The sequence below is a fragment of the Streptomyces sp. NPDC002309 genome, from assembly GCF_053593375.1.
This window is the reverse complement of the sequence record NZ_JBSFCI010000019.1, coordinates 1-115,343: the sequence shown is the minus strand read 5'-3', so window position 1 is coordinate 115,343 and position 115,343 is coordinate 1. Positions and strand designations below refer to the sequence as shown.

99 protein-coding genes and 2 pseudogenes (1 of these 101 running past the window's edge) are annotated in these 115,343 nt (G+C 71.3%); 39 read left to right on the top strand and 62 right to left on the bottom strand.

Annotated features, from left to right (window positions below):
* On the top strand, positions 1-65 hold the final stretch of the coding sequence (locus ACWCPM_RS17975) for a discoidin domain-containing protein (protein WP_450977149.1). 4,228 nt of this gene lie to the left of the window's left edge; the window shows 65 of its 4,293 coding nt (coding positions 4,229-4,293); its start codon lies beyond the left edge, outside the window; it ends in the stop codon at positions 63-65.
* A 157-nt stretch (positions 66-222) separates the two neighbouring features.
* Complete coding sequence (locus tag ACWCPM_RS17970) at positions 223-843, top strand: TetR/AcrR family transcriptional regulator (RefSeq protein ID WP_450977148.1); 621 nt, start codon at positions 223-225, stop codon at positions 841-843.
* Positions 844-852: 9 nt separating this feature from the next.
* Here the strand turns inward: ACWCPM_RS17970 and ACWCPM_RS17965 are convergent, their stop codons facing one another.
* Positions 853-1,575, bottom strand: coding sequence for a hypothetical protein (locus ACWCPM_RS17965; protein ID WP_450977147.1), 723 nt, complete (start codon positions 1,573-1,575; stop codon positions 853-855).
* 232 nt (positions 1,576-1,807) lie between these two features.
* On the opposite strand from ACWCPM_RS17965, the gene ACWCPM_RS17960 reads away from it, so the two are divergent.
* Entirely contained in the window at positions 1,808-2,380 is a 573-nt protein-coding gene (locus tag ACWCPM_RS17960; RefSeq protein ID WP_450977146.1) for a TetR family transcriptional regulator C-terminal domain-containing protein, read from the top strand.
* A 64-nt stretch (positions 2,381-2,444) separates the two neighbouring features.
* On the opposite strand, the gene ACWCPM_RS17955 is transcribed toward ACWCPM_RS17960, so the two are convergent.
* Entirely contained in the window at positions 2,445-2,576 is a 132-nt protein-coding gene (locus ACWCPM_RS17955) for a hypothetical protein (RefSeq protein ID WP_450977145.1), read from the bottom strand.
* A 214-nt stretch (positions 2,577-2,790) separates the two neighbouring features.
* Between ACWCPM_RS17955 and ACWCPM_RS17950 the strand changes: the two genes are divergently transcribed.
* The 4 genes from ACWCPM_RS17950 to ACWCPM_RS17935 all read left to right on the top strand — a co-directional run bounded on the left by ACWCPM_RS17950 (position 2,791) and on the right by ACWCPM_RS17935 (position 7,452).
* On the top strand, positions 2,791-4,764 hold the full coding sequence (locus tag ACWCPM_RS17950) for a DUF1996 domain-containing protein (RefSeq protein WP_450977175.1): 1,974 nt from the start codon (positions 2,791-2,793) through the stop codon (positions 4,762-4,764).
* Between the two features lie 193 nt (positions 4,765-4,957).
* Complete coding sequence (locus ACWCPM_RS17945) at positions 4,958-5,473, top strand: hypothetical protein (RefSeq protein WP_450977144.1); 516 nt, start codon at positions 4,958-4,960, stop codon at positions 5,471-5,473.
* A gap of 140 nt (positions 5,474-5,613) precedes the next feature.
* Positions 5,614-5,829, top strand: a complete 216-nt coding sequence (locus tag ACWCPM_RS17940) for a hypothetical protein (protein WP_450977143.1) — start codon at positions 5,614-5,616, stop codon at positions 5,827-5,829.
* Between the two features lie 249 nt (positions 5,830-6,078).
* Complete coding sequence (locus ACWCPM_RS17935) at positions 6,079-7,452, top strand: APC family permease (protein WP_450977142.1); 1,374 nt, start codon at positions 6,079-6,081, stop codon at positions 7,450-7,452.
* Here the strand turns inward: ACWCPM_RS17935 and ACWCPM_RS17930 are convergent, their stop codons facing one another.
* Positions 7,453-8,862 (bottom strand): MFS transporter, encoded by a 1,410-nt coding sequence (locus ACWCPM_RS17930; protein ID WP_450977141.1) that lies wholly within the window; start codon positions 8,860-8,862, stop codon positions 7,453-7,455.
* 200 nt (positions 8,863-9,062) lie between these two features.
* The gene (locus ACWCPM_RS17925; RefSeq protein ID WP_450977140.1) at positions 9,063-9,557 is read right to left on the bottom strand and encodes a PaaI family thioesterase; all 495 of its coding nucleotides are present in this window, start codon (positions 9,555-9,557) and stop codon (positions 9,063-9,065) included.
* Positions 9,558-9,650: 93 nt separating this feature from the next.
* Between ACWCPM_RS17925 and ACWCPM_RS17920 the strand changes: the two genes are divergently transcribed.
* Positions 9,651-10,124 (top strand): winged helix-turn-helix transcriptional regulator, encoded by a 474-nt coding sequence (locus ACWCPM_RS17920; RefSeq protein ID WP_450977139.1) that lies wholly within the window; start codon positions 9,651-9,653, stop codon positions 10,122-10,124.
* Between the two features lie 112 nt (positions 10,125-10,236).
* Here the strand turns inward: ACWCPM_RS17920 and ACWCPM_RS17915 are convergent, their stop codons facing one another.
* The 5 genes from ACWCPM_RS17915 to ACWCPM_RS17895 all read right to left on the bottom strand — a co-directional run bounded on the left by ACWCPM_RS17915 (position 10,237) and on the right by ACWCPM_RS17895 (position 14,876).
* A complete protein-coding gene (locus ACWCPM_RS17915) occupies positions 10,237-10,794 on the bottom strand; it encodes a snapalysin family zinc-dependent metalloprotease (protein WP_450977138.1) in 558 nt (185 codons plus the stop codon).
* A 158-nt stretch (positions 10,795-10,952) separates the two neighbouring features.
* On the bottom strand, positions 10,953-11,618 hold the full coding sequence (locus tag ACWCPM_RS17910) for a class F sortase (RefSeq protein WP_450977137.1): 666 nt from the start codon (positions 11,616-11,618) through the stop codon (positions 10,953-10,955).
* A gap of 113 nt (positions 11,619-11,731) precedes the next feature.
* Positions 11,732-12,283 (bottom strand): hypothetical protein, encoded by a 552-nt coding sequence (locus ACWCPM_RS17905; protein WP_450977136.1) that lies wholly within the window; start codon positions 12,281-12,283, stop codon positions 11,732-11,734.
* A 319-nt stretch (positions 12,284-12,602) separates the two neighbouring features.
* Complete coding sequence (locus ACWCPM_RS17900; RefSeq protein ID WP_450977135.1) at positions 12,603-13,463, bottom strand: RNA polymerase sigma factor SigF; 861 nt, start codon at positions 13,461-13,463, stop codon at positions 12,603-12,605.
* A gap of 129 nt (positions 13,464-13,592) precedes the next feature.
* Positions 13,593-14,876 carry an amidohydrolase gene (locus tag ACWCPM_RS17895; RefSeq protein WP_450977134.1) on the bottom strand — a complete coding sequence of 428 codons (1,284 nt, stop codon included), beginning with the start codon at positions 14,874-14,876 and terminating at the stop codon, positions 13,593-13,595.
* A 167-nt stretch (positions 14,877-15,043) separates the two neighbouring features.
* Between ACWCPM_RS17895 and ACWCPM_RS17890 the strand changes: the two genes are divergently transcribed.
* Complete coding sequence (locus tag ACWCPM_RS17890) at positions 15,044-15,220, top strand: thiazolylpeptide-type bacteriocin (protein ID WP_053760578.1); 177 nt, start codon at positions 15,044-15,046, stop codon at positions 15,218-15,220.
* Positions 15,221-15,336: 116 nt separating this feature from the next.
* Here ACWCPM_RS17890 and ACWCPM_RS17885 read toward each other — a convergent pair whose 3' ends face one another.
* The 10 genes from ACWCPM_RS17885 to ACWCPM_RS17840 form a co-directional block, all read right to left on the bottom strand.
* Entirely contained in the window at positions 15,337-17,268 is a 1,932-nt protein-coding gene (locus ACWCPM_RS17885) for a TOMM precursor leader peptide-binding protein (RefSeq protein ID WP_450977133.1), read from the bottom strand.
* A complete protein-coding gene (locus ACWCPM_RS17880) occupies positions 17,265-18,020 on the bottom strand; it encodes an ABC transporter permease (protein WP_450977132.1) in 756 nt (251 codons plus the stop codon). Before ACWCPM_RS17880 ends, ACWCPM_RS17885 begins: the two co-directional genes overlap by 4 nt.
* Entirely contained in the window at positions 18,017-19,018 is a 1,002-nt protein-coding gene (locus ACWCPM_RS17875) for an ABC transporter ATP-binding protein (RefSeq protein ID WP_450977131.1), read from the bottom strand. The genes ACWCPM_RS17880 and ACWCPM_RS17875 overlap by 4 nt, the downstream gene beginning before the upstream one ends.
* A 24-nt stretch (positions 19,019-19,042) precedes the next feature.
* Complete coding sequence (locus tag ACWCPM_RS17870) at positions 19,043-20,155, bottom strand: peptidase M50 (protein ID WP_450977130.1); 1,113 nt, start codon at positions 20,153-20,155, stop codon at positions 19,043-19,045.
* A complete protein-coding gene (locus tag ACWCPM_RS17865; protein ID WP_450977174.1) occupies positions 20,152-21,168 on the bottom strand; it encodes a lantibiotic dehydratase C-terminal domain-containing protein in 1,017 nt (338 codons plus the stop codon). The genes ACWCPM_RS17870 and ACWCPM_RS17865 overlap by 4 nt, the downstream gene beginning before the upstream one ends.
* Before the next feature lie 26 nt (positions 21,169-21,194).
* The gene (locus ACWCPM_RS17860) at positions 21,195-23,915 is read right to left on the bottom strand and encodes a lantibiotic dehydratase (RefSeq protein WP_450977129.1); all 2,721 of its coding nucleotides are present in this window, start codon (positions 23,913-23,915) and stop codon (positions 21,195-21,197) included.
* A 12-nt stretch (positions 23,916-23,927) separates the two neighbouring features.
* Positions 23,928-25,514: a SagB family peptide dehydrogenase gene (locus ACWCPM_RS17855; RefSeq protein WP_450977128.1), complete on the bottom strand. Its 1,587-nt coding sequence runs from the start codon at positions 25,512-25,514 to the stop codon at positions 23,928-23,930.
* A 53-nt stretch (positions 25,515-25,567) separates the two neighbouring features.
* Positions 25,568-27,505, bottom strand: a complete 1,938-nt coding sequence (locus ACWCPM_RS17850) for a TOMM precursor leader peptide-binding protein (RefSeq protein ID WP_450977127.1) — start codon at positions 27,503-27,505, stop codon at positions 25,568-25,570.
* Positions 27,495-29,714 carry a TOMM precursor leader peptide-binding protein gene (locus tag ACWCPM_RS17845; RefSeq protein WP_450977126.1) on the bottom strand — a complete coding sequence of 740 codons (2,220 nt, stop codon included), beginning with the start codon at positions 29,712-29,714 and terminating at the stop codon, positions 27,495-27,497. The genes ACWCPM_RS17850 and ACWCPM_RS17845 overlap by 11 nt, the downstream gene beginning before the upstream one ends.
* 62 nt (positions 29,715-29,776) lie before the next feature.
* Positions 29,777-31,708, bottom strand: coding sequence for a BTAD domain-containing putative transcriptional regulator (locus ACWCPM_RS17840; RefSeq protein WP_450977125.1), 1,932 nt, complete (start codon positions 31,706-31,708; stop codon positions 29,777-29,779).
* An 847-nt stretch (positions 31,709-32,555) separates the two neighbouring features.
* Here ACWCPM_RS17840 and ACWCPM_RS17835 point away from each other — a divergent pair.
* From ACWCPM_RS17835 to ACWCPM_RS17825, 3 genes are all read left to right on the top strand, one after another.
* Positions 32,556-32,969 carry a hypothetical protein gene (locus ACWCPM_RS17835; RefSeq protein ID WP_450977124.1) on the top strand — a complete coding sequence of 138 codons (414 nt, stop codon included), beginning with the start codon at positions 32,556-32,558 and terminating at the stop codon, positions 32,967-32,969.
* 234 nt (positions 32,970-33,203) lie between these two features.
* Positions 33,204-33,650 carry a DoxX family protein gene (locus ACWCPM_RS17830; RefSeq protein ID WP_450977123.1) on the top strand — a complete coding sequence of 149 codons (447 nt, stop codon included), beginning with the start codon at positions 33,204-33,206 and terminating at the stop codon, positions 33,648-33,650.
* Between the two features lie 189 nt (positions 33,651-33,839).
* Complete coding sequence (locus ACWCPM_RS17825; protein WP_450977122.1) at positions 33,840-34,547, top strand: FAD binding domain-containing protein; 708 nt, start codon at positions 33,840-33,842, stop codon at positions 34,545-34,547.
* 152 nt (positions 34,548-34,699) lie between these two features.
* On the opposite strand, the gene mgrA is transcribed toward ACWCPM_RS17825, so the two are convergent.
* Entirely contained in the window at positions 34,700-35,749 is a 1,050-nt protein-coding gene (gene mgrA / locus ACWCPM_RS17820; RefSeq protein ID WP_450977121.1) for an L-glyceraldehyde 3-phosphate reductase, read from the bottom strand.
* A 275-nt stretch (positions 35,750-36,024) separates the two neighbouring features.
* Here mgrA and ACWCPM_RS17815 point away from each other — a divergent pair, with 275 nt between their 5' ends.
* The 4 genes from ACWCPM_RS17815 (at position 36,025) to ACWCPM_RS17800 (ending at position 38,289) form a co-directional block, all read left to right on the top strand.
* On the top strand, positions 36,025-36,261 hold the full coding sequence (locus ACWCPM_RS17815; RefSeq protein WP_450977120.1) for a hypothetical protein: 237 nt from the start codon (positions 36,025-36,027) through the stop codon (positions 36,259-36,261).
* Positions 36,258-36,386, top strand: coding sequence for a hypothetical protein (locus ACWCPM_RS17810; RefSeq protein WP_450977119.1), 129 nt, complete (start codon positions 36,258-36,260; stop codon positions 36,384-36,386). Before ACWCPM_RS17815 ends, ACWCPM_RS17810 begins: the two co-directional genes overlap by 4 nt.
* Before the next feature lie 107 nt (positions 36,387-36,493).
* Positions 36,494-36,643: a hypothetical protein gene (locus tag ACWCPM_RS17805; protein WP_450977118.1), complete on the top strand. Its 150-nt coding sequence runs from the start codon at positions 36,494-36,496 to the stop codon at positions 36,641-36,643.
* A 491-nt stretch (positions 36,644-37,134) separates the two neighbouring features.
* Complete coding sequence (locus tag ACWCPM_RS17800; RefSeq protein ID WP_450977117.1) at positions 37,135-38,289, top strand: glycoside hydrolase family 5 protein; 1,155 nt, start codon at positions 37,135-37,137, stop codon at positions 38,287-38,289.
* A gap of 81 nt (positions 38,290-38,370) precedes the next feature.
* Here ACWCPM_RS17800 and ACWCPM_RS17795 read toward each other — a convergent pair whose 3' ends face one another.
* From ACWCPM_RS17795 to ACWCPM_RS17775, 5 genes are read right to left on the bottom strand one after another with little or no spacing between them, the layout of a single operon-like run.
* A complete protein-coding gene (locus ACWCPM_RS17795; RefSeq protein WP_450977116.1) occupies positions 38,371-41,355 on the bottom strand; it encodes a glycoside hydrolase family 2 TIM barrel-domain containing protein in 2,985 nt (994 codons plus the stop codon).
* Between the two features lie 50 nt (positions 41,356-41,405).
* The gene (locus ACWCPM_RS17790) at positions 41,406-44,135 is read right to left on the bottom strand and encodes a glycoside hydrolase family 38 N-terminal domain-containing protein (RefSeq protein ID WP_450977115.1); all 2,730 of its coding nucleotides are present in this window, start codon (positions 44,133-44,135) and stop codon (positions 41,406-41,408) included.
* Between the two features lie 35 nt (positions 44,136-44,170).
* Positions 44,171-44,977: a carbohydrate ABC transporter permease gene (locus ACWCPM_RS17785; protein ID WP_450977173.1), complete on the bottom strand. Its 807-nt coding sequence runs from the start codon at positions 44,975-44,977 to the stop codon at positions 44,171-44,173.
* Between the two features lie 47 nt (positions 44,978-45,024).
* Positions 45,025-45,975: a carbohydrate ABC transporter permease gene (locus ACWCPM_RS17780; protein ID WP_450977114.1), complete on the bottom strand. Its 951-nt coding sequence runs from the start codon at positions 45,973-45,975 to the stop codon at positions 45,025-45,027.
* A 7-nt stretch (positions 45,976-45,982) separates the two neighbouring features.
* Complete coding sequence (locus ACWCPM_RS17775) at positions 45,983-47,320, bottom strand: ABC transporter substrate-binding protein (RefSeq protein ID WP_450977113.1); 1,338 nt, start codon at positions 47,318-47,320, stop codon at positions 45,983-45,985.
* A gap of 240 nt (positions 47,321-47,560) precedes the next feature.
* On the opposite strand from ACWCPM_RS17775, the gene ACWCPM_RS17770 reads away from it, so the two are divergent.
* Positions 47,561-48,562 carry a LacI family DNA-binding transcriptional regulator gene (locus ACWCPM_RS17770; RefSeq protein WP_450977112.1) on the top strand — a complete coding sequence of 334 codons (1,002 nt, stop codon included), beginning with the start codon at positions 47,561-47,563 and terminating at the stop codon, positions 48,560-48,562.
* Between the two features lie 236 nt (positions 48,563-48,798).
* Complete coding sequence (locus ACWCPM_RS17765; protein WP_450977111.1) at positions 48,799-49,938, top strand: AI-2E family transporter; 1,140 nt, start codon at positions 48,799-48,801, stop codon at positions 49,936-49,938.
* 65 nt (positions 49,939-50,003) lie between these two features.
* Here ACWCPM_RS17765 and hchA read toward each other — a convergent pair whose 3' ends face one another.
* The 13 genes from hchA to ACWCPM_RS17700 all read right to left on the bottom strand — a co-directional run bounded on the left by hchA (position 50,004) and on the right by ACWCPM_RS17700 (position 65,570).
* Positions 50,004-50,879 (bottom strand): glyoxalase III HchA, encoded by an 876-nt coding sequence (gene hchA, locus ACWCPM_RS17760; protein ID WP_450977110.1) that lies wholly within the window; start codon positions 50,877-50,879, stop codon positions 50,004-50,006.
* Positions 50,880-51,018: 139 nt separating this feature from the next.
* Positions 51,019-51,810, bottom strand: coding sequence for an enoyl-CoA hydratase/isomerase family protein (locus ACWCPM_RS17755; RefSeq protein ID WP_450977109.1), 792 nt, complete (start codon positions 51,808-51,810; stop codon positions 51,019-51,021).
* The gene (locus ACWCPM_RS17750) at positions 51,807-53,090 is read right to left on the bottom strand and encodes a cytochrome P450 (RefSeq protein ID WP_450977108.1); all 1,284 of its coding nucleotides are present in this window, start codon (positions 53,088-53,090) and stop codon (positions 51,807-51,809) included. The genes ACWCPM_RS17755 and ACWCPM_RS17750 overlap by 4 nt, the downstream gene beginning before the upstream one ends.
* A 60-nt stretch (positions 53,091-53,150) precedes the next feature.
* Entirely contained in the window at positions 53,151-54,524 is a 1,374-nt protein-coding gene (locus ACWCPM_RS17745; RefSeq protein WP_450977107.1) for a cytochrome P450, read from the bottom strand.
* 10 nt (positions 54,525-54,534) lie between these two features.
* Positions 54,535-55,095, bottom strand: a complete 561-nt coding sequence (locus ACWCPM_RS17740; protein ID WP_450977106.1) for a GTP-binding protein — start codon at positions 55,093-55,095, stop codon at positions 54,535-54,537.
* Between the two features lie 3 nt (positions 55,096-55,098).
* Positions 55,099-55,482: a DUF742 domain-containing protein gene (locus ACWCPM_RS17735; protein WP_450977105.1), complete on the bottom strand. Its 384-nt coding sequence runs from the start codon at positions 55,480-55,482 to the stop codon at positions 55,099-55,101.
* Positions 55,475-56,302, bottom strand: coding sequence for a roadblock/LC7 domain-containing protein (locus tag ACWCPM_RS17730; protein WP_450977172.1), 828 nt, complete (start codon positions 56,300-56,302; stop codon positions 55,475-55,477). Before ACWCPM_RS17730 ends, ACWCPM_RS17735 begins: the two co-directional genes overlap by 8 nt.
* 20 nt (positions 56,303-56,322) lie before the next feature.
* Complete coding sequence (locus ACWCPM_RS17725; RefSeq protein ID WP_450977104.1) at positions 56,323-57,438, bottom strand: ATP-binding protein; 1,116 nt, start codon at positions 57,436-57,438, stop codon at positions 56,323-56,325.
* A gap of 580 nt (positions 57,439-58,018) precedes the next feature.
* Complete coding sequence (locus ACWCPM_RS17720; protein WP_450977103.1) at positions 58,019-59,230, bottom strand: serine hydrolase domain-containing protein; 1,212 nt, start codon at positions 59,228-59,230, stop codon at positions 58,019-58,021.
* Between the two features lie 367 nt (positions 59,231-59,597).
* Entirely contained in the window at positions 59,598-60,977 is a 1,380-nt protein-coding gene (locus tag ACWCPM_RS17715; protein WP_450977102.1) for a M24 family metallopeptidase, read from the bottom strand.
* 34 nt (positions 60,978-61,011) lie between these two features.
* Positions 61,012-61,803 (bottom strand): FAD synthetase family protein, encoded by a 792-nt coding sequence (locus tag ACWCPM_RS17710; RefSeq protein ID WP_450977101.1) that lies wholly within the window; start codon positions 61,801-61,803, stop codon positions 61,012-61,014.
* 220 nt (positions 61,804-62,023) lie between these two features.
* A complete protein-coding gene (locus ACWCPM_RS17705) occupies positions 62,024-63,388 on the bottom strand; it encodes a dihydrolipoamide acetyltransferase family protein (protein WP_450977100.1) in 1,365 nt (454 codons plus the stop codon).
* Positions 63,381-65,570 carry an alpha-ketoacid dehydrogenase subunit alpha/beta gene (locus tag ACWCPM_RS17700; protein ID WP_450977099.1) on the bottom strand — a complete coding sequence of 730 codons (2,190 nt, stop codon included), beginning with the start codon at positions 65,568-65,570 and terminating at the stop codon, positions 63,381-63,383. The genes ACWCPM_RS17705 and ACWCPM_RS17700 overlap by 8 nt, the downstream gene beginning before the upstream one ends.
* 131 nt (positions 65,571-65,701) lie before the next feature.
* Between ACWCPM_RS17700 and ACWCPM_RS17695 the strand changes: the two genes are divergently transcribed.
* The 4 genes from ACWCPM_RS17695 (at position 65,702) to ACWCPM_RS17680 (ending at position 70,165) form a co-directional block, all read left to right on the top strand.
* The gene (locus tag ACWCPM_RS17695; RefSeq protein ID WP_450977098.1) at positions 65,702-66,205 is read left to right on the top strand and encodes a VOC family protein; all 504 of its coding nucleotides are present in this window, start codon (positions 65,702-65,704) and stop codon (positions 66,203-66,205) included.
* A gap of 6 nt (positions 66,206-66,211) precedes the next feature.
* Positions 66,212-66,922 (top strand): GntR family transcriptional regulator, encoded by a 711-nt coding sequence (locus ACWCPM_RS17690; protein ID WP_450977097.1) that lies wholly within the window; start codon positions 66,212-66,214, stop codon positions 66,920-66,922.
* 271 nt (positions 66,923-67,193) lie between these two features.
* Complete coding sequence (locus ACWCPM_RS17685; protein WP_450977096.1) at positions 67,194-68,570, top strand: NADP-dependent succinic semialdehyde dehydrogenase; 1,377 nt, start codon at positions 67,194-67,196, stop codon at positions 68,568-68,570.
* A 296-nt stretch (positions 68,571-68,866) separates the two neighbouring features.
* Complete coding sequence (locus tag ACWCPM_RS17680) at positions 68,867-70,165, top strand: MFS transporter (protein ID WP_450977095.1); 1,299 nt, start codon at positions 68,867-68,869, stop codon at positions 70,163-70,165.
* 180 nt (positions 70,166-70,345) lie between these two features.
* Here the strand turns inward: ACWCPM_RS17680 and ACWCPM_RS17675 are convergent, their stop codons facing one another.
* The 4 genes from ACWCPM_RS17675 to ACWCPM_RS17660 all read right to left on the bottom strand — a co-directional run bounded on the left by ACWCPM_RS17675 (position 70,346) and on the right by ACWCPM_RS17660 (position 75,860).
* Positions 70,346-71,764: an FAD-binding oxidoreductase gene (locus ACWCPM_RS17675; RefSeq protein WP_450977094.1), complete on the bottom strand. Its 1,419-nt coding sequence runs from the start codon at positions 71,762-71,764 to the stop codon at positions 70,346-70,348.
* Positions 71,765-71,922: 158 nt separating this feature from the next.
* Positions 71,923-73,350 (bottom strand): Re/Si-specific NAD(P)(+) transhydrogenase subunit beta, encoded by a 1,428-nt coding sequence (gene pntB / locus ACWCPM_RS17670; RefSeq protein ID WP_450977171.1) that lies wholly within the window; start codon positions 73,348-73,350, stop codon positions 71,923-71,925.
* Between the two features lie 21 nt (positions 73,351-73,371).
* Positions 73,372-74,931: a Re/Si-specific NAD(P)(+) transhydrogenase subunit alpha gene (locus ACWCPM_RS17665; RefSeq protein ID WP_450977093.1), complete on the bottom strand. Its 1,560-nt coding sequence runs from the start codon at positions 74,929-74,931 to the stop codon at positions 73,372-73,374.
* A 119-nt stretch (positions 74,932-75,050) separates the two neighbouring features.
* Complete coding sequence (locus ACWCPM_RS17660; RefSeq protein ID WP_450977092.1) at positions 75,051-75,860, bottom strand: SDR family NAD(P)-dependent oxidoreductase; 810 nt, start codon at positions 75,858-75,860, stop codon at positions 75,051-75,053.
* 192 nt (positions 75,861-76,052) lie between these two features.
* On the opposite strand from ACWCPM_RS17660, the gene ACWCPM_RS17655 reads away from it, so the two are divergent.
* The 8 genes from ACWCPM_RS17655 (at position 76,053) to ACWCPM_RS17620 (ending at position 85,932) form a co-directional block, all read left to right on the top strand.
* Positions 76,053-76,337, top strand: coding sequence for a hypothetical protein (locus ACWCPM_RS17655; RefSeq protein WP_450977091.1), 285 nt, complete (start codon positions 76,053-76,055; stop codon positions 76,335-76,337).
* A 12-nt stretch (positions 76,338-76,349) separates the two neighbouring features.
* Positions 76,350-76,934: a carboxymuconolactone decarboxylase family protein gene (locus ACWCPM_RS17650; protein ID WP_450977090.1), complete on the top strand. Its 585-nt coding sequence runs from the start codon at positions 76,350-76,352 to the stop codon at positions 76,932-76,934.
* Between the two features lie 274 nt (positions 76,935-77,208).
* The gene (locus tag ACWCPM_RS17645; protein WP_450977089.1) at positions 77,209-78,741 is read left to right on the top strand and encodes a 4-hydroxyphenylacetate 3-hydroxylase N-terminal domain-containing protein; all 1,533 of its coding nucleotides are present in this window, start codon (positions 77,209-77,211) and stop codon (positions 78,739-78,741) included.
* Between the two features lie 157 nt (positions 78,742-78,898).
* The gene (locus tag ACWCPM_RS17640; RefSeq protein ID WP_450977088.1) at positions 78,899-79,759 is read left to right on the top strand and encodes a cupin domain-containing protein; all 861 of its coding nucleotides are present in this window, start codon (positions 78,899-78,901) and stop codon (positions 79,757-79,759) included.
* Positions 79,760-79,782: 23 nt separating this feature from the next.
* A complete protein-coding gene (locus ACWCPM_RS17635; RefSeq protein ID WP_450977087.1) occupies positions 79,783-82,842 on the top strand; it encodes a BTAD domain-containing putative transcriptional regulator in 3,060 nt (1,019 codons plus the stop codon).
* 282 nt (positions 82,843-83,124) lie between these two features.
* Complete coding sequence (locus tag ACWCPM_RS17630; protein WP_450977086.1) at positions 83,125-83,664, top strand: flavin reductase family protein; 540 nt, start codon at positions 83,125-83,127, stop codon at positions 83,662-83,664.
* A 66-nt stretch (positions 83,665-83,730) separates the two neighbouring features.
* Complete coding sequence (locus ACWCPM_RS17625) at positions 83,731-84,621, top strand: NAD(P)-dependent oxidoreductase (protein WP_450977085.1); 891 nt, start codon at positions 83,731-83,733, stop codon at positions 84,619-84,621.
* Positions 84,622-84,987: 366 nt separating this feature from the next.
* Positions 84,988-85,932 (top strand): DUF5996 family protein, encoded by a 945-nt coding sequence (locus ACWCPM_RS17620; protein WP_450977084.1) that lies wholly within the window; start codon positions 84,988-84,990, stop codon positions 85,930-85,932.
* Positions 85,933-86,172: 240 nt separating this feature from the next.
* On the opposite strand, the gene ACWCPM_RS17615 is transcribed toward ACWCPM_RS17620, so the two are convergent.
* From ACWCPM_RS17615 to ACWCPM_RS17560, 12 genes and pseudogenes are all read right to left on the bottom strand, one after another.
* Positions 86,173-87,111 carry a penicillin-insensitive murein endopeptidase gene (locus ACWCPM_RS17615; protein ID WP_450977083.1) on the bottom strand — a complete coding sequence of 313 codons (939 nt, stop codon included), beginning with the start codon at positions 87,109-87,111 and terminating at the stop codon, positions 86,173-86,175.
* Between the two features lie 10 nt (positions 87,112-87,121).
* Complete coding sequence (locus ACWCPM_RS17610) at positions 87,122-88,867, bottom strand: glycoside hydrolase domain-containing protein (RefSeq protein WP_450977082.1); 1,746 nt, start codon at positions 88,865-88,867, stop codon at positions 87,122-87,124.
* Between the two features lie 133 nt (positions 88,868-89,000).
* On the bottom strand, positions 89,001-89,735 hold the full coding sequence (locus tag ACWCPM_RS17605; protein ID WP_450977081.1) for a D-Ala-D-Ala carboxypeptidase family metallohydrolase: 735 nt from the start codon (positions 89,733-89,735) through the stop codon (positions 89,001-89,003).
* Positions 89,736-89,886: 151 nt separating this feature from the next.
* Positions 89,887-90,390: a hypothetical protein gene (locus tag ACWCPM_RS17600; protein WP_450977080.1), complete on the bottom strand. Its 504-nt coding sequence runs from the start codon at positions 90,388-90,390 to the stop codon at positions 89,887-89,889.
* Between the two features lie 72 nt (positions 90,391-90,462).
* Positions 90,463-90,651 (bottom strand): hypothetical protein, encoded by a 189-nt coding sequence (locus tag ACWCPM_RS17595; protein ID WP_450977079.1) that lies wholly within the window; start codon positions 90,649-90,651, stop codon positions 90,463-90,465.
* The gene (locus ACWCPM_RS17590) at positions 90,652-91,563 is read right to left on the bottom strand and encodes a peptidoglycan-binding domain-containing protein (protein ID WP_450977078.1); all 912 of its coding nucleotides are present in this window, start codon (positions 91,561-91,563) and stop codon (positions 90,652-90,654) included.
* Positions 91,560-92,090, bottom strand: coding sequence for a hypothetical protein (locus ACWCPM_RS17585; RefSeq protein ID WP_450977077.1), 531 nt, complete (start codon positions 92,088-92,090; stop codon positions 91,560-91,562). Before ACWCPM_RS17585 ends, ACWCPM_RS17590 begins: the two co-directional genes overlap by 4 nt.
* A complete protein-coding gene (locus ACWCPM_RS17580; RefSeq protein ID WP_450977076.1) occupies positions 92,066-92,770 on the bottom strand; it encodes a MauE/DoxX family redox-associated membrane protein in 705 nt (234 codons plus the stop codon). Before ACWCPM_RS17580 ends, ACWCPM_RS17585 begins: the two co-directional genes overlap by 25 nt.
* 7 nt (positions 92,771-92,777) lie before the next feature.
* The gene (locus ACWCPM_RS17575; protein ID WP_450977075.1) at positions 92,778-93,479 is read right to left on the bottom strand and encodes a hypothetical protein; all 702 of its coding nucleotides are present in this window, start codon (positions 93,477-93,479) and stop codon (positions 92,778-92,780) included.
* 193 nt (positions 93,480-93,672) lie between these two features.
* Positions 93,673-94,086 (bottom strand): annotated as a pseudogene (locus ACWCPM_RS17570) (DUF6003 family protein); the annotation flags it as partial.
* Positions 94,087-94,236: 150 nt separating this feature from the next.
* Positions 94,237-95,151 (bottom strand): NAD-dependent protein deacetylase, encoded by a 915-nt coding sequence (locus ACWCPM_RS17565; protein WP_450977074.1) that lies wholly within the window; start codon positions 95,149-95,151, stop codon positions 94,237-94,239.
* A 106-nt stretch (positions 95,152-95,257) separates the two neighbouring features.
* On the bottom strand, positions 95,258-97,675 hold the full coding sequence (locus ACWCPM_RS17560; RefSeq protein WP_450977073.1) for a SpoIIE family protein phosphatase: 2,418 nt from the start codon (positions 97,673-97,675) through the stop codon (positions 95,258-95,260).
* A 312-nt stretch (positions 97,676-97,987) separates the two neighbouring features.
* On the opposite strand from ACWCPM_RS17560, the gene ACWCPM_RS17555 reads away from it, so the two are divergent.
* Positions 97,988-99,274, top strand: coding sequence for an ATP-binding protein (locus ACWCPM_RS17555; protein ID WP_450977072.1), 1,287 nt, complete (start codon positions 97,988-97,990; stop codon positions 99,272-99,274).
* Between the two features lie 227 nt (positions 99,275-99,501).
* Here ACWCPM_RS17555 and ACWCPM_RS17550 read toward each other — a convergent pair whose 3' ends face one another.
* From ACWCPM_RS17550 to ACWCPM_RS17535, 4 genes are all read right to left on the bottom strand, one after another.
* Positions 99,502-100,518, bottom strand: coding sequence for a HEAT repeat domain-containing protein (locus ACWCPM_RS17550; protein ID WP_450977071.1), 1,017 nt, complete (start codon positions 100,516-100,518; stop codon positions 99,502-99,504).
* A gap of 6 nt (positions 100,519-100,524) precedes the next feature.
* Positions 100,525-101,244, bottom strand: coding sequence for a HEAT repeat domain-containing protein (locus tag ACWCPM_RS17545; RefSeq protein ID WP_450977070.1), 720 nt, complete (start codon positions 101,242-101,244; stop codon positions 100,525-100,527).
* A 212-nt stretch (positions 101,245-101,456) separates the two neighbouring features.
* Positions 101,457-101,996: an EF-hand domain-containing protein gene (locus ACWCPM_RS17540; RefSeq protein ID WP_450977069.1), complete on the bottom strand. Its 540-nt coding sequence runs from the start codon at positions 101,994-101,996 to the stop codon at positions 101,457-101,459.
* A gap of 213 nt (positions 101,997-102,209) precedes the next feature.
* Positions 102,210-102,482, bottom strand: coding sequence for a hypothetical protein (locus ACWCPM_RS17535; RefSeq protein ID WP_450977068.1), 273 nt, complete (start codon positions 102,480-102,482; stop codon positions 102,210-102,212).
* A gap of 164 nt (positions 102,483-102,646) precedes the next feature.
* Between ACWCPM_RS17535 and ACWCPM_RS17530 the strand changes: the two genes are divergently transcribed.
* Both ACWCPM_RS17530 and ACWCPM_RS17525 read left to right on the top strand, forming a co-directional pair.
* Positions 102,647-103,378: a ferritin-like domain-containing protein gene (locus ACWCPM_RS17530; protein WP_450977067.1), complete on the top strand. Its 732-nt coding sequence runs from the start codon at positions 102,647-102,649 to the stop codon at positions 103,376-103,378.
* 110 nt (positions 103,379-103,488) lie between these two features.
* Positions 103,489-104,358: a hypothetical protein gene (locus ACWCPM_RS17525; protein ID WP_450977066.1), complete on the top strand. Its 870-nt coding sequence runs from the start codon at positions 103,489-103,491 to the stop codon at positions 104,356-104,358.
* Positions 104,359-104,398: 40 nt separating this feature from the next.
* Here the strand turns inward: ACWCPM_RS17525 and ACWCPM_RS17520 are convergent, their stop codons facing one another.
* Complete coding sequence (locus ACWCPM_RS17520; RefSeq protein WP_450977176.1) at positions 104,399-104,572, bottom strand: helix-turn-helix domain-containing protein; 174 nt, start codon at positions 104,570-104,572, stop codon at positions 104,399-104,401.
* Between ACWCPM_RS17520 and ACWCPM_RS17515 the strand changes: the two are divergent.
* A pseudogene (locus tag ACWCPM_RS17515) lies at positions 104,570-106,049 on the top strand (molybdopterin dinucleotide binding domain-containing protein); the annotation flags it as partial. The gene ACWCPM_RS17520 and the pseudogene ACWCPM_RS17515 overlap by 3 nt on opposite strands.
* A 567-nt stretch (positions 106,050-106,616) precedes the next feature.
* Here the strand turns inward: ACWCPM_RS17515 and ACWCPM_RS17510 are convergent.
* A complete protein-coding gene (locus ACWCPM_RS17510; RefSeq protein WP_450977065.1) occupies positions 106,617-107,585 on the bottom strand; it encodes a YceI family protein in 969 nt (322 codons plus the stop codon).
* Between the two features lie 103 nt (positions 107,586-107,688).
* Here ACWCPM_RS17510 and ACWCPM_RS17505 point away from each other — a divergent pair, with 103 nt between their 5' ends.
* A complete protein-coding gene (locus ACWCPM_RS17505; protein WP_450977064.1) occupies positions 107,689-109,716 on the top strand; it encodes a CASTOR/POLLUX-related putative ion channel in 2,028 nt (675 codons plus the stop codon).
* A 281-nt stretch (positions 109,717-109,997) separates the two neighbouring features.
* On the opposite strand, the gene ACWCPM_RS17500 is transcribed toward ACWCPM_RS17505, so the two are convergent.
* Together ACWCPM_RS17500 and ACWCPM_RS17495 are read right to left on the bottom strand one after the other, a co-directional pair.
* Positions 109,998-110,999, bottom strand: a complete 1,002-nt coding sequence (locus ACWCPM_RS17500; protein WP_450977063.1) for a patatin-like phospholipase family protein — start codon at positions 110,997-110,999, stop codon at positions 109,998-110,000.
* A 195-nt stretch (positions 111,000-111,194) separates the two neighbouring features.
* Positions 111,195-111,674: a WapI family immunity protein gene (locus ACWCPM_RS17495; protein ID WP_450977062.1), complete on the bottom strand. Its 480-nt coding sequence runs from the start codon at positions 111,672-111,674 to the stop codon at positions 111,195-111,197.
* A 332-nt stretch (positions 111,675-112,006) separates the two neighbouring features.
* Between ACWCPM_RS17495 and ACWCPM_RS17490 the strand changes: the two genes are divergently transcribed.
* From ACWCPM_RS17490 to ACWCPM_RS17475, 4 genes are all read left to right on the top strand, one after another.
* The gene (locus ACWCPM_RS17490; protein ID WP_450977061.1) at positions 112,007-113,242 is read left to right on the top strand and encodes a BtrH N-terminal domain-containing protein; all 1,236 of its coding nucleotides are present in this window, start codon (positions 112,007-112,009) and stop codon (positions 113,240-113,242) included.
* Positions 113,243-113,580: 338 nt separating this feature from the next.
* Positions 113,581-114,099 (top strand): hypothetical protein, encoded by a 519-nt coding sequence (locus ACWCPM_RS17485; RefSeq protein ID WP_450977060.1) that lies wholly within the window; start codon positions 113,581-113,583, stop codon positions 114,097-114,099.
* Positions 114,100-114,208: 109 nt separating this feature from the next.
* Positions 114,209-115,051: a DUF4097 family beta strand repeat-containing protein gene (locus tag ACWCPM_RS17480; protein ID WP_450977059.1), complete on the top strand. Its 843-nt coding sequence runs from the start codon at positions 114,209-114,211 to the stop codon at positions 115,049-115,051.
* Positions 115,052-115,121: 70 nt separating this feature from the next.
* A partial coding sequence (locus ACWCPM_RS17475) for an ATP-binding cassette domain-containing protein (protein WP_450977058.1) occupies positions 115,122-115,343 on the top strand: 222 nt, incomplete at its 3' end.

Below are 115,343 nucleotides of genomic sequence, written 5' to 3'. Positions count from 1 at the left end.
GCAACAACGCCGAGAACATCCGCAACACCACGACGACCTTCAGGCTCATCGTCAACCCCTGCTGATCGGGGGGTCCGCCCCCTGACGGCCACGCTCACGACCAGCGCCCGCCGCGTCCGGCGACGGGCGCTGGTCCCTTGCCGGGGGCAGCCCGACCGCAGGTGGTGATGCGGTAGTGGACCGCCTGTCTATTCAGTAGACGCATGGTCGTATACTTTTCGCATGGGACGAACGAGCGATGCCCGGGAGAAGATCCTCACCGCTGCCCAGTCTCTGATCGAAATGCGCGGTTACTCGGCGCTGGGTGTGGCCGAGATCTGCAAGGCGGCCGGGGTGCCGAAGGGTAGTTTCTACTACTTCTTCGAGTCCAAGGAGGCCCTGGCGCTGGCCGTGATCGACGAGCACTGGGCCGCGCAGCGGCGCGAGTGGGACCGCGTACTGCGCGGCGACCGGGAGCCGCTGCAGCGGCTCCGGCAGCTGTTCGAGGAGACCGCCGCGGCCCAGACCGCCGGCCAGGCGTCGTGCGGCACCGTGTCCGGCTGCATGTTCGGCAACCTGACGCTGGAGATGAGCAACCAGACCGAGGCGATCCGGGACCGACTGCAGCGGATCTTCGACGCCCAGGTGGACATGATCGAAGAGGTCGTCCGCGAGGCGTCGGAGCGTGGGGACGTGCGGGTCACCGACGTCCGCGACGCCGCTCGTTCCGTGGTCGCCCAGCTCGAAGGCCAGGTGCTCTTCGCCAAGCTGTACAACAGCACGGCCCCGCTCGACGCGCTCTGGAACAACGCCCTGGCCCTCCTGGGGGCGCGTGCCGCCGAGGGGAACGCGGCGGCAGTCTGACCGCGCGGCTCAGGCGAACGTGACGTCCTCGACGTCGATCGTGACGAGCTCGATGTCGCGCGCCACCGTCCCGTCCGCGCCCAGCGGGTGGACGCGTCGCCGGGTCGGCACCATGATGCCGCCGAAGCGCACGTGGTCGTAGGCGAAGTGTGCGGCCGGCCCGGCGTTGATGACCTCCGCGGTGTAGTCGTGCCTGCGGAGCAGGCCGTCCTCGCCGAAGTAGAAGAGCTGCTCGCGGCCGTGGGTGGCGATGTCGTCCGGGAAGGTGACCTTGAGCCGGCTCCACTCCTCGCCCTCCTCCGTGGTGACGGGGGGCAGCTCCTCGGTGCGGAAGCCGGGGGAGACGAAGCTGAACGGGGACGTCAGGTAGGTCCACATCGCGTAACCGGCGAAGTAGGCGACGTGCAGGTCGTCCCAGGGGGTTTCGAGCGTGTGGCCTTCGAAGGCCTGGCGGGGCGCGGTCCGCTCCGCCTGTTCCTCGCCCTCGGCGTTCAGCACGGCCACGTGGTCGGCGGTGAAGGAGGTGCGCAGGCCGGGGGCGGTGAACGGGCTGTGGCTCGCGTGCTGCCCGAGGAGATCGACTTCGACCGTGGCGCGGTCGAAGATCCCCTCCCGGCCCTTGAGGGCCCAGAGCGCTCCTCCCGAACGGAAGTCGACCGTGGCCGAGCCGTAGGCGCGGTAGCGGTCGAGGCCGCCGTGGGCGTCGATGACATGAGTCGCGAGATCGGTCATGACCAGTTCCTTCGAGTGCGTGGTGGTGCTTCTTCGGACGGCGGGTCTCGGAGTGGCGACCCCTTTCGATAATGACCGGTCGTCTTAAACTCTGCAAGCTCGATGCTCGTCCCCTGCTTGCCGCCATGTTTCCCTTGCTATGCTCTAAAGCGACCGATCGTCTCGAAGCTGTGCGCGGAGGCGAGTGTCATCGACGGGGTGACCGCCACTCTGTCCACGGAGGGAGTCACCGGTGCCGAGGGCAAGCCTGCGGGAGAACCTGATCGTCGCGGCGGTCCAGGAGTTCCACGCCCGTGGCTACGCGGCGACGGGCGTGAAGGACATCACCGACGCCGCCGGCGCGCCGAAGGGCTCGTTCTACAACCACTTCGACAGCAAGGAAGCCCTCGCCGTGATCGCCCTGGAGCGGTACGGCGCGACACGGCGGCTGGACGCGCTCCGGGACACCTCGGTCGCGCCGCTGACCCGGCTACGGCAGCACTTCGAGTTCCTGCGCGACGAAAACGTCCGGGCGGAGTTCAACGGGGGCTGCCTCGTGGGCGACCTCGCCGTCGAGGTCGCCGATCACAGTGACGCGCTGCGCGCGACGACCAGCCAGAGCTTCCAGGCATGGACCGACGCGCTCGCCTTCGCCCTCGCCGATGCCCAGCGGGCGGGCGAGGTGGCGAAGACCCTGGAGGCGGCCACGCTGGCGCGCTTCGTGCTGAACGCCTGGGAAGGCGCCCTCATCTCCGCCCGGGCCGACCGCTCGGCGCGCGCTTTCGAGACCTTCTTCACCGTCGTCTTCGGCGTGCTGCTGCGCTGAACGGCGACCGATGAGGCGTGCCGGGCCGGACGGCGGCGGCACCCGGCCCATGGGCGGGCCGGGCTCACGGACCGGAGGCCGGTCCCGAGGCGGCCAGGACGATCTCGTCGCTCTCGCGGGTGGCGGGGCCGGCGTCCCTCTTCGCCGAGGTCGCGGCCTTCCGGACCGTGCCTGGACCACGCCGCCGCAGCCCCATGGCTTCTCGATTCCTGACCGGTCCCGTCCGGGAGTGTCCGAGGAGACTCCCGTGAATTCGTGAGGCCGTTGAACACACCGGCTCCGTCTCCCGTATGGCACCCGGGGGGAACTCATGCCCGGGTCGACCAACGCGTAGGAGTACAACCGTGGGACGCAACACGCGCAGACGCCCAACCGGCGCGCGACGCGCGACATTCGCAGCCGTCGCGCTGATGCTGGGCGGCGGAGGACTGGTCGGTGTGAACGTGTACGCCTCCGCCACCGACAGCGGCGCGGGCGACAACGTCGGTGACACCAAGAGCGCGTCGGGCGCCGCCACGATCGACTGCCCCGACGTCGGCGAACGGCTGACCTCGGTGCCGGACGCGGCGCGGGCGGAGGTCGACAAGGAACTCGCCCTGCTCGACCAGCAGATCGCCGACGCTTACCGGCAACTGCAGCAGCAGCCCGCCGAGTCCGCCCAGGAAACGGTCGTCAACCCGCTGACCGAGCAGCGCGGCGCCACGATCGAGCGCATCGCGGTCGCCCTGGGCAACGCGGGCGAACGGCCGGACGGGCTGGAGGCCCTGGCGGCGTGCACGCTGCTGGAGGCCGAGGGCGCGCAGGAGGGCACCGGCGAGGGACAGGCCGGTGACGGCTCCGAAGGCGAGGGCGACGACCAGGCCGGGGACGGCGACCAGGGCGGCGGTGACCAAGGCGGCGAAGGCGGCGAAGGCCAGGGCGGCATCGGAGGCCAGGGCGGCAACGGACCCGTCGCCGCGGACTTCGCGGACATCGCCGCGGTCCAGCCCAACGTGGCGGCTCCGCCCCTGGCGGACGGCGCGTCCCGAGGCACCTTCACGACCAGTTGCGGTGTCAACGCCGGGGGTCTTTTCAACTCGGACAACGTGATCGTGGCCCCCGGTGTCACCAACGGGGCGCACCACTTCCACGACTACATCGGCAACCAGTCCAACGACGCGTTCGCCAGCGACGACGACCTCGCCGCCGCCGAGACCAGCTGCGACGACCAGGGCGACAAGTCGTCGTACTACTGGCCCGTGCTGCGTCTGCAGAACGGTACGCAGGAGCAGGACGCCCAGTCACCCGGCGGCGGCGTCGAAGGCAACGCCGGCGAGATCGTGACGCCGAAGGAGGTCACGCTGACGTTCGCGGGCAGCCCGCTCGGTGAGGTCACCGCCATGCCCCGGCTGCTGCGCATCATCACCGGCGACGCCAAGGCGTTCGTCAACGGCCCCGGCAACGCGAACGCCTCCTGGAGCTGCACCGGCTTCGAGGACCGGCAGTTGAAGGACAAGTACCCGCTCTGCCCGTCCGGCAGCGACGTGGTGCGTACCTTCCGCTTCCAGAGCTGCTGGGACGGCTCCAACATCGACAGCGCCAACCACCGTACGCACGTGGCCTTCGCGGACGCGTCCGGCAACTGCCCGTCCGGCTTCCGCGCGATCCCGCAGCTGGTGCAGCGGATCGTCTACGACGTGGACGCGCCGAGCCTGGACGACGGCGGAAGGACGACACCGTTGTTCGCGGTGGACTCCTTCCCGGAGCAGCTCCACAAGCCCGTCACCGACCACGGCGACTTCATCAACGTCTTCGACGAGGACCTGATGGGGGAGATGGTCGACTGCATCAACGACGGACGTCAGTGCGGCGCCGGTGCCGGAGACGGCGACAACGGCAACGGGGAGGAGCCGACCGCTCCGCCGGAGGACCCGCAGGACGGCGGCGGCGACGACGGCGGTGCGGAGGAGCCCGGGAACCCGGGTGACGGCGGCGGCGAGCAGCCTGGCGAGCCCGGTGACGGCGGCGGCGAGCAGCCCGGTGACGACGGTGGTGCGGAGGAGCCCGGCAACCCGGGTGACGACGGCGCCGAGCCCAGCGAGGCACCCGACGACGAAGCGGCCGATCCGGACGGCCCCCCGGCGACGAACACGCAGCGTCCCGTGGAGCCCAAGTCGGCGGGCACGCCGAACGCTCCGCTGCCGACCGCCACGTCCCGGGCGCCTGTCGCCGACGCCGGCGGCAACGGCACCGGCACGTCGGCCGGACAGCAGGTCGCCGCTCCCCAGGGGAACCAGGGCGACCTGGCCGAGACCGGCACGGGCCTGTGGCCCGCCGCGGCCGGCTCCGCACTGCTGGTCGCGGGCGGACTGCTCCTGGTGAGGACCCGACGCCGCCAGATGTAGCGAAGGCAGGTCACCCCCGACGTGCCCCGGCGTCGGCGCCCGCAGCGCCGCGCCGGGGCACGCGCCGTTCCCGGACGTCGACCGAAGGTCCGGGCGGGTCCGGCGTTCTTCCGGCGTGCCTGCGGGGGCGTGTGCCGGCCGTGCGGTAGAGGTGTCGGGCGGGGGCCTGGTCGGTCGGGAACTGGAGCGGGTCGTGACGATGGTCGGGTTGTTCTGGGTCACTCCGGACGCGGTGTACGTGGGGTCGCCACCGGCGGCCGACGGGAGTTGTGTCCGGCTGACCGCCGACGGACTGGAAGCCGTGGGCGCCGACGGGCCCCAGGCCTGGACCTGGGCGGGGCTGCGCTCCGCGGTGGTCGAGGATGTGCCCGTCGAGAGCGCGTCGGGCCGCGCGACACGCTTGATCGGGTCGGTGGTGTCGGCTGTGGCCGGTGCCTTCCTGGGGGAGGGACCGCCCCGGATGACACTGCGGCTGGAGACGGAGACCGGGTCGGAGGAGGTGCCCGTGTACTCGGCCGCTGCGGGAGGGTACGGCGCACAGGAGACGGCGTTGTCGCAGGACCTGCTCGCCCGGCTCGTCGCGGGAACCACGGACCAGGGCGCCGCCCGGGTGTGGGGTCGTGAGCACGGCTCGGAGCGCACACCCGAACCCCGGGTGCGCGAGGCATTGTTGCGGGCCTGGGCGGGGGAGCCCTCCCCGCCACGGTGAGGGTCGCCGACCGGCATCCACCCTCGTCGGGGCAGGGCCATCGGGGTGGACGCAGGCCGTGTCGGGCGTCGGGCGCGGACGAGGGCTGGCCATGCTGGGCCATGAACGGCGGCACCCTTCCCAGCGACAAGGAGCACGGCATGCCGACAGACGCGGTCGGACGATTCCTGGCGGCTCTGGACCCCGATCACCGGGCGACCGTGGGCGCCCGGCCCGACGCCGAACAGCGACGCCTCGCGGCCGCCTGGGAACGGGAGCTCGAAGCGGACGACGAGCTCGACACCCTCGACGAGTTGTCCCCGGCGGCGGCCGAACAGGAGGCCGCCCGCCGTGTGATGCGGCGCGAGGCCGAGTAGCGCCCGGCGCACCGGCCCGGCGATCCGCCGCTCCTCACCCCGCCATTCATCCCGCGCCGGGCAGCCCGAAGGTCGTGACGAGCGCCGGGAACAACGCCCTCGCCCGGAAGACCGTCGAGTAGGGGCCGGGGGCGGCACGGCGTGGGCACTGCCCGCGGATCACCCTGACGGCGCTGACTTCGCATGCCTTCCCGGGATGCCGGGCAGAGGAGACGTTGTTCCGTACCCGACCGTCCAGGGGGAGTCCTCGTGTCCGCATCGGTAAGTGACCCGGTCGCCTCACCGGAGGGCGGGGACGGTACTCCGCTACGGCGCGCCATCGGGCCCAGACTGCTGCTGCTGTTCGTGATCGGCGACATCCTCGGCACCGGCATCTACGCCACCACCGGGCAGGTCGCCGGCAAGGTCGGAGGGGCGCTGTGGCTGCCGTTCGTCATCGGGTTCGTCGTGGCGATCCTGACGGCGGCCTCGTACGTGGAACTCGTCGGGAAGTACCCGAAGGCGGCCGGGGCCGCGCTGTACACCCAGAAGGCGTTCAAGGTGCCGTTCCTGACCTTCATCGTCGCCTTCATGGTCATGTGCTCGGGCCTCTCCTCCGCGAGCGCGGCGGCCCGTGCCTTCAGCGGTGACTACCTCGCCGAGTTCACCGACTTCTTCCCGCCGACCTTGATCGCGATCCTCTTCATCCTCGCCCTCGCGGCCCTGGCGCTTCGCGGTGTCTCGGAGTCGGTGAAGACCAACGTGGTCCTGACCCTGGTGGAGCTGACCGGTCTGGCCATCATCCTGGCGATCGGCGCGTGGGCGGTGCTGACCGGTGACGGCGAGCCCTCCCGGCTCGGCGAGTTCCAGGCGGAAGGCACGGGGTACGCGCTGATCACCAGCGTGCTGGGCGCGACCGCCCTCGGCTTCTTCGCCTTCGTGGGCTTCGAGGACTCCGTCAACATGGCCGAGGAGACCAAGGACCCGGTGCGGGCCTTTCCGCGTGCCATCTTCATCGGCGTCGCCGTCACCGGGACCCTCTACGTGCTCGTCGCCCTGGTCTCCTCGCTGCTCGTCGACCATCGGGTGCTGGAGGGCTCCAGCGGCCCGCTGCTGGAGGTCGTCAAGGCCGGCGGCCTGGACTTCCCGCCGAAGCTGTTCGCGCTGATCGCCCTGTTCGCGGTCACCAACTCGGCGCTGATCAACATCATGATGGCCTCGCGCCTGTGCTACGGCATGGCCAACGAGCGCATCCTGCCCCGCGCCCTCGGCCGTGTCCTGCCGCGGCGCCGCACCCCGGTCGTCGGCATCGTCTTCGTGTCGCTGCTCGCCATCGGACTGGTCTCCACCGGGGAGATCGCGGGTCTCGGCGACACCACGGCCTTCCTGCTCCTGTGTGTCTTCGCCGTCGTCAACATCGCCGTGCTGGTGCTGCGCCGCGACCGCGTCGAGCACCAGCACTTCCGCACACCGACCGCCCTGCCGGTGCTGGGCGCGATCACGTGTCTGATCCTGGCCAGCCCGCTCTCGGACCGCCCCGCCGACGTCTACATCCGTGCGGGCGTACTGCTGGCCCTCGGGATCGTGCTCTGGGGGCTCAACAAGCTCGTGATGAGGACCGGGGGCGAGGAGGGAGCCCACTGATCAGGAAGCGGAGCCGGCCACGGCGGGGTCGTCTGCACCGGCGGACGCGCTCTCCCCCTCGTCCAGGGACATGTCCTTGGTCTCCTTGCAGAGCAGGAGCGCGGTCAGGGTGAGGACCGCCATCGAGGAGAGGTAGACGCCGACCAGCCACGGGGAGCCGTCACCGGTCTCCCACAGGGCCACCGCGATGAACGGCGCGACGGCCGCCCCGAGGATCGAGCTGACATTGTACGAGATGCCGGATCCCGTGTAGCGCACGCTGGTGGGGAAGAGCTCGGGCAGCAGCGCGCCCATCGGTCCGAACGTCATGCCCATCAAGGTGAAGCCGAGCACGAGCCACAGCACCACGCCGAGCGTGCCCAAGCCGATCAGCGGCACCCAGACCAGCCCGAAGACCACGATCGCGGCCGTGACCCAGAGCAGGGTCGCGCGCCGCCCGTACTTGTCGGCGAGCGGCCCGGAGACGAGGGTGAACGCGGCGAAGAACAGCACACCGAAGATCATCATCAGGACGAACGTGGTGTAGCCGTAGCCCAGACCCGGCACGGCGGCGTCCTTCGCGGTGCGTCCGTAGCTCAGCGAGAACGTGGTCATCAAATAGAAGAGCACGTACGTCGCCAGCATGATGAACGTGCCGAGGATCAGCTGCCTCCAGTGACCGCGGACCACGGTGACCAGCGGCAGCTTGCGCACCTTCCCGGCCTCGCGGGTCCTGGCGAAGACCTCCGACTCGACGAGCCGCGACCGCACCCACAGGCCGATCACGACCATGACGGCCGAGAACAGGAACGGGATGCGCCAGCCCCAGTCGACGAACGCGTCGGAGGGCTGCGTGGGGTCGGCGCCCGCCGCGGACGGCAGCAGGGCTCCGATGATCAGGAACAGGCCGTTGCCGATGATGAAGCCGAGCGGCGCTCCCAGCTGCGGGAACGTGCCGTACAGGGCGCGCTTGCCGCGGGGGGCGTTCTCCGTGGCGACCAGCGCGGCTCCGCTCCACTCGCCGCCGAGCGCGAAGCCCTGCGCGAGCCGCATCACCACGAGCAGCGCGGTGGCGATCCAGCCGGCCTGCGCGTAGGTGGGCAGGACGCCGATGAGGAATGTGGCGATGCCCATGGTCAGCAGGGAGGCGACAAGGGTCCGCTTGCGGCCCAGCCGGTCGCCGAGGTGTCCGAAGAAGACGGCCCCGACCGGTCGGGCGACCATCGCGGCGCCGAAGACCGCGAAGGACGCCAGCAGCGCGGTCGTGGGGTCGCTGCTGGGGAAGAACAGGGACGGGAAGACCAGGACGGCGGCGGTCGCGTAGATGTAGAAGTCGTAGAACTCGATCGTCGTCCCGATGAGGCTGGCGATCAGGACACGGGACCTCGGGTTGATGGGCGTCTGAGGTGAACCGGTGGCTGGTGCGGGCATCGCTCGGTCTTTCGCGCGAGGTGGAGAGCGGTCGCGTGGCCCCGGACGTCCGCCGCGTGTCCCCCTCGCCGAAAGACCGTGCGAACCGTACGGGTACGTCAACGATCTCAGCTGTCTTATTCTCCGGAAAGCGGATGCCGGCATGTGAGACCGTATCGCCGGTGCGGTGTGCTGACGGACGGCCTTCGTCGCGAGGCGGCCTACCTGCCGGGGACGGGAATGAGCAGGCAGCTGCTCGTGGCGTGCGCGAGCAGCCGGTCCGTGGTGTCGAACAGCTGCGCCTGCGCGAGGGCGGTGCGGCGGCCCTGGCTGAGCACCGTGCCGACGGCGCGTACCTTGCCCGTGTCCACGGTGATCGGACGCAGGAACTTCAGGGTCAGGTCGAGCGACGTGTAGCCCATGCCGGCGGGCAGCACGGACTGCACGGCGCAGCCGGCGGCGGAGTCGAGCAGCGTCGCGTAGACACCGCCATGGACGCTGCCGATGGGGTTGTAGTGCTCCTCGCCCGGTTCCATGGCGAAGACCGCGCGGCCCGCCTCGACCTCCTCCAGCCTGAAGTCGAGCGTCGCGGCGATGGGCGGGGCGGGCAGGCGCCCGGCCAGTACGTCCTGGAGGAACTCCAGACCGCTCGCCCGGCCGACCTCGGCCGCGGACACCTCGGGGTCCTCCCACTCGAACGTGCGTGACCTTGCCATGGGCGATCCCTCCGCGACCTGCTGACTATGTAATGCGAAGCTAGCCAGCGACACCTCTGGATGTCAATGCCGAAGCCAGCCTACGATGGGCGCATGACCTGGCTGGAGACCAGTACCGAGAACTGCACGGTGCAACGCACCCTTGAGCTGGTCGGCGAGAAGTGGTCGCTGCTGGTGCTGCGCGACGCCATGAACGGCGTGCGCCGCTTCGACGACTTCCGCCGTCACATGGGGCTGTCCGAGGCGGTGCTGGCGGACCGGCTGCGCAAGCTGGTCCACGCCGGGATCCTGGAGACCGTCCCGTATCGCGAGCCCGGCACCCGCACGCGGTACGAGTACCGGCTCACTCCCAAGGGCTGGGACCTGTGGCCCGCGATGATCGCGCTCAAGCAGTGGGGCGACCGTCACACCGCGGACCCGGAGGGTCCGCCCCTGGAGGTCCGCCACCGCGACTGCGGCGAGGCGGTCGAGGCTGTGATCGTCTGCCCCGGCGGCCACGGCGCGCTCACTCCTCGGCAGGCGTACACCCGCCCCGGAGCCTCGGCCCGCACCTCGCCCTCGCCCTGAGGGTCGGTGCGGTTCCGGTGGCACGCGCGCGGGGACGGCACGCGCGCGGGGACGGCGAGACGAGCGGACGGCGAGCCGCGGGGACGGCGGCCCGCCCCCGCGCCCCGGTGCGTCAGTCGACCACCATGCCGGCCGTCACGCGTGCCGGTGCTGCCTGCGCCGACCCGAAGTTGTCCTCGACCTCCGCCTTCTCGCCCGCGTCGGGGTAGGGGTTCGTGCAGGACACGCCGGCGCTGGAACCGGACATCAGGCTGGTGCAGGGGCCGGGTTTGCGGTCCGGCAGGCCCAGGATGTGGCCGAGTTCGTGGGCCGATATGCGGACCGTGTCGTAGCCCTGGTCCACGGCCTGGCGCCCGATGTAGACGGTTCCCCTGCCGAGCGAGGTGGTGAGGGCCCGCGGCCAGCCGTCGTCCGCCAGGATGCGGATGTCGGCGCGTTGCCCGGAGGCGGCCGGGCGCAGCTCGACGCCGTCCACGCTCTCGTTCCAGATGGCCGCGCCGCGGTCCACGGCGGCCCTGAACTCGGCGGACGAGCGTGCGTCGTAGGTGACGACGCGTGCCGCGTGGGGCCGCGTGCCGGCGTCCGCGGGTGCCGCGTGCGCCTGGCCCGCGGCGACCAGGGTGGCCGCGAAGCCGGCGGCGAGGACGGGGACGAACGTGCGTGCGTGCAAGGTCGGCCTCCTGTGGGGGAAGGTGGGCGTGTGCATGTCACACTCTGCTGGGCACCCTGCCCGTCCTCACCGGCCGTCAATCCCTCGATCCGTGCCGCACCGCACGGACCTGTGCCCGCGACGGACCCGCGCCCACCGGTACGGCGGCACGGGCCGCGTCACACCAGATGGGCGAAGACCACCAGGTTCTCGGTGTAGTCCTTCACCGAGTGGTCGTAGTCCCCCGCGCAGGTGATGAGCCGGACCTCGGGCCGGTCCGTGTCGGCGTACACGCGCCCGTCGGGGAAGTCGTCCTTCGGGAAGGTCTCCGTGTCGTCCACGACGAAGTCCGCCTTGCGCCCGTCGGCCCGGTCGACGGAGAACCGGTCCCCGGGCCGGAGTTCGTACAGTCCCGCGAAGACGGCCGCCGAGGTGGCCGTGTCGACGTGGCCGGCGATGATCGAGGCCCCCCGCTCGCCGGGCGAGGCGCCCTCGGCGTACCAGCCGACGAGATTGGTGTCGGCCGCGGGCGGCGGCTCCAGCCGGCCCGAGTCGTCGACGTCGAGCGAGGTGAAAGGGGCGTCCACGGAGATGCGCGGGATGAGCAGCCGGGTCGGCGCGGAGCGGGGCAGCGGCCGCGCGCTCTGCCGCGGGTCCATGTCCGCCGCGGACGAGCCCGGGGGACGCGAGGACTGCGTGGTGCCGTCGGGCTGGTTGTCGCCGAACACGCTGACGGCGATGACGACGATCGCCACGCCCCACAGGGTCAGCCGGCCGCCCCGGCCCGGTTGCTGACCGTCCGTCGCCCGCTCGGCGGGGGGTGCGGAGGGGGGACCTGCTGTCATCGGACATCACCTCACTCGGGCACGACAGCGCGGGCTACGGGGTTCGGGAGCGGCGCGGGCCGCCGGCACGGTGTGCGCCGGCGGCGGCCGCGTCCCTGCGGAGCGGAGACCCGTCAGGACCCCTGTTCGATGGCCTTCTTGCGGCGCAGCGCGTACATGCCCGTCGCGCCCACCGCGAGAATGGCCAGTCCACCCGTCGTGACGCCGGGCGAGGCGAGCCCGCCGCCACCGGTGTGCATGCCACCGCGCGGCTTGTCGTGGTCGTCGCCGCCGCCCCAGCTGTCCTTGCCGTGCCCGCTGTCCTTGCTCTTGTAGGACTCCTCTTCCTTGTCCTTGTAGGAGTCCTCGTGTTCGCTGTCGCCGTGGCTCGAACTCCACTCGTCACCGCCCTGCACCGCGGCGAGAGCGCCACCACCGGTGCGCATTCCGCCACGCGGTCCGTCGTGGTTGCCGTCCTTGCCGTAATCCTTGTTGTATGACTTGTCGTGGTCGCTGGAGCTCTTGTCGTAGTCCTGGCCGGAGCCGCTGTCGTACTCCTTGCTGTACGAGGAGTCGTCGTGGCCGCCGTGGCCCTCGGCCGGTGCGGCGAAGGCGCTGCCGGGCGTCGCGAAGGTGAGCGCGGCGGAGGTGGCCGCCGTGGCGAGGAGAATGCGGGCAGAACGCATATCGGTGTCCTTCCGCCGTGGCCGGGCAGCGGACACGTCATCAACTGGAATGAACCCGGCCTCGACACGAACCACCGTCAGCCAGTCCCCTGCCGCGCACCATTCGGGCCGCCCAGCCGTGTCATGGCGCCACCCGTCTGCCCCACCGACACGCCGCCGCGTCCCCCTGTCGGCCGAGCCCGATGTCACCCGGCTGCCCGCGGGCGGTCCCTCGAAGGGCCCGAACGCCGTCCGGCTCCCGGACGAGGACGACCCCGAGCGCTGTGCCTTCCCGGGATCCGGCCGCCCGGCGTCCCGGGGCGTCGGCTTCCCGTGGGGGTCAGCCGCCGGCGAGCATGCCCCTGCGCAGGCGCTCGATGGTGCGGGAGAGCAGCCGGGAGACGTGCATCTGGGAGCAGCCGAGGCGTTCGCCGATCTGCGCCTGCGTGAGTTCGTCGACGAAGCGCCAGTGGATGATCTGCCGGGACCGCTCGTCCAGGTCGGCGATCAGCGGGGCCAGGGCGTGGAAGTCCTCCACCAGTTCCATGGCGGCGTCCTCGGCGCCGATGAAGTCGGCCAGCACCGCCTCGCCCTCCTCGCTGCCGCCGAGCGTGGCGTCCAGGGAGGCCGAGTTGTAGCCGTTGGCGGCGATCCGGGCCTCGACGACCTCCTCCTCGGAGAGGTTCATCAGCTCTGCCAGCTCCTTGACCGTCGGCATGCGGTCCAGGCGGGAGCGCAGTTCCTCACTGGCGCGGGCCAGCTCGACACGGGCCTCCTGGAGACGGCGCGGCACGTGCACGGCCCAGGACGTGTCACGGAAGAACCGCTTGATCTCGCCGACGATGTACGGGATGGCGAACGAGGTGAACTCGACCTCGCGCGACAGCTCGAACCGGTCGATCGCCTTGATCAGCCCGATGATGCCGACCTGGACGATGTCCTCCATCTCGTCCGCGCCACGGCTGCGGAAGCGGCCGGCCGCGTAGCGGACGAGAGAGGTGTTCATCTCGATCAGCGTGTTGCGTGCGTACTGGTACTCGGGAGTGCCCTCCTCCAGTACCGCGAGCCGCTCGAAGAACCGCTTCGACAGGGACCGCGCGTCCTTCGGCGCGACCTTCGCCGGGTCGGCCACCTCGGGCAGTGCGCCGACGGCGGCCTGCCCGACGCCGGTCCTCGTGCTCGATGCCGCGGTCGCGGTCATGGTTCCCAGCCCCTCCCTGTGCGGATCCACCGACCCCTTCACCGATGGGTCGATGACACGGCGCCTACCCAGGGTCCGGCAGAGCATGCGTGAGGAGGCCGCGGGACGGGGCGACCCGGGCCGGTTCCCCTACGGCCGGCCCAGGAGGGTCAGTGCCGCCGCCGTCATGGCCTTCGTCGCCGAGGGCAGGGCGATGGGCAGGTGCGGGGCGAACGCGGGGGAGTGGTTCGAGGGGAGCGACGCGAGCCGTTCCGCGGCGTTCGCGCCGCTGGTGGCCGCCCACTGACGCGGGCCCACGACCCCGACCATCCAGTAGCCCAGCGGGATTCCGGCGCAGCCGTGGATCTCCTGGCCGGCGTCGCCGTACAGCCCGAAGTCCTCCGTCGCCATCGACGGCGCCCACGGCAGGACCCGTTCGGCGCCCAGCACTTCGCGATGGGCCTCGCGTGTCAGCGCGGTCACCTCCCCGTCGGGGAGGGTGGCGGGAGAGCGCGAGACCACCGTGACGTCGGGGTCGCGAGGGCAGCCGGACGCGGCCGACTCGGCGCGCACGACGCGCTCGACCGCCGCAACGGCACGGTCCAGGGACGCCTGGGACAGCGCGCGCACCGTGATGCCGAGGTCCGCGCTGTCCGGTACGACGCCGCTGTGCGAGCCCGCGTGGATCCGGCCGACGGTCACGGTGACCTGTTCGGCGGGGGCACTCTCGCGGGAGACGACGCCCTGGAGTCGCAACACCACCGCGGCCGCGGCGAGTACCGGGTCCACCGTCAGGTGCGGGGCTCCGGCGTGGCCGCCCCGGCCGTGCAGGGTGACGTCCAGCTGGACGCTGCCCGCCAGCACGGGCTGTCCGTAGCCATGGGCCACCATGCCGCCCAGGAGGGGGGCGGTGTGCTGGGCGAGCACCGCGTCGGGGCGGCCGAAGCGCGTGTACAGGCCGTCCTCCAGCATGGCCCGCGCGCCCGTCAGCGTCTCCTCGGCCGGCTGGCCGACGACCACCACCGTGCCCCGCCAGTGCTCCGGCGCGCGGGCCAGCAGGGTGGCGGCGCCGAGCAGCGCGGCCGCGTGCACGTCATGGCCGCAGGCGTGCATGAAGGGGCCCTCGGCGGAATAGGGCAGCCCGGTCTCCTCCCGGACCGGCAGGGCGTCCAGTTCGGCCCGCAGATAGACGCGCGGTCCCTCGCCGTTGGTGAGGACACCGACCACACCGTGGCCGCCGACGCCCCGCGTCACCGCGTACCCCTCGGCCGTCAGTTCCTCGGCGAGGCGGGCCGCGGTGCGGGACTCCTCGCCCGACGGTTCCGGATGCCGGTGCAGGTCCATCGCGAAGACGGTCAGCGGGCGCAGCACCGCGTCCAACCGCCGCAGGACGGAACCGTACGTGTCCGAGGGGTCGATCGCCGTGGTGCTCACCCGGACATGATCCGCCGCGCGGCCGGCCGGCCGCTGTCAGGGCGCTGTCACCGCACGACAGCGCCCTGACAGCGGACGGCACCTGGATGCGTCAGTGGCGACCGGTCCAATGAAGGGGTCGAACACCCCGGGAGCAGCCCGGTGGTGTCCTCACCTCAGGAGTGACCATGGCTGACAAGTCGACCCTCGCCGCCCTCGCCGACGAGATCCTGGAGCTCGAGTCGGAGACCTTCGAGATCTCGGACTACTCGGACGCCAGCGAGGTCGTGCTCGCCGGTTCCACGAGCTGCTCCTCGACCTCCACCTGCTCCTCCACCACCAGCACCACCTCCTGCAGCGCCTGATCACAGGCCCGCAGCACGTCGGCGTCCGGCCTGGCCGGACGCCGAAACGGCCGGGTCGCCGCTCCCCACTCCTTCCGGAGGGGGAAGCGGCGACCCGGCCGTCGCCGTGTGGGGCCTCAGGGGAACGGGTGCGGGACCCGGCGGATCTCCCCCTCTTCCAGGGCCGTGTCGCGCAGCCCCCCGCGCCGGGCCGCGGTGCGCAGCCGGGGCATGCCGAGCGCCCGCTGCCGGGACCAGCCGAAGTCGATCGGCAGCAGCCCGGGAGCCAGCACGCAGACCGTGCGCAGCCCCATCCGCGACTGCTCGGGCGTGGTCTGGTCGACGACGATGACATCGTGTCCGGCCCGCGCCAACTCGTCACGGCACAGGGCCACATCGTCCGCGAGATCGCCGGTACGCGGCCGGCCGGACGCCTCCCACGACGCGTAGACGTCCGCCATCGGAAGGACCTCACGGGGCTCGTGGTACGGCGTGACATGTGCCGCCATCGCCGGCAGACCGTACAGCTGGGCGTGGTCCTTGAGGTGCAGCACCTTGGTGAAGTCGTCGGCCATCGCCTCCAGTTCACCCTGCCGCTCGCGCACCTGGCCCGGCAGGTGCGGAATGTACGTCAGCACCTCCGACAGGGCGCCCTCCAGAGCGGAGGCGGGGTCCAGCGAGGCGCCGGCGCCGAAGGAGTACAGGCCGGGCCCGCCGTCCCGCCGTACCGCCAGGCCCGTGACCACGGGTACGGCGAGGTCGACGCGGTTGTCGAAGGCGTGCACGTCGTAGCCCTGGAGCCCGGCCCGGTCGATCATGGCGCGGACGGTGGGGTCGCCGACCGTGGCCAGGTCGATCTCCGTCAGCCGGGTGCCGCCGTACCAGGCGAGCAGGAAGGCGTCCCGCTCGATCAGTTCCAGCAGCCCCCCGAGCACGGCCTCCTCCAGGCAGCTGCCGATCGCGCAGCCGTTGGAGCACTCGAAGACGAAGTTGTCCGCCGCGAGACCCGCGCTGTAGTGCACCAGCCGTGCGGGGACCAGCAGTTGACGGTGATCGCGCAGGGAGTAGCCCCACACCCAGGGGATCGGCCGGTCGGCGTCGAACGGGTCGACCATCGGGTCGTCGCGGTAGGTCTCCGGGGCGTAGAAGCCGCAGTCGGCCGGGTTCAGCGCGTCCTCGCCCAGGCTGGTGTACGAGGCGGTGAGCAGCTGCGTGCCGCGCCGCCGATGGGTGCCGGCGTACCGCTCCAGGCCCTCCAGGAACGCCAGGTCGCGACTGGCGGCGAAGCCGTTGGCCTGGCCGCTCCAGGTCACGTCGGTCAGGCCCGCGTAGCCGCGCATGAAGACGCTGCCCGCGACCGGCGCCGTCGTCGGCGAGGTGACGTTGAGCCAGGTTCCCGCGCCCAGCAGGCCGGTGATCGGGTTCGCCAGGGCCGCGGGCGCCAGCGGGTAGGAGGAGGCCGGCCGCAGCCGGTAGCCGTCCGGCGCCGGCTTCGGCCGGCTCACCAGGGCCAGGTCCGCGTCCTGACGGCTGTCCGCCGCGCCGGAACCGCAGTGCGGGCACAGCGGGTCGGCGTACAGCGGGAACGTCCGTACCGTCAGGGTCGCCACGTCCAGGCAGGTCACCTGCGACAGCGCCCGGTCGGCGGGCGTCGGTCCCGGGGGCACCGGAACCGGGTCGCCGACGACGGCCTCGTACAGGGCGTGCACCGCGTCAGCGACGAACGCCGGCTGCTCGGGCCAGTGCGGGGCGAAGCTCCACGGGGTGCCCGTCTCCAGGGCGTCCCGCTCGGTGCGGGACCGCAGCCGCTGCCAGCGCATCGCGAGGCACGTTCCGCAGGCCCGTGACCCGGCGTCCCCTCCCCACGGCCCCACCAGCACTTCACGGGAGGTCATATGGACCAGCGCCGCGGGCCGCGCGGAGGCGTGCGGGTCGTCCCGCACGTCGCGCGCCCCGAGCGGCACCACCACGGGGGCCGGGACCGCGGCGCACCGCTCGGCCAGCGCCGACCCCAGCCGGCGCGCTGCTTCCTGAAGCGGTACGCCGTCCCGAACGGCGGTCGTCGTCATGTGCGGTTGCTCCAGCGGAAGGTCTTCAGGCCGACGGCCGCGAAGACGACGGTGAAGCCGAGCAGCGCGCCGCACCCGACGGCCACGTCGCCGAGGCTGCCGTTGCCGGTCAGGGACGCGGAGACGGCGTCGTTGAAGTAGCGCAGCGGCAGCGCCCGGGAGAGCGTCTGCAGCCAGGACGGCATCATGTCCAGCGGCAGGAACGAGCCGGACAGGAACGCCATCGGCACCATCAGGAAGTTCGCGATGGCGGCCACCGCCTCGGGCGTGTCGGCGTACGAGCCGATGATGACGCCGAGCGACAGGAACGCGGTGATGCCGAACAGCAGCACGGGCAGCGCCAGCGGCCAGCGGGAGTCCAGCTCCAGTCCGAACAGCGGCACCATCGCCACCGCGACGAACACCACGGCCTGGACGACGCCGATGGCGAGCGCCAGCACGTAGCGGGAGGCCAGCACCGTGGGCAGGCTCGTGGGCGTCATCCGGATCAGGCGCAGCAGGTCGTCGCGGCGCCACTGCATCAGGGTGAAGGCGATGCCGAAGACCGCCGCGTTGCCCACGCCCCAGGACATCACACCGGGCGCGATGTACGAGATGTAGGGCCGCCCGGTCTCCTCCACCTCCTGACCGCTGAAGATCAGCCCGAAGACCACCAGGAAGACCAGGGGGAAGGCGAAGGTGAAGAAGAGTGCCGTGGCGTCCCGGACCTGGCCCCGGTAGCCGGCCGCCGTCAGTGCCCCGTATGCGCTCATGCCTGGTGCTCCGTGTTCTGGGTGTGGGGGGTGTTCGGGGAGTGCGGGGTGCCGCCGTCCTCGGCGGCGGCGGTGAGCCGGAGGTAGACGTCCTCGAGCGTGGCCGAGCGGGTCTGCACGCCGTCCAGGCCGCCGAGCGCGTCGAGCGCGGACATCACCTTGCCGGACGCCCGGGTCTCGAGCACGAGACTGCCGCCGCTCAGGACGGCGCGGTCCACGCCCTCGACGGCCTCGGCCTCCGCGACCGTCATCCGGTCCGGGGGCAGCAGCACCGAGGTCGCCGAACCCTGGGAGCCGACCAGGCCGCGCGGGGAGTCCAGCGCGGCGATCCGGCCGTCCACCAGGATCGCCACCCGGTCGCACAGGGCTTCCGCCTCGTCCAGGTGGTGCGTCGTGTAGACGATCGTCCGGCCCGCCTCCTTCAGACCGCGCAGGACCTCCCACAGATCGCGGCGGGCCTGCGGGTCCAGCGCGGCGGTGGGCTCGTCCAGGAAGATCAGCTCGGGGTCGTGGACCAGGGCGGAGGCGATGGCCAGCCGCTGGCGCTGCCCGCCGGAGAGGTCCTCCACACGGCTGTCCCGCTGCCCGGTGAGCGCCACGGCCTCCAACGTCCGCTCGACCGCGGCGCGGTCCGCGCCGTACAGGGCGGCGACCGTCTCCAGGTGCTCCTGTGCCGTCAGACGCACGAAGAAGGCCGAGGACTGGGTCTGGACGCCGAGCCGCGGAAGGAGCGCGACGTTGCGCGGCCAGGGGGAGGTGCCCAGCACACCGACCGTGCCGGAGTCGGCCTGGCGCAGGCCCTCCATGATCTCCACCAGGGTGGTCTTTCCCGCCCCGTTGGGTCCGAGCAGGCCGAAGAACTCGCCCCGTGCCACGCGCAGCGAGACGCCGTCCAGTGCCTGGCGGGTCCCGTAGCGCTTGCTCACCCCCTCGACGTGGATCGCGGCGTCCGCCGCGTGGTTGCCGGGTACCGCCGGCACGGTTTCCGTCTCCGTCATGAACAGCTCCTCGAAACAGGCCCGTCAGGGGGCGAGCAGAACAAGCACGGCCGCCACCGTCGCGGCCGCGATCAGACAGACCAGAACGGACGAGCCGATCCCGTATGCCGTGTACAGAACCCGCGCCCGGCGCGGGTACCCGGCCGCGGCCTTGCGGTCGCGCAGCCGTAGTCGCAGGTAGCGCCCGCTCTCGGGCGCGTACTGGGACACGCCGAGCACGTGGGAGAGCATGGTGTATCCGTCGAGCGGCGGCAGTGGCAGAAGGTTGACCAGTGCCTGAACGCTTCCCAGCAGAAGCAGCCCCGACAGCACCCTGCGGGTGGGGTCGCCCGATTCCAGTGCCGCCCACCACAGGGCGAACGGCAGCAGGAACAGCAGGTTCACGAAGGCGCCGGCCGCGCCGATCACCAGCTGGTGCCACCGGCTGCGCAGGAAGCGGTAGTCGTCCACCCGGCAGTACATGATCGCGGCGGGCAGGCGCCAGCGCAGCCCGATCTCGCTGACCGTGCCGCCGAAGTGCCGGGCCGCGACGCCGTGCGCCAGCTCGTGGCCGCCGGTGCTCAGCCACAGCAGCGTGAACACGCCGATCAACGCCACCGGTTGCTGGAAGAGCCACCAGGTGTCCCGCACGAGCGTGCCGAGTTCGGCGCCCAGGGCGGCCTCCATGGCCAGGCAGAGCGCCAGCAGGGGCAGCAGCACCGGCCCGCGCAGCAGGGGGCGCAGCGTCCGGTGCAGGCGTCCGGTGGTCGCGCCCGCGTCGGCGACGAGGCGCAGGCTGCCACGGTAGAGGTTGCCGGTCAGGGGCGGCCCTGGCGGTGCGGCGGTCACCTCGGGGACGGGCGCCCCGTCGAGCAGCCTCTTGGCGCCGAGCAGTCCGAGCAACTGCCCCCAGTTGGCCTCGCCCAGCCGCCGCCCGAAGGCGGCGGCGTACTCGTCGCCGATCTCCGCGAGGCTCCGCTCCCCGTCCAGCCGGGAGATGAGGAAGTACTCCTTCGGCCCCACCTCGAAGGCGGCACCGCCCGCGGGGTCCTTGATCAGGTGCACGGTGGCCGGGCCGCGCAGCAGGGGCGCGCTGAGCAGGATCTCCGGCCGCAGCCGGGGGCGGTGGGTGAGCACCTCGGCCCGCTCGGGGCTCATGAGGCGGCCTCCGACGTGCTTCTCGCGCCGGCGCGCAGGACCCGCCCGAGAACGTGCGACAGATACGCCTCGTCACGGATCGTCACATGCAGCCGGTTGTTGGTCATGTGCATGTATGGCGACAGCAGCAACGGCAGCGCGACCGCGGGGTCGGTCACCTGCTCGTCGCGGGTGCCGTCCCAGGAGCGGAAGACCAGTTCGCCCCCCTCGGCCAGGGCGACGGCCTTCTCCCGCAGCTCCAGGCAGTGCGCCGCCCAGCCGCGCAGGAAGGCGGGCAGCCGGTCGAGCCGGCCGGCGGCGATCGCCGCGCGTATCTCCTCGAAGCGACGGCCGAGCCGGGGCGCCATCTCGGCGTAGTTGCGGTCGTACTCCGACGAGCCGATGAAGCCGGTGCCGGGGAAGGCGCGGTGCCAGAACTCGTAGTACCGGTCCAGGTAGTCGGCGAGTTCGTCCTCGTCGGGCAGGAAGCAGCCGGCCATGACCATCATGAGCTGCGCCGACGTGCCCAGCAGCACGGTGCGCAGATGCAGGTTCATGGAGCCGAGCGCCTCGATGACCAGGTCGCTGGAGTGCGCGAAGTGCCACTCGGCGAGGGCGACGCCCGCAGGGCCGCCGTACTTGCCGTACTCCGGCTCGTACGGCTCGTAGGAGCGGGAGTTGTTCGGACGCAGCCGCATACGGCCGTCCTCCGCCATGAAGTCGCCGCGATCGCCCTCCGGGAACTCGATCTCGAAGAGCGTGTTGTAGAACTCGTTGAGGAAGCCGGAGTCGACCTCGTACAGCGCCGGCCGGCCGCGCAGGAAGGCGTCGACGGCCTCCTCGGCACGCCGGCGCACCTCGGACGTGGCCTCCTCGGTCACGGGCTTCAGGCGGAGGCGCACATGCGGGCCCTCCAGCCAGTAGTTGATGAAGAAGTGGCCGGCGAGCAGCCCGTCCTCCTTCAGCCCCGCGATCAGCGGTCCGACGCAGTTCACCAGCAGGGGCTGGGGGTTGGCCGCGTAGAAGACGTGCATGGCCTGCCACGCGCCGGGGGAGGGGGTCAGCTCGGACACGGGGCGTTCTCCTCGGTGCTTCGGGTGGCGGTGAAGGTCTCGACGGACAGCTCGGCGACATGGCTGCCCCGCTCGGACACGACGTGCAGACCGTTCTCGGCGGGCAGCATCTCGCGCAGCTCGACCCGGTCCTCCGGCGACTTGACCAGCGCCTCGAACGCGGTCAGCGACAGGAAGCTGTCGAAGTCGAGGTACTGGGGCTTGGCGCCCGCACCGCCCCGGGGGCCGCTGGAGACCGTGGCGAAGACCCGGGCGGGCAGGCCGTGTTCGCGGCGCCAGCGCCGCCAGGCCAGGAACACCTCGTCCTCCGGGGTGCCGGCGGGACGGATCGGCAGCGACGCCGCGGTGGTGGACCAGCCGCGCCGGGCCAGCACGAGGTCCCCGTGCCGGACGCGGGGGCGGCGGGTGACGCCCTGGTGCGCCGGGCCGTGCGGGACACCGGCCCAGACGTCCAGCGGCGCCATCGACGTCGGCGACAGCAGCAGCAGCGTGCGCGGCGTCTCCGGCAGGGCGAGCGGCACCAGGTACCCCAGGTAGACGGGGATGACCTCGCAGTCGAGCCGCGTGGAGCGCAGTACCAGGCGGTCCTCGGCCTCGTCGTGCTCCAGGTACAGATCGTCCAGGTGGATGCGCTGGTCCTCGGGGACACTGCTCGACTCGCCGGGGCACACGATCTGGTAGTCGGTGAGGCGTCCGTGCAGATTGAGGTTGCTGGTGACGGGGCCGCCGGTCAGTTCGGCGAGGACGGCACCCGGCGGGGTGAGCCGCGCGGCCTGCTCCCGCAACTGGTCCGACACCGCGGGTCCGGGGCCGTCGTCCCAGACGTGTGTGAAGCGGCTGAAGGGGAACGACAGTCCGCCGTAGGAGCGGTTGAGCACCAGGAGCCGCTCGCCGTCCTCGGCGGTGACCTGGAGGTGGTGGCTCTGCGGGGTGAACGGCAAGTCCAGGCCGTCGAGTTCGGCCGCGACCTCGGCGAGGTGACCGTCCTCCAGGACGACGTCGTCCTCCTCGGAGTGCTGCGCCCACAACGCGCGCATCCGGCCGATGAACGCCTGCCGTCCCCGGTCCAGGGCCTTGATCCCGCTGAGCCCGAGCCAGTTCTCCTCCGGCACGTAGTCGCCCTTCGCGTCGAAGGGGACGCGCTTGGAGCTGAAGGAGAGGTACTGGTCGAAGAAGTCCTCGTGGAAGTCGTGCACGAGGCCCAGCAGGTCCTCGCAGCGTCCGCCCTTGCCGTAGCGGGCGAGGAAGAAGCCCTTGAACGTGACCCGCTGGGGCAGGGTCAGGTCGAACGCGGGCAGGATCCGCTCCACGGAACGCAGCGCCCCGCCGTCCGCGCCGGTCCAGGAGCCCAGCCCGCACGACACGTCGTCGCCCGCGTCGGCGTCCTCGTAGAGCAGGGTCTGCGGCAGGGCCACGTCGACAGCGCCCAGCAGCCGCTGCGCGTCGCCCAGGGAGCCCCGCAGCCGTCGGAGCAGCCGACCGCGCTCCGCGGTGTCCGCCTGCGGATAGGTGTCGATCAGCGAGGCCGCGGTGTCGAGTTCCGCGGCGAGCTCCGCCGCCCAGGGCCGGTCCAGCGCCCGCAGGGCGTCCTGGAAGGCGCGCAGCGGGTCGGAGGTGTGCACATCGGTGTCCAGGCACGGCACACGGATCATGCCGAGTTGCAGGAGCGCCGAGACGTACGACTCCCCGAGCCGGGCGTCCGCCCCGTACTCGGCGCACAGCCAGTCGACCAACTCGCCGTGACGGAGGTCCCGTTCACTCAGCAGGGCGATCAGCCGGTCCAGCGTCCCGCTGCGGCGCAGGAAGAACAGCCGGTCCTTGACGGCGTCGAAGGTGACCGCCGCGTCGTCGTCGCCGGTGGTCACCCAGCGGCGCACGTAGCGCACCCGGTGGTCGTCACTGCCCCAGCCCGACGCGAGCCGGACCGGGAGGTCGGCACGCAGGGTGGGGGAGGCGAGGATCTGCTCCGCGAACCGGGCCAGCACCACCACGTTCAGCCGCACCCGGCCCCGCCATTCGGCGCGAAGACGCATCGAGGGGTCGTCGCCGTCGCCGAAGGTGCCCAGGGCGACGCCTGTGAACGTGCTGAACGGACTGGTCTTGCACGCCGTCCGGTACAGGTACGACAGCACCGACCGCTCGATCTTCCGCAGCCGCTTGTCGGGGCGCGTTTCCGCGCCGAGGCGGACGTACGGCTCCAGCCGTCCTTCCAGCGTCGGCGACGCCAGCAGCAGCCCGTCGCGCAGCCGGTCCTCCTCCAGCAGCCTTCGCAACACGCTGCGCGTTTCGGCGAGTTCACCGCCGAGCAGCTCGGCACCGCGCCGGTGCAGCTCGTCCAGTTCGCGCCGTGCTTCGAGCCACTCCCGGGTCCGTCCGGCCACGGCCGGGTCCAGCGCCTCGATCAGGCCGAGCGCGGAGGCGTCCCCCTTCGGCAGGCGGTTGTTGAAGATGTCCCGGCGCAGCGAGAGCAGGTGACGGCGTCGCCCGCCCTCGTCCTCGGGGAAGGCCCGCTCGGCGGCCGGCACGAGCGCGTGGAGCACGTCGCTCAGTTCCCGGCCCCGCTCCAGCAGGCCCTCCTCGGCGGACAGGACGTCGTCGGCCCAGCGGACGCTGTCCGGGCAGCGCAGGTCGCGGACCGTCTCGATGGGCAGGCCGGCCACGCGCAGCAGGAAACGCCGGCCGGGCCGCCAACTCGTTGTCGGTGTCATGGCAGCTCCCGGTCAGGCGATGTCGGAGCGGAAGTCGGCGGGGTGCGGCCGCTCGTTGCCGAGCAGCATGATCAGCAGCGGTGCTTCCCCGGTGTCCTCCAGGCCGAGTTCCTCGACGTAGGAGATGTTGTCGAAGCCGAGGGCGACACCCGCGCCGAGCCCGAGTGCGGCCGAGGCGGTGTAGAAGGTCTGCGCGATCGCGCCGACCGTGGCGTTGACCAGCCGGTAACCCCGGTCGCCCACGGCGTCGAGGACCGCCGTCGTGCGCAGCGTGGGCACGATGACGGCGCCGGTCTGCTCGAGGTTGTAGTTGGACAGGAAGTAGTTCTTCTGGAGGAACGCGCCCGGGGCGCCGGGCGTGACCAGTCGCAGTGTGTGCGTGTCGGGTTCGTAGGCGTACGCGCCGGGCTCGACGCCCTCGACGTGGTTCACGAAGGCGTACAGCCGGGCCTGCCGGGGAGTGCCCTCGGGCTCCGCCTCACTGCCGATCCGTGTCTCGGCGCAGGCGGCGAGCGTGGTCGCCAGCTGCGCCGCGGTCACCGGGACGGTCGCGTCGAAGCGGCCGAAGCTGCTGCGCCGTGTGCGCAGTGCCGTACGCACGTCCACCTCGGGGAACGCGGCGGGCGGCAGCACGACCGGCTCCGTGGAACCGGCCGGGGCGGCTGGCGCGGACTCGTCGAGCGCGCCCGGCGCGGGGCGGTCGGTCGCGTGCTCCGCCGTGGCGCGGTGGATGTGCCGTAGCGTCTCGAAGTCGAGGACGGTGCGGGACCGTTCGCGGTCCCGCCGGCGCACGGCCGCACCCGGTGTCGCCGGGGCGTCCGGCGCGGCCCCAGGGGTGTCCCAGACCAGCGGTACGACGGCGAACAGCCCCTCCTCGTCCTCGGCCAGGCCCAGCAGGTCGGCCAGCCGTGCCTCGTCGAACCACAGGGCCGGTGCCAGCCGCAGGCCACGGGCGCGCGCCCAGATCTGCCAGGTCTGCAGCAGCGCGCCCACGTCCATGCTCACGGCGTGGAACGAGAAGCTGTTGTACTTGAACGAGTTCTGCCAGTACTTGACGCCGAGCACGAGGTACTGGTCCGTCGTCTCGCCGTGCTCCCCGAGCGCGGCGCGCACCTCGCCGCTGACGTCGCCCGCCAGCAGCCGCTGCAGGGAGTGCTGCAGCGGGGAGTAGTAGTGCACACCTGGGGTGAGGGGTCCCGACGGGCCCGACACCCAGTACACGCTCACCGGGTACAGGCCGCCGCCGGAGGCGGTGCCCCGCGACCAGTTGGCGTGCGTGTAGTGGGGCAGGGCGCCGAGGTCGGTGTTGGCCTGGACGGCCAGCCGCCTTCCGACCAGTCCGTAGGAGTCCAGCAGCATGCCGGACAGCAGGGGCAGGGTGAAGGGCTCCGCCGCGGCCGCGGTGCCGTCGGGCAGGCAGCCGGCCGTCACCGTGGCCTGCGCGGGGTAGGACACCTCGGGGAGCGGGAAGGACTCGGCACCCGGGTAGTACTTCGCCTTGCGGGGCCGGTCGGCCCAGTCGGGCACGAAGTCGGCCGGCTCCATCGGGATACGGCCCCGGTGCATGATGGCCGTCGCGTAGTCATGGGCGTAGCCCACGGAAGTCTCCTCTTGTGTGGCGTGGGGGCGGGGAGCTGTGCGGGTGGGTGCGGTCACGGGAACGGGTGCGGGGCCGGGTTGAGGTCGGCCGCCTCCAGGTCCCGTTCGCGCAGCCCCGCCTCGCGCAGGGCGGTGCGCAGCCTGGGCATGCCGAGGGCACGCTGCCGCGACCAGCCGAAGTCGATCGGCAGCAGACCGGGGACGAGCACGCTGAACGTGTGCAGCCCCAGCAGCCGCTGCTCGGGCAGGGTCTGGTCGACGACGACCACGTCGAACCCGGCGGCGACGACCGCGGCGACACAGCGCTCCAGGTCGTCCCGCAGGTCGGACGAGGCCGACGCGCCGGAGTCGTCCGGCCACCCGAGGTCCCCGACCGCGCGCGGCGGCCCCGCGGACGGGGCGCGCAGCAGGAAGTCCGCGTGGACGCCCATCTCGGGGATGCCGTAGACCAGCGGATGGTCGTGCAGCGCGGTCACCCGCGAGAAGTCCTCCGCCATGGCGCGCAGTCTGGCCTCGTCGCGCTCGGAACGGCCCTGCAGATTGACCGCGTCGGTGGCGATCTCGCACAGCGCCGAGTCCAGCGCGGACTCGGGGTCGAGTCCGGCTCCCGCGCCGAAGCACATCCGGCCCAGGCCGCCGTCCAGCCGCTCCGCGACACCGGTGACGACCGGGATCGGGAACGTGATGCGGGTGTCGAAGAACCGGGCCCGGTAGCCGTACATCGCCAGCCGGTCCACCATGTGCCGGGTGGCGGGACGGGTGCTCGTGGCGGGGTCGATCTCCGGCAGCGGCTGCCGCCCGCACCAGGTGAGCAGGAAGGCGTCCCGTTCGACGACCTCCATCAGGCCGAAGTAGACGGCCTCCTCCGCGCAGCCGCCCGACGCGCAGCCGTTGGAGCTCTCCTGGACGAACCGGTTCTCCAGACCCGGCGCGTGGTAGTACGTCAGGATCTCGGGCACCAGGCGCGGCTCCTGGTCGCGCAGGGAGTAGCCCCACACCCAGGGGATCTCGCGGTCCGGGGCGAAGCGCACGACGTGCGGGTTCTCCCGGTGGAAGGCGTCTGAGTAGAGCCCCACGCGCCTCGGGTCGACCGCGTCGGCGCCGAACTCGTCGAGCGTCCCGGTCACCGTCGTGCGCTTGCCGCGCGCCCGCATGCCCGCGTACCGCTCCAGCCCCTCGAGGACCCCGATGCGCGCCGAGGTGCCGAAGGAACCCGCGTGCCCGCCCCAGAAGGTCTCGCGCAGGTACTCGCCGGAGCGCATCGAGAAGCAGCCGATGGTCGCCGAGGTCGACGTGGACGAGACGTCATGGACGACGGACGGGCCGAGGGCACCGCACACCGGGTTGGCGAAGGCCGCCACGTCGATGTCGTACTCCTCGATCCCGCGCAGCCGGAACGTGCCCGGCGCGTGCTTCGGAGCGGCTCCCAGGGTGACGACGGCGCCCTCGGGCGAGTCGGGCACGGGCCGGGAGCAGGCCGGGCACTGGGGGTCGGGGACGAGGGGGTAGCGGCGGACAGACAGTGTCTCCAGGTCCATCACATGGACGTCCGGGAACGGCTCGCGCACCGGGTGTTCCCGCGCCTGTCCCACCAGCGAGGCGAGTGCCTCGGCGGCGAACGGGACGGCGTACGGCCACGGGCCCGACTCGTGGGTGGCGCCGCCCAGTTCGAGGGCGTCGCGCAGCGCCACCGAGCGGACCGCCTGCCAGCGCCGGGTCAGGCACCGCGGGCACGGCGACACGCCCTCGACGCTGAGGGGGCCCACGACGGCCTGCCGCGCGTACAGATGCACCGGGACCGTCCCCGGCGCGTGCGGGCCGTGCCCTTCGGTGAACGCGTCGCCGAAGCCCAGCGCGCTCACCGACACGGCGATGTCGCCGTGGCCCTGGTCCTCCAGCGCCGTCCGCAGCAGCCCGGTCAGGAGCCGCACCGGACTCGGCACGGGAGCCGCCGGCGCGGTGGCCGGCCTGTCCGTGGTGCTAACCGACACGCCGCGCCTCCGACGTCAGCAGGACGCGCACCACGTGGACACCGGCGCGCTCCAGGTCCACGGAGCCCGTCCGCACCACCAGGGCGTCACGACCCTGTTTGCCGAGCCGGCCCAGCACGTCCGCCCACGACGGCGCGTCCGTGCCCTCGACGGCCACGGTCCCGGAGACGGCCAGCGCACGCGGGTCGAAGTCGCTGAGCAGCGGGTCCCCGTACGAGGTCCCCTCCGAGAGCCCCTGCTGCTCCAGCTGGACCTCGCCCAGCAGGTCCCGCAGCGCCGCCGAGGCCGCGGCCGGGTACGACAGCTCCGCGGCCACCGACCAGCGGGCCCCGGCCCGGGCCAGGACCACGGCCACGCCCGAGCGCTCCCGCTCCCCGAGGTCCAGCAGCTCCGCCTCGACGCCGAGATTGGCGGCGGAGCGCAGCAGGAAGGTGAGTTCGGGGTCGGAGTCGGCGGGAACGGTGACGGCGGGCACCCCGGCGCCGCGCATCGCGTGCTGCAGGGCGTCGTAGGCCAGGGCCGACAGGACGCCCCGCGCGGCGGCGTCGGTGGCGCTCGCGCCCGCCCTCATGCCGGCGCCCGTCGCCTCGAAGAGCCGGTCGCGGTTGCCGGTGCCGAACGGACGGACCGCCTCGCCCGGCACCAGGAACCGCTCCTTGGTGAGCAGCGAGGTGGCGGCGACCCGGCCGCGAACCTCGGCCCGCGCGTCGCCGATGCCGGTCCATGTGCCGAACACCGTCGGGGCCAGGGCGACGGCCGCCTCCGGCGCGGCGGCGCCGCGCTGCGGGACGACGTGCTCGGCGTAGGTCTCGGCGGCTCGGTGCAGGGCCCGCAGCCGGGCGCCCGCCACATGGTGGACGTCGGCGGCGGCGACCCGGCGGGTGTGACCGTGGCCGAGGCCGAGCTCCACGACGCTCAGCTTGAGCGGCGTCTGCGTGATGCCCTCGTCGTCGTAGCGGCTGAACACACCGGCGTGCGGCCGCAGCAGCACCGAGCGGCGGTTCAGCTCCTCCACGAGGGCGTCCGCCTCACGGGCGGTGTCGACGGTGGGCAGCGCGAGCGCGCCGTCGCCGAGGGTGTCCGCGCCCGCGAGGTCGATCTCGGGGGAGTCCGCCGCGGCCTCGTCCGCGCACCACGTGCACCGGGGGTGCGGGAGCAGCGGCTCAGCGGTGACGTCGAGCGACTCCAGGTCCTGGATGATCAGCTGTCCGGCCGTCTCGGCGGGCAGCGCCCCCGTCGCCGTCTTGAACACCTCGTAGCCCAGCAGGTTGCCGAGCATCGCAGCGAGCGGCCGGCCGGGGTGGGCTCCGGGGACCGGTGCGTCAGCCGACGGGTCCAGGGCGAGGGAGGCCCACACGTCCGCGGCCCGCGCGGCGCCGGCGCCCGCTCCCAGACGCAGTACGGCGCACGACCAGCACCCCGTGGTCTGCGCCGACATCGACGGACCGACGACCGCGTGGCCACCGAACGACCAGGCCGGGATCAGGGTGCGCCCCGCGGGGACCCCGGCGCGCAGCAGCGGGAACACGACGCGGGCAGCGTCGGGTCCGCCGGTGACGAGGACGACGTCGTAGCCCTCGACGTCGGCCCAGGTCAGTGGCGTGCGCGAGGCCCCGGACGCGGCGAGTTCGCGGATGTCGACGGGGCAGCCGTCGGCGCCGGCGGCCGCCGCCTCGTCGGTGATCCCGTCCAGGTCGAGCTCCGGCAGGACGCCGACCGCGGCGCTGCCGTTGCGGATCAGGCTCAGCACGCACCAGCGGGCCACGAGGTCACTGCCGAGGACGGCCACCCGCGTGTCGCGGAAGCGCTGGAAGCGGCGCGCGGCGTCGTCGGCGTAGTGCTCGGCGTACGCGATCTGGGCCGCGTAGCGACGCGCCACGTCGTCGGACGGTTCCGGTCCGTCGAACGCCTCCGGCGAGGGTCTTGACGGGACGTCGCGGGCGAACCCCCGCTCGTACAGGGTGCCGACGAGTTCGCCGACCATCGCACGCTGACGGTCTCCGAAGCCCGTGCAGATCTCGGCGACCGTGTTCTCGCCGTCGAAGTGCGGCACGAGCAGGGTGGCGAAGCGGTAGGCCGACTTGGCCGTCAGACGGAAGCCGCCGTCGGCGTTGTGGAACAGGACGCCGTCGGGGGTCTCGGTGAACAGGACGTCGCGCCGGATGCGGGGGCGGGAGGCTGCGACGGCTTCGTACCGTGCGGAAGGCATGCTGATGTCACCTCTGGATGGGGGGCCGGTGGGAGAAGTGGCCGAGCGGTGGTGTGTCGAGGTCAGCCGCGGGTCGGCACGGTGCCGCTGCGGATCGTGGACGGGGTGGTCCCGAGCTGACGCGCGTAGATTTTGAGCAGTTCGTGGATGCGGTAGGGCTTGGGCGGCCCTTCCTCGACGAAGCCGGCGTCCGCCAGCCTCTCGAGGACCTCGTCCGAGACGTCCACGACATCGGGGATGCCCGCGACGCCCGGATCGGCGGTCGGGGCGTCGTGGCGCTCCGCGGCCAGCCGCAGGAACGCCTCCCTCAGGTCGGGGCTCAGCCGGAGCAGGGCCGCCTCGAACACGAGGGGTACGGACATCAGCGGCTCGTCCGCCAGGGAGAGCCTGGCAGGCAGGTCGGCGGCCAGCCAGAAGGCGCAGTCGCCGATGCCGAGCCCGGGGCGCGTCAGCAGGCGTGCCGCGGCGATCCGCAGGCTCAGGGGGAAGTGGCCGCAGAGCCGGGCCAGTTCACGGGCGGCCTCGGGCTCGTCGGCCACCCGCTCGGCGCCCAGAGTGGCGATCAGCAGCTGACGCGACTCCTCCGGGGCGAGCGTGTCCAGGCGGTGCACGACCCCGCCATGGGTGGCGATCAGACCGGCGAGTCCGCGCCGGCTGGTCACCACCGCGACGCCCTGGCCGGGGGAGGGGAGCAGGGGGCGTATCTGCTCCGCGCTCACCGCGTCGTCGAGGATGAGCAGATGGCGTCCGCCGCCGTTCGCGGGCAGTTGGGCCCGCGCCTCGGCGGCGTCGCGCGGGCTGCCGTCGGCACGGGTCATGCCCAGTGTGAAGCAGCCGCCGGGAAAGGCGTCCTGGGACAGGTGGGCGGCCTGGAGGGCGAGCGCGGTCTTGCCGATCCCGGGGGCACCGGAGATCACCACCGGCCCGGCCCCCGGATTCTCGCAGGTCAACGCGCGTTGCATGGCGGCGAGTTGCGCGGTGCGTCCGGTGAAGCAGGGGACGGGCGCGACCGTGGCGCCCGGCGGCTTCGCCGTGGACAGGGGCGGACGGCCGGGGGGCGCCGAGGCCGTCTCCGGAGGAGAGGCGGGCGCCGGGGAGGCGGGGAGCTGAGCCGCCGCGGCGGCCGGCACCGGGAGTAACGCGACGGGCGCCGTGGCGCCCGGCGTACCCGTGCCGCCCGCGGGGAGCGCCGCCTTCGCGGCGGTCCGTGCCTGGATCGCGGGGACCGCGCGGGCCGGCGGGGTGCCGAGTTCCTCGCCGCGGAGGATCGCCAGTTCCAGGCGCTGCAACGGAGCGCCCGGGTCGATCCCGAACTGCTCCTTGAGCCGCTCCTTGACGGCCCGGATCTCCGCAAGGGCCTCGGTCTGGCGCCCGGTTCGGTAGAGGGCCTCGATCAACTGCTCGGAGAAGCGCTCCCTCTCCGGGTGGCGTCTCGCCGCGTCCCAGACGTCCGACAGCACCTCGCGACATCGTCCGCGCGCCAGTTCGATGTCACAGAGGCGCTCCAGCGCCCGCAGGCGCTCCTCGCTGAGCCGGGGCGCCTCGTCGCGGTGGAGCATGTGCGACGAGACGTTCGCCAGCACCGGTCCGTGCCAGAGGGAGAGCGCCTCCCTGAGCACGTAGGTCTCGGTCTCGGCGTCGCCGACGGAGTCCGCCGAGCGCACGAGTTCGCGGAACCGGACGAGGTCGAGGCTCTCGCGGTCCATGCGCATGCGGTACCCGCCGGGAACCGCCTCGATCGCGTCGTTCGCGATCCCGTACTTCGCGAAGATCCGCCGCAGCCGCAGGACGCAGCTCTGCAGGGCGGCTCGCGCCGTGGCGGGGGGCTCGGTGTCCCAGACGGCACGCACCAGGTACTCGGTCGACACGGCCGCGCCGGAGTGGATGAGCAGTGCCGCCAGCAGGCTCGTCGGCTTCGACGGCTGCAAGACGGCGGCGTGCTCGCCATCGGCGATGCTGAGCAGCCCTAGCAGCTGGAACCGCATCCTGTTCATCGCTCCGTTTTGTTTGCTGACGGCACGGGGCGGCGGCTGATCGAGCTCGCTGCCGTGACCGACAGGAATACGAATGCAAAGGTTGGGGGGTAACGGACTACTACTATTCAACGCTCTTCGGCAGCGGCCATCCGGCCCCTTTTTGGGAGTGCCTTACATGCAGGTGCCAGCGGATACCTTAGTGATGACTCGGAGCTAAGTCGATCCCCGGGTTAGAGAATTTTAAGTGGGCGCCTGATTTACTCCGCATTCCCTTGAATGCTGCACTTGGTCTGTTTGTCCAGCGTGTCGCGGTGGTAGCGAACTGTGCTGGTGGAGGGGGGAGTTCCGGGCGACTCCGTCCCTAGGGTACGAGCGGGTTCCCACCCTAGGATGCGCTCTCGGCGCTCGCCCGCCGGGTCCGGAGAGCCGCTTCTTCTTGGTCGATTTCGCTGCGCGGGCGCCTGGGTGGCCCGTACACCGACGGTGGAGTCGCGCATCCTAGGAACGTGAATATGTCTCTGCTTTATTGCTGCGGTGATCGTGCGCCGGCATTGTGTGCGGCGAATTGGCCGTGGGTTACTTGGAGTAGCAAAGTCCGTCGCAGGCGGGGCGGGGTTTCGCGCTATTGCTTGTCCGGGCCAACGGCTAGAAGGCAAGCCGTTAATTTTTTCGGACGCGCCGGCGTCGGAAGGGTACGTGGTGGGCCCGCGTCACGGTGCCGCGTCGGAGACGAAGTCGGGGCGCGGAGCCCCGGGGCGCCGTCGAGAACAGCCAGGGCCCCACCTGGCGGGACGCAGCCGCGGGTTCCTGATGCAGGGGCGGCGCCCCGGTCACGTTCTCGGCGGGTGCGTGGTACAGCTGGGCTGTGAACCGAGTGACGAGTGTGATGTGGGCGGCGACGTCACCGGAATCGGGATGGTTCCGGGCGGGCGAGACATGTTCGGGCGCGGCGGAACTGGCCGACCGGCTGAACGCGCTGCGGGACCGAGGTCAGGGGTACCTCGAAGTCTGGCTGCAGGGCCGAGAGTTCCCGATGCTGACACTGGGCTTCCAGGGCAGTCGTGCGGTCATGCACTTGTTCGAGGGCGCCGACAGGGTGTCCCTTCTCGTCGGAGACGGCACCGCCGCGGTGGATGACATGGTCGATGTTCCGATCATGGACGAACCGGCGGCGTTCACCGGGGAGTTTGTCCTGGGCGTCGATCGCGCGTGGGCCCTGGTGCGGGACTTCATCAGGACCGGGGCGGGCCGAGGGGCGGGTGAGTGGCGCGAGTTGTAGATACATCCGTGTCCGTGAAGGGGTGAGACCGAGAGCCCTGCTCCGGCCTGGCCCTTCGCTGTGACAGACGTGCGGCCCATGGGCAGGTATGGGTACCGGTGAAGAAGATCTGCATGGACCTCGCGTACCGGTGAGCCAAGTGCCCGGCATGAACGTATGGAGACGAGGAGGGGCTGGTCCCGCCCCGCCTGCGCCGCCCGGCGGCGCGCACCTTGATTGCTAGGAGAACCACCGATGAGTACCGAACGACTGAGTGACCGGCTGGCCGGATACCAGCCTCTCGTGCTGGGGGCGTTCCGCATCGTCCTGGGCGTGCTGTTCACCAGCGAGGGCGCCGCGACCCTCTTCGGTGTGCTGGACCGGGAGGCCAGCCCCGTGGGTGACTGGCCGTTCTGGTACGCCGGAGTGATCGAGCTGGTGTGCGGTGTTCTCGTCCTCCTCGGTCTCGGGACGCGTGGCGCGGCGTTCATCAGCTCGGGAATCATGGCCTTCGCGTACTTCACCGAACACCAGAAGGACGGGCTCTTCCCCCTGCAGAACGGCGGTCTGTCCCCCGCGCTGTTCTGCTGGGGCTTCCTGCTGCTGGTCTTCTTCGGCCCCGGCTCCCTGGCCCTCTCGGGCCTGGTCTGCCGCGACCGCGCGGCCGCGCACGACGCCAGGGTGCCCGGCTCCGCCGTCTGACGCGGGGTCGGCCCCGCGGGCGGGCTGACCTTCCGCCATGGTCGGCGGCGCGAAAGGGAGCGGACGCCGTGCTTGCGTGAGCCCTGTACGCGCCCCCTGCTGAAGGGATTGTCTTACGGCGGGGCAGGTGGCTGAATCACGTCAGGTACCTCTCCGAACCGGTCGTACGTGGAAGGCAGGTGGTCGCTGGTGTTGCTGCGTGTGCCGACATCCGTGTCCGAGGCGAGGGAGTGTCTGGCCGAGGGAGCCGTGCTGATCGGCGGGGCGACGCTTCAGTGGGCCACGTGGCAGCGGGACGGCTTCCCCGCACTGGCGATGTCGCTGCGGGAGGTGCCCGAGGCCAACCTGCTGGAGCGGACCACGGTGGGGGGTGCCGTGGTGCTCCAGCGGATCGACGACCGGGTTCCCGACGCGCTGCGGCTGGCCGCCGCGCGCGTCGGAACCGGCGCGGTCCGGCGCAGCGCGACGGTCGGCGGCAACATCGTCGGCAGCACGCTGCGTTGTCTGCTGCCCGCCGCGCTCGTCCTGGAGGCGCGGGCGACGGTGCTGGAACCGGACGGTGTCCGTGAGGCAGAGCTCGCCGAGGTGGTCGCCAAGCGGCCCGTCCTGCTCAGCCTGCGCTGGCGTGAACCCGTCACCAGTGTGTTCTTCAAACTCGCCGGCGAGGTGGGAGCGGAACCGCCTCTGGTGATCGCCTCGGCGGTGCACGCCGAGGACGACGGCAGCCTGAGTCTTCGGACCGCCGTCCGGGACGGCTACGACGTGCTCGACGGCGGCGTCATGTGCACGGACGACGCCGAGGAGACGCTGCACGCGCTGCGGGCGACGGCCCTCGGCGATCTCCCGCCCGCCGTATGGGACGTCGTCCACTCGCACGTCGCGGCTTCGTTGCCCTGATCGGGGTGGGGAGGCGGTGGGGAGGCGGCCGGCCGCCTCCCCACCGCCTCCCCACCGCAGGGCAACACCCGTTCCTGACACGGACGGACCGGCTGAGGACCTGGTCCCGGCCCTGCTTGGTCCGGTCGTTCGGCCGTCCCTGCCGCTCGCGGTCAGCCCAACTCGCCGGTGCGGGCCTGCTGCCACAGGTCCACGTTGCCGGAGATGAGGGCGTGTTCGTCGATCTCGGCCAGTTCCTCGGCGGTGAAGGCGAGGTTGTCCAGCGCGGCCACGTTCTGCTCCAACTGCTCGACCCGGGACGCGCCGATGACGAGTGACGTGACGCGTTCGTCGCGCAGCGCCCAGGCCAGCGCCATCTGGGCCAGGCTCTGGCCGCGCCGGGCGGCGATGTCGTTCAGCGCGCGCAGCCGGCCGAGCGTGTCCTCGGTGAGCCAGGCCTTGTCGAAGGACTTGTCCTGGCCGGCCCGCGAGTCCTCCGGGATGCCGTCGAGATACCGTCCGGTGAGCAGGCCCTGGGCGAGGGCGGTGAAGCCGATGACGCCGAAACCCTCCTCGGCGGCGACGTCGAGCAGGCCGTCGGTCTCGATCCACCGGTTGAGCATGTTGTAGGAGGGCTGGTGGATGAGCAGCGGGGTGCCCAGCTCGCGCAGGATCGCGGCGGCCTGCCGGGAGCGCTCGGCGTCGTAGGAGGAGATGCCCACGTAGAGGGCCTTGCCCTGCCGGACCGCGGTGTCGAGCGCGGTCATCGTCTCCTCCAGCGGCGTGGTGGCGTCCAGCCGGTGGGAGTAGAAGATGTCGACGTAGTCCAGGCCCATGCGCGTCAGCGACTGGTCCAGCGAGGCCAGGACGTACTTGCGTGAGCCGCCGCCCTGGCCGTACGGGCCGGGCCACATGTCCCAGCCCGCCTTGGTGGAGACGATCAGCTCGTCGCGGTAGGGCCGCAGATCCTGCCGCATCAGCTTGCCGAAGTTGAGTTCGGCGGAGCCGTAGGGCGGACCGTAGTTGTTCGCCAGGTCGTGGTGCGTGATGCCGAGGTCGAAGGCGCGCAGCGCGATCCTGCGCTGGGACTCGAACGGCTTGTCGTCGCCGAAGTTGTGCCAGTAGCCGAGGGACAGGGCCGGGAGGTCGAGGCCCGAGTGGCCTGTCCGCCGGTAGCGCATGGCGCCGTCGTAGCGGCCGGAGTCTGCGACGTAAGGGGTCATGAGGAGCGTCTCCAAGGTGAGCGGGCGTGATGAACGCCCTGATCAGGGAGTGGTTACCACCTTGCGTCACGTCGATGGCGAAGTCCAACACGTCCCGTCCATCACACTGTGCGCTCCCACTTCTCAATCCCGTCCGGTTCGTATGTCGCCGTGCCCAAGGGCGTCCGTTCCGCGTTCTCTGATCCGAAGGGGGAACCCTGTTCAGCAAGGGCGTTGACGCCAGGCACCGATTTCCTCGGTGCCGTCAGGCCCGTACCGGCCCGGAGGCTCTGCCGATGAACCACTGCCCGAACCCCGACGTAGACCGCGACCCGGCCCTGCCGGAGCGCGGCCGCCTCCCGGAATCCACCGAAATCGGCGCCGTGAGCGTGGACACGACCGCCCTGGACCTCTTCCGCAGCATCGCCGCCGCGCTCCACCCGGGCCGCACCCGGGAGACCGTCGGGTACGACGGCGCGCGGCGTGCCGCTGGCGGGCCCGGCTCGGCCGCGTGCGAGGAGTCGGGGCGGTGAGCGCCGGCCGCTGGGTGGGTCTGGTCTTCCCGCTCCTCTTCGTGCTGGCGGCAGGCGGTGTCACCGTCATGCTGGTGCGCGACGCCCGCAGACAGGCGCGGGACGACGACGAGCAGGGCGGCTGAACGCGTCCCGCCCATGTGATCGACATGCGCGCTACTCCATTCGGAAGCAGACTTGATCCGACGTAGCCGCCCTGAGAAAGCCCGCCCACTCTCCCCCGGGAGGTGCCGTGGTCTTGATCGCGTTGCTGGTCCCAGCCCTACTACTGCTGCTCCTTCTTGCGATGGAGGCCTTCGAGGACCTCGTGTTCCCGCCGCCGGAGACACCGTCGGCGGACGAGGGCCTGGAGGACCTGCCGGAGGACCCCGTGTCCACCTGAAGGGCCGAGCCCCCCACGTACCTCGTGCGGGGGCTCGTTGTATTCAAACGTGTGATCTCATTCGCCGGACGGCGAGGCGGAGACCGCCCTGGCCGTCCGTCCGAGGGGCGAACGGCTGATGCGCGGGGGCACGCCGGTCGGCTGTCGCCTGCCGCCCGGCCGACATCGACGGCAAGAACCTGAACGCCCTCGTCAGGACGCCGTGGTTCAGCCGTGCCCCGAAGCGTCTCGCGACGTCGCCGGCGGACGCCGAGGCGTCGGCAGGTGCCCCGGCGTCGACCTCCCCGCCGGTATTGACAGGCCGGCCACCCAGGCCCCGCTCGGCGCGGGGACTCGCCCTCCGGGGGTGACGGTGCAGGGCAGGGAAGGGCCGCCACCTGCCCGTACACCCACCTGAACCCGTGTGGATGACCGGTGCCGACCGCACCCTTGCCGCATCAGGAAACCACCTGCTTCCATCAAGTTAGGAAAGTTTCCTATCGGTCACGCCCATGAACGGAGTTCAGGTGAAACTGAGGCTCAAGCTGTTACCCCCGGCAGCCGTGGCGGCCGCGATCGGCGGCGCGCTGCTCCTGGCGACGGCCGTCGTCCCCGCCGCCGCGACATCCGCCCAGCCGGCCGCGCCGGTCGGCCGATCGGCCTCCGACGTCGCCACCACCACGCAGGCCACCACGCGGACCGCGACGGACGCCCGCGCCGCGGCGGCCACCCCGGTCTCCCTCAACGGACAGCTCCGGGTCTGCGGCACCAAGCTCTGCAACAGCCGCGGGAACCCCGTCCAGTTGCGCGGCATGAGCACGCACGGCACCCAGTGGTACCCGCACTGTCTGACCAGCGGTTCCCTGGACGCCCTGGCCCAGGACTGGAAGGCCGACGTCCTGCGGGTCTCGACCTATGTCCAGGAGGGCGGGTACGAGACGAATCCCACGCACTTCACCAACCTCGCCAACTCCCTGATCCAGCAGGCGACCGACCGCGGCATGTACGTGATCGTCGACTGGCACATGCTCACCCCGGGCGACCCCCACGCCAACCTGAGCAACGCGCGGAAGTTCTTCACCGACATCGCCAACCGCAACAAGGCCAAGAACAACATCCTCTACGAGATCGCCAACGAACCCAGTGGCGTGAGCTGGTCCCGTATCAAGAGCTACGCGGAACAGATCATCCCGACGATCCGGAACATCGACTCCGACGCCCCCGTGCTGGTCGGCACCCGCGCCTGGTCCTCGTTCGGTGTCTCCGAGGGCGCGAACGAGTCCGAGGTGGTGAACAACCCGGTCAGGGCCTCGAACATCATGTACACCTTCCACTTCTACGCCGACTCGCACCGCGACGAGTACCTGGCGACCCTCTCCCGTGCCGCCGACGCGCTCCCGGTCTTCGTCACGGAGTTCGGCACCCAGAACTACGCCGGCGAGGGCAACAACGACTTCGCCATGTCGCAGCGCTACCTCGACCTCATGGCGAGCAAGAAGATCAGCTGGGTGAACTGGAACTTCTCCGACGACCACCGCACCGGCGCCGTCTTCAAGACCGGTACCTGCAACAACCCCGGTTCCTGGGTCGGTACCGGACCGTTGAAGCCCGCCGGCGTCTGGATCCGTGAGCGCGTCAGGACCCCCGACGCCTTCCCGGCCGGCTGACTCCTGACGTCCGGCAGCCGGCTCCCGCTCGGGCGGCGTCCCTTTCGGACAGGGCGACGCCCGAGCATCTGGAGTGCGCGGTCAGGCCGCTCCCCCCGCCGCGATGCGCAGCCTGATCGTCCGTGCCTCGGGGCGCAGCACGAACTCGGGGGACACGTCGGGGCCGCAGGCCCGTGAGCCGAGCCCGTGCTGGGCCGCGTCGACGATCAGATGCGTGACCGCCGAGTCGGGGAGCTCGAAGGGATGTCCGGCTCGGGCGATCTGCTGAGGGGTGTGCCGGCTGAGGGTGAAGCCGGGGCGCCGGCCGTGCACGTCGGGGACGGCCACCACCCGGAGCACCTCGGCGGCGGCGCTCGTCAGCGTCAGCGAGCGCAACCCGGAGCGGTGCCCGGTCTCCTGGGGGCGGGCGTAGTCCACGCAGAGGTCACCGACGCCGGCGGAGAAGCGGCCGGTGCGGGCCGCGCGCAGGCTGTCCGGGTAGGACTCCAGCGGGCCGAGTCCGAACCACTCGGCGCCGTCGACCGGAGCCGCGCCGTCGGGCAGGTCGAAGCCGATGCCGATCCTGGGCCACACCGTGCGCCAGCCGCTCGACGGCTCGATCTCCACGCGCAGTTCCAGTTCGCCGTCCTCGAGCGACCAGACGGACTCGACCGTCACCGACAGGGCGGAGTTCGCCGCCGAGACCCGGTCGACGGTACGCAGGGCGTCCGCCGCCTGTTCCACCGCCACGCGTCGGCTGACCAGGCGGTCCAGCCCGTCGCGACGCCACAGGTCGGCGTCGGACATTCCCGTCGTGCCGGCGTCGCCGTTCTCGACTCCGTCGGAGGGGCTCTCGTCGTTGTCGGTGGGCGCGCGGAACAACTGCAGCCGAGGCCCGGTGACGCAGCGGTCGGCCAGCCGGACCAGAGATCCGCCGGCGAACTCGGCGATGCCGAGCGTCAGCGTGCCGTCACCCGGCCGCCAGTCACCTCGCGGCCGGAGCGCGGGGACCACGGCCCGTGCCGAGCGGTCCTGTTGGGCGGTCGCGACCACATGTCCTTCCGGTGCCCAGTCGGCGGGCGCCGCGAGCACCGCGTCGACCGTGAGCCAGGTCTCGGCGTGCGGCGCCACCACGATCCTCGGCAGCCCCGCCACTGCCGACCCGCCCGCGGCGACGGCGGGAACGTCCAGCTCCCCGGAGTCCACGAGTGTTCCGTCGTGCTCGACGCGCCACAGGAAGCGCAGGTCCGAGGTGTCGGCCGAGTGACGCAGGTTCGTGATCGTGAGCTTGTCGTCGTCGAAGCCGAAGCGGACCGGCTGCACCACGGCCTTGAACTCGTGCAGGCTGGGCGTCGGCTCGTCATTGCTCAACAGCATGCCGTCCATGACGAAGTTGCCGTCGTGCACGACCTCGCCGAAGTCACCGCCGTAGGCGTAGTACGGCGTGCCGTCGGGTGTCGTGGCCAGGATGCCATGGTCGCGCCACTCCCAGACGAACCCCCCGTGCAGCCGCGGAAATCGGTGGACCAGCGCCTCGTACTCGTCCAGGGCGCCGGGGCCGTTGCCCATCGCGTGGGCGTACTCGCACAGCAGGAACGGCTTGGAGCGCTGCCGGGCGCTCTGCGCGGGAGTGCAGCCGAAGAGCACGGACGGTGCGCCGTCGGTGCCGATCTGCTCGGTCTCCGGCACCGAGGCGTACATCCGGGAGTAGACGTCGGTGTACTCGCCGGTGTGGTCGCCCTCGTAGTGCACGGGGCGTTCGGCGTCGCGGGCGTGGACCCAGGCCGACATGGCGGCGAGGTTGCTCCCGGTTCCCGCTTCGTTGCCCAGCGACCAGATGACGACGCTGGGGTGGTTCTTGTCGCGTTCGACGGTGCGCTCGACGCGGTCGAGGTAGGCCGCGCGCCAGGTGGGGTCGTCGCTCGGGTTGCCGACCCAGTCCACCTTGTCGAAGCCGTGCGTCTCCAGATCGCATTCCAGGACGACCCAGAAGCCCAGCTCGTCGGCGAGGTCGAGGAGCCGCGGATGCGGGGGGTAGTGGCTGGTGCGGATCGCGTTGACGTTGAACCGCTTCATGCGCGCCAGGTCCTCGCGGGCGTGCGCCTCGTCGAAGACACGGCCGCGCTCCGGGTGCGTCTCGTGCCGGTTGACCCCGTGGAAGACGACGCGGCGGCCGTTCACCAGGAAGCGGTCGCCGCGGATCTCGACCGTACGGAATCCGACCCGCAGCGCGATGCTCTCCGCGGCCGTCGACACGGTGGCGTCGTACAGCCGCGGCCGCTCGGCCGACCAGGGCTCCACCTCGGCCACGTCCAGCGGGGACACGTCGGCCGCCGTCGCCCAGACCTGCTCGACGCCCAGTTCGGGGATGCGCAGGGTGACGGGGAACGCCGCGGCGTCGGCGGTCACCTCCGGTACGACGTGTCCGCGGCCGTCGTCGAACCCGGTCCGCAGCCAGACGTCCTCGATACCCCCGGCCGGCCGGGCGAGCAGGGTGACGTCGCGGAAGATGCCCGGCAGCCACCACTGGTCCTGGTCCTCGACGTAACTGGCCGCCGACCACTGGTGCACCCGCACGGCGACGACGTTGTCGCCCGTGCGCACCGCGGAGGTGATGTCGAACTCGTGAGCCAGCCGGCTGCCGCTGGCGCTGCCGATCTCGACGCCGTTGACCCACACCTTGAAGAGCGACTCGACACCGTCGAACCGCAGCACGACGCGCTCGGCGTCCGCCCAGTCGGCGGGGACGTCGAAGTGACGGCGGTGGTCGCCGGTGGGGTTCTCGTCCGGGACGTGGGGCGGATCGATCGGGAACGGGAACTGGATGTTCGTGTAGACCGGCCGGCCGTGGGCCCCGTCGTCCTGGAGCACCCAGTGCGAGGGCACCGCGATGTCGTCCCAGTCGTGGTCGTCGAAGTCCTCGGTGGCGAAGTCCTCCGGCACCGATGCCACGGGTGAGAGACGGAAGCGCCAGGGACCGTTCAGGGAACGTGAGGGCGCGTCGGAGTGCAGCCACGAGCGCGCCGGGCGCAGCGCACCACGCGCGGGTGTGGGGTCCGAAACGTACGCGGAGAGCTCGGATGACAAGGAGTCACAACTTTCGTCATAGCAAGGGGGAAGGTCGTGGTGGGGGAGGGTCACCGGAGCACGACGGTCCGGATCTCCCACGGTCCGAGGACGAGGTCGAGCCCGTCCCGCGCGGTCGTCCGCGACAGCGGCCGGCCGAGCAGGTCGACCGTGGTGGCCTCGGCGAACGGGCCGGTCACGCGGACGGTCGTGGTGGTGTCGCTCATCGCGGTCACACGGACCTCGGTGCCGGGTCCGTGCTCGTCGTCGGTGACACGGCGGATGCTGGAGACGTGGACGTCGTCGCCGTCCACCCGTACGCCGCTCGCGTCGGGCGGCAACTGACCGCCGGCGGGCGCGGTCCCGCGGGTGACGAGCACGTCGCTGCGGAACTCCTCGGCGAGGGCGACGGCGTCGCAGCCCTGCCAGCCGGTCGCGGACGGCACGACGGCGAAGCGGTTCTCGATCCGCATGCCGAGGTCCTGCGCGCCCGGCGCGGGGATCTCGCTCGCCGCGGGTTCGTCGCGGAGCGGGTGGATGTTGACGCTGATCGATCCGATCGCGCGCAGCAGGGTGAGGGCGAGCGCGGAACCCTCGTCGACGAGTTCGTACTCGCCGGAGTGGTCGAGCAGGACGGTGGCGGCGCCCGCCGACACGAAGGAACTCGCGGGGAAGGTCGGCAGCGGGTACTCGCCCCAGCCTCCCTCGGCGGTGAGTCCGCGCTCGGTGACGGCGAACTGCCCGGCGGAGGCGGACGTGGTGACGGGTTCGGGCAGCGGCACATGCAAGCGCAGCCGGTGATCGGCGCTCTGGTTCAGGAAGGACGTGGTGATCCGGACGAACGGCTCACCCGCGCGCACCTCCACCAACATCTCCACCGGCGTCGGCACGGTCCGGTCGCCGCGCAGGTCGCGGTCCGGGGAGAGCGCCACCGGCCAGTCGTAGACACGGGTGACACGCAGCCGGGAGCGCAGCGGGCCGCTCTCCAGGAGGTCGACGGAGACGTGTGCCGGCTCCGACACCAGGACGTCCCGCGCCGGGGGAGCGTAGTTGTAGCTGTCGCCGCGGTCGCCGCCGTCGACGAGCCGGCCCACTCCCCTCAGGACGCTGCCGTCCGCCCCGGTCACGTCCAGGGTCCCGTCCGCGGCGACCGCGACCTCGACAAGGCCGTTCGACAGCGTGCCGGCCGTCGCCGTGGCGGGTGCGAGACCCGGGGCCGGGACGGCGGCCAGGTCGGCCGCCTCCACCCGGAAGCTCGTCAGTCCGGAGGCGGGGACGCGCACCGGCACCAGCGCGGTGGCGCGGGCCTCCGCCAGCGTCCGTACCCGCCACTCACCCGGGTGCGCGGCGGCCGCGGCGGCGACCTCGCGGCGCAGGATCAGCAGATCGAAGGGCCCGCCGGACGGCACCTCGGCGAGGTGGAAGACCAGGGCGCCCGCGGTGAGTTCGTAGCGGTCGATCAGCAGGCCGAACAGCTCACGGCGGTGGATGCGGCGCAGCACCCGCTCCAGCTGCGAGGCGTCCATGCGCTCGTCGCTGAGCACGGTCGGTGCCTCGGAGATCAACTGCACGGGCTGCGCGGAGCCGTCGGCGGCCGTCGCGACCAGTGCGGTCCCCTCCGCCGGGGCGACGACGTCCACCTCGACCAGCGCGGTACGCGCCGAGGGCAGGGTGTTGGCCACCAGGTGGCCGTCGCTCGGCACCCGGGCGGCGGGCTCGGCGAGCGCCGCGTCCCGTACGGCGCGTGCCGTCTGCGCGGCCTCGGCGAGCCGGGCGTCGACCTGGTCGCAGGTCTCGTCGGTGCCCGAGCCGACCACCGAGTCGTGCGCCGTGGACTCGATGATCTTGTGCCAGGCCAGCGAGAGGAACGGCGCGTCGTCGCGCCCGGACCACAGGGCGTTGACCCGCTCGGCGTGGTCGACGGTGCGCTCGGCCACGGCCATCCGCTGCTTGAGCCCGAGCCGCACGGACAGCACGCCGGGAAGGATGTTGCCGCGTACATGGCTGCGCAGCTCACCGGTGACGACGGCGGTCACTTCGTCGCGTGCGTGCTCCCGGATGTACTCGTCGAGCGTCGCGACGGTGATGGCCCGCTTCTCGTCGGCAGCCTGCCGCAGCCAGGCCGTCAGTCGCGGATCGGGCGCGTTGTGGTCGGTGCCGGCCATGGCCAGCACCGGATCGCCACCCCAGCGCTCGGCCGTCATCTCGGCGTACTCGCCGAGCGCGCGGCCTATCCGGTCGGGGACCAGCAGCACGTCGAGGCCGTTGTCGTAGCCGTCGAAGAGGAACTCGGTGCGCACCTCGGAGCCGTCGGGGGCACGCCAGCGGAACGCGTGGCCCTCGACGGAGCCGGGCACACCGCGCCACAGCGCCGCGTGCTCGAACCCGGCGCGCGCCAGGATCTGCGGCATCTGCGCGACATGGCCGAACATGTCCGGCAGATAGCCCACGGGCATCGCACCGCCGAGGGCCTCCGCTGCGGCACACCCCATCTGGAGGTTGCGCACGATGGTCTCGCCGGAGCAGAGGAATTCGTCGAGCAGGATCAGCCACGGCCCGATGGCGAGTCTGCCCTCGCGGACCAGGGCCACGACGCGCGCGCGGTTCTCCGGGCGCATCTCCAGATAGTCCTCCAGCGCGGCCATCTGACCGTCGACGGTGAACCGGAAGTCCGGGTGCGCCTCGGCCGTCTCCAGCACGGTGTCGAGAGCGGTGACGAGCCGGTGCCGGAACACCTGGAAGGGCTCGTACCACTCACGGTCCCAGTGGAAGTGGGGCACGAAGACGGCGGAGTTCTGCATGGGGAGGGGGACCTTCTGTGCTGGCGGGGGGATGGTCACTTGAGGGATCCGGCGGCGAGCCCGGTGCGCCAGAACCGCTGGAGGAGGATGAACACGATGATCACGGGCACGATCGACACCAGCGAGCCGGTGATCACGGACTGCTGCAGCAGCGGGGCGCGCGCGGTCTGGCCGTTCCATTGGTACAGGCCGAGGGTGATCGGGAAGAGCGACTCCTTCTGGAGCATCACCATCGGCAGGAAGAAGTTGTTCCAGATGGCGACGAACTGGAACAGGAAGATCGTCACCAGTGCCGGCGTCATCAGCTTGAACGCCACCGAGAAGAACGTGCGGAACTCTCCCGCGCCGTCCAGCCGCGCCGACTCGATGAGCTCCTGAGGCACCGCCGCGTTGGCGAAGATACGCGCGAGATAGACGCCGAAGGGGCTGACGATGCTGGGCAGGAACACGGCGAGGTAGGTGTTGACGAGCCCGGTCGCCGAGAACAGCAGGAACAGCGGGAGCGCCAGCGCCGTGGTGGGGACGAGCACACCGCCGAGGACGACCGAGAACAGGAACTCGCGGCCCCGGAACCGGAACTTGGCGAGCGCGTAGCCGCACAACGCGGAGATGAGGGTCCCGACGGCGGCGCCCAGCACCGCGTAGATGACGGTGTTCAGGGCCCACCGGCCGAAGACGCCGTCGCTGCGGGTGAACAGCACATGCAGGTTCTCGAACAGGTTGAAGTCCGAGAGCAGGAGGCCGTTGGTGGAGGCGAGGTCACCCTGGGGCTTGGTCGCCGCGACGATCAGGAAGTAGACCGGCAGCAGGAAGTACATGGTCAGCAGGAGCATCAGAGCCATGACGGCCGTGCGGCTGACCCGGCTCTCGCGGATCGCGGATCGGTTGCTCACAGGCCCGCCTTCTTCGAGGTCAGTCGCATGAAACCGAAGCTCAGGACGAAGGTGATGACGGCGATGACCACGGAGATCGCCGCGGCCTGCTGGTAGTTGTTCCCGGACGCCACCGCGTACGCGAGCATGTTCGGTGTGAACGTGCTGGAGATGTTCGAGGAGATCTGACGCAGCACCGCCGGCTCGGCGTAGAGCTGCAGGGTGCCGATGATCGAGAACACCGTGGTCAGGACGATGGAGGGCGCGATGATCGGAACCTTGATCCGCCACGCGATCGTCCAGTTGTTCGCGCCGTCGATCTTGGCGGCCTCGTACAGCTCCTGGGGTATGGACTGCAGCGCCGCGTACATGATCAGCATGTTGTAGCCGGTCCACAGCCAGGTGGAGACGTTCGCCGCCGACCACAGCACGGCTCCGGGACCGAGGAAGTCGGGCTCGAGACCGACGCCCTTCAGCAGGTCCACCACGGGGCTCAGCTGCGGCGAGTACAGATACGACCACATGATCGCGGCGATGACCCCGGGCACGGCGTACGGCATGAACGCCGTGATCCGGAAGAACGACTTGAGCCTCAGCAGCGGAGTGTCCAGGAGCAGCGCCATGACCAGCGCGATGAACAGCATGACCGGCACCTGCACGACACCGAACAGTCCGATGCGCCCGATGCTGGCCCAGAACTCGCTGTTCTGGAAGACCTGCGCGTACTGCTCGAAGCCGCCGAAGGTGGTGTACGACGTCCCGTACTGACCGCCGGTGCGGCGCACGACGCGGACGCTCTGCCAGAGCGCGTAGCCCACCGGTACCAGGTAGAACAGCACGAAGGGGAGGAAGAAGGGAATCAGGAACGCGACGACGGTGCCCGCCCGGGGGCCGCCGCCGTCGAGACGACGACGGCGGCCCCGGGGCGACGCCACCGCGCGGGTCGCGCGGGGTGCGATGTCGGTCATGCTGTGGTCACTTGCCCGCCGCGGCCGGGATGGCCTGGTCCTGCATCGACTTCAGGGCTGCCTCCTGGGCGGCCGCGAGCGCGTCGGTCAGCTTGCCGTCACCGGCCGCCGCCTTGGCCAAGGCGTCCTGAAGCGCCAGGTTCACCGTCTTCTGCGTGGGACCCCAGGTGAAGCTGGTGTCGACCTGCTGGGACGACTTGGCGAAGACGTCGAATATCTTCTGGTCGCCGTAGTACGGCACACCCTTGGAGAGCGCCGGAAGCTCCAGCCCCGCGGTGGCCGCCGGGTAGAGGCCGCCGAGCTCGTTCTCCAGCGCGAGCGCCTCCGGGTCGGTGTTCAGCCACGTGTTGAACTTGACCGACTCGTACAGGTGCTTGCTGCCCTTCATGAACGCGACCGTCGAACCGCCCCAGTTGCCGGACGTCTCGTTCGCGCCCCACTTGGGCATCGGGACGATCGTCCACTTGCCCGCCTGCTTGGGGAGGTTGTCGCGGAACATGCTGTAGCCCCAGGCCGCGCCGATGTAGCTGGCGATCTGGTCCTTCTGGTACGCGGCGTACATCTGCGTGGAGCCGTGGGCGAGGTCGGTGCGCACGGCGTCGTCGGAGATCAGCTCCTGCCAGTAGTCGGCGACCTGCTTGCTCTGCTCCGACTCCACCGTGACGTGCCACTTGTCGCCGGCGTAGTCGTACATCTTCACGTTGTTCTGCCAGAGCAGGCCGTTGAACCACTCGGCGTTGTTCGGATCGAAGTACGTGATGGTGAGGTCGGAGTCCGCCTTGTGCAGCTTCTCCGCGGCGGCGGCGTACTCGTCCCAGGTCGTGGGGATCGGCACGCCGTGCTTCTCGAAGATGTCGCCGCGCACGAACAGGGCCATCGGGCCCGTGTCCTGCGGGAGGGCGAACACCCCGGTGTCACCGAAGCTGGACTGCGACCAGGTCCACGGAACGAACTTCGACTTGGCCGCCGTGGCGTCCGCGCAGGCCGACACGTCGACGAACGCGTCCTGGGTGCGCAGGTTGGGGAGCTGGTCGTAGCCGACCTGCGCGAGGTCGGGTGCCTTGCCCGCCTTGAGCGCGTTGCCGATGGCACCGTACTGGTCGTTGGAGATGTTCTTCATCTCGACCTGGATGTCAGGGTTCTTCTTGTTCCACAGGTCGACGACCTTGTCCATGCCCGGAACGGCGTTCCAGTACTGGAGCGTGACCTTGCCCTTCGCCGGCTCGCAGGAGCCCGCGGACGCGTTGTCGGACGAGGGGGATGAGGAACACCCGGCAAGTACGGCGATGCTCGCCGCCGTGGCGACGACGGCGGCGAGGCGGGTGCGTGTGACTGTCCTGCTCATATCTTCCGTTCCAGAGAGCGTCTAGCGGTGGGCGCTAGGCGGGTCGACGTTGACACCTGAGGCGGGATGCCTTCTGGTTGGAATCAGGTTCCGTGAGCGGTAACGTGAGCGCTCACGGGAGCGGTAACGGCGGGGTGACGGGGGTGTTGTTGCGAAGTGATTGGGAGTGTGCGCTTCGGTGCGGTCGGGTGTCAAGGAATCGACGGCCGCCAGGCGTCGACGACAACGTGGAGGTGAGTGATGGCGGCGTCGGGGACGGGCCCTCGCAGGGTGACGATCGACGATGTGGCCCGCTTTGCCGGGGTGTCCCGGCAGACCGTGTCACGCGCGCTCAACGACAAGGGCGAGATCGGGGACTCCACGAAGCAGCGCGTCCTCGACGCCGCCCTTGAGCTGGGGTACCGCCCGAGCCGTTTCGCCAGGGGGCTCGTCCGGCAGGACACGATCAGTGTGGGGCTCGTGATCCCCGATCTGCTCAACCCGTTCTTCACCGAGGTCGCGGCGGCCGCGCTGGACGCGGCGCGGGGACGCGGCTGGCACGTCGTCGTCTACGACACCGGGGACCGCATCGAGGAGGAGCGCGGCACGCTGGAGGTGATCGCCTCGCAGGTGGACGCCGTCGTGGGCTACCTGAGCCAGAGCGAGGCCGAGATCGACAGGCTGACCCGTGGGCTGCCCGTGGTGCTGATCGACCGCGAGCACCACGCCGAGCGGTTCAGCACGATCCGGATCGACGGCAAGGAAGGCGTCCACGCGGCGATCAGGCATCTGGTCGAGTCGGGCCACCGGCACATCGGCATGCTGGACCACGCGGGCCGGTCCGAGCCGAGCATCCGCCACGAGTGGTTCGCGGACGCGATGGCCGCCTGCGGGCTGGACGCCGGGGCGGTGAGCCGCGCGGACCAGAGCGTCGAGGGCGGGGAGAACGCGCTGAAGCAGCTGCTCGCCGCCCGTCCCGACGTCACCGCCGTGTTCACGTTCAACGACATCATCGCGATCGGAGCACTGCGCGCCGCGCGCCGGCTCGGGCGGACCGTGCCCGAGGACCTCGCCGTGATCGGCTTCGACGGTCTCCGGCTCGGGGAACTCGTGGAGCCGCCCCTGTCCACCGTGGCCCTGGACACCCGCCGGCTGGGTGCTCTCGCGGTCGAGCAGACGGCCCGCCTGCTGACCAGGAGCGCCCCGCTGAGCGGGGACGAACTGGTGGTGCGGGCGGAGCTGCGGCGACGGGAGTCGGCGTGAAATCACGGTTGTCGGGGGTGCCGGAGGGGGACCGGGAACAGCCGCCGTCACAGGGGTCCCGGGCCCCGGGCCCGCACGGCCGGAGTAGCGCCGCTCCGGCTGACGACCCGTCTGTTCCCTTTCCGTGGACCGCTGTACGGCGTCCGCCGGCCCGCGGGTCCGCGGGATCGGCGCCGGTGCGGGAGATCGGCGGGCCGAGGCGGCCGTAGGGGAGCAGTGGCGCATAGGGTGATCGCATGTCTGCCTCTTTGAGCCCTGCGAGAACCCGTGCCGCACTCCGTGCCTCGGCGCGCATATCGGCGGAGCTGCTGCTGGTCCTCGTCGGGACCGCGGTGGTGCTCTGGCTTCTCGGCCGGATGTGGCCGATCGTCTGGCCCCTTGTCATCGGCCTGCTCCTCACCACGCTGACCTGGCCCGCCGCCCGGTTCCTGCGTCGTCACAGCTGGCCGCCGGCCCTGGCCGCGTCGGTGGTGACCGTGCTCTTCCTCGCGGTCGCCGCCGGGGCTGTGGCACTCATCGCCGTCCCGGTCGCCTCGCAGTCCGGCGAGCTGACCGAGGGAGTGGTCGAGGGCATCCAGCGTGTACGGGAGTGGGCCGCGGGGCCGCCGCTCAACATCGGCGACGATCAGATCACCACCGCTCTGGACACCACGACCGACCGTGTCCAGAACAGCGTCGGCAGCCTGGTGACGACCCTCGCCACCGGAGTGGGCACCGTCGTCAACGGAGTGGTGACGGCCGTCCTCGCCCTCTTCCTCATGTTCTTCTTCCTCAAGGACGGGCCGCGCTTCCTGCCCTGGCTGGCGCGTCAGCTCCCCGGGCGCCTCGCGGCCGACGTCCCGGCCGTCGCCGAACGCGGCTGGGAGACGCTCGGCGCCTTCGTCCGCTCGCAGGCGGCGGTCGGTCTGCTGGACGCCGTCCTCATCGGCATCGGCCTGTGGGTCCTGGACGTCCCGCTGGTCCTCCCGCTGGCCGTGCTCACCTTCGTGTGCGCCTTCGTGCCGATCATCGGCGCGCTGTTCGCCGGATCCGTCGCCGTGCTCATCGCCCTGGTGTCGAACGGGCCGACGGACGCCCTGATAGTGCTGGCTGTCATCATCGTCGTCCAGCAGTTGGAGGGCAATGTCTTCCAGCCCATGATCCAGAGCCGGGGACTCGGCCTGCACGCGGCGGTCGTCCTGCTCGCGGTCACCCTGGGCGGCAGCCTGGCGGGCATCGTGGGCAGCCTGCTCGCCGTTCCGGTCGCCGCGCTGATCGCGGTGGTCTGGAACTATGTGCGCACCCAGTTGTCCGAGCCGCCGCACGATCCGGTGGGCGTCCCGGGTCCCGGCCGCGGCACCGACCCGGAACCGGCCACGGCACCGCTCTCGGCCTGACGGACCAAGGCCTCGCTCCCGTCGCCCCGTACAAGGGCGTCGGGGCGAGGGCGTCGGGGCGAGGTCTAGGTCTGTGCGGCCCCGACGAGCGCCTCGGCCGCCAGCAGACCGAGGTTGTCGGACGCGAGGGGGCTGTCGCCCGTCAGGAGCTTCCGGTCCTGGTGCGTCCTGCCGGTCATGTCGTCGTTGAGGACGTCGAGCCCCTGCTCGCGGAGCAGCCGTGCCACGAGCCACGGCAGGCGCCCGGGAAGGTAGCCGATGTCGAGGTTCGGCCCCTCGTCCAGGGAGTCGGGGAAGACACAGACCGAGTAGCCCCTGAAGGGTGACTCCTCCTTGCCGAGGCCGGCCGCGAGCAGTGCGGCGGGACCGTGGCACAACGTGATCAGGAACTTGTCGTTCGCGAGGGCCCAGTCGAGCGTCCGAGCGACACCTTCGCTGGTGGGCAGGCCGACGACCGCCCCGTGACCGCCGGGAATGAAGACGGCGATGTAGTCCGCGTCCTTCGTCAGGTGGTTGGTCACGACGTCGGAGAGCTTCATCGGCTGCTTCAGTTTCGGCTTGATCGCCGCGTAGGCAGCCTGGACCGCCTCGTCCTCGCGCGGCATGGCCCACAGCTCCAGCTTCGCCGGGTAGCCGCCCACCGTCGCCACATCGACGGCGAAGCCGGCCTCCATCATGTGGTGGAGCGGCAGAAGCATCTCGACCGGGTGGTTGCCGGTGGAGAACATCGTCCCGTTCTGGGTCAGCAGATAGCGCTCGGCAGACGCGATCATGAGCACCTTCCACCGGCCCCCGGTGTAGGCGCCCTTGTACCGCACTCCCGCGAAGTCGGTCTTCGGGGACGTGTACTGACTCAGCGAGTACGGCGACGGGAAGAACGCGTTGTCCTCGGCCGGATCCGGCGTGGGGTCCCTGCTCAGATCGTCTGCGGCGGATGACATGCGACGACCTCTTTCCTGGAGAGGGCTCTCTCGATGCTATCCCGTGCGTGTCCGCTCGGCAGGTCGGCGAGACCGTCCCCCGACGCGCAGGACGCGGGGGGCCTCGCCCGGTGCGGCGAGGCCCCCCCGCGTCCGTTCGTCAGTCGCGACCCCGCTGCGGGGTGAGCTGGGTGGTCAGGAGGTGGGAGTCGAGCAGCGCGATGTCGCCCGTGCGGGCGGCCTTCGCGTAGGCGGTGAGCATGCGTTTGGTCAGCACGACCGCCTCGGGGGAGCGCCTGGCGAGGGGTTTCGTCCAGGCGGCGATGACGTCGTCCAGCTTCTCGATCGGCGCCACCTTGTGCAGGAGCCCCAGCTCGTGGGCGGTCGCGGCGTCGAACGTGTCGCAGGTGAGCATGAGTTCGCGGATTCTCGAGGCGCCCGCCTCCCAGATCAGGCGGCCCATGGCACCGCCCCAGGCGGGTGCGAGTCCGACACCGACCTCGGGCATGCGGAACCGGGCGGTGTCCGAGCCGGCGCGGAGATCGCAGTGCGCGGCGAGTGCGAGGCCGGCGCCGATGACCTTGCCGTGGAGCCGCGCGACGGTGACCGCGTGGGTGTTCTCCAGGGCCTGGCACAGCCGGTGGGCCTTGTCCGCGATGCGGCGCAGCGCGCCCGCGGTGGGGTCCTTCGCCAACGCCTCCTGGAACTCGCCGCGGTCGGCGCCCAGACAGAAGTCGTCACCGGAGGAGGAGAGCACCAGGACGCGTATGTCCGGCCGTTCATGGAGGCTGTCGAGGACGTCGGTGAGTTCGTCCAGGACCGCGGCGCTGAGCGTGTCGCCCTGGAGGGTGGGGTTGAGCCGGACGTGGAGGACGGGCCCGGTGTGCGTGACGTCGAGGAGCGTGTGTGCGGACAGGGGTGCGGCGAGGCCGGCGGCGATCGAGGTGTTCATGCGAGGGCGACATCCAAGTTCAGCAGGCGCCTGAACGCCACCCGGGGGGCACGGGCGGGCCGGCGGACCAGAGCGAGTCGGGGGAGGCGGGACACGGTGCGGCGCAGCAGGGTCTGGGCCTCGAGCCTGGCCAGGGGCGCTCCGAGGCAGTAGTGGATGCCCGCGCTGAACGCGAGATGGGCCGGCTTGCGGTGGGGGTCGAACAGTTCGGGGCGGGCGAAGCGGGCGGGGTCTCGCTGGGCGGCTCCCACCATGAGGTGGACCATCTCGCCCGCGCGTACGTCGACGTCCTCCAGAACGCAGTCCGACGCGGCGATCCGGCTGATCACATGGGTGGGAGGGTCGAAGCGCAGGGCCTCCTCCACGAAGGCCGGCACGAGGTCGGGCTGTTCGGTGAGCAGGGCCCAGCGGTCGGGGTGTTCGACGAGGTGGAGCGTCATCGTCGACAGGAGCGTCGAGGTCGTCTCCAGGGCCGCCAGCAGGACGAACAGGGCGAGGAAGTAGACCGCTTCATCGGCCTTGTCCTGGTCCGGTTCCATCGCGTCCCAGGTGTGTGTCCAACGGGACACGGGGTCCTCGCCGGGACGGGCGCGCCGCTCGCGCACCAGGTCGAGGAAGTAGGCCCGCAGTTCGGCCATCGCGAGGTCGGAGCGAGCCAACTGGCTGGCGGAGGGCAGCAGTTCCTGGGTGAACACCTGGTCGTGGGTCAGCTCGCGCAGTCGGGCCCAGTCCGCGCTCGGCAGCTCGAGCCAGTCGCCGACGGTGGCGACGGGGAGTTCCTCGCACACCAGGGCGGCGAAGTCCGCCTCCCCCGTGTGCAGGCGTTCGCGCACGCCGTCGAGGAGGCGGTCGACGACCTTGTTCACCCGGCGGCCGATGCGGTCGACGGTGTGGCGGTCGAAGTTGCCCGCCGACCGGCGCACCCGGGTGTGCTCCGGGGGGTTGAGCGCGGGCAGCGTGCGGCTGATCTCCCGGGAGGAGGAGGCACTCCAGCGGGTGCGTTCTCCCTGCTGTTCCCTCCACCTCGTGTCCGGTTCGAGCCAGCCGCCGCTGCTGCGCAGCACCTGGTCGCACGCGCTGAACGTGGTCACGAGGAAGCCGCCCCAGGGGGCGGGGCTGACTCCGCCCCGTGCGTGGAGCTCTTCGTAGATCGGGAAGGGATCGGCCTGTCCTTCCGCCGTACGGAGGCGGGAGAACAGGGAGACGGTGGCCCGACGGTCGGCCGAGCTAGCCGTGGCAGTCCCCACGATGACGGCTCCTTTCTGAGGATCAGCCGCCATACGTACCCGTGTGGTGTTTGAAGCATCCAGTACCACTGTCGTTTCTTAGGGTTACTTACATCACTCGCCCCTCACCCATGCCCGGAAGCGGCTGAACAGCCCGCCCCTGTGATGCGCCGCGTCCTGGCCCGGGCGCGGAGGGGCCGGCAGAGGCGCCGCGACGGAGGGCCGGCCCGGCTGACCGGACAGAGGGGCCGCGGTCGCGGAGGCGGCCGCCGACGGGACGGCGCGTGGCGTGAACCGGATCGGCACGGCCGTCAGGGAGCGGCTCCACGGCGCGGGCACCCAGGCGAGTTCCTTGAAAGGGACGCGCACCTCGACGTCGGGGAGCCGGTTGAGCAGGGACTCGACCGCCGTCGCCGCGATCATGAACGCCGGGTCCTTGGCGGGGCAGGCGTGCGGGCCGGCGCCGAAGGCCAGGTGGGCCTTGGCGCTGAGCTGCTCACGGTGCTCGGTCAGCTTCGGGTCGGTGTTGGCCGCCGCGAAGGAGATCAGCACCGGGTCGTTGGCCCGGAGCGTCCTGCCGCCCAGCTCGACGTCCTGGGTGGGGTAGTGCGCCGCGTAGTTGGCGATCGGCGCGTAGTTCCACAGCGTCTTGACGACCGCGTCCTCGATCGGCAGACCGGCCGGCCACTCGTCGCTGAGGTACAGGGCGCTGCTGGTGCCGATCGCGGCGGCCAGGGGCGCGGTGCCGCCGGAGAGCAGCGTCACGAGCTGGTGCAGCACCTCCTCGTCGGTCAGGCGGGCGGAATGCACCATCAGGCGGGTGGTGACGTCCTCGCCCGGCTGGCGGCGCTTGAGCGCGATCAGTTCGGCGAGCGCGCCCCCCAGGACCTCGTCGGCGCCCGGGGTGCCCTGGAAGATCCCGGTGATCCCGGTGATGACACGGTCACCGAGCTCGGGCGGGCAGCCGAACAGGTCGCCGAAGACCAGCAGCGGCAGCGGCTGGGCGTAGGAGGTCATCAGCTCCGCCTCACCGGCCGAGTGGGAGCTGAACCGGCTGATCAGGTAGTCGGCGGACTGCTGGACCAGGCGTGCGAGCCGGACCTGGTCGACCGTGGCGAGGCTGTCCGTGACCGCCTGGCGCAGCCGGGCGTGCGCCGCGCCGTCACTGAACAGCGCGTTGGGGCGGTAGCCCATCATGGGCAGCGCCGGGCTGTCGGCGGGCACGCGCCCTTCGTTCAGCGCGTTCCAACGGCGGGAGTCCCGCACGAACACGGCCGGGTTCTGCAGGATGTACAGGCTCGCGTCGTAACTCGTGACGAGCTCGACCTGGACGTCCGGCGCGATGTCGACGGGGGCGCTGTGCCCGAGCGAGCGCAGCTCGGCGTACTGGCGCTCCGGGTCGGAGCCGAACTCGGCTCCGTACAAAGGGGTGTTGCCGTGCGCGGGGCAACCGGCCGGTATGCCGGTCGGGTCGGACTGCTGATGCATGCCGTGGCTCCTAGCCGAGTATGGACATGAGGTGCTTCACGAGGGTGATGAGGGACTGCGCCGCGGAGTCCTGACTGCGGACGTCGCAGTGGATGATCGGGGTCTCGTCGGAGAGGTTGAGTGCCTCGCGCACCTCGGCGATCGGGTAGTCGGGGGTTCCGTCGAAGCGGTTGACGCCGATGGCGTAGCCCAGGCCGAACTGCTCGACCAGGTCGAGGATGGGGAAGCTCTCGTGCAGTCGCTCGGGGTCGACCAGCACCAGTGCGCCCAGCGCGCCCCGGGACAGGCCCTCCCACATCTCCTTGAAGCGCTCCTGGCCCGGTGTACCGAAGAGGTACAGGACGAGGCTGTCGCTGAGGCTCAGACGCCCGAAGTCCATGGCCACGGTCGTGGTCGTCTTGTCCGGGGTGCCCGACAGATCGTCGAAGCCCTCGCTGGCCTCGGTGATCTCCTCCTCGGTCTGGAGGGGTTCGATCTCGGAGATGCTTCCGATGAACGTGGTCTTCCCGACCCCGAAGTGGCCCATGACGAGGATCTTCACGGAACGGGAGACGGCTGGATCCAGATACACGGGCTACGCTCCGAATCGAGTCTTCAGGCCGTCGAGCACGGCGGTGAGCAGTTCACGGTCGACACGTTCGGCTCGTGGCGCCGGATTCCTCACGAAGATCAGGCCGTCCTCCGACATCTGCGCGAGCAGGATGCGCACGATGCCGAGCGGCAGCCGCGTGTAGCCGGAGACCTCGGCCACGGACAGGAAACCGTCGGCGATCAGGTCCATCACCGTGCCGGCTTCCGGGGACAGGGTGCGAGCGGCGACCGAGGCCCCGTCCTGGGCGGTGACGAGCGTGGTGTGCTCGTACTCGTGCGCCGCGGGCAGGGCACGTCCCTTCGCGATGACGAAGAGAGGCACTAACGCCGACGTGAGCTCCAGCTCACTGTCCGGTTGCTCAGACATCCCCGGCCCTTCCTCCCTGTGACACCTGCCGCGTCAGGAGCGCGGGTATCACGTCGCTGAGACGCGTGGTGAACTCCTCGATGTCACAGTCGTGTTCGGCGGCGGCGGCGAGGAACGCGCCGGTCCCGGCCGCGATCAGGAAGATCCAGCCGTGCCGGAACTCGATGACCGTCTGCCGCCACTCGTCGTCCCGCAGGCCGCCCGCGAAGGGCGCCGTGGCACGGCTGTAGGCGTGGATGCCCGTCATGGCCGCCGAGATCGTGTCCGCGAGGTCCCTGCCGATCCCCGTGCTCGCCCCGCGCGGCAGACCGTCCGCCCCCAGGAGCAGGGCGTGCCGGGCGCCGCGTACGGAGGCGATCACCTCGTCCAGTTCGGCCAGGACGAATCCCGATCCGCTCGCCTCCCCTCTCCGCGGGGCGCCTCCGCCCGCGGCCGTGGCCGCGTCCGGGGCGGTCACCCGCGGCGCGGAGGTGAGGTTGTTGCCGAGCCGGGCGACCAGGCGGCTCATCCGGAAGGAGATCTGCTGCATGTCGACATCGGGCTCCGCGGCGGCGGCCAGGAACGCGCCCTGGCCGGCCCCGATCAGGAACACCCAGCCGTGCGAGAACTCGACGATCGTCTGGTTCCACTGCCGGTCTTGCGACGGTCCGGCGAAGTGCGCGGTGGCCCGGCTGAGCGACTGCATCCCGGCCATGGCCGCGGAGATGGTCCGTACGTCCTTCTGGTTCAGGCCGTCCGTGGACCCGCGCGGAAGTCCGTCGGCGGACAGCACCACGGCGTGCCGCGCCCGGGGCACGTTGTCCACGATGTCCTGGACCATCCATGACATGTCTGTTGTCGTCATGCGTCATCGGACCCTTCAGGCGTGGGGGCTTCGAGGTCACGGCCCGACAGCGTGCCGCGCTGAAACGCCCCCAGCCCACCGCCGGAGCGCGAGGCCCTCCTCGGCGTCTGCTCACCGCCGCCGGCGCCCCCGTCGGAAGGAACGCTGGAGATGGGCGACTTGCGAGCTCCACGCTTGGGCAGACCGTGCATCGTACGCGCGGACTGCTCACGGTTCTCACCGCGTCTGATACTGCTCACCTGCGCCTCGGTGGCCGGCGGGGTGGTCTCCTCCATGGTCCACAACTCCTCGGGCAGCAGGACGACGGCCCGGACGCCGCCGTACCGGGAGACTCCGGTGACGTCGACCTTGAAGCCGTACTGACGAGCGATCAGACCGATGACCGGGAAGCCGAACTTCGGCTGGGTGCCCAGCTGGGACAGCCGGGGCAGGGCGTCGCCCGCCAGCAGCGCGGTCGCCTTCTGCCGGTCCTCGTCGCTCATGCTGACGCCGGCGTCGTCGATGACGATGCAGAGGTTCTTCTGCACACGCTGGAACGTCACCTCGATCGGGGCGTCCGCCTGCGAGAAGCTCGCGGCGTTGTCCAGCAGTTCGGCGACGGCGAGCGCGACCGGGGCGACGGCCGACGACTTCAGCGCGATGCCGCTCGGCTGCATGATCTCGACCCGGTGGAAGTTCCGGATCTGGCTCTGGGCACTGCGGACGACGTCGTAGACGCTGGCCGGCTGGTTGCGCCGGCCGAGCGGCGCACCGCACATGACCGCGATGCCCTGGGCCTTGCGCGCCATCTGGGCGTTGGCGTGGGTGACCTCCATCAGATCGGACAGGACGGTGTGCCCGCCGTACTTGCGCTGGATCTCGTCCAGCAGCACGGTCTGCTCGACCGCGAGGCTCTGCAGGAAGCGGGCGGCACCCTTGAGGACCGCCTTGGTGCTCTCCTCCGCGGCCTGCTCGGCCTCGCGGATCACACCCTCCTGCTCGCTCTGGACCTTTGCCAGTTCGTGCTGCACACGGGTGAGTTCGGCCTCGGTGTAGTTCAGCCGCTGCCCCAGGGAGGCTTCGGACTCCCTCTTCCTCACCCCCAGGGCTCTGTTGCGGAGCACGAGAGCCACGACTGCGGCAGTGGCTGTCACCGCTATCGCAACGAGGCACCAAAGAAGCACGTCTTGAGTCATGGAAACCTTTCTCGGCGCATGGCATGCAGGCGTCGACGGACCTCGCGACAGCCCGCGACCGGTCGTACGGGGGCCGCGAGTGATGCTGGTGCGAGGAGCACCTCAGGTCGGCACCCGAACAAAGTGGATCAAGGTCGCAGACGGCGGAATGCTATCACCGTCAATGCGGCGCGCCGTCGGGGTGGTCCGGCGTCGGCACAGGATCAACAAGGGTGCGCGCAGCGGCCGTTGGCGCGATCGTATGCCTCGGAGGCGGGCCCGTCGGGCAGGGGCCGAGGGCCGGACACATGGAGTGGGCGGCACATACGGGCAGGTGTCGTCCGTGCTGTGGGGACATGACGTCTCCGCGACATGTCACCGAGGGGAAAACCCGGTTGCCTCGATGTGTCCGATCGGCCGGGTCGCCGCCGCGGGTCCAGGGGAACGGGGCGGCGAACGAAAGCGCTCCCGCCCTCCGTGGGAACCGGTGGGCGGGAGCGCTTCCTCAGGTGGCCGGAGTGGTCCGGTCACCCTGTCGTCAGTGGCGGACCACTCCAGGAGCGATGTCCTCGGTGAAGCCCTCGTCGCCCGGGGCCGCGAACTTGTCGGCCTTGGCGACGGCGGTGCCGCAGAACGCGGCCTCCAGCGTGCCGCCGAGGATGGTGTTCACCGTTCCGTTGTTGGAGGTGTTCGCCATGGACGTCATGCTGCGCTTGCCGTCCGCCGTGGTGAAGGCATACGTGTAGTAGCCCTGCACGGTGCCCGTGTGACCGTAGACCGTCACGCCGCAGGAGAGCTTGCGGGCACGCAGGCCGAGCCCGTAGGACTGGGTGCCGTCCGCGTTGACCGGAACCATGCGCATCATCTCCTGCAGCTGCGCCTGCGGCAGCAGCTTGCCGGAGACGAGGGCGGAGAAGAAGCGGTTGAGGTCGGCCGAGTTGGAGATGACCGCTCCGGCCGACTGGCCCCACGACACGGTCTGCTCGGTGGAGTCCACCAGCGGCAGCGTGGTGTCGTCCTGGCGCAGGTAACCCCGTGCGTAGGAACCGGAGATGGTGGTCTCCGGGTGCACGTAGGTGGTGTTGTCCAGCTTCAGCGGCCCGAAGACGCGCTGCTGGTAGTGGGTGGCCATCGGCACGCCGGTGACCTGCTCGATGAGCTGGCCCAGCACCACGAAGTTGGTGTTGGAGTAGCTGTAGGCGGCGCCCGGCGCGTTGTTCACCTTGTGGGCCGTCGACAGGTCGATCAGCTCCTGGTAGGTGAACACCTTGTTCCGCACGGACTCGAAGCCCGGAACGGTGTAGTAGAACATCTCGTTGGTGTAGTCCCACAGACCACTGCGGTGACTGAGCAGGTGCCGCACGGTGATGCCGTCGTCCGGCAGCGCCTTCGGGAGGTAGCTGTTCGCCGAGGCGTCGAGGTCCACACGTCCCTCGGCGACGAGCTGCATGAGCACGACCGTGGTGAAGGTCTTGCTGACGCTGCCGACCCGGAACCGGCGGCCGGCGTCCATCGCCGTGTGAGCGGCGGTGTCCGCCTGCCCCGACGAGATGCGGTAGCTGGAGTTGCCGGAGTCGATGCGGGTGAGGGCGCCGGGCGCTCCCGCCGACATGGCGTCCTTCTGCACCTTGAGGACCGAGGTGACCGAAGGGTTGGGGAGGGGGGAGGTGGCCGCACCGGCGGGGGAGGCGGCGAGTGCCGCCATCGCGGTGGAGCCTGCGAGCAGGAGGCTCACATACTTGATGCGCATCCGAGTCTTTCTGATTCGGGATCTGGTCGGCGCCACCCGGTCCGGCGACTGACCGTCACCGCACAGCCCCCGACGTTGTCCGCGGGCGCGTGCGACGAGACGGCACCGGCTCCGGGACGACGCTGGATGCATCGTAATACTGTGACAAGGTGTTGAAGGCAAGGGGGTAATCAAAGACGAGACAATTCGTGCCGAGCCGGGTCCGGGTCCGGGTCGGGTCGAATCAGGCCCCTACCTGAGTGAGGCCACCTCCCTGCCCGCCGTCGGGGAAACACACTGTGTGACACTGTCTGTCGTCCTGTGAGTGTGAGTGAGCCCTCGTACGACGGGGAGGAAGGGACGCGCCGCGGACCGGTACGTAGCGGAATCAGGAAGCTGAGAGACCTCCGGCGACCGTGTTGAGATGCGACTGGGAGTCCCGCTCGGCCGGCAGCGGTCCCGAGACGGTGAAGTAGCGCCGGCCGGCCACGAGCAGCTCCTCCGCCGGGAACTTCGTGATCACCTCGCATCCGTCCGCGGTCACCACCAGTTCCTCCTCGATCCGGGCCGCGCCCCAGCCGTCCTTCGAGGGCCAGTACGTCTCCAGCGCGAACACCATGCCCTCCTCGATGACCTCGGGGTGCTCCAGCGAGACCAGCCTGGAGAACACCGGCTTCTCCCAGATCGACAGCCCGACGCCGTGGCCGTACTGCAGCGCGAAGGCCGCCTCCTCGTCGGGGAAGCCGAACTCCTGGGCCGTGGGCCAGACCGAGACGATGTCGGCCGTCGTGGCTCCGGGGCGCACGAGGCTGATCGCCTGGTCCATGTACTCACGGCACCGCGTGTAGGCGTCGCGCTGGGCCGTAGAGGCGGAGCCGACGGCGAACGTGCGGTAGTAGCAGGTGCGGTAGCCGTTGTAGCTGTGCAGGATGTCGAAGAACGCGGGGTCCCCGGGGCGCACGATGCGGTCGGAGAATACGTGGGGATGAGGGGCGCACCGCTCCCCGGATATCGCGTTGACGCCTTCGACGAACTCCGAGCCGAGGTCGTAGAGGGTCTTCGCGACCACGCCCACGCACTCGTTCTCGCGCACTCCCGGCCGGAGGAACTCGTAGAGGTTCTCGTAAGCGGCGTCCACCATCGAGGCGGCGTGGGTGAGCAGGTGGATCTCGTCCCGCGTCTTGACGCGCCGGGCCTCCAGGAACACCTGCTGGCCGTCGATCACCTTGATGCCCGCGGCCTGAAGTGCCATCAGGACCGGGAGTTCGATGACGTCGACGCCGAGGGGCTCGTCCTGGAGCCCGTAGAGCTCCAGTTCCCGCTTGATCTTCTGGGCGACGGAGTCGGCCATCCCGACCAGCGGGTTGATGGCGCCGCGCAAGGTCGAGATGCCGGCGCGGGCACCGCTGGGGTTGCGGGCGTCGGCTCCATGGTGCGCCCCATGCGGGTCGCCGTCCGAGTGGGCCTTCGAGTAGTCCAGCCAGGGATTGTACAGCTGGTGGTGCTTGGCGGCCGAACCGAAGTCCCAGACGATCGGCTCACCGCCCCTGACCAGCAGGGAGAACCGGATCAGCTTGTCGACCGCCCAGGTGCCGATGTGGGTCGAGGTCATGTAACGGATATTGGAGAAGTCGAACGCCAGGACGGCGCCCATCTCGGACTGCTCCAGCGACTTGCGCAGGCGGGCGAGCCGCTCCTCGCGCAGTCGGTTCATGTCGACGCGGGTCTCCCAGTCGACCGCGTTCGGCCCGAAGGTGGGAAGCGCCATCACAACTCCTTACGTGTCACTGAACAAAGGGGTGTCACGGGTCTGAGGGACGTGACCCGGCCCATGCGGCCTGGCTCACGAAGGTCACCTGGACACAACTGCCGGTCCGCGGTGTTCCCGTGCCCGTGACCGAACGGTCCTGGCACACCCGGAGCCGGCAGGGCCGGCCGTCCAGATCGCCGAGGTAGCGCCCGGGTGCGGGGCGGGCGTACCTGGCGGAGATCAGGAGGCGGCCCCCCTCGCCGACCACCGCGGGAAGGGCGAGGGGAGACCCCAGCAGCTCACCGGCCGAGGCCACGTCGCCCTCGGCGATCAGCCGCCGGATGCGGGTCGAGGAGACCGGCTCGCCGGCTGAGCCCCTGGTGAGGAGCGGGACGACCCGGGTGCCCAGCTCGGGATACGAGTCGAAGGTCGATGTCGTGCCGGCCCCCCGGGCGCCGAAGCGAAAGCCCTGGCCGACACTGACGGACCGCGCGCCGAGCTGTCCGACGACGACACCTTCGACGAACTCCTCGGCCGAGACCCGGGACCATGCCTGATCGAAACGGACGATCGCCACCCGTCGGATTCCCAGGGAACCGAACTTGTCGAGCTTGTGGCGACGATCGCTCAGGAGATGCGGCGCCCGGCCCGGGTCCAGTACCAGCCTCGGGTGAGGGTCGAAGGTGAGCACCGTGTCGCACCCGTCGAGGACCTGACGGTGGCCCAGGTGAACGCCGTCGAAGGTCCCGATCGCCACCTTGCCGGACGCCCGGGCACCACCGGTGCGGCCGTCGGCTCCCGCGCCCCGTCCTGCGCGGGGCACCTCGAGGTCGAGGACCTCCATCACTCACCTCCTTCACCTCGGAGCAGGCTCGGTACAGGCCGGTACGGGGCAAGTACGCCCCGGTACCGGCCTGTACGGGACGGTACGCACGGGTACAGGGTGCTACGGGGCGTACCGGCCCGGTGCAGGCCAGTGTGGGCCCCGCGCCGTTAACCAGGGGGAAAACGCCGTCGTGGCGCTCCCCCCGACCGGGCCGCACGGCGCTCCCGCCCGTCCTTGCTCACAGCAGGATGCGGAGCGGCTGTTCCAGTACGTCCACGTACGCCTTCAGCCATTCGGCCGCCGTGGCACCGTCCACCGCCCTGTGATCGACGGCGAGGGTCAGACGCAGCACGGACGCGACGGTGACCGCGCCGTCCTCCACGACCGCTTCCTGGCGTATGGCGCCGACGGCCAGGATCGCGGCCTGGGGCGGGTTGATGATCGCCGCGAAGTCCTCGGTGCCGTACATGCCGAGGTTGGTGATCGTGATCGTGCCGCCCTCCAGTTCGTCCTGCCGGAGCCGGCGCTCCTTGGCGCGGTCGATCAGGTCCTTCGTCGCCGCCGCGACGCCGCTCATGGACAGGGAGTCCACGCCCCGGACGACCGGAGTGAGCAGTCCGCCCTCGGTGGCGACCGCCACCGCGATGTCGGCGTCCGAGAAGTGCCGGACGGAGGTGTCGTTCCACTGCACGTTCATCGCGGGAACGGCCACGTGGGCGGACGCGATCGCCTTGACCAGCAGGTCGTTGATCGACACCCGTACGCCCTGGCCGGCGTTGATCTGCCCGCGCAGGGCGAGCAGCGCGTCGACGCGGGCGGAGGCGCGGAGGTAGAAGTGCGGTGTGTTCTGCTTGCTCTCCGTGAGCCGGCGGGCGATGGCCCCCCGCATCCGGGAGTTGGGCACGTCCACATACCGCGCGGCCTGTGCGGGAGTCCGGGTGCCGGGGGTCTCCGCCGGGGCGCTCGCGGGCGCCGTTTCCCTCGGCTGGGCCGGCCTGGCGAGGGCCGCCTCGATGTCGGCCCGCCGTATGCGGCCGCGTGGGCCGGTCCCCACCACCGCGTTCAGGTCGACGCCGGATTCCCGCGCGAGGCGTCGTGCCAGCGGGCTGGCGAAGACACGCTCACCGTCCCCGCCCTGATCCGCGTGGGCGGGCGCCGCGGCCACGGCCTGGTCCTGTACCGGGTGGGCGGGCGTCGCGACGGCCCCTCCCACCTGTGCCCCGTCGGGGGCCGCCGCGGCGACGCCTCCGACGGTCGCCGCCGCCGGTGCCTCCGGTGCCGGCGCCGGGGTGGCGGAAGCCGCGTCCGGAGCCGGCCCGGCACCCAGCGAGGCGACGAGCGCGTCCACGTCGGAGGACGTCTCGCCCTGCTTGCCCCATGCGGCGATCGGAGCACCCACGTCCACGGTCGCGCCCGCGTCCACCAGCAGGCGCAGGAGCACACCGTCGCTCTCGGCCTCCACCTCGACGACGGCCTTCTCGGTCTCCACCGTGACGATCGGATCACCGGCCGCATAAGGGGTGTCGACGCCGACGTTCCAGGAAACCAGCACCGCTTCCGTGGTGTTGGCCGCCACCTCGGGCATCCGCAGGATCTCAGCCATTGTTCTGCCCCCGCGACAACTCACGCAGCTTGGCGACGACTTCCTCCGTGGAGGCGAACGCGGCGCGCTCCAGGACCTTGCTGATGCTCGGTGACGCCTCGCCGCCGGTCACCCGCTCGATCGGGGCGTCGAGCCAGTCGAAGAGCCGGCGTTGGATCTCGTCCGCCAGCCAGCCGCCGTAGGAGGTGCCGACGGCCCCCTGCTCGGCGATGAGCACCTGGTTGGTCTTCTTGACCGACTTCGAGATGGTGTCCCAGTCCAGACTGGCCCGGTCCAGCCAGCGTAGGTCGATGACCTCGGCGTCCACGCCGGTCTCCGCCACGGCGGCCAGCACGGCCGGAGTCATGGCGAGATAGCTCAGGATCGTCAGCGCGGCGCCCTCACGGCGTACCGCGGCCTTGCCCACGGGCAGGTAGTGGTCGTAGCCGTCGGCGAGGCCCGGGCCGGTCGACTGGTAGAGGTCCACGTGTTCGAGCACCACGACGGGGTCGTCGCAGGCCAGGGCCGTGTTCATCAGACCGACGTAGTCGAACGGAGTCGACGGGGCGACGATGCGCCAGCCGGGGGCCGTCGCGAGGATGCCGGCCGGGTCCATCGAGTGCTGTGATCCGTAGCCGGTACCCATGGCGACCTTGCTGCGCAGCACGAACGGCACCTTGCCCTCGCCGCCGAACATGTGACGGGCCTTGCCGATCTGGTTGAACAACTGGTCTGCCGCCACCCACATGAAGTCGGCGTACATGAACTCGACGACCGGCCGGAACCGCCCGTCCAGCGCGATTCCGCCGCCGAGGCCGGCGAACGCGTTCTCCGAGATGGGAGTCCCGAGCACACGGTCCGGAAATGCCTCGCTCAGCCCGCGAGTGGCACCGTTGGTGCCGCCGTTGAGCCTGTGCACGTCCTCACCCATCACCACGACACCGGGATCGGTCGCGAGGCGACGGCCGAGCACTCCGGCGACGGCCCCGACGAACTTGACGTCGGTCAGCTCGCCGGCGAAGTCCTCGGTGTCGGTGAACTCGATCTCGTTCAGTTCCGACAGGTCGCCGCGGATGCCCTCGTCGACGAACGCCGGGTCCGGCCACTCCGAGGGCACGATGCGCCGTTCACCGGCCTTGCCGCCCGGCCGCGGCTCCAGAAGGACGTTGCCGAGTCCGGACATCAGGGCCTTGGCCCGCTCGATCGTCTCCGTGACGGCCTTCTTGGTGAGGATCCTGCGCCGCACCAGGTGCCGCACCACGGTGTCGATCGGGTCGCGGGCGCGCCACTGGGCCTCCTCCTCCTTGGAGCGATACCGGAACGCCGAGCCCGGGAAGGGGCCGTTCTGGTGGAAGTAGCGGTAGACGTCCGCCTCGATCAGCGTCGGACCGTGGCCGGCGCGCATGTGCTCGAGGGCCTTCTGCGTCACGAGGTGCACGGCCAGCGGGTCCATGCCGTCCACCTTCCAGCTCCGGATGCCGAAGCCCGGGCCGCGGCCGGACAGCCGGGGCTCGGCGGTGACTTCGGAGACGTGGGTGGAGACGGCGTACAGGTTGTTCTCCACGAAGAAGCACAGGGGCAGCGACCATGCCGCCGCGAGGTTCAGGGTCTCCAGGGTGGATCCGATGTTGATCGCGCCGTCGCCGAAGAACGTGAAGGTCACCGCGTCGGTGCCGGCCTTCTTGTGGGCCCAGGCGGATCCCGCCGCCAGCGGTACCCCGCCACCGACGATCGCGTTGGTCCCGATCGCGCCGGCCTCGTTCCACTGGAGGTGCATGCTGCCGCCCCGGCCGTGGCTGAAGCCCCGGTCCAGTCCGCAGATCTCGCGCAGCGTGCGCAGCAGCACGTCCCGGACGTCCTCGGGGAAGGGCTTCGTCGGGTCGATGCCCTTCGGATGCAGATGGGCGAGCACCTTGGCCAGGAACTGGTGATGGCCGCGGTGCGAGCCGTTCACGGTGTCGTGCGAGGTCAGGGTGTGGCAGGCGCCGACCGCGCCGCCCTCCTGGCCGATGCTGGAGTGCGCGGGTCCATGGATCAGCCCGTCGGCGGCGAGTTCGAGGACGTACTCCTCGAAGGTCCGGATCAGCACCAGTTGGCTGAACATGCCCGTCAACAGCTCCGGAGGAGCGGCGTCCCAGTCGTCGCGGGTGGCGACGAACTCCGACCACGCGGCATGTGCTTCGAGTGTGTGTTCCACGGGCATCGGGAGCCCCCTTCAGTCGATCGAAGTGCACCGACCCTGCCACAGGATTGGATCCAATAACAAGATGTCACTCGACATTCAGGGGGCGTGAGGTCACTATGGACTTACTTTGGATCCAAAGGAGGTGGGTCATGACTCTTCCCGGCCTTGTGCGCCTCGATCACATCGGATTTACGGTCCCGGACCTGGAGCAGGCGCACGACTGGCTCGTCGACGTCCTGGGCTGCGAGTACATGTACTCGCTGGGCCCCTTCAGCTCGGCGGAGGACTGGATGTCCGAGCATCTGAACGTGGACGCGCGGACGGTGATGCGGCAGCTGCGCTTCTACCGGTGCGGGGAACAGGCGGTGTTCGAGGTCTTCGAGTACCAGGCGGACCCGCAGCGCACCGACCTCCCGCGCAACAGCGACGTCGGCGGCCACCACGTCGCGTTGTACGTCGAGGACCTGGACGAGGCCGTGGCGTTCCTGCGGGCCAGGGGTGTCCCGGTGCTGGGGGAGCCGACCGTCAGCGCGGGACCGTCCCAGGGCCAGCGGTGGGTCTACTTCCTCTCACCATGGGGAATGCACTTCGAGCTGGTGTCCTATCCTGGCGGCAAGGCGTACGACCGCAATCCGTCGGAGTTCCAGAGGTGACCGCTCTTGAGTCCTGCGCACGCTCGTGATCCGCGCGGGGCGGACAGCGTCAGGAGTCAGCACATCGCCGGCGTCCTCCGCGACGAGATCCTCGCCGGCGATCTGACGCCCGGTACATGGTTGCGCCAGGACGAACTCGCGGCCCGCCTCGGCACCAGCCGCATCCCGGTCCGCGAGGCGCTGCGCATCCTGGAGTCCGAGGGTCTGACCGAGTCGTTCCCCAACCGCGGTGCCAGGGTGCCGGTGCTGAGCGTCGAGGACGTGAACACGTACTACCGCATGCGTGAGCGCCTCGAGCCGCTGACCCTGGCCGAGAGTCTGCCCCGGCTCACGGACGACCACCTGGCCCGTCTGGAGCGCATCCAGGACGAGATCGAGAGCCAGAGCGACATCAGGCGCTTCCTGGTCCTGGACCGCGACTTCCATATGACGGCCTATTCGGGCTGCCCCAGCGTCCATCTGCTGGCCATGACGGAACGTCTGTGGAACTCGACCCAGCACTACCGCCGTGCGTTCATGGTCCTGGCCGACCCCGACCGGGCGATGATCGTCAACGCCGAGCACCGGCTGATCCTCGACGCCGTACGGCGGCGCGATCCCGAGGACTGCGAGCGGTACCTCACCGGTCATATCCGCCGCACCCGGGTCGAACTCACCGCCCATCCTGAGCTGTTCGCCGCGGCCGACGAGGTGGGCGGGAAGTCCGCGGGCTCCTGAGCGGACGAGGGGAAGCCGTGCGCGGGCCGGGCACCGGGTCGGCCGGGCCCGGCTCCCGCCCGGGCGGTCCCGTCGCGTAGGCGAGGGACGTCCCGCGCACCGCCGAAGCCCCGAACGCTGGTTCGGACTTCGTGCGGCAACACACTGAAATGTATCCAACCAGGCACCCATGGGCAGTGTTTGCGCCGATGGACTCTGTTCCAAGTTCGATGTGAACCCTACGATGGATCCAATCGAGCCTCATTGGTGCCCATGCCACAAGGAGAGCGCCGTGCCCATCGCCACCGTCAACCCCGCCACCGGTGAGCTCATCGAAGAGTTCACCGCCCACACCGAGGAACAGGTCGAAGAGCGGCTCTCGCGAGCGGAAGCCGCGGCCGCGACACTCCGGGCCACCGACTTCGCCACCCGCGCCCGGTGGATGCGGGCGGCCGCCGATCTCGTCGAGGCCGACGTCGACCGAACGGCGCCGATGCTCACGATCGAGATGGGCAAGCCCGTCACGCAGGCCCGCGCCGAGGTCCTCAAGTGCGCCTACGCGATGAGGTTCTACGCCGACAACGCCGAAGCCATGCTGGCCGAGCAACCGCTCGCGGACCCGGGCCGGGTCAACGCCTCGGCCGCCTGGACCACGTACGCGCCGCTCGGTGTCGTTCTCGCCGTGATGCCGTGGAACTACCCGTTGTGGCAGGTGATCCGCTTCGCCGCGCCGGCGCTGATGGCCGGCAACGTCGGCCTGCTCAAGCACGCGTCGAACGTGCCGCAGTCGGCGATGTACCTCGACGCCCTCTTCGAGCGGGCGGGCTTCCCCGCCGGGTCGTTCCAGAGCCTCCTGATCGGCGCGGCCGGCGTCGAGTCGGTGCTGCGCGACCGGCGAGTGGCCGCCGTGACCCTGACCGGCTCCGAGCCGGCCGGCCGGTCGGTCGCGGCGGTCGCGGGCTCCGAGGTGAAGAAGGTCGTGCTGGAGCTGGGCGGGTCCGACCCGTTCATCGTGCTGCCCTCCGCCGACGTCCGTGCCGCGGCCCGCACGGCCGTGACCGCTCGCACCGTCAACAACGGCCAGTCCTGCATCGCGGCCAAGCGGTTCATCGTCCACGCCGATGTGTACGACGAGTTCGTCGACGCGTTCGTCGCGGACACCAAGGCGCTGAGCGTCGGCGATCCTCTCGACGAGGGGACCGACATCGGTCCGATCGCCACGAAGTCCGGTCGGCGCGAACTCGTGGAACTGGTCGAGGACGCCGTCGCCAAGGGTGCCGTCCTGCGGTGCGGCGGGTCCGCGGTGGGCACCGAGGGCTGGTTCTTCGAGCCGGCGGTCCTGGAGGGGGTCACCCCGGCCATGCGCGTGTACGGCGACGAGGCCTTCGGGCCGCTGGCGGTGGTGCACCGGGTCGACGGCGTCGAGCAGGCCGCGGCACTCGCCAACGACACCACCTTCGGCCTCAGCTCGTCGGTGTGGACCACCGACCCCGACGAGGAGCGCTATCTGATCGGCCGTCTGGACGCCGGTGCCGTCTTCGTCAACGGCATGAGCATCTCCTACCCCGACCTGCCCTTCGGGGGCGTGAAGGACTCCGGCGTCGGCCGTGAGCTCGCCGCGGAAGGCATCCGCGAGTTCTGCAACCTCAAGACGGTCTGGAAGCGCTGACACACACCGTCGGCCTCCTGGGACGGGGCGCGCCGGGCCGGGCCGCAGTGCACCGGCGCCCGGCGCGCCACCGTACCGACACCCGCTGAACCGGGGCACCGCCGCTGCGACCCGGTTGCTTGACGTGCCCATGACTATCTCTGTGCCTCTGCGCCTCTGTGCGTACCGGCGGCTGCGGACGGGCCCGATTCCCCGCGCCTCCGTGCCCCGATGTCCCGACACCACCGCTCTCCGCCCGTTCACGGCGGAGCCCTCAAGGGATTCCCCCCTTTCGAGAACGACCTCAGGAGAAATCTGTGACCGAAGCACCGCCGTCGGCCGCGCCGACGACGACCGCGGCCCCGGAGCCGGGCCGCCCCCGCTGGTACCGCTCCATCCCGCGACAGCACCGGCCCGCGTTCTGGGCCGGGTCCGCCGGATGGGGCCTGGACGCCTTCGACTTCATGACCCTGCCGCTGGCGCTCGGGGCCATCGCCTCGGCGTTCGCGCTGAGTTCGACCGAGGCCGGCCTGATCGTGACGGTGACCGTGCTGGCCTCGGCGGTGGGCGGGGCCCTGGCGGGCATGCTGGCCGACCGGGTGGGCCGGGTACGGGTCCTGATGATCACCATCGCGACCTTCGCGATCTTCACGGCGCTGTCCGGCCTCGCCCAGAACTACGGCCAGATGCTGCTGTTCAAGGGGCTCCAGGGCCTCGGATTCGGTGGCGAGTACGCGGCCGGCGCGGTGCTGATCGCCGAGATCGCCCCCGCCCGGCACCGCGGCCGGATCATGGGGTTCGTCGCCAGCTCCTACGCGGTCGGCTGGGCCCTGGCCGTCCTCGCCTACTCGGTCGTCTTCAGCTACGCCGGCCCCGACGCCGCCTGGCGCTACCTGTTCCTCCTCGGCATCCTCCCCGCCTTCGCGCTGATCTTCATACGGCGCAACGTCAAGGACTCGGACGCCTCGAAGGAGAACCGGCGCCGCGCCAAGGAGGACACCGGCGCTTCGGCGTGGAGCGGACTGGCCGCGCTGTTCCGCCGCGACCTGAGGCGCACCACGCTGCTGACCCTGCTGGTCGGGATCGGGGCGCAGGGCGGATACTTCGCCGTCTTCACCTGGCTGCCGTCCTATCTGCGCACGGAACGGGGCTTGACGGTCGTCGGTACGAGCGGCTACCTCTCGGTGATCATTGTCGGCTGCTTCCTCGGCTACGCCTGTGCCGGGTACCTGCACGACTGGATCGGCCGCCGCAGGACATACGTGCTGTTCGCGGTCAGCGGTGTGGTGTGCGTGGTCGCGTACACCTGGATCCCCGAGGGGGCCAACGGTCTGCTGCTGGTGCTGGGTGTGCCGTTGGGGATGGCGGCGTGCGGGTTGCTGGCCGGTTCGGGACTGTTCTTCAGTGAGTTGTTCCCCAGCCGTGTGCGCGGCGTCGGTGTCGGTGTCGCCCACAACTTCGGCCGCGGGGTCGCCGCCTTCTTCCCCTACCTCGTCGGTGTGCTCTCCGCGGTCTTCGGGCTGAAGGCGGCCATGGGGATCGGTGCCCTGGGGTACGTCCTGGTGATCGTCGGCGTTCTGGCGCTCCCGGAGACGCGGGGGCGGCAGATCGCGTAGACCCGGACGACGTGTGCGGTGCCCGGGCGGACGGCCGGCCACGCGGGAGGTCTTCCGCGACGGCGGTGCCCCCGGGCCCGCCCGCGTTCCGCCCCCGCGGACCGGGACATGAAAAGGGGGGCGTCACACGGCGAGCCGCTCGTGTGACGCCCCTGCGGGACGTGGTGGTGCGGTGTGCGGTCAGTCGCCGGCCGCGGGCGCGATGTTCTTGTTGAACCGGAGCAGATTGTGCGGGTCCCAGGCGGCCTTGACCGAACGCAGCCGCCGGTGCTTGGCCTCGCCGCCGTGCACATGGCGCCGCCACTCCTCGCCCAGGTCGTCGGAGAGGTTGGCGTAGCCGTTCGTGAGGGTGTGCGGCCGCATCGCCTCGGTGAGAGCTTCCGCCCACCGGTCGTAGGCCGCGTCCGACTCGGGTGTGTCCCACTTGCAGATGGACTCCCACAGCCAGGCGGCCCCCGCACGGGAGAAGGCCGTGGCGTCCTCGTCGACGTCCTCGGAGATCGCGCCGCCCATGAACGAGATGTTGAGGGAGTAGATGTCACCGGGTTCTGTCGGCAGCGTGCCCACGTGCTCCAGCAGCACATCGACGGCGTCACGGGTCAGCGCCGGCAGATAGCCACCGCGCAGGTTCATCCGCATGCCGTAGGGAGCGACGGCGTCGAGCATGCTGTTGGCCTGGACCCAGGTGGTCTTCCCCACCAGGTCGGCCAGTGGCTGCCCGAGCCCGGCCAGCGACCGGACGACCTCCTCCGCCTGGTCCGGTTCCCCGGTGTGGACCACGACGAGAATCAGCACCGGCGCGCCGTGCACGTCCTCGGGCAGCGCCGGCAGCGGGGGAGCGGCCGCGATCGCGACCAGCAGCCCCAACTCCCTCGGGGCGGTGGCACCGTAGGCGGCGAGTTTGCCGAGGACCTCGGCGGCCTGGTCGATGGGGAAGACGAGCTTTCCGGCGACGACCTCGGGACCGACCGGGTGGGCCCGGTACTCGAACGAGGTGACGACACCGAAGTTGCCGCCCCCGCCGCGCAGGGCCCAGAACAGCTCGGGATTCTCGGTCGCGTCGGCGCGCACCTTGCGCCCGTCCACGGTGATCATGTCGCAGCCCAGCAGATTGTCGACCGTCGCACCGTGGCGCCGCATCAGGTAGCCGAGGCCGCCGCCCAGGGTCAGCCCGGCGACGCCGGTGCTGCTGACCGTGCCGGCGGGTACCGCCAGGCCGTGCCGCTGCGCGGCGGCGTCCAGCTCGCCGAGCGTGACGCCCGGTTGGGCCCGGACCAGCCGGGTCCGCGGATCGACCGTGACCGACCGCATACCGGAGAGGTCGACGACCAGCGCCCCACCGGGCATGGCATAGCCGTCCGAGCCGTGCCCGCCACCGCGCACGGCCACCGGGACCGCGTGTGCCGAGGCGTAGCGGAGCACGGTCGCGACATCGTCCTCGTCGGCGCACCGGGCGATCAGGGCCGGACCCTCGTCCGCGGCGCGGCCCTGGTACAGGGCACGCGCCGCGTCGTACTGGTCGTCGCCCGGCCGGAGCACCGTGCCGCGGAACTCAGCGGGGAAGTCGGGGTGAGTGCGGGGTGTGGCGGGCGCGCCCATGGGGACTCCTTTCAGGGACGTGCAGGGGATGCACGGGATGTGGCGGCGATGTACCGGCGAGGTGCGAAGGACGTTCGCCGCGGATGAGCGAAGGACACGCCTGACTGCCGGACCGATACGACAGGGCTTGTCGGGGGACCCGCGCGGTCGGGTCCGTGTCAGAGCACCCGGAGGATGTCCTCGACACGGTCCTTGGCGTCGCCGAAGAGCATGGACGAGTTCTCGCGGTAGAAGAGCGGGTTCTGGACGCCGGCGTAGCCGGAGGCCATGGAGCGCTTGAAGACGATGACGTGCTCGGCGTCCCAGACCTGCAGGACGGGCATGCCGGCGATGGGGGAGTCGGGGTCCTCGGTGGCGGCCGGGTTGACCGTGTCGTTGGCGCCGATGACGAGGACGACGGTGGTGCCGTCGAAGTCGTCGTTGATCTCGTCCATCTCCAGCACGATGTCGTAGGGGACCTTGGCCTCGGCGAGCAGGACGTTCATGTGCCCCGGCAGCCGGCCCGCGACCGGGTGGATGCCGAAGCGCACGTCGACGTCCCGTCCCCTGAGCTTGCGCGTCAGCTCCGCGACACCGTACTGGGCCTGGGCCACGGCCATGCCGTAGCCGGGTGTGATGATCACCGAGTCGGCCGCGCCGAGGAGTTCGGCGACGCCCTCGGCGGTGATCTCGCGGTGCTCGCCGTAGTCCTTGTCGCCGGCCGGGCCCGCCTCGATGCCGAATCCACCGGCGATCACGGAGAGGAAGGACCGGTTCATCGCCTTGCACATGACGGCGGACAGATAGGCACCCGACGAGCCGACGAGGGCACCGGTGATGATCAGCAGGTCGTTCTCCAGCAGGAAGCCCGAAGCCGCCGCCGCCCAGCCGGAGTACGAGTTCAGCATCGAGACCACGACCGGCATGTCGCCGCCGCCGATCGAGGCGACCAGATGCCATCCGAGGGCCGCGGCGACGATCGTGACGGCGATCAGCGACCACAGCGCCGGGTCGATCACGAACCACGTGGTCAGCACCGCGAACGCGGCCAGGGCACCGAGGTTGAGGAAGTTCTTGCCGGGCAGCATGAGCGGGGCGGACTTGAGCCGCGCCGACAGCTTGAGGAACGCCACGATCGAACCGGTGAAGGTGACCGCGCCGATGAACACGCCGATGAAGACCTCGGCGGAGTGGATTCCGAGCAGTTGCCGCGCCTGGAGCAGTTCGGCCTCGGCGCTGACTGGGCCGCCCAGTGTGGCCTCGACGTGCAGGTAGCCGTTCCAGCCCACCAGTACCGCGGCCAGACCCACGAAGGAGTGCAGCAGGGCGATCAGTTCGGGCATCGCGGTCATCTCCACCGCGCGCGCCCGCCACAGCCCTATCGCCGCGCCGACCGCCATGGCGCCGATCGTCAGCGCAAGACCGACGCCGGAGATGTCGCGGTGCATCGCCAGCGCGATCGTCGCCGCCAGGGCCACCGCCATGCCGACGACACCGAAGGTCTTGCCGGCCTTCGCGGACTCGTGCTGGGACAGCCCGGCAAGCGCCAGGATGAAAAGGAGGGCCGCGACGATGTATGCGGCCGTCGCGGCTGTTTCGACAGACAGCAGTTCTGACATGAGGCCCCCTCAGCTTCTTGAGAACATGGAGAGCATCCGGCGGGTCAGGGCGAAGCCGCCGACGATGTTGACCGAGGCCAGCAGGATCGCGACCGCCGACAGCGCGGTGACCACCGCGCCGTTCGGGGCGGAACCGTGCCCGATCTGCAGCAGCGCGCCGACCACGATGATTCCGGAGATCGCGTTGGTCACGCTCATCAAAGGTGTGTGCAGGGCGTGGTGGACCTGCCCGATCACGTAGTAGCCGATCACGACCGCCAGCGCGAACACCGTCAGATGCCCGTGCAGCGCCGACGGTGACAGGGCCGCGCCGAGGAAGAGCACCGCCGCGCCGCACCCGACCCCCGTGAACCGTCGCCGGGTGGACAACGGAGGCCGGGTCGCCGTGGCGGCGTTCGGCTTGGCGGCGGTGGACGCGGACGCGGCGGCCGGAGCGGTGGCGGAGACCTGGACGGGCGGCGGCGGCCAGGTGAGTTCGCCGTCACGCACCACGGTCATCGTCCGCTGCACCACGTCGTCGAAGTCGAGGACCAGCCGGCCGTCCTTGTCCGGGGTCATCAGCTTGATCAGGTTGACCAGGTTGGTGCCGTACAACTGGGACGCCTGCGCGGGCAGCCGGCCGGGGAGGTCGGTGTAGCCGATGATCGTCACACCGCCCGCCGTGACCACGGCCTGGTCCTTCACCATGCCCTCGACGTTGCCGCCGGTGGCCGCGGCCATGTCCACGATGACGCTGCCCGAGCGCATGGAGGCCACCATGTCCGCGGTGATCAGCGTGGGCGCCGGCCGCCCCGGGATCTGCGCGGTCGTGATCACGATGTCCATCTCCGTGATCCGCTCGCGGTACAGCTGCTCCGCGCGGCTGTTGTAGTCCTGCGACATCTCCTTGGCGTAGCCCGTGGACGACACCTGCACCTCGCCCGCGTCGGCCGGCTCGACCGAGAGGTACTCGCCTCCCAGCGACCTGACCTGGTCGGCGACCTCCGGCCGCGGATCGGTCGCGTACACGACCGCGCCGAGGCTGCCCGCCGCTCCGATCGCGGCCAGGCCCGCCACCCCGGCGCCGCACACCAGCACCTTGGCCGGCGGCACCTTGCCCGCGGCCGTCACCTGACCGGTGAAGAACCGGCCGAAGGCGTGAGCGGCCTCCACCACCGCCCGGTAGCCGGCGATGTTCGCCATCGACGACAGCACGTCCAGCGACTGCGCCCGGGAGATGCGCGGCACCGCGTCCATCGCCAGCGCCGTGACCGGCCGCTTCGCCAGGTCCTCCACCAGTGTGGGGTTCGACGCCGGGCTCATGATGCCCATGACCGTCGCACCCGGCTTCAACTCGTCCAACTGCCCCGGCGTCAGGGCGTTCACACCGAGGACGACGTCGGCGGCGTACGGGTCGCCGATGCTCGCGCCCGCCTCGACATAGGCCCCGTCCGGGAAGCTCGACGACACGCCGGCACCCGGTTCCACCACGACGTCGTATCCCAGCTTCACCAGCTGGACCACGGTGGCGGGGGTCGCGGCAACGCGCGTCTCACCACTGCGGTTCTCGCTCACGATTCCGATCAGCATGCGCAACACTCCAGGTCGATGTTCCAGAGCACTCGATGGACGCCCGCCCAGATACAGCACAAGCGCCGTCCAGGGCGCCTACCGGCACTGGACGGCGCTTGCACGAGGGGGCCCGGTGATCAGGCGACGGGCTTCGTCATGCCGCCGTCGACGCGCAGCACCTGACCGGTGATGTAGGAGGCGTCGTCCGACGCCAGGAACGCCGCCGCGGCACCGATCTCGGTCGGGTCGGCCCAGCGGTTGAGGCGGATCCCGAGGCCCTGAGCCATGCCGGCCCGCACCTCCTCCGCGCTCTTGCCCTGCTGCTTGCCCATGGCCTCGGTCTTGGTGAGCCAGCCCTCGGTCTTCGTCATCCCGGGGGAGATGGCGTTGACCCGGATGTTCTCGGCGGCCGCCTCGCTCGCCAGGTAGCTCGTGAGGGCGACCACGCCCGCGTTCACGATGCCCGTGGCACCGGCCGCCGGAATGACCAGGTGGGCGGTCGCGCCGACGACGTTGATGATGCTGCCGCTGCCGGTCCGGCTCAGGTACGGCAGGGCGGCCTGCGCGATGCGGACGTACCCGTTCAGCTTGGTCTCGAAGGCGGACGCGATGTTCCCCACGTCGATCTTGTCCAGGGGGGACGGCGTGAGCTGCGGTCCCGCGTTGTTCACGACGATGTCGAGCGCGCCGTGCCACGCGTGCACCTCGGCCAGCGCGCTGTTCACGGAGTCGGCGTCGGTGACGTCCGCGACGACGGGGAGCACGTCCTGCGCGCCGGCTCCGGCGGTGAGGCGTCCGGCGGCGGTCTTGACCGCGGCTTCGTCGCGGGCCGCGATCGCGACCTTGGCGCCACGCTCCAGCAGCGCCTGCGCGATGGCGAAGCCCAGGCCTCGACTACCGCCGGTCACGAAAGCCGTGCGGCCCTCCAGGTTCCAACCTGCAGCCATGTTCGGCTCCTCCAGTAAGTGGTCCGTTGGTTACTGCGATGAGTCGAACGGAAGCCCCGAGGGCTCGGCAAGCGCGGTTAACGGGAGGTTCACACGTCGGCTGTCGGGCCGCCACGCACCTTCCCGGCGGCTAACGGTGCGCGTCGCACACTGTCCCCTGCCCAGCCCGCCCCGAGGGTGAAGGAGGGATGAGTGAGCGAGGTCCGGAACGTCGAGTCGCGTCCTGAAGTGCCGTGGAGCGTGGCGCTGCGCGGTGCCGTGCGGGGCAGGTCACTCGTGCAGACGACCGTGGCCGCCCTGTCCGTCGGGTCGGTGCTGTTCATGGTCAACCTCTACACGCAGGTGCAACAGGGTCCGCTCACCTGGGTGCTCACCTCGCGCATCGCGCTGACGTTCCTCGTGCCCTGGCTCAACGCGACCCTGGGCCTCGCCATCGGACTGCGGAAGTCCAACCCCCGAACAAGGCAGGACTCTTAGAAAGGAATCTTCATGGCGCTGGTGCCGCTCCTCACGTCCGGGCAGTTCTCGCCGGACGACGAACCCGCCCTCACGCAGGCCGTCAAGGCGTACGGCGAGGTGCTGAACACCTGGGCCGGCATCGGGAACAGTCCCGGACTGCTCGGCACCTACCTGCCCTTCCTCCGGCGGCTCAACGGCCCCGGGGCGCTGGAGGTCCGCGTCAAGGACCTGGTCGCCGTCCGTATCGCGGTGCTCAACCACTGCCGCTACACGGCGAGCCACCGCTGCACGTCCGCGCTCGCCGGCGGGGTGGAGGTCGACGAACTCGCGGCGGTCGCCGACGGGGAGCTGGACGACTTCACCGAGCGGGAGCGCCTGGCCCTCCGGCTGGCGGAGGAGATGACGGTCGGCCTGCCGAACGTCCCCGTGGGGGACGGTCCGACGGGGGTCCCGGAGAGCCTGCGCGACGACGCGCAGCGGCTCTTCAGCCCCGCGGCGCTGGTGGAGCTCGTCATGTGCATCAGCATGTGGAACGCCTTGTCCCGCTTCCACCGTGTCATGGACTTCGAGCTGGACATGCCGAAGCCGCCGGCTCCGGTGGACGCCCGGCTCTGAGGGCGTGGAGGTCTGCCGCACGGCATTCCTGACGCCCTCGCTAACAGGGTGTCTTCGCGATTAACACCGCACTAACGTCTCGTGGCTAATGTCCGGGGAAATCGGCTGCCGGCAGCGGCGCCGACTTCCCGGCTTCCGACGCCTCGAGAGCAAGTTCACCGACGGTTCCGCGGTATTCCCCGACGACGTTCCGTCGACGGGACGTGATCGGCGGAACCGAAAAGAACATTCCCCGCACGAAAGTGCTTGGGACAAGCGGAGAAGGTGGCAATTCATGCGAACTGGCGACCAGTACTTGGAGTCTCTCAGGGACGGACGCGTTGTCTGGGTCGGAGGGGAGCGGGTCGACGACGTCACGACCCACCCGCTGACCAAGGCGGCGGCCCAGCGCATCGCGAAGTTCTACGACCTGCACCACGAGCCGAAGATGCAGGACGTCATGACCTTCGTCGACGACGAGGGTGTGCGTCGTTCGATGATGTGGTTCCGGCACGAGGACTACGAGGGCATGCGGCGCAAGCGCGTGTACCTGGAGACCGTGATCCGGGAGCTCGACGGCGGCTCCATCGGGCGGACCCCGTGCGCGAACAACTACGGCCTCATCACCTACGAAGAGGACCCGCAGCCCTGGAGCGACCAGTCCGTGGGCACCGACGGGCGCGACCTGACCGTGGGCATTCGCAAGTTCCTGGAGATGGTGAAGGAGGAGGACTACAACTGCGCCTTCGCCTTCATCGACCCCCAGATCGACCGGTCCCGGACGCACGCGGCCAAGAGCGCGCTGCGCATCGTGGAGACCCGCGAGGACGGCATCGTCGTCAAGGGCGTCAAGGCCGTGAGCACCGGTACGCCCTTCGCCGACTACATTCACATCGGTGTCTTCTACCGCCCGGGAATCGAGAGCGAGCAGGTCCTCTACGGCGTGTGTCCCGCGAACGCCCCGGGCGTCGCGATGGTCTCACGCGAGGCGACGGTTCGTGACGACCCCGAGAACCACCCGATCTCCTCGACCGGTGACGAGCTCGAATGCACCGTCATCTTCGACAACGTGTTCATTCCGTGGGAGCACGTCTTCCACATGGGCAACACCGAACACGCCTCCCTGTACCCGCAGCGCATCTTCGACTGGCTGCACTACGAGGCACTCATCCGGACGATGGTCCGGGCCGAGCTCATGGCCGGCCTCGCGATGCTGATCACCGAGCACCTCGGCACCTATCAGCTGCCGCCGGTCCAGGCCCGCCTGGCACGGCTCATCGAGTTCTACACGACGATCCGCGCACACGTGCTCGCGTCCGAGGCGGAGGGATTCATCTCGCCGTCGGGCCTCTACAAGCCGAACGTCCTGCTCTTCGACTTCGGCAGGTCCTACTACCTGGAGCGGTACCACGAGATGCGGCACGAGGTCATCGACCTCGCCGGTCGTGCCTCGCTGCTGTTCCCCACCGAGGAGCAGTGGAACAACCCCGAACTCCACGACTGGCTCGCGCCGCTGCAGGCCGGCGCGGTCGGCGAACCGTACGACCGTCTGCGCATCTCGCGTGTCATCCGTGACCTGTTCCTCTCCGACTTCGGTGACCGGGTGAGCACCTTCGAGCAGTTCAACGGGACCCCGATGCTCGGCACGCGGATGCTCACGATGAAGCGCTCGGAGCTGTCGCCCAACGGACCGATCACGGACCTGGCCCGGAAGGTCTGCGGCCTTCAGCCGGCCGACGCCCCCGAGGTCACGTCCTACACCGAGCAGGCGGAGTACGCCCGGCGTCTCGACGGCGCACGTGCCACCGCGGGTTCAGTGGTCCGCTGAGCCGAGCACGATGCGCGGGGTGGTTCGTGGCCGACGGCGGCCACGAACCACCCGCCCTCCCCGATTTCCCCCGGTACCGGCCGCCCCCACAGCCATCAGCATCCACCAGGCGAGGAACGCCCCGCGGCCACCCTCGCGTGCGTACGGAGAGGTCGACATGGCTTACCACATCTCGCGCGCCTCGGAGCGGAAGTTCACCGCGGTCCAAGGCGTCCCCGGTCTTCGACAGGCCCTCCTGGTCGGGCACGAGCACGGCGCGGCCCACCTGGAGGTGAGCCTGTACGAGCTGGCTCCCGGAGCGACCACGGGCTGGACCCGCTGCCCCTTCGAGGAGTCGTGGTTCGTCACCGGCGGATCGGGCGAGGCCGCCTATGCCGGACTGCGCTACGACCTCGGCTCCGGTGACTACGGAGTCGCCCCTGTCGGTGTCGCCCACTCGCTGTCCGCCGGCGACGAGGGGCTGACATGGATCGGGGTGCGCGCCCCGAAGCCGCCCACGTTCGACGGCGCCCGCAGCCGCATCGCCGCGAAGCCGTCGCCGGGTGAGAACCTGGGCCGCCCGTCCGAGACCGACCCCCGGCACCGCTGGGTCGGCCACTTCGACGACTCCGACATGGCCCCCTACGCGCAGCTGTCGATGCCCGGCTACCACGGCCCGAACATCAGGAACATCAGCCTGAGGATGATGGTCGACCAGCTCCTGGGGGCCCAGCACCACACCGTCTTCGTCTCCGAGATCGCGCCGATGTCCGGCCCGGGACAGGCGGCCAAGGTCCACTACCACCCATTCGAAGAGATCTACTACTTCACATCCGGCGGAATGCGAGGGACCCTGGACGGCAAGGACGAGGTCGTCGAGACCGGTGATCTCGTGTGGGTGGGGACGGACGGCACCCATGGCTTCGTCAACGAGCGTGCGGAACCGGCGCGTTGGGTCGAGGTACAGTCGCCGGTCCCGCCTGCTTCCGACGCATTTTTCTTCCCTGACGACTGGCGTGCGCTCCCGGAGGAGCACTGAGGACCACGGAGGCGCAACGTTCGATGGGCGGCGACTCCATATTCGGTCGGCCGAGCGACACCATGGCGCCGGGCCGGCAGCATCGCACGATCATCCGACGCAAGCTGGCGATACCGGAGCCGGCGAAGGACGTCGTCGATCGCGAAAGGCTCAGTCGGCAGTTGAGGGGCCTGCTCGACCGTCACACCGTCGTGAACGTCTTCGCGACGGCCGGGGCGGGGAAGACCACGGCGGTGGCACTCGCCGTCCGTGACCTCGACAGGCCCGTCGCCTGGCTGTCGCTCGACGGTACCGAGCAGGCGGCCGGCCGCCTGCTCGTCTACCTCGAAGCGGCCGTCGAGGGCGCCGTCCCGAGCGCGGCCGACGTGGCGTCCGATGCCCTGAGCAGCAGTCTTCACATCGGTGAGGCGGCCGGACTGCTGGCCGAGAGCCTCCAGGGCAGCGGCCTCATCCTCGTGTGCGACAACGTGGAACGCGTCGCCCCGGACGAGACCTGCACCGCGGTGCTGTCCTCGTTCGCCCGCTATCTGCCGGCCGGCGTGAACCTCGTGCTGATCTCGCGCGTCGACGTCCGGCTCGATCCGGGCTCGACGGCCGAGCGCGACCGGGTGGGGGAGCTGGTCGAGGGCGATCTCTCCTTCGACGCGCAGGAAGCCGCCACGGCCCTGTGCAACGTCGGCCGGGACGACGTGCACCCGGCACAGGCGGTGGCGGCAACGGGGGGCTGGGTCACCGGCGTCCTGTTCGAGGGCTGGCGTCATGGGAACTCCGGCCGGATGGATCCCGAACTGCTGCGTTCGTATGTCGCGGCGAACGTCTTCAACTCGCTCACCCAGGTTGAGAGAACGTTTCTCCTTCATACGAGCCTGCTGGCCGAGGTCTCGGCCGAGGGCGCCAGGGCGCTGGGCCAGGAGAACGCGGCGCAGGTCATGGCGGGCCTCCGCACCCGGCACCTGCCGGTGACGTGGACCTCGGACGGCACGCGGATGACACCGCACCCGGTGTTCCGTGACTTCCTCGTCGAGACCCTCGGACGGGAGGACTCGAGGACGCTCGACGAGGTGCGCCGCAGGCACGCGGACGTCCTGATCGCCGGCGGCGCACACGAGGAGGCGGTGGACGAGCTGCTCCGGCTCGGGGACGTGGAGGCGGCCGGCAGACTGGCCGCCGTGGCACTCCCCAGCCTGGTGGCGCGGATGGACTTCGCGCCCGCTGCGCGGTGGCTCGACGCCCTCGGAGCCTCGGCCCGGACGCCGACCCCGGAGATCGGCTCCGTCATCCTGCGTGTCGCCTTCGCGCTGGAACAGTGTGAACGCGGGGCGGAACTCGTCGACCGCCATGGCTACGACTGGCTTCCGGAGCCGGGGTCCGGCGACTTCGAGGAGGCACATGTCCTGGCCGCCTGGTGCCTGTGGCACCGCGGGCGGATCGAGGAGGCGCGCTCCCTGGCGGACCGGCTGCCGCCGGGCCGCAACCGGCGCATCGCGTTCACGCTGATCGCGCTGGCCACGGGCGAGGAGCCACCGCCGTTCCCGGAGTACTCGACCACTCCCTCGGGCCCGCTCGACGGTCTGCTGATGCGACTGGCCTTTCTGCGCGGCCGGCTCGAAGGACTCGACGACCCGGGGTCGTTCGACCCCTGGCGCACGATCCTCGGCGGCCCGTGGGTCGTCGCCGCGCTGCGTGTCACCGGGCGACTCGACGCCGCCATGTCGATGTTCGAGCCTCGCCGGAACTCCTCGCAGCCGGTGTGGCTGCACGCCGTCGACGCCGTCGACCTCATGCTCGACCTCGGCCGCGGAGAGGAGGCGTGCTCGTCCATCGCGCGCGGGAGGGAACTCATCGCGGCCACCGGCTCGAAGGTGTACATGAACCTGAGCCTCATCGGCGAGGCCAAGCTGTGGCTGCGCCTCGGCGGTGACACCCGGCGCGCCGACCGCCTGCTCGCGGAGGCGGCCGCCTCCGGAGCGTCGGAGTACAGCCTCACCCGCGACATGTGGCAGTTGTGGTCCGGTCTGTCGATGCTCCTGCAGAACCGGGACGCCGAGGGGCACGAACACCTCGCGGCCTGCGTGCGGAGCATGCAGAGCGGAGACCGCCACCTCGAACTCCCGACGGCCGCCGTGTACCTCGCCGAGGCGCAGTGGCGTCTCGGACTGGAGGCCGAGTCCGACGCCACGGCCGACCTCGCGATGGTCTCCGCCTCGACGCGCGGGACGCAGCACCTGCTGCTGACGGCGCTGTCGGACGTGCCGCAGGTCGCGGCCAGAGCCGCGGACACCAGGTCCAGCCGTATGTCGCCCTGGCACGAGATCCTGGCCGCCCTCTCCGGCCAGCATCCGATACGGGTGAACGTGAACACGCCCCGCCTGGTGCTGGAGGAGTTCGGCGAGCCGGTCCTCACGGTCGACGGGCAGATCACCCAGCCCCGGCTGACCAAGAGCCTCGAACTCCTCAGCTACCTGCTCTGGGCACCTGACCGCAGGGCGACCCGTGAGGAACTGCTCGGGGCGCTGTTCGGGGGCCGCAACGACGCCGCCGGCCGCAGCTATCTGCGGCAGGCGCTCTACCGGCTCCGCGAGGCGCTGCCCGAGGGCCTGGGCCCGGCGCAGGACGGCGACGTCTTCCACCTGGTCGGCCCCGCCGTGGCCATGGGGTCGGCGCAACGGGCGGTCGATCTCGTGGCCCAGGCCGGGAGACAGGACGGGGAGATCCGCCTCCAGACGCTGTCGCGCGCCCTCGAGAGCGCGGAGAGAGGCCCCTACCTGGCGACGATCTCGGGTGAATGGGTCGCCGAGCGCCGCGGGCTGCTGGGTGAGACCTTCCTGGCGGCTCGTGTCGACACGGCCAAACTCGCCTATCGGCTGAACCGGTACCGCGAGGCCAAGGGCCTGGTCGACGGCGTGCTGCGCGAGGACCCCTATCGCGAGCAGGCATGGCAACTCGCCATCAGGCTCGCGCATGCCAGCGGTACCGACGACGGAGTGCTGGCCCTCTACCAGCGGTACGTCGCGCGGATGCGGGATCTCGGAGTCCCGCCCTCCGACGAGGTCCGCCGACTCGTGATGCAACTGCGCCGATAGCGCGGTCCTGATGCGGCTCGCGCCGTTGGCGCGGTCGCGATGCGGGCAGGGCGGTCGCGATGCGGTCGCGTGGGCAGCGCTGTCGTGATGCGGACAGCGCTGTCGTGATGTGGCTTGTGCCGTTGGCGCGGTCGTGATGCGGCCGCGCGGGCAGTGCTGTCGTGATGCGGATGCGCCGACAGCGCGGTCGATTTCGCGTCGGTAAACGCGTCGTCCACCACACTCGGTCCTACTGATCCAGGGAAACGCTCAGCCATCTCGTTACAGGCAACGGAGGGCATCATGGGTGCATCTAGCGCGCAGGACATGCAGGCCACATATCGCGGGGCGATGGCCCGGTTCACGACCGGCGTCACGATCGTCACGACCAGGACTGCGAACGGGCCGGCGGGAATGACCGCCAGCGCCGTCGCGTCCGTCTCGCTGGATCCGCTCATGCTGCTGGTCTGCGTCGGCAACACCCTCGCGACGAGGGACGCGATCTCCGACTCCGGGGTCTTCGCGGTGAGCGTGCTCGCCCAGGGCCAGGAGCGCCACGCGCTGCGGTTCGCGAGCCGGTGCGACGACAAGTTCGCCGGCGTCGGGCTGCGCACCGACCACGAGCTCCCCGTCGTCGACGGCGCGGTCGCTCACTTCTCGTGCAACGTCCAGGAGGAGTTCGCCGGCGGAGACCACACCATCTTCGTCGGCGAGGTCGTCAGCTGCGGCTACTCCGTCGATTCCGACCCCCTCGTGTACTTCGGTGGGAAATTCGGCAGTCTCTGCGATCTCAGTTCCCACGCGCAGCTCGCCTTCGACTGGCAACTCGCCGCGTCGATATAGCGAACCCTCGCTGCCGTCACCAACCTCTTTGCGCACTGTCGCGCACCGCATCCCCAGGAGATGAACGTGGACGTATCCGTGCTGGGCCTCGGTCAGATGGGTACCGCGATCGCCGAGCGGCTCATCGGCGCGGGCCACAAGGTCGGCGTCTGGAACCGGTCGAAGGGCAGGGCCGACGGCCTGCTGGAGAAGGGCGCGTTCGAACTGGAGGCGCCCTCGGAGGCCTGGGACCGGTCGGACGTCTGCATCACGATGCTGGCGGACTCCCGGGCCCTGGCCGACGTGGCGCTGGCGCCGCAGGGCGGGCTCGTGAACACCGCGGCCGCCAGGGGAAAGACGCTCATCGACATGAGCACCGTCTCGACGGAGGTCTCCGGTCGTGTGGCGGCAGCGGCCGCGGCCGGCGGTGTGGCGTACCTCCGTGCCCCGGTGAGCGGTAACCCGGGTGTCGTGCGGGCCGGAAATCTCGCGGTCATCGCCTCCGGCGAGGAGGAGGTCTTCACGTCCGTCGCGGCTCTCCTGCGCGACATCGGCCCCCATCTGTTCCACGTCGGCGAGGGGGAGGCCGCCCGCGTCATCAAGCTGGCCCTCAACCTCATGGTCGCCGGGACGGCCGAACTGCTCGCCGAGTGCGTCGCGTTGGCCGAGTCCCATGACGTGCGACGGGAAAAGCTGCTGGAGGTCGTCGGAGCCTCGGCCATCGCGTCGCCGCTGGTGAAGTACAAGATCGGCCCCCTGCTGGCGGACGACTACACGGCGACGTTCAGCTCGCGGCTCATGCGCAAGGACCTGGACCTCGCCCTCGAGGCGGCAGCGGCCGGCGGAGTCCCGCTGCCCGTCACGGGTGTCGTGCAGCAGTTGCTCCAGGCGTGCATGTCGACCGGCCTGGGCGAGCTGGACTTCATGGCCCTCCTCGTCCGGCTGAAGAGGGAGGCCGGTCAGCTTCCTTCCTCCTGACGGGCCTCGCGGCCTGCCCCGCCGCGGCCCCCTGTCGAGGACCGGGCCGGTGCGTGCGGTGGCCGTGAGGCCGTCGCTCCGCACCGGCCCGAGCCCGCGGAAGCCGCTCGGCCGGGCGATCGCCTCCCGGCCGACCGCCTCCTCGATGCCCGGGTCGAGGTCGAGCACCGGAGGGCGGTCGTGACGGGAGGGGCGGGGGACAGCGGTCGCTCCCCTCGGCGCAACCTGGTGTCGTCCCACCGACCGAAGTGTCACTCACCGTGCCCGTACGGCTTCGTGCGGGCATCTCCGTGCGGACAGGGCCGTTCGATTTGTCCCGAGGGCGCTCCGGGGTGAACCTGCTTGTACCGGACGGAAGGCACGACGGTGACACAGCAGACAACGCCCACGCGCGACGCCTGGCCGCGCCTCCTGGTGGCCGACTGGGCCGACACGCGCGACACCCTGCACATGTGGACCCAGATCGTCGGCAAGGTGCGTCTGGCGCACGCGCCGCTGGTCAACCACTGGTGGCAGGTCACGCTCTATGTGAGTCCACGAGGGCTGACCACGTCCGCGGTCCCGTACGGAACCGGTGCTTTCGACATCGAGTTCGACTTCATCGACCACCAGCTGTGCATCCGCAGCAGCGAGGGCGCCGTCCGCCGTGTGGCGCTGGCCCCCAAGCCGGTGGCGCAGTTCTACGGCGAGACGATGCGTGCCCTGGAGGAGCTGGGAATCCAGGTTCCCATCCAGGCCCAGCCGAACGAGGTGGAGCCGGCGATCCCGTTCGCCGAGGATCACCACCACTGCTCCTACGACGCCGAGGCGGCCCGTCTCTTCTGGCGCCAACTGCTCCAGGCGCAGCGCGTCATGGGCGCCTTCCGCTCGCGGTTCGGGGGCAAGGTCAGTCCGGTGCACTACTTCTGGGGTGCGATGGACCTGGCCTGTACGCGGTTCTCCGGCCGCAGCGCACCGCAACACCCGGGCGGCGCGCCCAACTGCGGTGACTGGGTCATGGTCGAGGGCTACTCCCACGAACTCAGCAGTTGCGGCTTCTGGCCCGGCGGCGGGGAGGAGGGCGCCTTCTACGCCTATGCCTACCCCGAGCCCGCAGGCTTCGCCGACCACCCGATCACCCCGGCCGGGGCCTTCTACAGCACGGCGAACGGCCAGTTCCTGCTGCCGTACGAGGACGTACGCACCGCGAGCGACCCGGATGCCGCGCTCCTCGGATTTCTGCAGACCACCTACGAGGCGGCAGCGGAGCGTGGAGGGTGGGACCGCGCGATGCTCGAATGCGACCCCGATCGCTGGCAGGACTTCCAGTGACACCGGTCGGTGGCACCGCCACCGCGTGCGGCTTGCTCATCGGCGCCGGAGAATCGGCGTGGTGAAGGTGGGAGGTGGCCATGGGGCGTCTCGACGGCAGAACGGCTGTGGTGACGGGTGCGACCAGCGCTCGCCCGCACCACCCTCGCCGACGTCCTCAAGGACATCCTGGCCGGGCGGGACGGGCGAGAGCTCGCCGGACTGATCACCGCAGCACCGGAAACGCCCTAGGCGTGCCGGCTACCGGTAGCGGATGTGCAGGTGGTTGTCGTGGTTCGGGTAGCTCGTGGTCAGACCTTCCGAGATGAGCTGCGGGTCGTTGAAGAAGATCAGCTCGACATGACCGGGCGCCTTGGCCCGGATCTCCTGGACGAGCCGGCGGGTCGCCGCACGGTCGTAGGTCGACGACTGCCAGGTGATACGACCGGCGGTGCACTGGCCCGAGTCGGTGCGGATCGGCCACACGTCGATGTCCATCCCGACCTCATGGCTGGCGTGGCCGGGGATGTCCCCGCCGTGCTCGAATCCCGCGTCGCCGACCGGCAGTCGGCCGTTGCCGGTACCGGCGAACGTGGCGGCCGCGGCTTCGAGCTGGCCGACGGCCCCCGCTGTCGCCCAGTGGGCTCCGGCGTTGCCGTCCGGGCTCTGCGCGCACATCGAACCCGTGCCGAAGTCGATGTTCTCGTAGTGCCAGAGCAGGTTCTTCCAGGTGGTCGGCCCGACCACCCCGTCCACGCCGATCCCCGCGTGGGACTGGAAGGCGCGCACCGCCGTCTGAGTGGCGGGCCCGAAGTCGCCGTCCGCCCCGAGTCCGGCGCCCCGCTTCGCGTTGAGCAGCGACTGGAGTGCCGTCACCGCGGCCCCGTTGTCGCCCTGCCGCACGGTGACGGCGAGCGCGCCCCAGGTGGCGGGCCCGACGACGCCGTCCGCTGCCAGCCCCTTGGCCTGCTGGAAGGCGACGACGGCGCCGCGCGTGCCGGAGCCGAAGACGCCGTCCGCGGCGACCGTGTGGCCGTGCGCGGTCAGCAGATGCTGGAGCGCGACGACGTCGGTGCCCCGGTTGCCGTTGCTCGTCAGCGGGAACGCGGCCTGCGGGAATGCCTGCGCGGGGAGGCCGGCTCCGAGGAGCAGACCGGCCACCGCGGCGAACAGCGCGATGATGCGCCCGAGTTGTCTCATGACCTCTGACTCACCTTCCTGACTGGAGTGCGCCCCAGGTGCCGGGGCCGACGATGCCGTCGACGCTCAGTGCGCGCGAGGACTGGTAGTCGCGTACGGCCTGTGCGGTGCCGGAGCCGAAGATGCCGTCGATGCCCACCGTCCGGCCGAGCGCCGCGGTCAGCGCACGCTGGAGACGGGTGACGGCCTCGCCGGTCGAGCCGTTCTGGACGGTCGGGGTGGAGCCGCGGGACAGCAGCGCCGTCCAGGTCCTCGGGCCGACCGCGCCGTCCGCCGTCAGCCCCTTGCTCGACTGGAAGTTCCTGGCGGCGGCCGTGGTGTCGGGGCCGAAGATCCCGTCAGGGGTGCCCGGATCGTACCCGGCGGCCTTCAGCAGGCACTGGGCCGCCTTGACGAGGTTGCCGGTCGAGCCGCTCTGGACGGTGCTGTACGCCGTGAAGTCGAGGTTCGTCCCGTTGCAGTCCGCCGGTGGCGGGGTGCCGGTGCCCACGTCGAGGTAGTCGCGGTCGATGTTGATCGAGTAGCCGCCGTAGGACTCGGTGACCTCGCCCGCGTACTGGTGGATGCGCTGGTGGTTCGACCAGCGGGTGGACGGCACGTAGGAACCGGTGTCGGTGTCGGCGGCGCCGTTCCACCACGCGTAGAAGATGTGGTCGACCCGCGTGTAGGCCCCGTTGTCGTACTCGCTCGCCGCGTCCCTGATGCCGGAGGCGGCACTGGAGTAGAAACCGGACAGGTAGCCGCTGCTGTGCAGCCGCTCGGTCCAGCCGGACAGGTACGACAGCACGGCGGCCTTGCAGGAGGCCGTCGACGTGTACGCCTCGATGTCGCTGTAGAGGGCGCTGCCCGCCGGGATGCCGAGGTTCGAGGCGGCGCTGACGGCGCCGGCCGCCGCGGTGACGCCCTGGGACCTGGCGGTGGCCGGGTCGGAGGACATCTTCAGCGAGTAGCTGGTGCAGGGTGCCTGGCGGCCGACGTCGATGGGGATCAGACGCCATCCGTTGCCGGTCTGACTGGTCACCCAGCTCGCGGTCAGGTTCGGCTGGGCGCACCCGCGGAAGGAGCCGCTGATGTAGACGCCGACCGCGCTGTAGGGCGAACTCGACTGCCAGGCGTTCATGGCGGCCTGGGAGGGCGCGGTGCAGGCGTCGAAGCCCTTGCCCAGGTAGGAGCCCGGCTGCGGTCCGGCCGCGGCCGGGGCGGCGCCGGGCTGTTGCGCCGCACGCGGCAGTTCGGTGCGCTCGGCGCCCGCGGTGAGCTCGGCCGAGGCGAGTACCTGGCGCACCAGGCTCTCGGTCCCGGGGGTGTGCGCCGCGGTGACGAGGACCCCGGCGTCCTCGACGGCCACCTGGATCGTGCCGTCGCTGGAGGCGGCGGCCGGTGCGGTGGCCTCGCCCCGTGGTGTCCGCGCGGTGGCCGCGGTGGCCTGGCGGGCGGAGCGGGTGGTGAGGGGTTCGACGACGACGCCCGCGGTACGGCCGACGACCCGGGCGGGGCAGTCGTTCCGGTCGCCGGGCTCGCCCACGTAGACGGCGGGTCTGTCGAAGCGGAGGCAGGCGCGCGGGTTCTCGGCCAGATCGACGACCTGCCAGTCGGCGGGCACCTCGATGCGGTAGCCGTGGTAGGTGACGGTCCGCCGGGTCTCGGGCGGGGAATCGGCGAGGGCGGGGCCGGGGACCGAGAACGTTCCGATACCGGCGAGCAGCGCCAGCACGGCCGTTCCGGCGCGGATGCGCCGGCTGTTGCGGGACGACATCAGGGCACTCCAACTCGGTGCGGGGAGCGGGGGAGAGCGGCGCGGCGGGCCGCCGTGCCGGGACCGTGGAGTGCGTCCCGGCACGGCGGCCCTGCTCCGTGCCGCGTCGAGCGGTGGGTGCGGGATGCGCCGGTCAGATGCCGCAACTGGGCGCGGACCAGGAGCGGCTGGTGCGTCCGTCCAGGTGGGTGTGGTCGTCGTGGCCCGGGTAGCCGGGGCCGAAGATGCCGCCGAAGCCGTGGTAGCGGCCCCGCTGCGCGAGCTGGCAGAACGACGGGTTGCCGACCACGTCGGCCGCGTCGCCGTACAGATGGCGGCTGTTCGCGGCGCCGCCCACCGCGCTGTTGCAGGCGTGCGAGCGGAAGCCGCTGGTGACGACGATCGGGACGTCGCCCATCGCGCGCCGCATGGCCTCCAGCTTCCACATCGTGCGCAGGGCGTTGGACTTGGCCGTCGCCGCGCTGACCGCTCCACCCGACCAGTCGGAGTTGCACTTGTTCAACTCGGCGTAGGTGAAGTGGATCGGCGTGCAGTCCGGGTCCTGGAGCGCGTAGATCTTGCTGAAGGTCTGGGAACCCGCGACCCCGTCCGCCCCCAGCCCGTACGCCTGCTGGAACTTGATGACCGCGGCCTTCGTACGGGGGCCGAAGTTGCCGTCGACGGAGAGGATCTCGCCGAAGTCGACATGTCCCGCCACCCGGATCTGCAACTGGGTGACATCGGCGCCCGTCATGCCCTCCGACAGGGTGCGGTTCCAGGTGTAGCACTCGTCGGCCTGCGCCGGGCCGGCCGTGACCAGCATGCCGCCCGTGAGGGCAGCCATGGTCATGACAACCGAGAGGAGCAGTCGGACCGTACGTCTCAGCATCGTGCCTCCGTCCTGAGTCCTGATGAGCCACAAGGAGTTGAGGTGAGTCTGGCGGCGTGGCCCGGGGCGTGTCCACACTGTCACCATCTGCCACAGGACCAGACCACCGGCACAACTCGACTGCGGACAGGGGTAGTTGCTCAAGGCGACGCTAGCGGAGCACCACGAAGGCGGTGGTGGCGATGAGTGCGGAACTCAGGACGGTCATGCCCGTCAGCCGTCGTGCGAGCCGGTCGTCCCAGTTCTCCCCGTCACCGGAGAGCCGGCGCAGGGCCGGGGTCAGGGCCCGGCCCGCGCCGAAGCCCAGCCCGGCGGCCAGGGCGGGCGCGGAGGAGCCTCCGGACAGCAGCACCGCCACCGCGATCGCGTACGGCGCGCTCGCGGAGACGTAGGTGCGCACGCCCGTGCCGAGCTCGAAGCCGAACTGCAGGGCCCCGCGCGCCAGATGGCGGCGCAGCACGTCCTGCGGGATCTGCCGGGCGTTCTGCGGCAGCCGGAGCGTCAGCCGGCCCGCGTCGCGCAGCGCGGCGGCCGACGCGGCGGCCAGGATCAGCCCTTGCCGCACACCGGCGGGCAGCGGTGTGAACAGCCCGGACAGGAGCCACAGCACCCCTGCCGTCAGCACCCCGCCCGCGAGCAGGCCGAGGGTGAACACGCCGAGGACGACTGCCTGGCGGTACGTAGCTCGCCAACCTGGCGAGGCCAGCGCGAAAGCGCTGTTACGCGTTCAAACGGAGCCGGAGAGCGAGTAACCCGCCAATCCGCCGGTGATCGCCCAGGTCAGCACGGGCGCGTGGAGGACGGCGGCGACGGCCGCGAGCCCCAGGACCGCGACCGGCACGGCGGGCTCGGTCAGCCACGCCCGTACGGCACGCGCGCCGTACGGCCGCGCCGGACGCGCCCCGGACCCCGTCACCTAGACCGTCCCGGTGAGCGTGCGCCAGGTGTTCTGACCGACCACGCCGTCGGCGGTCAGGCCGTGCAGCGACTGGAACGCGACGACGGCCTGCCGGGTGAGCGCCCCGAAGTTGCCGTCGACGTTCAGCGCGTGGCCGTGCTTGCTGAGTTGCCGCTGGGCGCCGCGGACCGCGTCGTTGACGTCCCCCTGGCGCACGGTGGCCACCAGGAGGGGCCAGGTGGCCGGGCCGACGCTGCCCGTGGGGCTCAGCCCGTTCGCCGTCTGGAACTCCTCGACCCGCGTCTCGGTGTTCGGCCCGAAGATGCCGTCCACCCCGGTCGGGTGGCCCCGGAAGACGAGCAGGTGCTGGACGGTGTACACGTCGGGCCCGGTGGCGCCCCGGCCCGTGGTGGGCCAGGTGACCGAGCCGGGGCAGCCGCACTCGGTGGTCCAGCGGCAGATGGACTTCACCCAGCCGGAGCCGGTGTTGCGGTACCCGTCGTGGCAGCGCCGCTCGATTCCGCAGCCGCAGGTGCCGCAGGCCGCGCTGTACGCCCACAGCCAGCCGTCGTAGGTCCCGGCGTAGCACTGGTTGGGCCGCAGCGTCCAGGTCACGCCGTCCGACCGGTGGAAGCCCGTGTTCGTGCCGGACGTCACGCAGGCGTCGGCGTAGACCGTGCTGGGTCCGCAGCCCGGGGAGCAGTTGTGGTCGGCGGCGTAGCTCGGACAGGCGCCCGTCCAGATGTCGTAGCCGTCGGCATAGGCCTGCCGCGCGGCGGAGAACACCCCGAGCGCGGCGAAGCCCACGGCTGTCGCCGCCTGCAGGACCGTGCGTCGGCGCGGGGCGAAGGACGGCACGTCCGCGCGCCACGGCCGGGTACGGCCGCCGCCCGAACGGCGCAGCGTGGGTACGTCGTCCAGTGAGGTCACGGCAGGCTCCTCGGCGTCGCGGGGTGGATGTCGTCGAGCAGCCGCAGCAGCGCGGTGGCCGAACCGAGCGGCTCCGAACGCGCGATCCGGCCTTGCGCGTCCACGGCCACGGCATAGGGGGTGGCGGGGATGTCGTACGCCGCGAACAGTTCCGGACGTTCGCCCAGCAGCGGTACGGCGCTCTCGGCGTCCCGCGGCGCGGGGCCGGCGTAGAGCCCGAGCACCTGTGGGGCGCCGTCGCCCTGGCGGACGGTCCAGGCGCGGGCCTCGGCGAGTACCTGGCCGCAGGTGCCGCAGTCGGCGTCGAGGAACAACAGCAGCGCGGCCCGGTCGGCGGGCAGCAGGCCGTCGGGACCGGGCGTGGTGAGCCCCGGTGCGGACGCGCCGGTCGCGAGCCCCACGCGCCCGGGTCGGTGCGGCTGTGCGCGGGACAGCTGGTGCACCTGTCTGACCAGTCCCGAGACGACCAGCGCCAGCAGCGCGATCGCCACCCACGAGACGATCACCGCGCTGGTGGTGAAGTCCATCGCGTCGACACTCCTTCGGCGGTTCGGTGCACGGTCGCCTCGGTCGGCGCGTGAACGGTGGTCGTGGTCGGCCGGTGAACGGTGGTCCCGGCCGTCGGCCGGCCGGTGGGCGTCGCTGTCGCGGGGCGCTGTGCGGTGGTCGTCGCGGGGCCGGGCGCGGCGGGCTCGTGCATCGCGGCGGGCAGGGACCACAGCAGCGCGGTGCAGGCGAGTGCCGCGATCATGATCGTGACCTGCTCGGCCGTCGTGGCCCGCGCCGGTCCGGTCCCGGCGAGCGCCGCACCGGCCGACGCCAGAACCGCGAGGGCCGCTGCCCGGCGGGTCACCCAGCGGCTCAGGGGAAGGTCCCGGCGCGAGCAGCCGCAGGGGCCACCGCGGCCGAGGGCGAGAACGTGCCGCGTGTAGCCGGCGTAGAGCCCGAAGAGTCCGGTCGCCGCGGCGAGTACCGCCTGCAGCCCCCGCACATGACCCGCCGCCAGCGCGGCGGCGCCGGCCGCCCCCAGGGCGCCCTCGGCGAACGGCAGGACGACGGCCGCGAGGCGCCGCAGGCGGGGGCCCAGCACCCCGTGCGCCCGCAGTGCCTCGCCCAGGGCGGCGGGGCGGGTGGCGTGGGCGACCGCGCCCAGGAGCAGGGTCAGTGTCACGATCGAGGCGGTGAGCCCGCCGGGGAATCCGGTCATCGCGGCATCACCCGGTGCGCCGCAGCGTGAGACGCCCGACCAGGTCCGGCACGCGTGCGACGGGAGTCGACGCCAACGGCACCAGCGTGGCCCAGAGTTCGGCGGAGGCGAGCACGAAGAACGGGCTGCCGTCGGAGAGCGTGTCGCGGAACAGCTCACCGGACGCGACCGCCACCCCCTTCCAGGGGGGAAGCTGGGCGGTGTGCTCCTTCGTCCGCCGGCTCAGCTCCAGCAGCCCCAGGCCGGGAACTTCCTTGATCACTGTCGCGGGCCGCGCGAAGGCGCTTCCCGCCGAGGGCTCGGGCCGGAGGGACAGTCCGTGCTCGCTCTCGGCGATGCGTACCGACCTGAGCAGTCCCAGCACCTCCGCCGCGCCCAGGCCGTAGAGGCGGGTCACGAGCGAGTGGCGCTCCCCACTCCACACGACGAGCGACGGACGCTCCACGAGCCCGGAGCGCGCCTCGCGCTCGACCGACCGATGGATGCGCAACGTGCCCTTCTGGAAGGTGAGTTCGTCATCGGCGGCTCCGATGCCGAGCGAGGCGGCGACATCGGCACCCAGGGTGGCGGGTCCCGCGGTGAACTCGACCAGCCGTCCACCGGCCGCGACCTCGACGGCGGAGGTGCACGGCTCCCGGAGGTCGAGTTCGCCCTCCAGGCGATATGTCGCGCCGTCGAGGGCGCGGTGGGTGACGAACGGTGCGACCATGTTCATCCTCCTGGGGGAGCGGGCCTGAGCGACGCCGCGACCGCACAGGAAACTAGGCAAGAGCCATGCACCTGTCAATCGGGGGCGGGGTGCTGTTCCGAGGACGGCACCGTACGCCGGGGCGGCAGGACGGGCGGGGGCGGGCCGCGGGCAGCGGGCGCCGGCGGACGACCGCCGAGGCCGCCGCGTTCTCAGCGGCGGTCACGGTCGCCGGGTCCACCCCGGTCAGTTCGACGACGCGGTGCGGCGGCACGCCTGCGGCCAAGGCCCCTCCGATCAGGCCGTCCCGGCCGTCCGCGTAGTCGCGGTAGGCCAGCAACTCCTCCTCGACCCGGGCGAGCGACTCCGGTGCCATCGCGTGGCGTACCCGGTTCAGTTCCTCGTCGCTCAGCCGCAGGGGCAGCCGCTCCGCCCCCTCGGGCACGGCCGCCCTCTCCTCCGGCGGCAGCAGGCGCAGATCCGGGGAGGCCGGGCCGCTTCCCTGCGCGGCCGGCCACGCGTGCACCGCGGGGGTCTCCAGGGACGGCAGATCACCGACCGCCGCGGGGGCCACGCCGAGCGGCGCGGACGCGTCGTCCAGCAGGAACAGGTAGGCGTCGTCGGTCATCCGCGGCTCCTTGTCGACGGGGCTGATCGACCTCCCACTACCCCGCCTCGCCCGGATCAGCCGGCTCTTCGGCCGGTGCGGGCACCGAGCTCTCGCGCCCGTCCGTGCGGAGGTCCGGCGCCGTGCGGTCCCTGCGGCCTTCGGTCACCGTCACGCGGTCGAGGGGCCGACCGGCGCCTGACCGTCGAGCGGGACGTTCAGCCGGCCCGCCAGCGCGGTGAGGGCCGTGCCGAGGGGGAGCGCGGCCCGGACGCGGGCGTGCCGGTCGCCACGGGTCGGGTCCCGGTTGATGATCAGGACCGGCTTCCCGGCCTCGGCGGCCTGCCGGACGAACCGCAGCCCGGACATCACCGTCAACGAGGAGCCCAGGACCAGCAGCGAGGCGGCCTCGCCGACCAGCCGGCGACAGCGCTCGACGCGCTGCGGCGGAACGTTCTCCCCGAAGAACACCACGTCCGGTTTGAGGATGCCGCCGCACAGCGCGCAGGGCACCACGTGGAAGTCCCCGACCTGGTCGTCGGTCAGGTCCGCGTCACCGTCCGGGTTGATCCCCGCGGCCACCGGCGCGAAGCCCGGGTTGGCCTCCGCCAGCCGCCGGGCGAGGTCGTGGCGCGAGCTGAAGGCGCCGCAGCCGAGGCAGACGACCCGGGCCAGGCTCCCGTGCAGCTCCACGACGTCCTCGCTGCCCGCGGCCTGGTGCAGCCGGTCGACGTTCTGGGTGATCACACCCGCCAGCAGTCCGTGCCGGCCGAACGCGGCCACGGCCTCGTGGCCGGCGTTGGGGCGGGCGCGGCCGAAGGTCCGCCAGCCGAGGTGGCTGCGCGCCCAGTACCGGCGCCGGGCCCGGGCGTCGGCGGTGAAGTCCTGGTAGGTCATCGGGGTGTGACGGCTCAGGCTCCCGCCCTCGCCCCGGTAGTCGGGGATGCCCGACTCCGTGGAGATCCCCGCTCCGCTGAGCACCAGCACACCGCCGGCGCTCAGCGCGTCGGCGACCGGCTCCAGGTCCGTGGTGCCGGGCGGCAGATCACCCGGAGGGGTCCAGCTCAAGGTGGGGCGCATGCGCATGCCGCAAGGGTACGGAACGGGCCGCGATGACGGCGTTCCCCGGCAGGATGCTCCCGTCACCTGCCCCGGTGTCCCTCAGCCCCGGAGTCCACGGCCGGCCCGCCGGTCAGGTTCCGCCCCCGGCCGCCGTCGGACGCGACGGCAACGGGATCTCCGCCCACACGCACTTGCCCGTCGGCGTCCCACGGGAGCCATGGCGTGCCGCGAGGGCGGTGACGATGGCCAGACCGCGTCCGCCCTCGTCGTCAGGACCGGCGCTGACCGTGCGCACCGCGTTGAGACTGCCGTCGAAGACCTCGCACACCAGCACCCGGTCGCGGATCAGTCGCAGCCGCAGCGGCCCCACCGCATGGAGGACGGCGTTCGCCAGCAGCTCGCCGACGATCTGCTCCGCGACGGGCACCAGCCGTTCCAGGCCCCACTCCACCAGCGCCCGCACGGCGTTCGCCCGCACGCCACCCACGGCGGACGGGTCGGCGTCCAGCTCCCATTCCCTGACCTGGTCCGGACCCAGCGAACGGGTCCGTGCCAGGAGCACCATGACGTCGTCGGCCTGCTCTCCGGGCGGAATGGTGCCCACGACCGCCGAGCGCAGATCCCGCAACGGGGCCCCGGGGCGCTGGGTCAGTGCGCCGCGCAGACGCTCCAGACCGAAGTCGATGTCCCGGTCGCGGGTCTCCACGAGACCGTCGGTGTACAGCACGAGCGTGCTGCCCTCACTCAGCTCCAGCTCCACGTCGTCGTACGTCTGCCCACCCAGACCGAGCGGCGCCCCGGCCGGGATGTCGAGGAGCGTGACCTCACCGGAGGGGTCGACGAGCGCGGGCGGCGGATGGCCGGCCCGTGCGGCGCGGCACAGCCGGGTGACCGGGTCGTAGACGATGTAGAGGCAGGTGGCCCCGCTGATGGTGGTGGGCATGGCCTTCGACTCGAGGTCCTCGGCGGCGAGGCGGGCCAGCAGGTCGTCGAGATGGGCCAGCACCTCCGCGGGGGACAGGTCCAGCGCGGCGAGCGTGAGCATCGCGGCACGGATCCGTCCCATCCCCGCCGCGGCGCTGATGCCATGGCCGACGACGTCGCCGACCACCAGGGCGATCCGGGCGCCGGAGAGTTCGACCACGTCGAACCAGTCGCCGCCGACACCGACGCGCCGGTCGGACGGCAGATAGCGCCACACCACGTCCAGGGCGGTCCCACCGCTCGGATTGCGCGGCAGCAGGTCGCGCTGGAGCGCCAGGGCCGCCGTGTGCTCGCGGGTGTAGCGGCGTGCGTTGTCCAGGCTCAGCGCCGCCCGGCTCACCACCTCCTCGGCGACCTCGCGGTCGTTCTCGTCGAAGGGCAGGAGGGTCTCCGTGCGGACGAGCACGGTGACCCCCAGGATCTCGCCGCGGGCCTGCATGGGGACGACCAGCAGACTGTGCATGCCCAGCGAGACGATCTTCTCCCGGCGTCCCGCGTCGTCGTCCAGCCACGATCCGGGCGACGTGTTCAGCACGGGCTCCAGATAGGAGCGTCCGGTGGACAGGACCTCCAGGAAGGGTGAGCGCGGAGGCACGTAGACCGGCTCGCCACGCGCCCAGAGGGACTCCGGGACCCCTTCGCGGATCGACGCCACGCCTCCGCGGTGGAAGGCCGGGACGGCGCCCGAGCCGGTCGTGCCGAGCCGGGCCAGGGGCTCCTCGTCGACCTCGGCCGCGTCCGCGAGGTCGACGGTCACATAGTCCGCCAGCGCGGGCACCAGGACGTCGGCCAGGTCCTGGGCGGTCTGCATGATGTCCAGGGTGGTGCCGATGCGGGTGCCCGCCCGGCTCAGGAGGGTGACCCGCTCCCGTGCCCGCCGCGAGGTCGTGACGTCGACGTTGGTGGAGCACACCCCGGGCTCGCCGTCCCGTGCGTTCTCCACCGGGAACACCGACAGCGCGTAGGTGCGGCGCCAGCGGCGGTCCCGCGGGTCGAGCTCGTGGTCGATCACCGGGACGCCGCTCTCCAGGACCTGCCGGAACAGCGCCGTGACCTGCTCGGTGTCCGCGTACAGCGGCGACTCCTCCAAGGGCAGCCCGAGCCGCTGCGGCCAGGACGGCCCGTAGGCGCGCGCGAGGGCCGCGTTCAGCCACACCATGCGCAACTCGGAGTCCCACACCGCCGTCGGGAAGGGACTGTTCTCCGCGACCGAGACCGCGGGCGTCGACTGGGCCGCTCCCAGCAGCGAGACCAGCCAGTCCACCGTCGCGTCCGGCCCCGGCAGCGCGGTCACCCGCAGACTCACCTGCACGGTCCGCCCGTCACGACGGCGCAGGCGCGTACGTCCCGACCACTCGCGTCCGAACCAGCCGGCCCCCTCACCGGGGTGGGCCGCCAGGCGCTCGGCCGGCCGGAACAGCATGTCCTCGGCCCGGTGACCGAGGAGTCGCTCGGCCTCGGCCGTCCACCGCGTCACCACCCCGCCGCGATCGACGACCGCCAGCGCCGTAGCGGCGTCGCCGTACGCCGGGCCGGCACCCGATGCGGCGTCGAAGGGGAACACTTCCCCAAGCTAGGTCGGCCTTCCCGCGCCTGCAAAGCGGAGCCCGGGGGATGCGAGAGGGAGGGTGCCCCGGGGCGACGGACCGTGGTCCACGCGTTCCGTTCGGTAGTCGTGCGGGAGCGGGTCGGTGGTGGACGGGAGCCGGTCGGTGGATGTGCGCGGCCACCGGTGGACGTCGTGCGGCAGCGCGTGGCCGACCGGTGACACCACGACCTCCCCGCCGGGACCCACGACCTCCCGCCGGGACCCGCCGAGCGCGGCGGGTCCCGGCGGGGAAGAATGGGAGTTTGCGCGCCGGGAGAGGTGGTGGTGATGCCCGCTTGGCATCTGCGCGACTATCACGACGACGACCTGGACCAGGCGATCCAGGTCTGGGACCAGAGCCGCCAGGCAGGTCAGGCCGGTCATGATCCCGTCTTCCCGGTCTCGGAAGTGATCGGAGCGGCGAAGGCGGGGGATCCCGCGGTGGTCGCCGTCGTGGGTGACGAACTGGTCGGCATGGCCATGGCGCAGGCGCACGGCAGACGGGGCTGGATGCTCCTGATCGCGCTGGCTCCGCGGTGGCGTGAGCGGGGGATCGGCAGCGCCCTGCTGACCGAGCTGGAGCGGCGGCTGCGTGCCGTGGGCGTGCGGCACGTCAGCGCGCTGCTGCCCGCGGGCGCCGCCGGGACCAAGGCCCTGGAGAACTCCGGCTACCGCTTCCGCGACGACCTGACCTACTACGAGAAGCTCGAACCGCCCGGATGCGCCAACGCGGACGTCCTGGCCGCACTGGGCGGGCGCATGCTGCCCGACGGCCTCTGGGACGCCATGGCCGGCATGAACCGGGAGAAGCAGGTGGTCGAACGCCGTGTCGTACTGCCCCTGCAGGAGCCGTCGCTGGCCGACCGCTACGGCGTCGTCCCGCCCAAGGCGACCATCCTGTTCGGTCCGCCCGGCACCGGGAAGACGAGCTTCGCCAAAGCGGTGGCCTCCCGGCTCGGCTGGCCGTTCGTGGAACTCTTCCCGTCGCGGCTGGCGGCCGACACCAACGAGGGGCTGGCGACGGCACTGCGGGAGGCCTTCGCGGAACTGGCCGAACTCGACTCGGTGCTGCTCTTCATCGACGAGGTCGAGGAGATTGCCGGAGCGCGGTCGGGCAAGGCCGTCGACCCCGGCCACGGGGTGACCAACGAACTGCTCAAACTCATCCCCGTCTTCCGCGAGCAGGACTCGCGGCTGCTGGTCTGCGCCACCAACTCGGTCCGCTCCCTGGACGCGGCGTTCCTGCGACCGGGCCGGTTCGACTACGTCATCCCCATCGGGCCCCCGGACCCGGCCGCCCGCTCGGCGATCTGGGCCCGCTACCTCAGGGCCGCCACCGAGTCGATCGACCTCTCCCGACTGGTGGCGGCGACCGAGCTGTTCACCCCGGCCGACATCGAGTTCGCGGCCCGCAAGGGCGCGCAGGCGGCCTTCGAGCGCGAGGTCACGGACCGCCAGGGCCTGCCGGCCACCACGGACGACTACATGACCGCCGTCGCCGACACCCGGTCCACGCTCACACCGCGGCTGATCGAGGAATTCACCCAGGACATAGAGAAGTTCAGCCGGCTCTGAGCACCGCCCGACGCGGCTGCGGGACGCTAGTGCCGCGTCAGCCGAGGTCCGCCCCGTCGCGACGCCCGGCACGCCCTCTCGCCGCACCGGCCGAAAGCCCGAGTACGTCCAGTACGAGGGCTTCCGGCCGGCACGCCGAGAGCACGCTCCCCCACTCTCGGCTTCGCTCGAGCGGGAGGGGCCCCCACGACGCCGCTCCTCACGGGCAAACCTTGACTGACGCGGCACTAGTGGCCCTCTCGCAGCGTGAGGACGTACGTCGCGGTCAGCGCGACGCCGCGGTCCTCGTCGTGCGACAGCTCGGCGAGGGCACGGGACGCCGTGCTCCCGGGGATCTCCGCGAGCGCCTGCGTCAGCCGCCGGCGCGCCGACGCGTCGAGGGTGCCAGGAGCGAGGCGCTCGACGAGCCGCGTGGCGATGTCGTCCGCCAGCGCGGCCTCACTCGCCGTCGCGCTCAGGGCGTCCGCCGCCTCCACGTCGTTCCGCTCGTCGACGATCATGTCGATGAGGGTCGGGACCGCGTCGGCCGCCCCGCGTGCCCCGAGCGCCAGCGCGGCACTCCCGCGCACCACGACGTCGGAATGCCCGAGGGCCTCGCGCAGCACCGCGCTCGTCGCCTCGCGGTCCGGCAGCTCGGCGATGCAGCGGACGGCGCGCTCGCGCACCTCGGGCACCGGTGAGCGCAGGCCCTGCGCCAGCAGCGCCAGCCCGCCGTCGCCCGACTGCGCCAGAGCCCACCGCAGGGCGCCGGCCACGTTCGGGTCCGACTCGCTCAGCGCCGCCTCCGCCAGTGCCTCGACCGGCACCGGAACACCTTCGGCGGAGGACGGCGAGGACAGCGCGGCGCGCTGGCGCTGCCCGGCGCTCTCCGAGTTCAGACCCTGGAGGAGGGTGACGGTCCGCAGGACGTCCTGCCAGCCGGCCGGGCCGGCCGCGCCGATCCGGTTGAGCCGCGTGAGCAACTCCGTCTCACTGGCGATGCGTTCCCGTGTCCGGCGGATCAGGTCGCCGACGAGCGCCGAGGGCTCGAAGCCGGGATCGTCCAGCGCCCGTCCGACCTCGCGCAGCGACAGCCCCAGGGACCGCAGGCTCTCGATGTGGAAGATGCGCCGGACGTCCTCGCCGGAGTACTCCCGGTAGCCGGCGCCGGTGCGCCCCGTCGGCCGCAGCAGACCGAGGGACTCGTAGTGCCTGAGCATGCGGGCACTGACCCCGGACCGTCGTGCCACCTCACCGATCAGCACGTCCCGTCAGCCCTCCTCACCTTTCGTGCCCATGACCACGATGCGCTGCGCCTCCTCGATCGCGAACTCGAACCCGGCATCAGGGTCCCGCAGCAGTCGCTCCGTGGCGATCGCGTGCTCCCGCACCTGGGGGACCGCGTCCGCCATCGCGTCGCGCAGCGCGGGCACGACGACCTCCTCACCGAGCCCGATCAGCGCCCGGCTCAGGCTCAGCCGCGTCCGACGCCCACCGCGCGCGAGCTGGGTCGTCAGCACGTCCGCCAACCCACGCTCCTCCCCCTCGGGCACGAGTGCCACCGCCGCTCGCCAGGCGCTGCGCGCGACCTCGTCGTCGGCGTCGGTCAGCAGTGTCCGGGTGATCGCGGGCCACGCCCGCCGATCCCCGACCTTGGACAACGTGTGCAAGGCCTGACTCCGTGCCTGCGCATGCTCCGAGCGGAGTTCCCGGACGAGCTTCGGGACGGTCAGTGAGGGCGCATGGCGCGTCAGCGCCCAGGTGAGCGTCTCCCGCACGGAGAAGTCGGGCTCGACCGCGCACCGTTCGACGAGCCTGTCGACGAACGCGGGATCCGGTCCGGTGCCGAGCGCCAGCGCCGCCCGCAGCCGCGTCGACGAGTCGTCGCTCGCGAGCCCCTGGAGAACTCGCTCCGTGGGTGTGCCCTCGTGCGTGTCTTCTTGCGTGCCCTCGTGCGTGACCTCGTGCGTGCCCTCCTGCGGCACGATCATCGTGACCACCTCCTCGACCGCAGTGAAGGCGTTGTCACGGTGTCAAGGTCAAGCCGGATACCTCCGGCGCGGGTCCGTGGTGCGTATCCGATGCCCTCTCCGCCGGCGAGGACGGCTCCCGCGGGTGCGGGAGGTCGACGGGGACACCCCCGGCCTGCCGCACCCCCGGGCCCGGCCCGCTCGGCGGCGGGCGAGGTCCTGGTCGCCGCGTGTCAGCCGCGCAGCGGACCGCACATCAGATTGCCGGGATCGGCGGGGTCGGTGCTGATCCAGAACTGCGTCCACAGCTCGGCGAACTGCCCTCGCTCCAGGTAACCGTCGCCGTCGGCGTCCAGCTGGTCGAAGACGTCAGCGGTGTCGATGCTCCGGCCGTGCCAGGTGTCGATCAGCTTGCGGTGCTCGTGGCGGGAGATGTGCCCGTCGCCGTTCTCGTCCACCGCGTCGAAGATCGTGTCGGCGGTTGCCGCGACGGCCTCCGACATCGACGGCAGCCGGTCCACCACGGTCATCAACGCGTCCATGTCGACCCTGGCGTCCTCGGGAGTGTCCGACGTGGCCGCCAGGCTGTCCCACCAGCCCATGATCACTGTTTCGACCCGCGCGGCCAGTTCGCCGCCCGCCCGCACGGCGGGCAGCCCACCCCAGCGGGCGGCGAGTGCCCGGAAGTCGCTCTCCTCCAGATAGCCGCTGCCGTCCGCGTCGATCGCGTCGAACATCGCCTGGACTTTGATGCGTTGGAACTGACTGGCCACAAGCGCACCCCTCTCGGTTCTCTTCGCGCCAGGAACAGGCTGTCCGCGACGGAAGGGCGACGAACGGCGCCCGGGTGCACGACGGCTCGTGGACCCGCGCGCCACGCCGGTCGAGTGCCACGAGCGCCGGTTTGCACCGTGCCGAGCCACCGCCTGAGGCCGGACTTCGCCTCGGACGGAGCCCTCGCGCAGGTGCCGGCGGTGCGCGTGGGGTCAGTCGGAATCCCGTTGCGGCAGGGGTGAGTAGCGGGTGGGTCCCGGTGTGCGGCCCTGCGGGGGGTAGTCGCAGTCCAGGGCGGCCACCTGGTAGTCGTCGCCCTGGTTCTGCTCCTGGTCGACGACCACCGCCGCGGTGCAGACCCGGCCGTGCTCGTCGGTGAACGTGACGATCTCGCTGTAGTCGGTCGGCATGCTGCATCCCGAGAGCAGCAGCAAAGCGGCCACTCCCGCGCCCATCGCCGCGCCGAGTCTGTGATGCCTTCTCATCTCTTCCCCCATGTCGCTCAGCCGCGCCCCGCCGGTTGTCGCGCCTCATAAGGTAGTTGCACCGCACGCCCCGCATCCAAGTCCGCGGTGCAACGGTTCGGAGTCGACCGGCGTCGTCTCTCTCCGGGGCGGGGTGGACGCCGTGCCCCGGAGAGGGGAGACCGGTGCACACCGCAGACTTCGCCAAGTGGACACGGCGGTTCGAGGACGAGCGTGAGCGCAGGCGCGCCCAGGGCGACCCGGACTGGGGGCGGGGCGCGACGCTGCATCCCGCGGTGTGGGGCGGAGTCCAGCGCTTCCAGGTCGGTGAGGACGGCGAAGGCGACAACCTCGTCGCCAAGGCGGACGAGGCCGGCGACCGGGACTACGCCCGAGCGGTCCGGCTCTTCGTCGCCGAGGAGCAGAACCACGCCCGGCTGCTCGCCGGGCTGCTGGCCGCGGGAGGTGTGCCCACGCTGCCCGGCCACTGGAGCGACACCGTCTTCGTCAAGCTGCGCCGGCTCATGGGACTGCGCATGGAGCTGCTGGTGCTGATGATCGCGGAGCTGGTGGCACTGCGGTACTACCGCGCCCTGCGCGACGGCACCGACGACTCGCTCACCACGGACGTCGCCGGGCGGATCCTCGCCGACGAGCAGCGCCACGTCCCGTTCCACTGCGAGCGACTGCACGCCTCCCTGGCGGAGCTGCCCCGCCGCGCACGACGCCCGGTGATGGAGCTGTGGCGACTGCTTCTGCTGGCGGTCACCCTCGTCGTGGCCGCCGACCACGGAGCGGCGCTGCGACGACTCGGCGTCGGGCGCCTGCGCTTCGTGACCGACGTCGTGGCCTCTTCCGCAGCGGTCGTCTCCGCGGTGGTGGCCCACCGTCCGGATGCCTGGACGAGCACGGACTGACACCGGGCGGCAGGGCGGCGACCCGGGCCAGGAGCCTCGGTGAGCCCCGCGGCCCAGGGACGCGACCCGCGCCTCGTAAGGCCTGGTCGGACGGCACTAGGATCGCGCGCATGCCGAGAGACAGAACGAGCGCGGATGCAGGGGGCGGGACCGCCGGCGCATGGCGCGCCGACGTGATCGACCATCAGCGCACGGTGGGGAAGGTGCCCTTCGTGTCCTACTGGGAGCCGAAGGACCCGCTGGCGCGCCGGGACGGCCTGACCCTGGTCGGTGCCGTCGGATCGGTCCGCTGCGTCGATTCCGACGGACGCACCCGCTGGACGCACCGCTTCGACGGCCGGCCGAACGCCGCCCACCTGTCCGGGGACCGCGTGCTCGTCACCACCGACTCCCTGGAGTACACGCCTTGGGGCTTCCTCGGCCCCGCGCTGCTCCTCGACCTCGCGGACGGGCAGCTGGTCGCCGAGCTGCGCGGGGCGAGGGGCGCGGCGCGGGGAGGCGGCCGGTTCGTGCTCGGGCTGGAGGGCTACGACTGCTTCGACACCTGGGAGTACGACCGGGACGGCACCCGGACGGACGCGTGGCGTTCCTACGGCCACTATGTCGTCGGCACCGGTGTGCGCGTCGTCGAGGCCGACCGCCGCCTGCCGACCGAGAGCCGGGTCGTGCGGCTGCTGCCCGGTGGAGTCGTGGAACGCGGCCCGCGACTGCGGGATCCCCAGGGGCCCGAGCCGTTGGTCCTGCGTGACGGAACGATCCTGGTCTTCGACGGCCGGCAGATCCTCGCGGTGGGCCGCGCGCTCGACGGCACGATCCTCGCCGAACTCGCCGAAGCCTCCACGGACGTGCGGGGGCAGCTCAGACGGAAGCTGCGGCGGGACGGCGACAGGGTCAGCGCGTTCGTCTGCGAGCCGCACACGGGCGAGCCCGGCCGCTACACGGTGGACACCTGGACACTCACCCTCCGCCACCGCACCTGAAGCAGGCGGCGCCCACCGCTGGTGACCGGCCCGCGACCGATCAGCGCGGCCGGCCGCGGCCGACGTCGGGCGGGTTCGCGCCGGCCGCGTTGGCGTGGCTTCTGACGTAGGCGACCGGCGTCGCTCCGTAGCACGCCTTGAACTGCCGGATGAAGTGACTCGCGTCGGCGAACTGCCAGCGTGCCGCGATCTCGGTGACTCTGGCGGTGCGCACGACTTCGTGGACATGGCCCTGTACAGGACGACCCGGACCAGCACACTGAATCTGCAGCCGCGCATCGGCGGCGACATGGCGCTGGTGCGCGGCATGGCCAAGGCGGTCCTGGAGGAGTCGCGGACCGATCCGAGGGCTCTGGACCGGGAGTTCATCGACCGCTACACCGTGGGTTTCGACGAGTACCGCACCGTGTGCGAGAACACCACCTGGCAGGAGCTTGAGCACCAGTCCGGCCTCAGCCGGGCCGACATGCTGAAGGCGGCACGCGTCTACAGCGAAGCGGACCGCACCATCATGAGCTGGTGCCTGGGGCGTCAGCCAGCACGAGCACGGCGTCGACACCGTGCGCGAGATCGTCAACCTCCTTCTGCTGCGCGGCAACCTCGGCCGGGAGGGCGCCGGCCCTTCCCCGGTACGCGGCCACAGCAACGTCCAGGGGAACCGCACCTGCGGCATCGACCACCGTCCGTCCCAGGCGTTCCTCGACCGGCTCTCGCAGGTCTGCGGGATCGACCCGCCGCGCGACCACGGTCTGGACACCGTGGGGACCATCGAGGCCATGCACCGCGGAGACGTGAGGGTCTTTGTCGGAATGGGGGGCAACTTCGCCCTCGCCGCCCCCGACACGCACTACACCTACGAGGCCCTGCGCACCTGCGAGTTGACCGTTCAGGTCAGCACGAAACTGAACCGCAGTCATCTCGTCCACGGCACACGGGCCCTGATCCTGCCCTGCCTCGGCCGTACCGAGAAGGACCAGCAGCGGAGCGGGCTGCAGAGCACCTCCGTCGAGGACTCGATGAGCATGGTCCACCTGTCCGTCGGTATGAGACGGCCCGCTTCACGGCATCTGCTCTCGGAGCCCGCGATCATCGCCGGCATGGCGCGGGCGGCGCTGCCCGACAGCCCCACTCCCTGGGAGTGGTACATCGAGGACTACGACCGGATGCGCGACACCATGGCCCAAGTGCTGGACGGGTTCGAGGACTTCAACCGCAGGGTGCGCCTGCCACTGGGCTTCCGGCTCAAGCAGCCCGCCCGCGAACTGGTCTTCCTCACCCCGTCGGGACGCGCCGAGTTCTCCAGTGCCCCGTTGCCCGACGTCGTCCCCGCCCCGGGCACCCTGGCGCTCGGCACCATGCGCTCCCACGACCAGTGGAACACCACGGTCTACTCGGAAAACGACCGCTACCGGGGTATCGAGAACCTGCGCGAGCTGGTCTTCATGAACGAGGACGACATGCGCGAGCGCGGCATCGCCGAGTTCGCCCGCGTCGACATCACCGCCACCGCCAAGGACGGGAGCCTCCGGGGTCTCGACGGCTTCCTCGCCGTCCCCTACGACCTCCCTCGCGGGTGCGCGGCGGGCTATATGCCCGAGATGAACGTCCTGGTCGCGCTCTGCGACTACAGCACGCAGAGCGACCAGCCGCTCATGAAGCACGTCAAGGTCACCATCGAGCCCTCGGAGTGAGCTGTCCGGGGGCTCCCGCCGACGGCCCGTCCAGGGCTCGCGCCGGGGCGGCCGTCGCGCACCGGGCGAGGCCGCCGGCATAGCGGAAGACGCGCAGAGATGAGGCCCCATGACGGCCTTCTCCGAATTGACCGATCGGCTCCCGGCCGGACCCGGTGTGGAGCGAAGGGCGCATCGCCCCGCGGCTTTTCGGTGTCCGGTCCGCCGATCGCTCGGCCGTGAACGAATCGGCGTGATGGGCGAAGACGCCCGGACCGTGGCGAATCCGGAATTGCGCCGAGCGGGGTCCGGCTTTCCGACGCGGAGGAAACCGCGTGGGACCAGGTCGGGGCCGCGGTGGCTCTGTCCGCCGCGTTGAAGACCGTTCTGCCGCCGCTTCGGCCGTGATCGCGCCAATGCCTTCGTGCCGGTGCCATGTTCGGCCGGGCAGGGTACTCTCCGCTCCAGAAGTACCCCACCCGGCCGACTCGCGCGCCGACCTCCGTCCCCACGGTGCGGCGCGAGCAGGCCGGTCGTCCCTCGCCCTCGGGACGGAGCGGCCTGGTTCTTGGGGTGATTCCTGGCTGGTCAGGCCAGGGTCGACGGTTCGATGCGAACCGCGGATATGTCGATGTTCAGCGACATCCTGTCGTCGACGGGTGACATGGCCGGCGCGGATCGCGCATGCCACGCCGGCCACCGGTCGGACCGCCTCAGGGTGGTTGTTCCTCGGAATCCGACCCGGAACTTCCCCGACGCGTCCTGAGCCGCTCCGCCGAACTCCAGGTCGACGGTGACGGGCAGTTCCACGTCCTTCATCCTCAGGATTCCGTCGAGGCGGGCGCCTTTGCCATCTACACCGTTGATTCCGGTCGATCGGAACGTCATCAACGGGAACGTGCGGGAGTCCAAGAACTCGGGACCCCTGAGGTGCTCGTCCCGTTCCCGATCGTGTGTGTCGAGGCTTTCGGTCTGGACGCTCATGTATGCCGCGCTGCGGGAAAGATGCGTGCCGTCGAGCTGGAGGATCCCTTCGAAGGAGCTGAATTCCCCGCTGACGTCGAAGAGAACGGTGTCGAGAAGGACGGCATGGCGAAGGGAGAACCCGATCACACTGCGAGCCGAGTCGATGATGTAGATACCGTTCGGCGCATGGAACGGGCCCGCGGGGTGCGCGGGGGAGACCCTGTTCCGACTGCGGTCTTTGAGCATCTGTACAACCCTGTTGCCTTGAGCATCCTTGAACGTTGTCTTCACCATGAGAGACAACGTGGTCACCCCGTTTGTGACAGATGCGAGGCGACGCGTGCCATCCGTCACAAGCGTGGTGCCCATGACGCGGTCCTGACCGCCGAGTCCGCCGAGTCCGCCGAGTCCGCCGAGTCCGCCGAGTCCGCCGAATCCGCGGAGTTCGCCGAGACCGGACGGCCGCCGCGGCACGGGTGCGTCGGCGGCCGACGGCGCGGGACGGTCGTCCGCGACGCCACCACTCCGGTCCGCGGCCTGTCCGAACGGGTGAATGTGCCTGGGGCGCGGCGTGTCGCGGTGGTGTCGCACGCACGCTTCGTTCGGGGACAGGAGCAGGGGAGCGGGCAGCCCCGGAACCGGTACGAGGCGACAGCAGGGGGCGGATGTGGCGGGGCGGCGGCGATCTACTCCGTTGCGGGACAGGGCGCGGTATCTCTTCGACAGGACCCTGGCACGCAGCACGGGCACGCTGCTGAGCTGGCTGGCGGCGTGCTGCCTCGCCGTCGTCCTGCCGGTGAGTGCGCTCATGGTGTGGACCGACCCCGCGGCACCACGGAGCCTGGCGGGGCGGCTCACCGCCGTGTGGCGGACCAGCGCGGAGACCCTACGGCTGGGCGGTGTCACGGGCGGGCCGCTGCGGATGCTGCTGGCGGGGCTGCTCGGGCTCATCGCGTTGTTGTGCGTGTCCACCCTGATCGGCGTCATCACCACCGGACTCGGCGACCGGCTCGAGGAGTTGCGCCGCGGCCGTTCCACGGTGCTGGAAGAGGACCACGCGGTCGTGCTGGGCTGGTCCGACCAGGTCTTCACGGTCGTCGCCGAGACCGTCGCCGCCGTGGCGGCCCGCCCGCGCGGGGTGGTCGCCGTGCTCGCGGAGCATGACACGGCCGAGATGGAGACGGCTCTCACCGCGGTCCTCGGCGGCGGCGTCGGCAGGGCCCGGCTGGTCTGCCGGAGCGGCTCACCGGCGGACCCCCGGGCGCTGGCGCTCGTCGCACCCGCCGCGGCCCGTTCGGTGCTGGTGCTGCCGTCCGACGAGACGGGTGACGGTGCCGACGTGGAGGTCGTCCGGGTGCTGCTGGCCCTGCGGGTGCTGCTCGGAGCGCGGACGGGGCCGCCGGTGGTCGCCGCCGTGCGCGACGGTCGGTTCCTGCCCGCCGCGCGGCTGGCGGCCGGCTCACGGGGCACGGTGCTGGAGACGGACGTGACCACCGCGCGGCTGCTGGCGCAGTCGGCCCGGCGCCCGGGCCTGTCCGCGGCCCTGCGGGACCTGCTCGACTTCTCCGGGGCGGAGTTCCACCTGGTGGACGCCCCGGAGCTGACGGGACGGTGCTATGCCGACATCGCCCTGCTCTTCGAGGCGAGCTGCGTCGTCGGATTCCTGCGGGCGGACGGCCGGGCCGCCCTGACACCCGCAGGGGACACCGTTCTCGCGGCGGGGGACCGGCTCGTCGTCGTGGCGCGCGACGAACGGACGGACCCACCGGTCGACTGCCGCGACCACGTCGACACCTCCGTCATGACCGCCCGCCTACCCGGCCCGCCCGCCCCGACCCGTGTGCTGCTGCTCGGCTGGAACCGCCGCGCGCCCCTGCTCCTCGACATCCTGCGCGAAACCTCCGTTCCGGGCGCCCTCGTCGACGTCGTCATGGACCAGGACCGCAGACCGGCCTCTGACGGGGCGGGCGACCGTGCGGACGCGGAGTGCCACGCGAACGGGCCGGCCACCGAACGGCCGAGGGTGCGCCTTCACACCGCTGACCTGGCCCGCCCCGAATTCCTGGACGTCCTCGACGTGTTCGAGTACGACAGCGTCGTCGTGCTCGGGCCCGACGAGGACCCGGGCACCGAGCGGCCCGACGACCGGACCCTCCTCACGCTCCTGTTCCTGCACGCGCGGGAGGAGGAGGCGGGCCGGGCACTGCCCGTCGTGGCGGAGTTCCGCGACCCCCGCAGCCGGGCGCTCGCCCCGCTCGGTCCGGCCTCGGACGCGGTGGTCCGCGGCGAACTGACCGCGCTCGTGATGGCGCAGATCTCCCACAGCCCGGAGCTGGCCGCGGTGTTCGACGAGGTCTTCGCCGCCCGGGCCGGCGCCCTGGCTCTTCGCCCTGCGGGACACTACGTCAGGCCGGGCGCGGAGGCCGCCTTCGCGACCGTCGTCGCGGCCGCCCTGGAACGCGGGGAGTGCGCCCTCGGGTACCGGGTCCCCGCGCAGGGCGGCACGTCGTCCGACGTGCTGCGTCTCTCTCCCGGCAAGTCGTGGCGCCGGGTGTGGGACGACCGGGACGAGATCCTCGTGCTGACCTCCGGCACCGCCACGACCGACGCCACGGAACGCGGCGGCGGCGCACTGCCCGGCATGCGAGGGGAAGCCGCCGTGCCTCCGAGGACCGGGACGCAAGGGCCGGCCGCGGCTGAATCCGCGCCCCGTGAGCCCTGACCGCCGGAGCCCCTACCGTCCGGGAGGCGTGTCGTCGACGCGCCGCCCTCGCTCTCACCCCGCGCGCCTGCGTGACCGGCCCGGACGCCGCCCGGACAACGGTCCGGCCATCGGCATCGGCATCGGTGTCGGTACTGGTACCGGTGGCGTCGGGTTGACGTGGCCGTGCATCCCGATGTCGAGGAGGGCGAGGGTGGTCACGGACCGTCCCCCTCGAGGAAGGGGGGCGGCGGCTCGCCGGGGCCGCCGGGGGCCGCGGGACCCCGGCCGGTCGACGCCGTCTAGCCGGGCCCGCCCCATTCCGTGAAGGGGGTGTCGGCCTTGTACAGGCCCGGCCCGTCCACGCGGAGGCTGTCCAGGAAGTGCCCCGCGGTGCGGGCAGCGGTGCTGATCAGCCGCTGGGTATGACCGAAGTCCCAGGGGGAGGGCCATGTGTCGATGCCGGTCGGCAGCATCACGGTCGGGATGTGCCGGGACACCTCGTGCAGGTCGCGCTGGATCTGATGGTGGAGGAGGAGCAGACCGGCCCTGGCCGCGATGGCGCTCGCACGCCGGCGCGGGATGTCCGGGCTCAACGGCGAACTCTCGGGCCCGCTCGACAGCACCACGACGCTCGCCGCTCCGGCCCGCAGGGCAGCCAGTACCGGGATGTAGGCAACCACCCCGCCGTCGACGAGAGTGCGGCCCTCGCGGTCGACCGGGGGCAGCAACCCGGGGACCGCCGCGCTCGCCAGCAGCGCGGACTCGAGGTCTCCGTGGTCGAGCATGGCCGGAGCGCCGGTGGCGAGGTCCATGGCCACCGCGGTGAACGGGACGGGCAGCTCCTCGATCCGGGACGGCAGCTCGGCCTTGGCGAGGAGCCGACGCAGGCCCCGATCGTTGAAGAGGCTCACCCGTGACGACATCACGTAGCCGAAGGGGTAAACGTCACGGCGGCGCAGTTGCGACCACACGTTGTCGAGCCACGGAGCGGCCTCGACGGGGTGGGCCGCCGCGATGGCGCCGTTGAGGGCGCCCACCGAGGTGCCCACGATCATGTCCGGGGCGAAACCACGTTCCTCCAGCGCGTACCCGACGCCCACATGCGCCGCTCCGAGGACCCCGCCGGCGCCCACGACCGCGGCCACCGGGCGCGGCAGTGCGGCCAGGCCCGCGTGCCGCGGGTCGGCGGCGGTGCGGTGCCCGGAATCCGAAGGCGCCCTCCGTTCGGCGTTCTCCGTGTCACCGGCTCGGAGGGCGTCGTGCACCTGGGGCGCTGGACTGCGGTTTCGCGCAAGCCTCATGTCACTTCACACACCTCACCCTGATCGTCGGACGCGGATGCACCGACCCCGGCGATGGGTCTTCAGGGGAAGAAATGCCTCGTCCCTCTCCACACAAAAGGGTATTCCTCGCATCCGCGAGGGCGCGCGCCCGACGTCGTGGCAGTGCTTCGGAGAGGTGCCGGCCATGCCGGCGGCACCGGATGAACCGCGGCCTCAGCGCCGGGGAAACCGGGCGAGGTACTGGTCCCACGCCTCCGCCGCCCGGATCAGCTCGGCGCGGCCCGTCTCGACCTCGATCACGTACTGATGGAGATCCGGGTGCGGGTCCTGCTGCCAGGGTGGCGCGGCCTCCAGGGAGAGGTGTACCCGCAGCACTCCCGTGCCGTCCTGCCACCGGACCTGGCTGAAGGCGAGGACCGGTTCGACGAAGGAGAGGTCCGGGGCGAGCTGCCCCTCGGCATCCGGCCTCGCGTCCGGCCGCCTGCCGTCTGCGACGGCACGCAGCCACGCGGACACCTCTTGGGCCTCGTCGACCTGCAGACACGCATCCGTGAAGGACCACTTGGCCACCGGAGTGGTGACCTCGGCCTCGACGACGAGCCAGTTGTCGTCCCAGGGGTCACCACTGACGGCGGGAAACTCGTAGCAGATCGGCCGCAGGACGATGCCTCCTGCTCGGTCGCTGAGTCGCACGGGCGAAGTGTGCCATGCCCTGCCGGGCCCCTGAACCGGCAGGGGCGCCACGGTGGCGAACCGGGTGGCACGTGGGGTCCGCGACCCCGGACGGGACGCGAGAGCCGGAGGAGCACCTGCTTGTCGGCCGGACTGGGGGCGGGATAGCCTGCTGGCGGCGCTTCCCGCGCGCCCGACCCCCAGACCGAGTGCTCACGCCACTCGGCGTTGCGGGGGCAAAGGTGATCTTCGTGTCGTCGTGGGTGTGACTTCCTTCGTCGTGTGTCTTCCCTTCAGGGTGACGGTGACGGTCCGCGTGAGGGACCGCGCCGGCCACCCCGAGAGGACGGGCAGTGACGGACCAGCGAGGGTTCAAGAAACTGGTGCGTGAGCGGATGGCTCGCACCGGGGAGTCGTACACCACGGCCCGCCGACATGTGCTGGCCAAGGCGGCGAGGGCCCAGGTGTCGGCGCCGACGACCGGACTCGCGTACGCCGAGTTCGGCACCGACCAGCATCATGAGGCGTCGCTGATCCGGCATGCGCTGGGCAGCGTCCACGACGAGGCGCTGGTCGCCGGTCTGGCCGGGGGCGTGGGCTTCATGTACTTCGTCTTCGAGTACCGGGGACTGCCACCGCTGCTGACGATCGTGTCCCAGCACCATCCGCAGCCGTGGGTTCCCGCGGCCCTGGACCGGTTGCGTGTGCCGTACGAGGTGCGGCACAGCTCCAAGCCGCGGTGGACCGAGCTGCGCGAGGCCCTGGACGCGGGTCGTCCGGTCTTCTGCGCCGTGGACAAGTCCCGCCTGCCCTGGCACGGGATGGAGCCGGGATTCGGGGCCGACGCCTACACGGTCGTCGTCGCCGGTCACGACGGGGACACGCTGTACGTCGACGACGAGGCCGCCGGCCCGCATGCCCTCGGTATGGAGGAGTTCGGCGCCGCCTGGTCCGCCTACAGGAAGGGGCGCCACCAGATGATCGTCCCGACCGGGCCGGCCACCGGCGCACCGGATGTCGAGGGCGCGATCACCGCCACCGTCGGGCATCTCACCGGACCGGTCCTCGGCAACAAGTTCGACGTCAACTTCGGGTTCTCCGGGATGGAGAAGCTCGCCGCCCAGTTGCGCGACACCAGGACGAAGACCGGATGGGAACGGCGCTTCGGAGGGCCCGTGCCCTTCTTCCACGGGGTGCGCAGGCTGTATGAGTGCCTGGAGGTCGAGTACACGGCGCCCGGGGCGACGCGGCCCCTGTACGCCGACTTCCTGGACCTCGCGGGCCGGTCCGATGCGGCGGCCCTGTTCCGTGAGGCGGCCCGCTGCTGGGAGCGGGTGGCCTCCCTCGCGCTGGAGACGGTGTCGGGCCTGGGCGCGTACACGGAGATCAGTGAGCGTCGGATGCGGTTGATCATGGCGCGCGGCGACGAGGCCGGGGAGGAGATCCGGGCTCTCGGCGCGCGCGCCGACGCCCTCGCCGAGGAGTACGAGGGGCCCGACGCCGAACAGCGCAGGGATCTGTTCGACGAGCTTGCCGGCCTCGTCGAGGCCGGCACCGCACTCGAACGCAGGGCCGTGGCACTTCTCTGACTCCGGGATGGCGCAGGGCATCTCCGAGCGGCGCCGCCCTGCGCCACGCGAGCGCCATTCGGCGCTGCCCTGCGCCGCACGGGTGCCATTCGGAGATGCCCTGCGCCGCGCGGGCGCCATTCGGTGCCGCCCGGTGCCGCACGGGTGCCATGTGGTGCCATGTGGTGCCATCCGTCGTCATTCTGTGGCCGTGCAGGCGTGTCGACATGCCTGGTGTGGCGATGACGTCAGTCACCCTTCGCTCGTTTCCGCAGGTGAGAGGGGTGTGTGGGGGAGTGGCGCCAGAGGGGCGCCGTTCGGGGTTGCATGTGGCGCCATCGGGGTGCCATCATGGCGTCATGGACCTGACCCCGTATGTCGACACCCTCCGTCGTGAGCTCGCGGTGGCCGCCGAGGCCGCTGGGGAGGATGCTCGCGAACTGGCCGAGCGGCTGACCGCTCCTCTGGAGTCGGCGACGCGGCTGGCGATGCTGCATGTGCTGTCCGCCGCGATGGACGAGATCACCCGTGAGCTGGCTCCCGGGTCCGTCGATGTGCGGCTGCGCGGGCTGGACCCTGACTTCGTCGTGACGCCGCCGCCCGCCGAGAGCGGTGCCCTCGCGGAGCCGGCCGCGCCGACGGAGCCTTACAGGGCGCCATCGCCGGCCGACGGCGACGAGGGGGGCACCGCGCGGATCAATCTGCGTCTGCCGGTCCACCTCAAGGCGCGGGCCGAGGAGGTCGCGGCCCGCGAGGGGCTGTCGGTCAACGCGTGGCTCGTGCGGGCCGTGTCCGTCGCGGTCGACGGCGGCGCCCGGCCCTCCGCGCCGCAGAAGGCCCAGTCGGTCGGACAGAGCTTCACCGGTTGGGTGCGCTGACCGCAGGGCGGCCCACCTGCTTCACGCACACTGCTTCACCCAGACCGCTTCACCCACACCACGTCCCACCAGCGGGGACGTCCCAAGGACTCAAGAGGACGGGACAGTCATGCCTTCTTTCGACACTCCGGAACCGGTCGCGGTCACGGCGCACGTGGAAGCCGGTTCCATCCAGTTCATCGCGGGGGACCGCCGCGACACCGTCGTCGAGGTGCAGCCCCGCGACCCGAAGAAGGACCTGGACGTGCGGGCGGCCGACCAGACCGAGGTCACGTACGCGAGCGGTGCGCTGACCGTCAGGACGCCCAAGTCGAACCTGTTCGGCCGCACCGGCACCGTCGACGTCACGGTCGAACTGCCCACGGGGTCACGCGTCGAGATGACCGGTGCCTGGGCGCAGGTGCTCGGTGAGGGGCGGCTCGGCGAGGTCCGTGTGAAGACCTCCTCCGGTGATGTCCGCCTCGCTGTGACCGGCCCGTTGAAGCTGACCGCGTCGCACGGCTCGATCACCGTGGACCGCGTCGAGGGCATGGCCGAGATCGTCACGAGCTCCGGCAGTCTGCGCGTCGGCTTCGTCGACGGGCCGGCCGTACTGAAGAACTCCCACGGCAGCACGACCTTGGGCGCCGCCACCGGCGACATCCGGGTGAACGGCGCCAACGGCGACATCGACATCGCGCGGGCCGGGGACTCGGTCACCGCGAAGACCGCGCACGGCACCGTGCGTGTGGGCGAAGTGGCCCGTGGAACGGCCCGGTTGGAGACCTCGTACGGCTCCATCGAGGTCGGCGTCCGCGAGGGCACGGCTGCCTGGCTCGACGTCAACTCGGGCTCCGGGCAGGTGCGCAACACGCTCGCCGCGTCGGACGCTCCGCAGGGCGGCGAGGACACCGTCGAGGTCCGCGCGCTCACCCGGCACGGCAACATCGACATCCGCCGCGCCAGGACCTGATCCGCCCCCCGCCCCACCTTCTGCCGCCAAGCCCCTTTCCTGCTCACCACCCCTTCGAATGGAGGGCTCCATGCCTTCATCTGTCATGCCCACGTCCACATTGGACGGCGGTCGCCCGTCGCCGGCCGCTGTCTCCGCCGTCGGGCTGCGCAAGTCCTACGGCGACAAGACCGTCCTCGACGGCATCGATCTGTCCATCCCGGCCGGGTCCGTCTTCGCGCTGCTCGGCCCGAACGGCGCCGGCAAGACCACCGCCGTGAAGATCCTCTCCACGCTCATCACCGCCGACGGC

Coding starts and splice junctions, on each gene's coding strand:
- ACWCPM_RS17970 (WP_450977148.1), top strand. CDS start 223: ATGGGACGAACGAGCGATGCCCGGGAGAAGATCCTCACCGCTGCCCAG.
- ACWCPM_RS17965 (WP_450977147.1), bottom strand. CDS start 1,575: ATGACCGATCTCGCGACTCATGTCATCGACGCCCACGGCGGCCTCGAC.
- ACWCPM_RS17955 (WP_450977145.1), bottom strand. CDS start 2,576: ATGGGGCTGCGGCGGCGTGGTCCAGGCACGGTCCGGAAGGCCGCGACC.
- ACWCPM_RS17950 (WP_450977175.1), top strand. CDS start 2,791: ATGCTGGGCGGCGGAGGACTGGTCGGTGTGAACGTGTACGCCTCCGCC.
- ACWCPM_RS17940 (WP_450977143.1), top strand. CDS start 5,614: ATGCCGACAGACGCGGTCGGACGATTCCTGGCGGCTCTGGACCCCGAT.
- ACWCPM_RS17930 (WP_450977141.1), bottom strand. CDS start 8,862: ATGCCCGCACCAGCCACCGGTTCACCTCAGACGCCCATCAACCCGAGG.
- ACWCPM_RS17925 (WP_450977140.1), bottom strand. CDS start 9,557: ATGGCAAGGTCACGCACGTTCGAGTGGGAGGACCCCGAGGTGTCCGCG.
- ACWCPM_RS17920 (WP_450977139.1), top strand. CDS start 9,651: ATGACCTGGCTGGAGACCAGTACCGAGAACTGCACGGTGCAACGCACC.
- ACWCPM_RS17910 (WP_450977137.1), bottom strand. CDS start 11,618: ATGACAGCAGGTCCCCCCTCCGCACCCCCCGCCGAGCGGGCGACGGAC.
- ACWCPM_RS17905 (WP_450977136.1), bottom strand. CDS start 12,283: ATGCGTTCTGCCCGCATTCTCCTCGCCACGGCGGCCACCTCCGCCGCG.
- ACWCPM_RS17900 (WP_450977135.1), bottom strand. CDS start 13,463: ATGACCGCGACCGCGGCATCGAGCACGAGGACCGGCGTCGGGCAGGCC.
- ACWCPM_RS17890 (WP_053760578.1), top strand. CDS start 15,044: ATGGCTGACAAGTCGACCCTCGCCGCCCTCGCCGACGAGATCCTGGAG.
- ACWCPM_RS17885 (WP_450977133.1), bottom strand. CDS start 17,268: ATGACGACGACCGCCGTTCGGGACGGCGTACCGCTTCAGGAAGCAGCG.
- ACWCPM_RS17880 (WP_450977132.1), bottom strand. CDS start 18,020: ATGAGCGCATACGGGGCACTGACGGCGGCCGGCTACCGGGGCCAGGTC.
- ACWCPM_RS17875 (WP_450977131.1), bottom strand. CDS start 19,018: ATGACGGAGACGGAAACCGTGCCGGCGGTACCCGGCAACCACGCGGCG.
- ACWCPM_RS17870 (WP_450977130.1), bottom strand. CDS start 20,155: ATGAGCCCCGAGCGGGCCGAGGTGCTCACCCACCGCCCCCGGCTGCGG.
- ACWCPM_RS17865 (WP_450977174.1), bottom strand. CDS start 21,168: ATGCACGTCTTCTACGCGGCCAACCCCCAGCCCCTGCTGGTGAACTGC.
- ACWCPM_RS17860 (WP_450977129.1), bottom strand. CDS start 23,915: ATGACACCGACAACGAGTTGGCGGCCCGGCCGGCGTTTCCTGCTGCGC.
- ACWCPM_RS17845 (WP_450977126.1), bottom strand. CDS start 29,714: ATGCCTTCCGCACGGTACGAAGCCGTCGCAGCCTCCCGCCCCCGCATC.
- ACWCPM_RS17840 (WP_450977125.1), bottom strand. CDS start 31,708: ATGAACAGGATGCGGTTCCAGCTGCTAGGGCTGCTCAGCATCGCCGAT.
- ACWCPM_RS17830 (WP_450977123.1), top strand. CDS start 33,204: ATGAGTACCGAACGACTGAGTGACCGGCTGGCCGGATACCAGCCTCTC.
- mgrA (WP_450977121.1), bottom strand. CDS start 35,749: ATGACCCCTTACGTCGCAGACTCCGGCCGCTACGACGGCGCCATGCGC.
- ACWCPM_RS17815 (WP_450977120.1), top strand. CDS start 36,025: ATGAACCACTGCCCGAACCCCGACGTAGACCGCGACCCGGCCCTGCCG.
- ACWCPM_RS17800 (WP_450977117.1), top strand. CDS start 37,135: ATGAACGGAGTTCAGGTGAAACTGAGGCTCAAGCTGTTACCCCCGGCA.
- ACWCPM_RS17790 (WP_450977115.1), bottom strand. CDS start 44,135: ATGCAGAACTCCGCCGTCTTCGTGCCCCACTTCCACTGGGACCGTGAG.
- ACWCPM_RS17785 (WP_450977173.1), bottom strand. CDS start 44,977: ATGGCTCTGATGCTCCTGCTGACCATGTACTTCCTGCTGCCGGTCTAC.
- ACWCPM_RS17780 (WP_450977114.1), bottom strand. CDS start 45,975: ATGACCGACATCGCACCCCGCGCGACCCGCGCGGTGGCGTCGCCCCGG.
- ACWCPM_RS17775 (WP_450977113.1), bottom strand. CDS start 47,320: ATGAGCAGGACAGTCACACGCACCCGCCTCGCCGCCGTCGTCGCCACG.
- ACWCPM_RS17770 (WP_450977112.1), top strand. CDS start 47,561: ATGGCGGCGTCGGGGACGGGCCCTCGCAGGGTGACGATCGACGATGTG.
- ACWCPM_RS17765 (WP_450977111.1), top strand. CDS start 48,799: ATGTCTGCCTCTTTGAGCCCTGCGAGAACCCGTGCCGCACTCCGTGCC.
- hchA (WP_450977110.1), bottom strand. CDS start 50,879: ATGTCATCCGCCGCAGACGATCTGAGCAGGGACCCCACGCCGGATCCG.
- ACWCPM_RS17755 (WP_450977109.1), bottom strand. CDS start 51,810: ATGAACACCTCGATCGCCGCCGGCCTCGCCGCACCCCTGTCCGCACAC.
- ACWCPM_RS17750 (WP_450977108.1), bottom strand. CDS start 53,090: ATGGCGGCTGATCCTCAGAAAGGAGCCGTCATCGTGGGGACTGCCACG.
- ACWCPM_RS17745 (WP_450977107.1), bottom strand. CDS start 54,524: ATGCATCAGCAGTCCGACCCGACCGGCATACCGGCCGGTTGCCCCGCG.
- ACWCPM_RS17735 (WP_450977105.1), bottom strand. CDS start 55,482: ATGTCTGAGCAACCGGACAGTGAGCTGGAGCTCACGTCGGCGTTAGTG.
- ACWCPM_RS17730 (WP_450977172.1), bottom strand. CDS start 56,302: ATGGTCCAGGACATCGTGGACAACGTGCCCCGGGCGCGGCACGCCGTG.
- ACWCPM_RS17720 (WP_450977103.1), bottom strand. CDS start 59,230: ATGCGCATCAAGTATGTGAGCCTCCTGCTCGCAGGCTCCACCGCGATG.
- ACWCPM_RS17715 (WP_450977102.1), bottom strand. CDS start 60,977: ATGGCGCTTCCCACCTTCGGGCCGAACGCGGTCGACTGGGAGACCCGC.
- ACWCPM_RS17710 (WP_450977101.1), bottom strand. CDS start 61,803: ATGGAGGTCCTCGACCTCGAGGTGCCCCGCGCAGGACGGGGCGCGGGA.
- ACWCPM_RS17705 (WP_450977100.1), bottom strand. CDS start 63,388: ATGGCTGAGATCCTGCGGATGCCCGAGGTGGCGGCCAACACCACGGAA.
- ACWCPM_RS17700 (WP_450977099.1), bottom strand. CDS start 65,570: ATGCCCGTGGAACACACACTCGAAGCACATGCCGCGTGGTCGGAGTTC.
- ACWCPM_RS17695 (WP_450977098.1), top strand. CDS start 65,702: ATGACTCTTCCCGGCCTTGTGCGCCTCGATCACATCGGATTTACGGTC.
- ACWCPM_RS17675 (WP_450977094.1), bottom strand. CDS start 71,764: ATGGGCGCGCCCGCCACACCCCGCACTCACCCCGACTTCCCCGCTGAG.
- ACWCPM_RS17665 (WP_450977093.1), bottom strand. CDS start 74,931: ATGCTGATCGGAATCGTGAGCGAGAACCGCAGTGGTGAGACGCGCGTT.
- ACWCPM_RS17660 (WP_450977092.1), bottom strand. CDS start 75,860: ATGGCTGCAGGTTGGAACCTGGAGGGCCGCACGGCTTTCGTGACCGGC.
- ACWCPM_RS17650 (WP_450977090.1), top strand. CDS start 76,350: ATGGCGCTGGTGCCGCTCCTCACGTCCGGGCAGTTCTCGCCGGACGAC.
- ACWCPM_RS17645 (WP_450977089.1), top strand. CDS start 77,209: ATGCGAACTGGCGACCAGTACTTGGAGTCTCTCAGGGACGGACGCGTT.
- ACWCPM_RS17640 (WP_450977088.1), top strand. CDS start 78,899: ATGGCTTACCACATCTCGCGCGCCTCGGAGCGGAAGTTCACCGCGGTC.
- ACWCPM_RS17635 (WP_450977087.1), top strand. CDS start 79,783: ATGGGCGGCGACTCCATATTCGGTCGGCCGAGCGACACCATGGCGCCG.
- ACWCPM_RS17630 (WP_450977086.1), top strand. CDS start 83,125: ATGGGTGCATCTAGCGCGCAGGACATGCAGGCCACATATCGCGGGGCG.
- ACWCPM_RS17615 (WP_450977083.1), bottom strand. CDS start 87,111: ATGAGACAACTCGGGCGCATCATCGCGCTGTTCGCCGCGGTGGCCGGT.
- ACWCPM_RS17610 (WP_450977082.1), bottom strand. CDS start 88,867: ATGTCGTCCCGCAACAGCCGGCGCATCCGCGCCGGAACGGCCGTGCTG.
- ACWCPM_RS17605 (WP_450977081.1), bottom strand. CDS start 89,735: ATGCTGAGACGTACGGTCCGACTGCTCCTCTCGGTTGTCATGACCATG.
- ACWCPM_RS17585 (WP_450977077.1), bottom strand. CDS start 92,090: ATGGACTTCACCACCAGCGCGGTGATCGTCTCGTGGGTGGCGATCGCG.
- ACWCPM_RS17580 (WP_450977076.1), bottom strand. CDS start 92,770: ATGACCGGATTCCCCGGCGGGCTCACCGCCTCGATCGTGACACTGACC.
- ACWCPM_RS17575 (WP_450977075.1), bottom strand. CDS start 93,479: ATGGTCGCACCGTTCGTCACCCACCGCGCCCTCGACGGCGCGACATAT.
- ACWCPM_RS17565 (WP_450977074.1), bottom strand. CDS start 95,151: ATGCGCATGCGCCCCACCTTGAGCTGGACCCCTCCGGGTGATCTGCCG.
- ACWCPM_RS17555 (WP_450977072.1), top strand. CDS start 97,988: ATGCCCGCTTGGCATCTGCGCGACTATCACGACGACGACCTGGACCAG.
- ACWCPM_RS17545 (WP_450977070.1), bottom strand. CDS start 101,244: ATGATCGTGCCGCAGGAGGGCACGCACGAGGTCACGCACGAGGGCACG.
- ACWCPM_RS17535 (WP_450977068.1), bottom strand. CDS start 102,482: ATGAGAAGGCATCACAGACTCGGCGCGGCGATGGGCGCGGGAGTGGCC.
- ACWCPM_RS17525 (WP_450977066.1), top strand. CDS start 103,489: ATGCCGAGAGACAGAACGAGCGCGGATGCAGGGGGCGGGACCGCCGGC.
- ACWCPM_RS17500 (WP_450977063.1), bottom strand. CDS start 110,999: ATGAGGCTTGCGCGAAACCGCAGTCCAGCGCCCCAGGTGCACGACGCC.
- ACWCPM_RS17485 (WP_450977060.1), top strand. CDS start 113,581: ATGGACCTGACCCCGTATGTCGACACCCTCCGTCGTGAGCTCGCGGTG.
- ACWCPM_RS17480 (WP_450977059.1), top strand. CDS start 114,209: ATGCCTTCTTTCGACACTCCGGAACCGGTCGCGGTCACGGCGCACGTG.